Source organism: Achromobacter sp. EG18, from assembly GCF_059759395.1.
In genome coordinates this window covers 1004242-1116660 of record NZ_CM186213.1, presented here as the reverse complement: position 1 = coordinate 1116660, position 112419 = coordinate 1004242, and the positions used below count along the sequence as shown (strand labels likewise).

The following is a 112419-nucleotide window of genomic DNA, read 5'->3' as shown; positions in this document are numbered from 1 at the left end:
GTATCGATCGCCCACGGCTTCCCGTGGGGCGACACGCCCGACATGGGTTCCAAGGTGCTGGTCTACACCGATGGCGACGCCGGCCAGGCTGAACGGCTGGCGCGCGCGCTGGGCGAAGAGATCATCGGCTTTCGCGACCAGCTGGCGCCGCCCTATCCCGGCGCCGACGAAGCCCTGGACCAGGCGCTGGCGCTGGCCGACTTCCCGGTAGTGCTGGCCGACTCGGCCGACAACGCCGGCGGCGGCGCGCCCAGCGACGCCACCTTCATTCTGGAGCGCGTGCTGGCGCGCGGCATCCAGGACGTGGCGACCGGCCCGTTCTGGGATCCGGTGGCGGTGCAGCTCTGTTTCGAGGCCGGCGAAGGCGCGCAGATCAAGCTGCGCATCGGCGGCAAGGTGGCGCCCGTGTCGGGCCAGCCGCTGGACCTGGCCTGTGAGATCGTCGCGCTCAAGCGCGACGCCGTCATGACCGGCCTGGCCGGCACGCCCGCGCTGCTGGGCGATGTGGCCGTGGTGCGCAGCCAGGGGGTGACCATCGTCATGACCACCAACCGCACCCAGGCCATGGATATCGACCTGTTTACGCAGTTCGGCGTGGACCTGGGCGCGATGAAGCTGGTCATTCCGAAGTCGTCGCAGCATTTCTACGCCTCGTACTCGAAGCTCGGCCGCCACGTCATCTACGTCGAGACGCCCGGGGCGATCACGCAGGACTACAACGCGCTGCCGTTCACCAAGCGCAAGCTGCCGAAATGGCCCTTCAAGGGCTGATATCCAACCCATTGCCCACGCAGGCAACCGGAGAAAACAAGGGGATGACCATGATGAAACGATTCAGCCTGCTGGGCGCCGCCGCGCTGCTGGCCCTCGGCCTGGCCGCGGGCCAGCCGGCCCAGGCGCAAGGCAAGACGCTGCGGATGGTGCCGCACGCCGACCTGAAGACGCTGGACCCGCTGTTCAACACCGCCTACATCACGCGCAACCACGGCTACATGGTGTTCGACACCCTGTTCGCGCAGGACAGCCACGGCCAGCCCAAGCCGCAGATGGTCGAAAGCTGGACCGCCTCGCCCGACGGCAAGGCCTGGACCTTCAAGCTGCGTCCGGGGCTGAAATTCAACGACGGCACGCCGGTCACGGCCGAGGACTGCATTGCGTCGCTGCAACGCTGGGCCAAGAAGGACACGCTGGGCCAGGCCCTGATGGCGGCGGGCGCGGAGCTGGCCGCGACCGGTCCCGACAGCTTTTCGCTGACGCTCAAGCAGCCCTTCGGCCTGGTGCTGGATGCGCTGGCCAAGCCGTCCGGCATGCCACCCTTCATCATGCCCAAGCGCCTGGCGCAGACCGATGCCAACACGCCGGTGACGGAAATGGTCGGCTCCGGTCCGTTCCTGTTCAAGCGGGATGAATGGGTGCCCGGCAACAAGGTCGTGTACGTGAAGAACCCGGCGTACGTGCCGCGCAACGAACCGGCCGACGGCCTGGCCGGCGGCAAGGTCACCAAGGTCGACCGGGTCGAGTGGATCTACATTCCCGACGGCAACACCGCCACGGCGGCGCTGATGAACGGCGAAGTCGACATGATCGAGCAGACCACGCCGGACTTCCTGCCGGTGCTGGAAAGCAACCCGGACATCAAGCTGAGCACCTCGGTGGCCACGCAGGGCATGGCCATCGTCAACGCGCTGCATCCGCCGTTCGACAAGCCGCAGGCGCGCCAGGCCCTGTACTACCTGGTGAACCAGAAGGAAATGCTGTCGGCCATCGGCTACCCCGAGAAGTACCGGGTCGACTATTGCGCCACGCTGTACATCTGTGGCTCGCCGCTGGCCAGCGACGCGGGCGCGGCGCCCTACGCCAAGCCCGACCTGGCGCGCGCCAGGCAGCTGTTGCAGGAAGCCGGCTACAAGGGCGAGAAGATCGTGGTGCTCTACCCCACCGACCACATCAGCGCGCCCGCCGTCATGGTGCTGACCCAGAACATGAAGAAGGCCGGGCTCAAGGTCGACCTGCAGACCATGGACTGGGCCTCGCTGGCGGCGCGCCGCCTGAAGAAGGACCCGCCCGACCAGGGCGGCTGGAACCTGTTCCTGACCTGGGGCGGGTACTACGATGCCAGCACGCCGGTCACCAATCCATGGCTGTCGGCCGCCTGCGGCAACAGCCTGCCCGGCTGGCCCTGCGACAAGGAACTGGACACGCTGCGCACCCAGTGGATCCAGGAGCCCGATGCGGCCAAGCGCAAGGAGATCGCCGAGAAGCTGCAGGCGCGCGCCTACGAGTCGGTGCCGTACGTGATGTGGGGCGAATTCAAGCCGGTGTCGGCCATCCGCGGGCTGACGCACACCGAGCTGATGAAGACCGGCATTCCGGTCATGTGGAACGTCGAAAAACCATGATGCGGCGCGGGGCCGCGCGTGGTCTGCAGGCGCGCCCCGCTCCCGGACAATCAGGCCGCCGCGAAGCGCTCCGCGCGCGCCGCGCCCGGCCGGGGGGAAACCCAGCGTGAAAACCATCCTGCGCCGCATCGCGGCCGTCATACCCGTCATGGCCGTGGTCGCGGTCGTGGTGTTCCTGCTGATCCACCTGTCGCCGGGCGATCCGGCGGCGGTGATCGCGGGCGACAACGCCACCACCGAGGACGTGGAAAAGATCCGCCAGAACCTGGGCCTGGACAAGCCGCTGCTGACGCAGTTCGGCATCTGGGTCGGGCACCTGGCCACCGGCGACCTGGGCACATCCATCGCCACCCAGATGCCCGTGGCGCAACTGATCGGCCAGCGCATGGGGCCGACCCTGTCGATCGCCGCCTTCACCATGCTGTTCGCCGTGCTGGCGGCGATACCCCTGGGCGTGCTGGCGGCCTGGAACGCCGGCAAATGGCTGGACCGGGTGGTGATGATCGGCGCGGTCTGCGCGTTCTCGGTGCCGGTGTTCCTGATCGGCTACAGCCTGGTCTACGGCTTTTCCATCAAGCTGGGCTGGCTGCCGGTGCAGGGCTACAAGCCGCTGGCGGACGGGCTGGTGCCCTATCTGCGGCACCTGGTGCTGCCCTGTCTGTCGCTGGGCCTGGTGTACATGGCCCTGCTGACCCGCATGACCCGCGCCACCATGCTGGAGGCGCTGTCGGAAGACTACATCCGCACCGCCCGCGCCAAGGGCCTGGCGGCCGGGCCGATCGTCTGGCACGCGCTCAAGAACGCCGCCAATCCCATCGTCACCACCATCGGCGTGGGCGTGGCGCTGCTGATCGGCGGCGTGGTGGTCACGGAAACCGTGTTCGCCATTCCCGGCCTGGGCCGCCTGACCATCGACGCCGTGCTGCGCCATGACTACCCCGTGATCCAGGGCGTGCTGCTGGTGGCCTCGGGCATCTACGTGCTGATCAACCTGCTGGTCGACCTGAGCTACCGCCTGTTCGACCCGCGTATCCGCTATTGAAAAGGGGCGATCCATGACCACCACCACCCTGCCCCTGGCCGTGCCGCGCCCCCGCTGGCGGCGCGCCGTCCGTTCGCTGCGGCGCCATCCCATGCTGTACGTCGGCGCCGCGATCCTGCTGGCCCTGGCCGTGATCGCCGTGGCCGCGCCCTGGCTGACCTCGATCGATCCGCAAGACATCAACCCGCTGGCGCGCATGAAGCCGCCGTCTGCCGAACACTTCTTCGGCACCGACGCGCTGGGCCGCGACGTGTACGCGCGCACCCTGTGGGGCGCGCAGGTGTCGCTGCTGGTCGGCGTCGTGGTCGCGCTGGTGTCGACCGCGGGCGGCGTGCTGCTGGGCATGCTGGCCGGCTATTTCCGGCGGCTGGACGCCGTGATCATGCGCATCATGGACGGCCTGATGGCGATTCCCGGCGTGCTGCTGGCGATTGCGCTGATGGCCACGCTCAAGGGCGGCCTGGCCACCGTGATCGTGGCCATCGTGGTGCCGGAAGTGCCGCGCGTGGTGCGGCTGGTGCGGGCCCTGGTGCTGACCATCCGCGAACAGCCTTACATCGAGGCCGCCGTGGCCGCCGGCACCCGCGTGCCGGCCATCCTGCTGCGCCACATCCTGCCCAACCTGTTCGCGCCGCTGATGGTGCAGGCCACCTTCATCGCCGCCTCGGCCATCCTGACCGAGGCCGTGCTGAGCTTCCTGGGCGTGGGCATCCCGCCGCAGATTCCCAGCTGGGGCAACATCATGGCCGAAGGCCGCAACTTCGTCGCGGTGGCGTTCCACATCATCCTCTACCCGGGCCTGTTCCTGGGCGTGGCCGTGCTGGCCGTCAACCTGGTGGGCGACGGGCTGCGCGACATGCTCGATCCGCGCCTGGCGAAAAAGCTGTAGGAGCGCGCGCATGCCATCCCAACCTGTCCTGCAAGTGAATGACCTGACCACCTGTTTCGAGGGCGATGACACCACGGTGCTGGCCGTGGACGGCCTGTCGTTCGACCTGATGCCGGGCGAGACGCTTGGCCTGGTGGGCGAATCCGGCTGCGGCAAGAGCGTTACGTCGCTGTCCATCATGCGGTTGCTGCGCGCGCCCGGGCGCGTGGCGCGCGGCCGCGTCGAATTCGACGGCCGCGACCTGCTGGCCCTGCCCGAGAAAACCATGCGGGCGGTGCGCGGCAACCAGCTGTCGATGATCTTCCAGGAGCCCATGACCTCGCTCAATCCGGTCTTCACGATCGGCCGCCAGATCAGCGAGCCGCTGATGCTGCACCAGGGCCTGTCGCGGCGCGAGGCCATGAAGCAGGCCGAGGCGCTCTTGGAACTGGTGCAGATCTCCGACCCGGCGCGGCGCGTGCATGAATACCCCTACCAGTTGTCCGGCGGCATGCGCCAGCGCGCCATGATCGCCATGGCGCTGGCCTGCCAGCCCAAGGTGCTGATCGCCGACGAACCGACCACCGCGCTGGACGTGACCATCCAGGCGCAGATCCTGCACCTGCTGCGCGACATCCAGGCGCGGCTGGGCACGGCGATCGTGCTGATCACCCACGACCTGGGCGTGGTGGCGCAGATGTGCCAGCGCGTCATCGTCATGTACGCGGGCCGCAAGGTCGAGGAAGGCAGCGTCGACGACGTGCTGGACCGCGCCGCCCATCCCTATACCCAGGCGCTGATCCGCTCGCTGCCCGACTTCGTCGATGGCCAGGACCACAGCGCCCGCCTCGCCGAGCTGCCCGGCATCGTGCCGGTGGTGACGCCCGAATCGCGCGGCTGCGCCTTCGCGGCGCGCTGTCCCGAGGCCCTGCCGCGCTGCGCCGAGGAGGCGCCGCCGGAAGTTGCCGGCGGCGACCGCCACCGTGTCTGGTGCTGGGCGCGCCAGCCCGCGCCGGCCGCCAAGATGGAGCAAGACCCGCGATGAACCTGCACGACGCCCCCTTCCCATCCGCCGTCGCCGCGGCCTCCGCCACGCCCATGCTGCAGGTGACCGACCTGAAGAAGCACTTCCCGCTGGAGGGCGGCAAGGTGCTGCGCGCCGTGGACGGCGTGTCCCTTTCGGTGGCGCGCGGCCAGACCCTGAGCCTGGTGGGCGAGTCCGGTTGCGGCAAGTCCACGACCGGCAAGTGCCTGATCCGCCTGACCGATCCCACCGCGGGCCGCATCCTGCTCGAAGGCGCCGACCTGGCCGCGATGAACAGCGGCCAGTTGCGCGCCATGCGGCGGCGCATGCAGTTCATCTTCCAGGATCCGTTCTCGTCGATGAACCCGCGCATGCGGGTGCGCGACATCATCGGCGAGCCGCTGCGCAACTTCGGCTACGGCCGCGAGGCCATCCGCGAACGGGTAGCGCAGTTGCTGGCCCGCGTCAGCTTGCGCCCGGACGCCGCCGACCGCTACCCGCACGAGTTCTCGGGCGGCCAGCGCCAGCGCATCGTCATCGCCCGCGCCCTGGCGCCGGAACCGGGCCTGATCGTCTGCGACGAGCCGGTGTCGGCGCTGGACGTATCGGTGCAGGCGCAGGTCATCAACCTGCTGATGGACCTGCAGCGCGACCTCGGGCTGACTTACGTGTTCATCTCGCATGACCTGAGCGTGGTGCGGCACATCAGCCACCAGGTGGCGGTGATGTACCTGGGGCGGATCGTCGAGAGCGGCAGCCGCGATGCGGTGTTCAACCGTCCGTCGCATCCGTATACCCGCGCCCTGCTGGCCGCGGTGCCCTCGGCCCGCCGGGGCGAACGCGCCCCCGTGGCGGTGCTCAAGGGCGAGATTCCCAGCCCGCTGGCGCCGCCGTCCGGCTGTGCCTTCCGCACCCGTTGTCCGCTGGCCCAGGCGCGCTGCGCCCAGGAAACCCCCATCGCCCGCCCGGTCGGCTCCGGCCAGCTGGTCGCCTGCCATTTCGCCACTTGATCGCCACTTGATCGCCCCGCCGGAGATTTCCATGTCCCAATCCGATTCCCAGCCCTTCGACCTGCTGCTCGTGGGCGGCACCCTCATCGACGGCAGCAACACCCCGGGACGGCGCGCCGACCTGGGCGTGCGCGGCGACCGCATCGCCGCCATCGGCGATCTGTCGGACGCCGCCGCGCACACCCGGGTCGACGTGTCGGGCCTGGTGGTCGCGCCCGGCTTCATCGACTCGCACACCCACGACGACAACTACCTGCTCAGGCGCCGCGACATGACGCCCAAGATCTCGCAGGGCGTCACCACGGTGGTCACGGGCAATTGCGGCATCAGCCTGGCGCCGCTGGCGCACGCCAACCCGCCCGCCCCCCTGGACCTGCTGGACGAAGGCGGTTCGTACCGTTTCGAGCGCTTCGCCGACTACCTGGACGCGTTGCGGGCCACGCCGGCGGCCGTCAACGCCGCCTGCATGGTGGGCCATTCAACGCTGCGCGCCGCGGTCATGCCGGACTTGCAGCGCGCCGCCACCGACGAGGAAATCGCGGCCATGCGGGACCTGGCCGAGGAAGCCATGGCCAGCGGCGCCATCGGCATTTCGACCGGCGCCTTCTACCCGCCCGCCGCCCGCGCCACCACCGAAGAGATCATCGAGGTGTGCCGGCCGCTGAGCGCGCATGGCGGCATCTACGCCACCCACATGCGCGACGAAGGCGAGCACATCGTGGCCGCGCTGGAGGAAACCTTCCGCATCGGCCGCGAGCTGGACGTGCCGGTGGTGATCTCGCACCACAAGGTCATGGGCCAGCCCAATTTCGGCCGCTCGCGCGAGACGCTGCCGCTGATCGAGGCCGCCATGGCGCGCCAGGACGTCTCGCTGGACGCGTATCCCTACGTGGCCGGCTCCACCATGCTCAAGCAGGACCGCGTGCTGCTGGCCGGACGCACCATCATCACCTGGTGCAAGCCCTTCCCCGAACTGAGCGGGCGCGACCTGGATGAAGTCGCGGCCGAGCGCGGCAAATCCAAGTACGACGTGGTGCCCGAGCTGCAGCCGGCCGGCGCCATCTACTTCATGATGGACGAACCCGACGTGCAGCGCATCCTGGCGTTCGGCCCGACCATGATCGGCTCCGACGGCCTGCCGCACGACGAGCGCCCGCATCCGCGCCTGTGGGGCACCTTCCCGCGGGTGCTGGGGCACTATGCGCGCGACCTGGGCCTGTTCCCGCTGGAGACGGCGGTATGGAAGATGACGGGCCTGACCGCCGCGCGCTTCGGCCTGGCCGGGCGCGGCCAGCTGCAGGCCGGGTACTTCGCCGACCTGGTGGTGTTCGACCCGGCCACGGTGGCCGATACCGCCACCTTCGAACGCCCCACCGAGCGCGCCGCCGGCATCCATTCCGTGTACGTCAACGGCGCGCCGGTCTGGCAAGAGCAGGCGTTCACCGGCCAGCATGCCGGCCGCGTGCTCGCACGCACGGCCGCCTGAGCCCGGCGCCAGCCCTTACAATCCGGCGTGAACGGGGCGGCGTGCCGCCCCCTCCCAACCCTGGACGCAAACCGCTACATGGCCCCTCCCTCCGCTCGCAATACGGCCCCACCCGACATCGTGGGCAAGGAAGTGATGGGCGCGCGCCTGCGCGCCGAGCGCAAGGCCCGGAAAATGACCCTGCAAGACCTGTCGCAGGCCAGCGGCATCGCGGTCTCGACCCTGTCCAAGGCCGAGCTGGGCCAGATCGCCCTGAGCTACGAGAAGTTCGCCGCGCTGGCGCGGGCGCTGGGCATCGACATGACGCGCATGTTCATGCTGGGCGACGCGGCCCAGGCCGAGGTGGCTCCCACCTACGTCAAGAACAAGCTCAGCGACGCGCGCGACTACGCCACCGAGAACTATCACTACCGGCTGCTGATGGGCGAATACCCGGGCAAGAAGATGATGCCCATGCTGGCCCTGATCGACGCGCGCGAGGTCGTCGAGTTCGAGGACTACATCCGCCATCCCGGGCAGGAGTTCGCGCTGGTGCTGTCGGGCAAGGTGCGCATCCAGTTCGAGAACGGCGACAGCGTGGTGCTGAACCGGCTGGAATCCGCCTATTTCGACAGCGGCATCGGCCATGTCTACCTGTCGCTGAGCAAGAAACCGGCCGAGGTGCTGGCCGTGTGCAGCGACCTGGACGAAGTGCCCTCGCGCCTCAAGCCCGCGCCGCGCAAGCCCTGAGGCCGCCCGCCTCCTTCCTGCCGCGGGCAACGCCCGCCTGGCGCCTTGTGCGCGTGCCGCCGGCCCGCCGCGGCCGGAGGCACGCGCATCGCCGCTCACCGCTACGGGAAATCCCGTAGAAACTTTCTTTCCCCGCCCCGGGTCACTCATTATTCAGCTATTCGTCAGGATGACGGACCTGGAAACAGGCCGTGCCGCCCCGCCAGGCCGGATGACGCCCTGGCCAACGGGCCGTGTCGCCTGACGCCCTCCAGCCGTGAGTCCGAGCCCCCGCGCATCGTGCGCGGCGGCAACCTGCCGGGAGAATGCCATGCCGTCTTTGCCGCGCCGTCCGTTGCGCGCCCACCCCGGTGCCGCCGGCGAGCGAGGCGGCGTGGCCACCGCCGCGTCCGGCCCGCCGGGCCTGTCGGTGATGGACGCCACGGTCGTGCTGGTCGGCGTGGTGATCGGCATCGGCATCTTCGGCTTTCCGCCCCTGGTGGCGCAGCACGCGGCGTCCGAGGCGATGTACCTGGCGTACTGGTGCGCCGGCGGCCTGGTGATGCTGGTGGGCGCGCTGTGCTACGCCGAGCTGGGCGCGGCCTATCCCGGCGCCGGCGGCGAATACCTTTATCTGTCGCGCGCCTGGGGGCCGCGCGTGGGCCTGCTGTTCGCCTGGGCCCGCTGCACCGTGATCCAGACCGGCGCGATCGCGGTGGTGGCCTTCATCTACGGGGACTATGCGCAGCAACTGCTGCCGCTGGGCGAACACGGCGCCACCACGCACGCGGCGCTGTCGGTGATCGGCCTGACCGCGCTGAACGTGGCCGGCACGCGCCACTCGAAGCGGCTGCAATGGCTGTTCACGATCCTGACATTGGCGGCGCTGGCGGCGGTGCTGACCGCCGCGCTGTTCACCTCGACGCCGCTGGCGCCGGCGCCAACGGCGCTGGAAGGCAATGTGGCCGGCCTGATGGGCATGGGCATGGTGTTCGTGTTGCTGACCTACGGCGGCTGGAACGAGGCCGCCTATCTCAGCGGCGAACTGCGCAACCCCGGACGCAACATGGCGCGGGTGCTGTTGATCGGCACCGCGGTGGTCACCGGCGCCTACCTGCTGACCAACCTGGCGCTGCTGGAACTGTTCGGGCTGCAGGGCCTGCGCGACACGCCGGCGCTGGGCGCGGCCGTGATGCAGCTGGCGGCCGGCCCCTACGCCGCCGCCCTGCTCAGCCTGGTGATCTGCGCCACCGCGCTGAGCACCATCAACGGCACCATCATTACCGGCGCGCGCGTCTACTACGCGCTGGGGCGCGACCTGCCGCGCCTGCGGGCACTGGCCGGGTGGAGCGCGCGCAACGAGGCGCCGGTCAGCGCCTTGCTGGCCCAGGGCGCGATCACGCTGGCCCTGCTGGGGGTGGGCGCCTTCAGCCACAACGGCGTGCAGGCCATGGTCGCCTACACCGCGCCGGTGTTCTGGCTGTTCATGCTGCTGGTGGCGGCCTCCGTGTGGCGCCTGCGCCGGCTCGATCCGGCGCGTCCGCGGCCGTTCCGGGTGCCGCTGTATCCCCTGACCCCGGCGTTGCTAGCGCTGGCCTGCGCCGGGCTGGTCTATTCCAGCGCCGTCTATGCAGGCGCCGGCGCCCTGATCGGGCTGGCGGTGCTGGCGGTCGGCGTCCCGGTGCTGCGCCTGCTCAAGCCCGCCGGGGCGTCGCCGGCCGAGCCGCCCGGTTGACCGCCGGGGCCCTTGCCGCCACGCCCTTTTTTCCGTCCGCCCAAGGAGTCTTCATCATGCAAGCTGCCCTATCGTCCGTTCCGTTCGCCCGCCGCTGGGCCGCCCTGGGGTCGGCGCTGGCCCTGGCCTTCTCCATTTCGCTGCTGGCCGAGGCGCGCGCCACCGGCGCAACCGCGGAGCCCCCCGCCAAGACCGACGCCTACGTGCCCGACGTGGGCCAGGACGGCAAGGACGTCATCTGGGTGCCGACCCCGCAGGCCCTGGTCGACAAGATGCTCGACATGGCCCGGGTCACACCGCGGGACCGGTTGATGGACCTGGGCTCGGGCGATGGCCGCACCGTCATCACCGCCGCCCAACGCGGCCTGCGGGCCAAGGGCATCGAATACAACCCCGACCTGGTGACCCTGTCGCGCAGCAACGCGGCCAAGGCGGGCGTGGCCGACCGCGCCACCTTCGAGGTGGCGGACCTGTTCGAGACCGACCTGTCGCAGGCGGACGTGATCACCATGTTCCTGCTGTCGACCATCAATGAAAAACTGCGGCCGCGGCTGCTGGAACTGGCGCCCGGCACCCGCATCGTGTCCAACACCTTCCGCATGGGCGATTGGGAGCCGGACGCCTCCGAAACGGTTACCGAGGCCTGCCAGACCTACTGCAACGCGCTGCTGTGGATCGTGCCGGCCAAGGTCGGCGGCCAGTGGGACCTGGACGGCCGCCGGTTGCTGCTGGAGCAGCGGTACCAGATGCTGACGGGCAACCTGGGCGGCAGCGAGATCACGGATGCGCGCATGGACGGGCGCAGGATATCGTTCTCCGTCGATGGCGTGCGCTACACCGGCGAAGTGGACGGCAACGCCATCAGCGGCAACGCCGCGGGCAAGGGGCAATGGTCGGCGCGGCGGATCTAGCGCCGCGGCGGCGCCGGGTTCCGCGGGCCTAGCGCGCCGCGGCCCGGATCACCCTGTGCACGAATTGCAGCTTGCCGACCACCGCGGCCGGCAGCACGAACGGATAGAAATCACGCTGCCCCATGCTGCGCGACAGCTCGTTGAGCGCCCCGGTCAGCGCCACCCAGGCGTTGACCAGGTCGAGAAAGCCCTGCCCTTCGGGATCGTCCGGATCGTACAGCGATACCCGGGTGAAAGGCTCAACGGCCTGTTGCACGGCCACGCGGGTGACGCCGAAGCTGATGGCGGTGTCCAGCGTGTCCATCATGTGCAGATAGTGGGCCCAGGTCTCGGCCCAGTCTTCCCACGGGTGGCAGGACGCATAGGTACTGATGAAACGCCCCGCCCAGTCGGCCGGCGGACCTTGCTCGTAATTGCGCCGCAGCGCCTGCGCATAGTCGGCGCGCTCATCGCCGAACACGGCGCGAAACGGCGCCAGCCAGGGGCCGCCGGCCACCAGCTGGTCCCAGTAGAAATGGCCGATCTCGTGGCGGAAGTGCCCCAGCAGCGTGCGGTAAGGCTCATGCATCGCCTCGCGCACCCGGTCACGGTAGGCATCGTCGGCCTCGCGGATGTTCAGCGTGATCAGCCCGTGGTTGTGCCCGGTCAGCAGCGGCGCGCCGTCCGCCGCCGGGGCCAGCAGATCGAACGCCAGGCCGCCGTCGCCCGCCGCCTGCGAGCGCCGGATAGGCAGGCCCAGCGTCAGGAGCTGGGCGACCAGCTGGCGCTTGGCGGCTTCCACCTTGCCCCATAACGGGCCGTTTTCCGCGACGGATAAATCGGGAATGGTGCGGTTCAGGCCACAGGCCAGGCAGAGCGACCCGCTGGCCGCGGCCGGCAGCAGCCAGTTGCAGGCCGCGGCCGAGGCGTAATTGGCGCAGCGCCTGAAGGTCCGGCCGCGCGCGCGCCCGGCTTCGATCCACAGGCCCCCGGCCTTGCCGGGATCCAGCGCCAGGACGTGGCCGCGCTTCGGGTCGAAGCCGAGTTGCCGGTGGCAGTTCAGGCATTCGCTGTTGTTGAAAAAGACCTGCTGGCCGCAGACGCAGCGGAATGCCTTGGCGCGGGCATGGCGCTCGCTGGCGCGCGAGCGATGCGGGGATTTCAATTGGCGGCCCAGGGCCTGGAAAAAATCATTCATGCGTGGGGCTCCGGCACGGGGCGGCGCGCTTACCGCGCCACCGCCTGATCGAGCCGCAGTCCGCGGCGCTGGGTGTCCAGCGTCACCTTCGCGCCGAGCGGAAGCGTCAGGTTGGGATCGCCGTGGCCGCTGGGCCAGGCCGCCAGCACCGGTATGCCGCGCCCGCCGAACTGTTCCAGCAGCAGCGGGAACAACTGGCTTTGGCCCGGCGCGTCGCCCATCGGCAGGCCCAGCCGGGTGAAATTGCCCGCCAGCACGCCCTTGATATGGTCGAACTTGCCCGCCGAACGCAACTGCCACAGCAGGCGGTCGATGCGGGGCAGCGCCTCGTTGACGTCCTCGATGAACAGGATGGCGTCGCGCGTGGCGATCTCATGGCGCGAGCCGATCATGGCGGCGATCAGCGCCAGGTTGCCGCCCACCAGCCGGCCGCTGGCCACGCCCGGCGCCAGGACCACCGGATTGGATGCGGGCGGCGCGTCGATCCAGGCGCCCTGCCCGATCTGCCCGCCCACCATGGCCAGCACGTGGCTGGCGGTGGGTTCCTCCTTGCCGGCCAGCAGGTCCTGCGCCAGCATCGGACCGTGGAAAGTGACGAAGCCTGCGTGGCGCTGCATTGCCAGATGCAGCGCCGTGATGTCGCTGTACCCGATGAAGGGCTTGGGATGCCGGCGCAGCAGGTCGAAGTCGAGCCTGTCGGCCAGCCGCCATGAGCCGAAGCCGCCCTGCAGGCACCAGACCGCGTCGATCGCGGGATCGGCGAACGCCGAGTGCAGGTCGTTCAGGCGCGCATTGTCATCGCCGGCCAGGTAGTCGTATGGCGCATCGCTGCGCGTGAGCGCGGCGGGCATGATGCGCGGCTCGTAGCCGCGCGCCTGCAGCCATTCGGCCGCGTCCAGGGCCGCCCCGTCGGCCGCCGACGCGGGCGCCACGATCGCCACCCGGCCGCCCGGCCGCAAGGCGGGCACGGCCGTGTCGCGGCCAGGCCCGGCACCGCTTGCCGCTGTGTCACGCGTGGTCGCGGCCGGGCCGGCTCCCGAAGGCGTCACCCGACTCGCGCAACCCGCCAGCGCCAGGCTGGACAATCCCAGGGCGCCCGCGACCCTTAGCAGGCCGCGTCGCGCGGGATCGATCGGGGCTTGAGACTCGCGAGGCCGTATCGCCATATTGAATCCTTGTTCGTTTTATATTATTTTATTTATCAATCACTTATCGTGCTTATCTAGAATTTACATGAGAAAATCCCGGCCCTTGCGGCCACCTGCAACTCCTTGGCCCAGGCGTTCCGACGCTTAATCCGCAGCGCCTCATCCTAGAATTCACTTTAAGTTATTCGAGAAAACACTTTAAGTTATTCCAGAAATCACTTTAAGTGTTTAGAAGCGCTCGTATTCCAGCCGATAACGCCATTGCCCCGCCGCCAGCCCGGCCATCGGCAGTCGACCGATGCGGATACGGCGCAGGGCCTGCAGTTGCAGCCCCGCCATGTCGCAGGCGTATTCAATGAAACCCAGGGCTGGCGTCTTGAGCGCGAAGCGCAGGTGGGTTTCGTTCTGCCAGCTGACCTTCATCGGCGTGGCCGGGCGGCCCTCATAGGCCAGGCCGCGCTGCAGTCGCGCCAGCCCGGCCGCATCCAGCGTGCCGCGCACCTGCGCAATGTATTCCTGCTCGACGTGGCGCCCCTCTTCCACCAGCTTGCGCGCGACCGCGTATTCCTGCGTGTACACCACCAGCCCGCTGGCCGCACGCTCTAGCGGCGTGGCCAGCTTGAGGCCGTTGAACATGCGCTTGAGATAGCGCTGGCCCGAACGGTCGCCCGGCATCAGGTTTTCGGGCACGACCAGGCCCAGCGCCGAATGCGCTGGGTCCGACGCCGACAGGCCCGCCGGCTTGTGCACCAGTATGCTCACCGGCCGCATCTCTTCCAGCCGCGCGCCCGGCAGCAGGCCGACAGCCTGGCCAGGGCTGACGCGGAAACCGGGTTCCTCGATGACCTTGCCGTCCACGACGACCCAGCCACCTTCGATGTAGCGTTCGGCATCGCCACGGGAACAGGATTGCTCGGCGGCCAGCCGCTTGGCCAGGCGGACGCTGTCGCTCATGGCCGGCCCGCGCAAAAAAGGAAGGCCGGAAAATGGGTGGGTCGGTGAATCGGCGGAAATATCGTCATCTCGAATACAGCGTGAAAGGCGGAAACAGACCGGCCCCGCGCGGCGCTCTCGGCGCAGGCATGGGGCCTGGCGCAGATGTTACGCGGTTTTCCCGCGGCGGCCCGTGCGGGAGAGTTTGCGCGGCTCAGGGCTCGATGGACGGGCGGGCTGCCAGCGACGCGTCGGCGGCCGGCGGCGGCACTTCGTCGACCCAGGCCTTGAGCAGCGTGGAGGTCACCGCCAGGATCACCGGGCCGATGAACAGGCCGACAATGCCGAAGGCGAACATGCCGCCCAGCACCCCGGCCAGGATCAGCAGCATCGACAGGTTCACGCCGCGCTTGATCAGCAGCGGCCGCAGCAGGTTGTCGAGCATGGTGACCAGCACCGCCCATACCAGCAGCAGGACCGCCGCCACTTTCATGTCGTTCTGGAACAGCCAGATCACACCGCCAAGCAGGGGCAGGAACGGCCCCAGTTGCGCCAGGCACAGCATCAACATCAGGGCGGTGATGATGCCTGCCGCCGGCACGCCGGCAATCCACAAGCCCAGGCCGCCCAACGCCGACTGCACCACGGCCGTCACCACGATGCCCAGCGCCACCGCGCGGATCGACAGGCCCGCCAGGCGGATCGCCGCCACGCCGCGGTGCCCGGCCAGCCGGTTGGCGAAGCGCTGCATGAAATCCGCCGCCACGTCGCCCTGGCTGTAGAGAATGCCGGCAATGACGATGGTGATCAGCATGTGCATCACGAATACGCCGACGATGGCCGCATTGCTCAGCAGCCACTTGGCCGCCATGGTGATGTACGGCTCCAGTCGCGCCAGCAGGCCGCCGGCGCCGGCGTCGGCCAGCGCCTGCCATTCATGCGCGATGCGCTCGCCGCCCAGCGGAATGCCGCGCACCCAGCCCGGCGGCGCCATCAGCGCATAGTCGGGCAGGCCCTTGATCGCGGTCATGATGGCCCCGCCATGCAGGGCCAGCGTCGAGATGGCCTGGTACAGCGGCAGCACGATCACCACCAGCAGCACGATCAGCATGGCCACGGTGGCAAGCCAGCGGCGGCCGCCACAGCGCCGTTGCACCGCCAGCATCACCGGCCAGGTCGCCACCACGATGGTGGTGGCCCAGATCAAGCCGAACAGGAATGGCTTGAGCACATACAGGCTGCCGATCATCAGCGCCGAGAGGATGACGACGACGAGCAGGTTGCGGGCAAGATCCGCGGGCGGACGTGGGTTCGGGTTCAAGCTGGGCTCCAGGCGGCGGATTGGCCGTGTATGAATTTATCCGAACTTCGGCGGGCGCGGCGCGGCGAGGCCTCAGGCGCCGCCGCCGCCGGACGCTGGCGGCGGCGCGGCGGGGGCGGAAATCAGGTGGCGCGTGAGTTCCAGCAGCTGCGCGTCGCGGGCCTTCTGTTGCGCCATCAATTCGGCCTGCTGCGCTTCGGCGGCCGTCAGGCGTTGGGCCAGCTCCTGCTCGCGGCGGCGCGACGCCTGCAGCGCTTCCCGCGCCGTGGCCAGCTCGGCCAGCCGCCGGCCCTGCTCCGCCTGGGCCTCGGCCTGCGCCGCGCGCAGTTGCGCGGCGGCCTCGGATTCGGCCACACGCAGGCGCTCGGCGGCCTCGGCCTCGGCCGCATGCAGGCGCTCGGCCGCTTGCGCCAGGGCCTGGCGCGACTGCTCGGCCTGCTGTTGGCGGGCCGCCAGCAGTTCGTCCAGGCGCGCCTGCAGGCGCTTGGCATTGCCGCGCTCGGCGTCCAGATCGTTGAGCCAGCGGCGTTCATGCGCCGCGTGGCGCGCATGGGCGGCCGCCAGCGCCTCGGCCTGCTCCTGGCGGCCGCGTTCGGCATCGGCTACCTGGGCCAGCAAGGCGGTCCGCGCATCGGCGAGCTGCTGCTGGCCGTGGGCCAGCGCCTCGTCACGCTGGCGCAGCTGGCTTTCGGCCGTGCGCAGGCGCGCTTCCGTTGCCGCCAACTGCCCGGTCGCGACTTTCAGGGCTTCTTCCAGGTCGCGCTCGCGGTTGGCCAGCAACGCCTCGCGCCGGGCCAACTGTGCAGCCAGGTCGGCCAGGCGCTGGTCTTCCGCCCGTTGCGCGTCTTCGCGTTCGCGATTGGCGCCGGCCAGGTCGGCCCTGGCCGCCGCCAGGGCGGCCTCCCAGAAGTGCGCGGCGGCCTGGGCGATGGGCTGCGGCACCGGCGCCGGCGCGGCGAACGCGCCCGGATCCTGGATTCGGGCGCCCAGTGCTCGGAACCAGGTTTCCAGGTGCGGGCTGACCGTATTGGGCGAGCCGCGGCCGATCTTCTGGCGCACGCGCTCGATGGTGGGGCGCGCGCCTTCCAGCAGCAAGGCATCGGCGGCGCGCCAGACGTCCTGTTCGGTGATTCCGGTGGCCATGGCGGAGTTTCCTGGGCAGAGGATGGGCAGATTACTCACGATAATGGAATCTTATCGTGAGTAATTTTCCTTATTAGTTATACATCATACACCATACGTATGAAATATAACTAAACGCCAGCGTCCTCTTGATCTGAGGGTATCAAGCGCGAAAATCGCCGGAATTTCCGCTCGCGAGGCGAGCTTGAGGCGGATCTCCGGCATGCCGGCCGCAAGCATCCGGATGCCGGAGATGGCGGCCGCGCTCTACATGCACCCTGCCTGTGTGCCGAGAGCCGGCATGGCCTGCCCGGCCACGGGTGCTAAGATCCCACGCATCCATCGACAACCGAATGCACACGATCTCAGGGCCGCCAGTCGGGCCGAAGGGTGAAGCTGCCAATGAAACGCCTGGCGTTGATCATCATGTTGTCCGCCTCCGCCTCCGCCTTCGCCACCTGCCAGGCGCAGGCAGCCCGGACCTGGCACTTCACCGGCGCCGAGCTGGTCTCGGCCCTGGAAGGCCGGATGCCTTCCGAGATTCGCGACGCATCGCTTGGCCGCCAATTCTCTTCTTCCTATGCGCAAGCCTATGTGCTCGGGATCGCCGACCTGACGCAAGGCACGGCCTGGTGCACCCGCGGCGGCGTCCTGCCGCATGAACTGAAGGACAGGGTGTACAGCTACCTGTCCACACTGCCCGCCAACCGTCTCGGTGGAAATGCCGGTCCGCTGGTCAGCGAGGCGCTGCGGCAGTCGTTTGCCTGCCCAGGATGACGAGACTTCTCTTTGCCTTTCTGGCCGGGCCGTTCTGGACCGCCCTGTTCCTGGGCCTGCAAGCGCGGCTCTTCTGGCGCGAGCCCGACTTCATCGGCGCAGGCGGGCAGCCCGACTGGACCCTCATGGCCACGCTGCTGGGCCTGCTGGCCGGCGCCATCGCCATGGCCGTGCTGGGCCTGCCGGCGCATCGCGTGCTGCGGCGGCGCGGCCGCGTCACGCTGGCGCCCTACGTGCTGGCCTTCACCGCCATCGGCCTGGCCGGCTGGTGCGCCGCGCTTCTCATCGCCTCGCTATTCGGCCCCGGCGACCTGCGCTTGGCCCTGTACATGCTGGCCGACACCGTCGTGTCGCGCCCCGGGGTGCCCTTGTCCGCCGCCGTCCTGGGCGCCCTGGTGGGCGCCAGCTTCTGGTGCATCGCCCGGCCCGACAGGACTGCGCCCTCCCTTCGGTCATCCCCGTCGTCGCCAGGAGACCGGGCATGATCCACCCTCGCCCGCCCCGGCCGCTGCCATCCCGCCGTGCGCGGCGGGGTCCGCGACAAGGCGGTGAACGTTGAACGGGCGCAGCTTCCCGCCGAGGCGGTCACTGCGCGCCCTGCTGCTGGCGGGCGCCGTCGCGCAGGCTACGCCCGCCGCGGCCCTCGAACGCCAGGAGATCGAAACCACGCTCGCGGCCGCCATGACCCAGGTGGTGAACCAGTATGTCGATCCGCTCGATTCGGGCGCCCTGACCGTGCGCGGCCTGCGCGCGCTCGGCGCGCTGCCCGAGGCGGCCGCGCCGTCACGCCAGGCCGGGATTGAACAGGCCATCCTGGCCGGCAGGCAGGCCGAGGGCATTACCCCCCAGACCCGCATCCTGGCCGGCGAGATCCTGCGCTTTGGCGACGGCGCGCCGCGCGAGGCGGCCCTGGATGCGGCCCTGCGCGGCATGATGACCGGCCTTGACCCCTATAGCCGCGTCGCCTCCCGCGCCGAACTGGCGCCGCCGCCTGCATCGGTGGGCCTCGAACTGTCGATCCGGGACGGCGCCCTGACCGTCGTGCGGCCCCTGCCTGGCGGCCCGGGTGAACAAGCCGGCATCCAGGCCGGCGATATCCTGACCCGCGTGGACGGCCGCGCCACCGCGGGCCTGCCGCTGCCCGAAGCCGTTGCCCTGCTGCGCGGCACGCCCGGCACCCGTCCCATGCTTACGCTGCGGCGGCCGGGCACGGCTGGCGCGATCATGGCGCAACCCGTGCGCGGGCCGGTGCAGGCGCCGCCCACGGTGCGTTGGGAACTGGACGGCGCAGTCGCAGTGATCCGCAACTCCGCCTTCGACAGCAGAACCGGCGGCCAGCTGCGGGATGCCGTCGACGCGGCGGCCACGCGCGCCGCCGCGCCGCTGGCGGGCCTGGTGCTGGACCTGCGCGGCAACGCCGGCGGGCTGCTCGACGCGGCCGAGCAGGTCGCCGGCCTGGCGCTGCCCGAAGGGTCCGTGATCGGCAGCCTGCGCGGCCGCGCCCCGGACAACGTTCGCGCGCTGCGCGCCCGCGATCCTCTCGTGCCGCGTGGCGTGCCAATGGTGGTGCTTGTCGATCGCCGCACCGCCGCCGGCGCGGAAATCGTGGCAGCCGCCCTGCAGGACCACGGCCGCGCCTTGCTGATCGGCGCGAAGACCTTGGGCGCGGGCACGATCCAGACCGTCCTGCCGCTGCCCGCCGGCCAGGGCGCGCTGATCGTCACCACCCACCGTGTCCACCGCGCCAACGGCGCCCGGCTGGACGGGACAGGGGTGGCGCCGGACATGCGGCTCGACGAGGCCAAGCAACGCATCACGGTGCGCGACGATATCGCGGCCGATTTCAACGGCGCCCTGGCGCAACGGGTGCGCGACGCGGTGGCGGGCGCGCCCGCCGGCGCCGACGTGGCCCTGCTGGCCGCGCGGGCCGCCCTGGCCCACGCAACCGCCGATTGAGGCGGGCCCATGCCCGACCCGGAACGAAGGAGCAAACCGATGCATACCGACCAGATTCCACCGGACTACCTGCCGTTATCGGTGCCCGGCCTGCCGACGCTCTATGGGCCGAACAGCGCCTGGCGCGTCTGGCTGGCGGCGTTGCCGCTGCCCGCGACGTCGCGATTGCGCGGCGCCGGCGCCCTTGCCGCATCGAAAGGCCACGCCCGCCACGACCGGCTCGCGCAGGACAGTGAAGTCATCGCCTTTTTCGAGAACGATGATGGCTCCGGCGAGCAGCCGGCGCCGATGATGATCGCGGCGGCCCGATGGTTGCTGGACCATGACGCCGCATTCCACCGCGCGGTGGTGGATGCCATGCTGGCGGACCTGCCGCGCCTGCGCGCCGAGCAGGATGGCATCGTGCTGGACGATGATGCCTTCCGCCTGCCGCCGCACTGGGACGAGCAGACCTTGCTCACCTTGATCCGCCTGAACAGCATCACGTTCCACCCCGTCGACGGCGGGCCCTACATCGGCCTGGACTTGCGCTGCGCCTGGGATGATGAGCACGGCTACGGATTGATGATGGCCGGCACCGACGTCATCGAGACCGGCGGCGCCGACGTCGGGTCATTGTCATGGATCGCGGCGCGGCACGCGACGTCCCTGGGCACGGGCCAATAGCGCCCGGCCTGTCGTCCACCTTGCGGATGCGGCGGAAAGCGTGGAACCCCTTCCGCGTTTGCGGCGATCCGCGCGATTCAGGAGCAAGACGTGGTTCTGATTTCCTCGGTTCGTTCACCCCCCGGCGAGGGCAGCCAACGCATCCGGCGGCGCCAGCCGGGCCGCCCGGCGCGATGGCCCGCGGCGCTCCTTGTGCTGGCCTTGTGCGGCGGGCCGCTGGCGGCCGGCGCGCAAGACGGCCTGGGCCTGATGTACGCGAATGCGCAAGGCGGCGAGAAGGGCGATGCGCAAGCGGTGGCATGGTTGCGCCGCGCCGCCGACCAGGGAGAAGCCGGCGCGCAGTTCAATCTGGCTGTGATGTATGCGAACGGTCGCGGCGTGCCGCAGGACTACGCGCTCGCCGCGCAATGGTGCGAGAAAGCCGCCGTCCAGGGCAATGCCGAAGCGCAGACCATGCTCGGCCGGATGTACGCCCAGGGCCAGGGGGTGGCGCGCCAGGAAGACCTGGCCGTGCAATGGTGGCGCCGCGCCGCCGACCAGGGCTACGCCGAGGCCCAGTATCAGTTGGGGGACCACTTCTTCGACGCCCCTGCCTCGCGGCGGGACGAGGCCCAGGCCAGGCGCTGGTTCGCCCTGGCGGCGGCCCAGGGCCACGCCGAGGCCCAGAACAACCTCGGCGTCATGTACGCGGACGGACTGGGCGGGCCGCGCGACGCCGGCAAGGCGGTCGAGTGGTTCCGCAAGGCCGCCGAACAGGGGCTGTCCAAGGCGCAGAACAATCTCGGCGCCATGTACTTCGCCGGCAGCGGCGTGCCCGCCGACGATAAGCTCGCCGTGCAGTGGTGGCGCCACGCCGCCGACCAGGGGAATGCCGCCGCGCAGGACCGCCTGGGCGGCGCTTATCTGTCCGGCCGGGGCGTGCCCCAGGACGATTTGCAGGCCTCGCAATGGTTGCGCAAAGCCGCCGAGCAGAACCATGCGCCGGCCCAGGACACGCTGGGCACGCTGTATGAGCAGGGACGAGGCGTGCCGAAGGACGAATCGCAGGCTGTGCAGTGGTACCGTCGGGCCGCCGAGCAAGGGCTGGATACGGCACAGTACAACCTGGCGCGGCAATACGACTTCGGACGCGGCGTGCCGCGCGACCTCGCGTCGGCCCGGGCGTGGTACGGGGAAGCAGCCGACCAGGGCTATCCGCGAGCGCAGTTCAACCTTGCCGTGATGTATGCCAACGGCGATGGCGTCGCGCAGGATGATGCGCAGGCCGTGCGTCTGATGCGCAAGGCGGCCACGCAAGGCCACCGCCAGGCGACGTTCGGCCTGGGAGTGATGTACGCCGAAGGACGCGGCGTGCCGCGCAATCTGGAAGCCGCCTTCGCATTGATCAGCGCCATTGCCTCGCCGGACGAGGAGATGACGCAGTATCGCGACATGCTCCTGACCCACATGCCGCCCGGCCAGCGCGAACGGGCCGAGCGGCTCGCCGACGAGCTGCGCGCCACCGGCGTCAGCGAAGCCACGATGCGACGCCTGGCTCCCGAAAGCGACGGCCAGCCCGCGTCATGACGCTTCCAGGCGGGCCAGCGCCGCCGCCAGGTCGTCGCGCGCCTGGCCGGGCGCGGCGCGGTCCAGCGCCTGCCGTATCGGCGCGACGGCGGCCGGCCCCGATCGGATCAGCAGCGCCTGCACCGATGACCGCAGCAGCGGATCATCGCTGCGCAGGCGCGCGCTGATCGCCGCGTCGAGCACCGCCGGCGCGATCGTCGCCGGCAACGGCCCGGATTCGCCCGCCACCGCGGCCAGCATCGTCGCCTTGTCGACAAGCCGCGCGGCATCGGATTCCTTTTTCACCGATGCGGCAAGATACAGCAGCCCCGCCGGGCCGGCCTGCGCCAGCGCGCGCCATGTCACCCGGGACGGCGCGCGGCTGCGCGACACGGCATCGATCATCGCCCGCGCGATGGCATCATCAGGCTTGGCAAAGCCGCCCAGCGTCACGATGATGCGTTCACGCGCCTCGTCCGAAGGCGCCGCTTCCAATTCCGCGATGAGGCCGCGAACCACGTCGTCATAGCCGGACGCGCCCGGCCCGAGGGCCTGGGCGATCTGGACGCGAATAGCCGGCGACGTTGACGCGGCGCCGGCCGCATCGAGTTTCTGGCGCACGTCCGCGGGCAAGGAAGCGCCGCGCGCGACCTGCGCCAGATCGCCGAGCATCCGCTCGTCCCGGGTGTCCCTGATGGCCTGGAAAAGCTGTTCCGGCGCGCCCCGGGTAGCGCTCCAGAGCGCCGTCCGCGCGGCCGCGCGCGCTGGTTCCGTCGGGCTCTGCCGCAAGTGTCCGAGCAACGGCGCCGCCATGGCGGCGCGGCCGCTCGCATCGAGCACGGCCAGGACCCTGGCCAAGGCCTGCATGCGCGCCTGCGGCACGTTGCCGGCCAGGTCCCGGCCCATGGTTTGCAACAGTTCATCCGGCAGGGTGACGCCGCCCTGGCGGCGTTGCGGCAGAAACGACGCCGTCCAGAGAAGCTCGGCCAACGCCTGCATGGCGCCGGTCCTGTCGGCCTCGCCTTTCGCCGCCTGATACTGGCGCGCGATCGTCGCGAGCGCTTGCCGGTCGCGCGCCGGAATCTCCGCGCGCGGCGCCGCCGCGATGGACGGGTCCCGTGGCGCCGCCCCGGCGGGCCAGGCCGCCGTCAAGGCCAGGACGGCCGACAGGCCGAATTGGCGGCAGAGCCGGCCGAATGCGCGCCGTCCCTGGTGCGGCGCGGCGGTTGCGCGGACATCATTCATCGCGTAGACACTCCAGGAATGCCGCGGTCAGGCTTGACTCGGCTTGTTGCTGTGCCGCCAGGATGTGGCGGGAAAACACGACCGCCGGCGCAAAAGGCAGGCAGACCACGCCCGGTATCTTCAAATGCCGCATCACCAGCGGATTGATCACGCTCACGCCCAGCCCCATCGCCACCATGCGGCAGATGGTGGCTGCGTAGGGCGTGTCCAGAATAAGCTTGCGGCGATCCGGCTCAAAGGCGGCGTCGATCGCCGCCCGCGTGCCATCGCCCTGCGTCAACGAGATAAAGGGCTCTCCATCCAGATCGCGGGCACTGACCTTGCGCCTGCGCGCCAGGCGGTGCCCGCTCGGCACGATGCAAACCCCCTCCTCCTGCGCCCAGAGGCTCGCGGTAACGCCTGGCGTATCGGCCAGGTATGACACCAGGCCCAGGTCGCAGTAGCGCGTCGCGGTCCATTTCGCGACCATCGGTGAGTCGCCTGTGTGTATCGACACCGGCACGTCCGGATAACGCTGGCGGAACGTTCGCATGACCTTGGGCATGACGCACATGGCAATGGACGGCACCGCGCCGATGCGCAGCGTGCCGGGACCGACCTGGCGGATCAGGCGGGCCGCGTCGGCCAGCGCATCCATGCCGAGAAACGCGCGCTGCACTTCCTGATAGAACGCCTCGGCTTCAGGGGTGGGCGCCAAGCCGCCCGCGCGGCGTTCGAACAGGCGGAATCCCGTCGCGCTTTCCAGTTGGCCGATGACCCGGCTGACGTTCGATTGAGACGTGTGGAGCTGGCTGGCGGCCAGCGTCATGGACCGCGTCAGCATCACGACGCGAAAAGTCTCGATGTGCTTGAACTTCATCCGTGGATTCTCCTGCCTCGGGCCGCACAGCATATCAAAATTGCATGCGCAGGCGGAATACTGTCATTTGACGTAATGATGTTCGATTTCCATACTGCATTCCCATCTCAGCGGGCAGCCTGCACGCGCAGAAGGAGCAGAAAAAGCATGGAATCGAAGGTCAGTCGCCGCTTGCAGCAAGCCACCGCCCAGGAAGTCTGCGACCACATCTACCTGCCGCGCCTGAACCGCGAGTTCAGCAGCGGTTTCGACTATCTTTCCGACATCAACCAGGCGCACTTGCTCATGCTGGCGCGCGCTGGCCTGATGCCTCGGGCATCGGCGATCGGCCTGGCGCAGGCGCTGCAGCAAATGGAACGGGACGGACCCGCGGCGGTGCCGCTGGACCCGCAGCGTGAAGACGCCTACTTCAACTACGAAGCGCACTTGATGCGCCTTGCGGGCGCGGACGCGGGAGGCCGCCTGCACGTGGCGCGCAGCCGCAATGACATCCTCGCCACCCACGACCGGTTGCGGGCGCGCGATGCCGGCCTGGACGTGCTTGATGCGCTGAACAACGTTCGCGAAGTGGCGATATCGCGCGCGCAGCAATACGCCGATGTGGTCATGCCGGGCTACACGCATCTGCAATCGGCGCAACCGATCACCTACGGCCATTACCTGATCGCGGCCGCGGACGCCATTGCCCGCGATGCCGCCCGCATCGAGCAGGCGCTGGCCCACATCGATGCCTGTCCGCTCGGCGCCGGCGCGCTCGCGGGCACGACCTTCCCCATCCGGCGCGAGGACACCGCGCGGCTGCTGGGCTTTGGCCATTGCGTGGCCAATTCGCTGGACGCCGTGGCGTCGCGGGACTTCGCCTGGGAACTGATGTCGGCCATGACCATCGCGTCCTTGACCTGGGGAAGAATCGCCCAGGACTTCTATGTATGGGCCACCCCCGAGTTCGGGCTGATCCACTTCCCCGATCGCGTCGCGGGCACGTCGAGCATCATGCCGCAGAAGAAGAACCCCGTGGTGGTGGAGTATCTGAAAGGCAAGACCAGCCACCTGATCGCGCTGTTCACCGCCTCCATGACGGCGGTGAAGGGCACCCACTTCACGCATAGCGGCGATGGCAACAGGGAAAGCATGCGCAGCTTCTGGGAAAGCGCCGACGAGTGCATCCGCTGCCTGGCGCTGTTCCGCCTGGTGCTGGATGCCGCGGAACCTGTCGAGCACACCATGCTGCGCAAGGCCAGAACCGATTTCTCGACCGCGACCGACCTGGCCGACGCCCTGGTGCGCGAGTCGGGCCTGTCGTTCCGCGAGGCCCATCATGCGGTGGGCGCGGTGGTGCGCCAGGCCCTCGATGCCGACCTGGCGGCTGACGAGATCACGGCGGCAATGGTCAACGCCGCCGCTTCGCAACAGACCGGGCGCGACATCCGCCTGGACGCGGCATCGGTGCGGCGATGCCTGGATCCACTGGCCAGCGTGCAAGCCCGTTCGGCCCATGGCGGGCCCGCGCCGGTCCTGTCGAGCCAGCGTATTGCCGAACTGCGTGGCGCGCTGGAGGCGGCCAGGACGCAGGCGGCGGCGCGGCGCGCGTCCGTCGCCGCCGCGCGCGCCACGCTCAAGCAAGAGCTCGCGGCACTGGCTTCGGCGCCGCCGCGCTAAGGCGCATCCCGACGCTTCCATTCCTGCCACACAACGATACAAGGGGTTCCCTCATGAAGCTTGCCATCACGCTTGCCGCCGCCTCGGCGCTGGCATTTTCTTCCGTCGCCGCCGCGGATGCCTACCCGACCAAGCCGATCCGCCTGGTCATCCCGTTCGCCGTGGGCGGCAGCACCGACAATCTCGGCCGGGTACTGGCGGCCCGCTTGTCGGAAAAGCTCGGCCAGCAAGTCGTGGCGGACAATCGGCCCGGCGCTGGCGGCAATATCGGCACGGACCTCGTCGCCAAGGCGCCCGCCGATGGGTACACGCTGCTGTTCGCCACCGAAGGCACCTTGGGCATCAACCCTTCCCTATACAAGCGGCTGCCGTTCGACCCGGACAAGGACTTCACCCCCATCGCGCTGTTCGCCAGCGTACCCAACATCCTGGTCGTCAATCCCAAGGTCCAGGCCAACAGCGTGGCGGAACTGGTCGCCTATGCCAAGGGCAAGCCCGCAAGCCTGAACATGGGCTCGGCCGGCAACGGCACGACCAACCATCTTTCGGGTGAACTGTTCCAGGCGATGACCGGCGCGTCCTTCACGCATGTTCCCTACAAGGGCAGCGGGCCCGCGATGGCCGACCTGCTGGCCAACCAGATCCAGTTGATGTTCGACAACCTGCCGGGTTCCCTGCCGCAGGTGAAGGCGGGCGGCCTGCGCGCCCTGGCCGTAACCAGCGCCAGGCGCTCGCCCTTGCTGCCGGACGTGCCGACCATGGCCGAGGCCGGCGTGCCGGGTTATGACGTCGAGGTGTGGTTCGGCGTCGTGGCGCCCAAGAACCTGCCCGCGCAAACGCTGGCGATCCTGTCCAGGGCGATCACCGACATCTCGCGGGAGCCGGCCACGACCGCGAAGATCCTGAGCATTGGCGCGACGCCCCTGGCGTCCACGCCATCCGAGTTCGGCCAGCAAATTCGCAGCGCCCGCGAAAAATGGGCCCCGATCGTGGCTCAGTCGGGCGCGACCATCGATTGATGGCCGCGTGCGCACGCGCCTGGCGGTTCAGGCGTCGTCCGCCGCGCCCAGCAGCGCCAGGTAGCGCGGCAGGTCCACATTGCCGCCGGTTACCACCACGCCGACCCGCTTGCCTCGCAGCGGCAGGCCGCCATGGCGCGCGGCCGCAAGGCCCAGGCAAGCGGTGGGCTCGACCACCAGCTTCATGGCCTGCGCGAACATGCGCATGGCCTCGATCAGCGCGCGGTCCGGCACGGCCACGATGCCGGCCGCGCCGTCGCGGATCAACGCAAAGGTGAGCGCGCCCAGGTGCTGGGCGCGGGCGCCGTCGGCAATGGTTTCCGGCGGCGCGATGTGGACCACGGCGCCGCGCCGCAGCGACTGGCGGCCGTGATCGCCGGCCTCCGGCTCGCTGCCATAGACCTGGCACTGGGGCGCGAGCCGCCCGGCGGCGAGGATCGCGCCTGCCAGCAGGCCGCCACCGCCCTGCGGCAACAACAGCGCGTCCAGCGGGCCCGTCTCCTCGAGCAATTCAAGCGTGGCCGTGCCTTGTCCGGCAATGACGTCCGCGTGGTCATAAGGAGGAACCAGGGTCAGCCCGTCGCTTTCCGACAGCCGCCGCGCAATGGCTTCCCGATCGTCGGCGTGGCGGTCGTACAGGACGATGCGGGCGCCGCAGGCCCGGGTTGCCTCCATTTTGGAGGCAGCCGCATCGCGCGGCATCACCACGGTGACCGGGATGTCGAGCATCCGCCCCGCCAGCGCAATGCCCTGGGCGTGGTTGCCGCCCGAAAACGCGACGGCGCCGCGGCGGCGCTGGCCGGCGTCCAAGCGCGCCAGCGCATTGAACGCGCCACGGAACTTGAAGGCACCGGTACGCTGCAGGTTCTCGCACTTGAAGTGCAATTCGGCGCCGACCCATGCATCCATCGCTGCCGAGCGCAGCACCGGCGTGCGCACGGCGTGGCCGGCCAGGCGGTCGGCGGCAGCGACCACGTCCTCGAAATCGGGCAGCAAGGGGGGACTCATGAAGGTGGCGGACGGCGGCGCAATGGAAAACGGACGGACCGGACAGCATAGCAAGCGCGGCGCGGGGCGTGAACGACATTCTTTTCATATCGGCATGGCGTGCCATGGCCGGCGCCCGCGCCTCGCGCGCAACTCTATGTTTATGAAAATTCGGTAGTTTCCCCGAGCGGAAAGACATCCCACAATCTGCGGCTTTTCTGATTGCAGGAAGCCATCCATGAAATCCCTGACGACCAAACTCCTGTTCGGCCTGGCGGCCGCGACCCTCGCGGCAACCGCCAGCGCCGACACCACGGCCGCGCCCGCGGAAGTGCGCTTCGCCTGGGCCGGCGCGCCGCGCGTATGGGTATTGGGCAAGGCGGACAAATCGTTCGACCAGGCGCTCGGCGTGCCCGTGAAATGGGTGCAGTTCAATACCGGCGCGGACGTGCTCGCGCTGTTCGCCAGCAAGCAGATCGACATTGCCCGCTTCGGCTCCAATCCGGCGGTGTCCGGGTATGCGCAGGGCCTGCCGATCGAACTCATCTCGGTGCCCGAAATCATCACCACGGCCGAACAACTGGTGGTGCGGGCGGACATCAGGGACGTCAAGGGAATCGAAGGCAGGACCATCGCCTACCCGCCCAATTCGACCGCCCAGTACGCGCTGGAAGCCCTGCTCGACCGCGGCCACGCCGACCGCGCCAAGGTCAAGCTCGTGCCGCTCAAGCCGGCGGAGATCGTGGCGGCCTGGAAGCGCGGCGACATCGACGGCGCCTACGCCTGGGATCCGGCCAAGGCGCAGTTGGTCGCGGACGGCGCCCACGTGGTGTTTTCCACCGGCGACCTGCGCAAGGACGGCGTGCTCATCTACAACAATTTCGTCGTCAGCAAGGATTTCGCCGCCAAGTACCCGCAACTGGTCGCCGCGTTCCTGAAGAACTACCAGAAAAAGGTCGAGGAATACCGGCAGGACCCCGAGCGGGCCGCCGCCACCATCGCCGCCACGCTCGACCAGCCCCTGGATTCGGTGCGCACCGCGCTGCGCGGGATGGAGTATCCGACCATCGCGGAGCTGCTCTCCGCCGAATACCTGGGCGCGAGCGCCAACGGCGCGCCCTCCGGCATTGCCCGCGCCCAGGCCGAGACCGCCGCGTTCCTGGTCAAGGCCGGGCAGCTGCAGTCGACCCGCGTGCCGGCCAGTTTCGTGCCGTTCAACAATGCGTCATTCCTGCGGCAGGCGGGGAACTGAGCGGCATGAAGCAGGCATATCGTTACGCGATCAGCGCGGCCTCGGTGGCCCTCGCGCTGATCGCATGGCAGTTGTCGGCCCGATTCGGGTGGACGGACCCGCTGCTGCTGCCTCCCCCGTCCGAGGTCCTGCGCACCGCCGTGGACGTCGCCATGCACGGCTATCAGCAGACCTCCTTGTGGGAACACACGGCCACCAGCGTGGCCCGCGCGGGCGTCGCATTCGCGGCCGCCATCGGGATCGGCGTGCCGCTGGGCCTGCTGATGGGCATGTCGCCGGCCCTCTCGGCGGTGCTTGATCCTTTCGTGCAGTTCCTGCGGCCGCTGCCCAAGATCGCGCTGATTCCGCTTACGGTGGTCTGGTTCGGGATCGGCGAAGGTTCCAAGTTCTTCCTGATCTTCATCGCCAGCTTCCTCAGCATCCTGGTTGGCGCCGCCGCCGCGGTCGGCGGCGTCAGCGCCGCGCGCCTGCGCGCGGCCCAGGTGCTGGGCGCGAGCCGCGCGCAGGTGTTCCGCCACGTCGTGCTGCCGCATACCCTGCCGGAACTGTTCACCAGCGTGCGGCTGTCGCTGGGCATCGGCTGGACCGCGCTGATTGCGGCGGAACTGGTCGCCGCCAATACCGGCCTGGGCTGGATGGTCCTGAATGCCGGCAACTACCTGCGCACCGACGTCGTCATCCTGGGAATCGTGCTGCTGGGCCTGATCGGCTATCTGCTGGACGTCCTGCTGCTGGCGGCGCAGAAGCGCTTCGCCCCCTGGACGGGAAAAGACGCATGAGCATCCCGCAGAACGTGATCGAATTGCGCGGCGCGGGCAAGGACTTCGGACTGTCCGGCAGGCGCGGCGAGGCGCGCACACGGGCCCTGGAAGACGTATCGCTGGCGATTCCGCAAGGCCAGTTCGTCTGCCTGCTGGGGCCTTCGGGTTGCGGCAAGTCGACCATCCTGAACCTGGTCGCCGGCTTCGAGCCGCCCACCCGCGGGGCGGTGCTGGCGCATGGACGCGAAGTGCGCGGCCCCAGCCCCGGGCGAGGCGTGGTGTTCCAGAAGCCGGCCCTGTTCCCCTGGCTGTCGGTGTTGGACAACATTACCTTCGGCCCACGCATGGCGGGCGCGAGTCCGCAAGACTACCTGCCAGAGGCGCGCGAGTACCTGCGCCGGGTGGGCTTGAAGGGATTCGAGCGTCATGCGCCCTGGCAGTTGTCCGGGGGCATGCAGCAGCGGGCGGCGCTGGCGCGGGCCTGGATCCTGAATCCGGGCATCCTGCTGATGGACGAACCCTTCGGCGCGCTCGATGCGCAGACCCGCATGATGATGCAGGAACTGCTGGGCGACATCTGGGCCGCGACCCGCCCCACCGTGCTGTTCGTGACGCACGACGTCGACGAAGCCTTGTTCCTGGCCGACCGGATCCTGGTCATGTCGGCCCGGCCCGGGCGCATCGTCGAGGACCTGGCGGTGCCCGCCGGACGCCCGCGCGACATCGAGGCGCTGGCGCTCGACCGGCAGGTCGGCGAGATGCGCCGGCACATCCTGCACCGGGTCCGCGAAGAAGCGCGCCAGACGATCGAAACGCCGTTCTGACGCGGCGGCCGCCGGTCCCCCATGGTCGGGCCGCGGTGGCGGTAAAGTTGGGGATTGCCCGCTCCGCCGCCGTCCATGCCACCTGCCTCGCCGCTTTCCGCCCTGCTGCACACCGTGGCGCGGCGCTATCGCATCCCCCGCCCGCGGGCCGCCGCCCTGGCGACCGACTGCGGGCCGGGCGCCGCGCTGGCGCGGGCGATCGAGCAGTTGCAGGCGGCGCGGGCCGCGGGCCAACCGCCAGACCCCGCCTTGCGCGAGGCCTTCATCGCCGCGCTCGCGAGCCTGGTGCGCGCGGCCCTGCGGCCGGAAGATGGCGATCCCGCATTCCAGGCGATGGTGCTGGAACACCGCTATTCCCAGGTGCGCGAATTTCTGGCCCTGCGCCGCCAGGAGGCCTGCGACCGACGCCAGCTGCGCACGGCGGTCGACGCCCTGGCACACCCGCGCAAGCCATCGCGCGTGGCCACGGATGCGGCGCGCGCCCTGCTGGCCGACCTGCATGCCGCCGCCACGGCGGCGGCATGGCCGCGCATGACCCGCATCGCGCTGGCGCTTGAAGCCTTGCCCGAGGTCAAGCACGCCGGAGGCCTGGCGCCCGCGCTGCGGGCGCTGCTTCAGTCCCCTGCCCTGGCCCGCCTGGAGCGCATCGATGCGCTGAGCCAGGATCCCCGCGTGCGGCAGTACACATCGATCCGCGAAAAGCAAGGCCCTCGCGCCGGCAGTGACGAGGCCAGCGCCCAGGGCCAGCTCGCCCGGCAACGGGGTGTCGCGGTGGAAGTGCTGGCGACGCGCGCGCTGGAAGCCGTGGCCAGATATCTCGACCAGACGCGGGCGCAGGCAGACCCGGACGGGCCGGGGAACGCCGCGGCCCCCCGCTATCGTGTCGTGACGTCGCTGCGGGTGCCGGCCGAACTCGCCGCCGACGCCGACCGGGCCAAAACGGAGTGGGATGCGGTCCTGTTGCGCCGCGCCGAAGGACCCGCTTCTTGCCCGCCGCTGTGGGACATCTGCCTGGTGGTCGAGGCCAAGGCTTCCGTCGAGGCGGCCACGACCGACCTGCCTCGCCTGCTGCGCGGCCTGCGCCTGCTCGCCCGCGCCCAATCCGGCGCGGTCTATGCGTTTGCCACGCAGCAGGGCCGGGTGCAGGTGCGCGGCGCCTCGTTGGCGACGCTGCCCACGCGGGAGGCGGCGCTGGCCGACGCGGTGCTGTACTGCTGCGACGCGCCGGCCGACGGCCCGTTCGCGCCGCTCAACGCCGCCAGCCGCATGCAACTCCTGTCGGCGCCGGCCAGCCTGGCCTACGCAACCGCCCTGGCCGAGGGCGGACCGCTCGATGCGGACATGCTGGAGCCACTCTGGCTCGACCTGCAACGCGCGGCGCGCTGGCAACCCCTGTTGGGGCTGGCAGCCATGCGCGAACGGGCACGGTCGCTGATGGTGCATCCGGATGATCTGCTGGCGGCGGTGGTCCCCGCTCCGGCCTGATGACGCCGTCGCTCGGCAAGACACAAGGCGCCCGCCGGCTGCGCGTCACCGCCCGGCTTGCCGCGGCGGCACGCCGGCATAGAGCTCCAGCGCCGTGCGCAGCCGCTGCCTGAGCCGGTCCGCAATCGCCGCCGCCATCAACCCGCCGATCAGGGCTGCGTCCTTCAACGCCCAGTGCATGGGGAATTCGGCCAGGGGTTGGGGGGACTGCCAGAACGGATGGAACACGAAAAGGGTCGCCAGCAGCAACGCCGCCAACGCCGCCGCGCCGAGCCACAACCGCTGCCCCAGCATGATCAGTACGGCGCCGCAGACCTGGACGGCGATCGTGACGATATGGAGCAGCCGCCCCGGTCCGGACGCGCCAGCGCCCGCGAGCGACTGGCCGCCCTGGGCGTCAAAGACCCCGGCCAGGCCGGAACAAAGAAACACCAGCCCCAGCAGAATGCGAGCGCAGATCCACAGCCAATGACCATCCAAGACCTGCCCGATGCGTTGATGCATGCACGAAACTCCAGAAGACAACAGGGATCCCCGTTCCCATGGTGCGGATGGGCAAAGGGGCACAAAGCCCGAAGCGATCCCGGGCTTGCCGAACAAAGGGTTCGGCACTGTAAAACCTGAAGTTAGGTTGAGGTCAACAAAAAAAGCCGCTGGGCGCGGCTTTGGTTCCGGAATGCGTCATCGACCCGCGCCGGAAGGCGGATGCCGCATGCCGCGAGGCGGCCGCGCGAGGCGCCGCAGCCAGGGCGCGGCGTGGAAGACGCTCATCAAGGCATACATCCACGCCATGCCATCGAACGGCCAGGCGCCGACGCCGCACTGCGCCGCCATGGCGCCGGCCTCGCGCATGGCCGCCAGCAACGCCATCAGTGCGAAGACCGGCGTGGCGGCCAGGGCGAGCCGGTCCGCGAAGGCGCCGGCGATCCCCGCCGCCCGGCTGCCGCCATGCAGGCCGGCGCCGCTATCCGTGCCGTGCCCACCGCCGTTCATGTGCCAGCGCTCCCGGCCGGCCCGGGGCCGCCATACTCATCGCGCCGGCGCAGCCACAACCCGTCCTCGTTGCGGCCCTTGGGCGCGCGGTCGAGCCAGGCGTACATGCCCCAGATGGCATCGGTGCCGCGCGAATAGGTGGAATAGGTGTGGTGGATCTCTCCGTCCTGCAGCGCGAACGCGCTCATGCCCTCGCGTTCCCGCATATAGGTGGGCAGATCGGTGCCGGTGGTGCCCGCCCAGGTCACGAACTCCGCCGGGGGCTGCGCGGCAGTGGCCAGTTGCATGACCGGGTCGTCGCGGCGGAAGTTGTACTCCACGCCCGCCTGCTGCTGGGCCGGGGTGAACGAGGCGTTGAAATCGAAATTGAAGTCGCTCCCGGCGGACGAGGCCCAGGGAAACGTCCAGCCCATCCTGTGCTTGTAGGCCTGCAGCTTCTCCAGCGGGGCCCGCGACACGGCCCACAGCATGACGTCGTGGTGGGCCAGGTGCGTGACGATGCCGTTGAAACCGTCGGCGATCGACGAACACGAGGGGCAACCGGCCTTGTAGTCGGGTCCGAACATGAAGTGATACACGAGCAACTGCGACCGCCCCTGGAACAGGTCGGCGAGCGTCGCGGCGCCGCTGTCCGTATCGAAACGGTACGACTTGTCCAGGCGCACCCATGGCAGCGCCTGCCGCTGCCGCGCCACCTCGTCGCTGGCGCGCGTCAGGCGCTTTTCGGCGTCCAGCAGCGCCAGCCGCGCCGCCAGCCATTCCTGGCGCGTCCCTATCCTGTGTGAAGTCATCGTCCTCTCCTTGGTTTCCGTCTGCGCATGCTGTCGGCGGCATGCCCGCGCCTTCTGACTGACATGGTGCCGCGGGAGCCCGCCAGGCGGGGAGTAACAATGCTGGCGCGATTGCCGCCGGCGGCGCGGGCGGATCGGGCACAATTGCGGTTCAGCCATTCGGCCGTGAAGCCGCGCCCTCGCATGCCCCCCCTCCAGCCGCCCTCGCCGCTCCCGCTGCCCGCCGCGCCGTCTCCGGCGGCCGCGCCCCTGGATCCGTCCGGCCTCGACCCGGCCACGGAGGCCGCGGTCCGCGCCTTGTTGCGCGAGGGCAGTTCGGCCAATACCGAATCGGCCTACCGGGCCGCCATGCGTTATTGGGCGGCCTGGTTCGCCTTGCGCTTCGGCCAGCCCCTGGCGTTGCCGGTGGCGGCGCCCGCCGTGGTGCGGTTCGTGGTCGATCACCTGCAAGTCCAGGGAACCGACGGATTGCGGCACGGCCTGCCGGACGACATCGACCGGCGCCTGGTGGCGCAAGGCGTCAAGGCGCGTCCGGGACCGCTTTCACTGAATACGGTGCTGCACCGCATCGCGGTGCTGTCGAAAGCGCACGCCCTGCAGGATCTGGTCAACCCCTGCCGCGACGAACAGGTGGCCACGCTGTTGGCGCGCGCCCGGCGCGCCTACGCCCGGCGCGGCGCCCTGCCCGTGCGCAAGCCGGCCCTGACCAAGGCGCCGCTGCAGGCGCTGCTGGACACCTGCGACGATTCGCTCGAGGGCTTGCGGGACCGTGCATTGCTGCTCTTTGCCTGGGCCAGCGGCGGCCGGCGCCGATCCGAAGTGGTGCGCGCCACCACCGCCAATACGCTGCGCACGCCGCAGGGCTACCTGTACGCGCTGGCGCATTCCAAGACCAATCAGGGCGGCGCCGCCCGCGCCGACAACATCAAGCCCATCGTTGGCGCCGCCGCGCTCGCGCTGGATGCCTGGCTGGCCGCGGCCCGCATCACCGAGGGGCCGCTGTTTCGCCGGGTGCGGCGCGGAGGCGTGATCGGCGAGCCGCTGGCGGCCGCGGCGGTCCGTGACATCGTGGTCAAGCGCAGCCGGCTGGCGGGACTGGACGAGCCCTTTTCGGCGCACAGCCTGAGGTCGGGATTCGTCACCGAGGCCGGGCGCCAGAACGTGCCGCTGGCGGAAACCATGGCCATGACGGGCCACGCCAGCGTGGCGACGGTGATGGGCTACCACCGCGCCGGCGCCGCGACGCAGTCGCGCGCGGCGCGCCTGCTCGACGCCGAGGACGGGCGCGCCCCGCCGCCCCGGCCCGCCGACGCCTGAGCCGCCCGGCGCGCACTTGAATACAATTGCGGCTGCCGACGCCCGGGGGGGCGCTGCGCGTGCCCGAGGTCCAAGCCTGCTGTGTCTTCCATGCGAATCAATCTCCGCGGGCTGGTGCTCGCGCTCACGGTGTTCAGCGCCATCGCCGCCACCGCCAACGCCCTGTATGCGAGTTACCGCCTGCAGCGTGAGCAACTCATCGCCAACACCCTGGAATCGAACCGGGTCTACGCCGCCAAGCTGGCGGAAAGCGCCGGCGGCTTTCTCAAGGCGGCGCAGCGCCAGCTGGGCTACAGCGCGCGCCATATCGCCGCGCACATGGACTCGCCCGGGCTGCTGGCGGCCGAAGTGCTGCGAGTGCAGGAACAGAGCGAGACCTTCAATTCGGTTGGCGTGGTCGGCGCCGACGGGCTGATCCTGGCGACGACGCAGAACTTCCGCAGTTTCCTTGGCACCCGGGTCGACAGCCCCGGCAGCCGCGCCGCGCTGCAGGCGCGCCACCCGGCCATCAGCAAGCCCTACGTATCGATCGCCGGCAATCTGCTGATCAACCTGTCGTACCCGATCTTCTCGACGGATGGCCGTTATCTGGGCTATGTCGCCGGCACCCTGCACCTGCGCAAGGAAAGCGCGCTGGAGGACCTGCTGGGGCGCCACCATTACACCGACGGCTCCTATCTCTACGTGGTGGACGGCGACGGCCGCCTGATCTATCACACGGACCCGGCGCGGGTCGGCGAGGTGGTGACGGGCAATCCGGTGATCGAGGCGGTGATCGAGGGCCAGGCCGGCGCCAGGCGGGTGACCAATTCGCGCGGCGTGGACATGCTGGCCGGCTACGCGCCGGTGCCGGCCAGCGGCTGGGGCGTGGTGGCGCAGCGGCCCACCGCGGTGACGCTGGAGCCGATCCGCGACCTGCTGTGGGCGCTGCTGGGATACGCCGCGCCGCTGGCGGTGGTGTTCCTGCTGGCCATCTGGTGGTGCGCCCGGCAGATATCCCTGCCGCTGTCGCAACTGGCCACCAATGTCGAGCATCACGACGTGGCGGTGGCGATGCAGCGCGTGAAATCCGTCAGGGCCTGGTATTTCGAGGCCGAACGCCTCAAGCGCGCGGTGATCTGGAGCTTCACCAGCCTGCAGGAGAAGATCGGCAAGCTGAACCTGGCCAGCATCACCGATCCACTGACCGGCCTGCGCAACCGACGCGGCACGCAGGACGCGGTGGACCACCTGCAGGCGGCCGGCACGCCCTTTGCCGTGGTGGCGCTGGACATCGATCACTTCAAGCGCGTCAACGACACGTATGGCCACACGGTGGGCGACAAGGTGATCCAGGACGTGGCGCAACTGATGCGCGATTGCTCGCGTCCCAGCGACATCCTCTGTCGCAACGGCGGCGAGGAATTCCTCATCCTGCTGCCGGGCGTGGCGCCGACCGAGGCGGTGATCGTGGCCGAGCGGCTGCGCCAACGCACCGCCGAACGCGAAATCGACCTGGTCGGCGGCATCACGGTGTCAGCCGGGGTGGCCCAATGGCCGACCAGTGGACCGGAGGTGCTGCAGGCTTTCCACGCCGCCGATGCCGCGCTGTATGCCGCCAAACAGCAGGGCCGCAACCGGGTGGTGCTGCACGGCACGCCCTAGTTCCGGGCGTGGCTGGCGATGGCGGCGCAAAGCAGGCCGCCGATCACCGACACGTGCTCCAGCGCGAAAAACAGGGCCAGCCTGGCCTGCGCCTCCGGCAGGCGCCAGAATGCGTGCACGATCACGATGGTCAGGACCAGAAACACGCTGAGCGCGGCGGCCGCCAGCCACACGGCGCGATCCGCCAGAATCAGCGCCGACCCCGCCAGCATCAGCACGGCCACCGCGATATTGAAGATCCGCGCAGGTTCCAGACCGGCGGCGCGCATTTCGGCCACGCCGCCCTCGAAATCGATCAATTTGGCGGCGCCCGAGGCGATGAACACCACCGCCAGGCAAAGCCGGGCGATGAACCAGAGCCAATTGCTCTGAAGCAGGGAATCGAGGTGCTGCGGGAGCTGCATGGGTGCTTTCCTGGTGGCGGATACGCCCGGCGCGGCGCGCGGGCAAAGGAGCCGCGCGCACCGGACCGGGTTGCCAAATCTGGCGCGAGCGACTATAAGACCTCAACCTAACTTGAGGTCAACACCCATGAGTGGCGACAAGCCGATCGATATCACGCGCGTCATGACAGTGGGCGAAGTCGCCCGGCGCAGCGGCGTGCCGGTGTCCACCATCCACTTCTACGAATCCAAGGGGCTGATCCACAGCTCGCGCAGCGATGGCAACCAGCGACGCTTTCCCGGCATCGTGCTGCGCTACATCGCCATCATCAAGGTCGCGCAACGCACCGGCATTCCGCTGGAGGAAATCCGCGAAGCGATGGCGCGCTTTCCGCAGGACAGCAACAAGCTCACCCCGGCCCAATGGAAGCAGTTGTCCTCGCAATGGCGCGCGAACCTGGACGAGCGCATCCGCAAGCTGACCCGGCTGCGCGATGAGCTGGATACCTGCATCGGCTGCGGCTGCCTGTCGCTCAAGGACTGTCCGCTACGCAATCCCGACGACGTGCTGGGCCGCGAGGGCCCGGGGCCGCGAATACTGGAACGGCCGTGATTGGCGTGGGCGCGCGGCAATGAAACGAATTGATTTCATATCTTTGCGCAACCGCCTGTATTCGATTGACATACTGTTGCGTTGCCGCCAAAGATAATCGCGCATGCCGCCCGCGCCGGGCCTGAGGGCCGCGCAATTACAGTATCCTGCGCGCACTGTCACATCGCATCAGGCCGGCTTACCCGTATGTTGCGCAGTAGATTTTCGATCAAGTCGCTGGAACGCTATTTCCTGATATTGGCGGCCGGCGTGGTGCTGCCGATGTCGGTCCTGACCGGAATCCTGCTGATCCAGAGCCGCACCGCCTATCTTGCCAGCACCGATGCCATGCGGGCGTTCGGCGTGGTGCGCGCGACGGTCGTCGCGATGGAAATGGTGTCGGCCGAGCGCGGCCCCATGAACGCCGCGCTCGGCGCCGATTACCCGGTCGCCCAACCCATGCTGGATACGTTGCAGCAGGCGCGCGATCGCAGCGACACCAGCATCGCCGAGCTGCTGGCCCTGTACCGGGCGCCGCTCAGCCCCAACAGCGCCAGGGAATTCACCAACGTGCAGCGTATCCGCCACGCCTTGCTCAAGGCGCGCGAACAGGCCGATATCGTCATCGCCACGCGACGCGCCGACGTGTCGGGCCTGCGCGTGCAGGCCGTGGTCGACGGCATGGTGGCGCTGGTGCCCGAATTGCAGGCCGCCATGGCCGCCAGCGTCGGCGTGGTGATGCAGAACGAGGCCGATGCGCCCAACCTGCTGACACTGGCCCTGTTGGCCAGCGAACTGCGGGAACAGGCCGGCTTGCTGGGGTCGGCCTTTACGCCGGCGCTGGCCAAGCACCGCCAACTGACCGAAGCGGATGAATATCGGATCGAACGAGTGCTGGGGCGCATCGATCAATTGCGCGACCTGCTGGAGACGCGCATGGCCACGCGGCCGGACCTGCGCGCCTCGCTGGCCTACAACGACATGCGGCATTTCTATTTCGACGAGGGCATGCGCTACCTGGAAGAGGTGCGCGACATGGCCGCGCTGCAACCGGGCGGCGCCAGGCTCACCACCCGCGAACTGGCCGCGGCCTATGTGCCGCTGATGCACGCCATCGGCCAGTTTCGCGACCTGATGCTGGACCAGATGGAACAGAGCATGCGCGCGCACCGCGCCCAGGCGATGCGCCTGCTGCTCATCACGCTGGTGGCGGCCACCGCGCTGGCGGCGGCGCTGATGCTGTCGCTGCGGCAGTTCCGGCGGCGCGTGATCCGTCCGTTCGTGCAGGCGACCCGCATCATCGGCGCGATCGCCGACGGCACGCCAGCCGCCACCATCCCGGTCGGCAAATATCGCGGCGAAGTCAACGGCATGTTCGAGGCGCTGAGCGTGCTCAAGGACAACGCGGCGGCCCGCAGGCAGGCCGAGCTGGAGCGCGACCGGCTGATCGTGGACCTGGCGGTCATGGCCGAGACGGACTTCCTGACCGGCCTGTTGAACCGGCGCGCCTTCGAAAGCCGTCTCGAACAGGCATTGGCGCAATGGCGCGGCACCGATGCGGTGCTGGCCTTCATCCTGTTCGATATCGACGATTTCAAGGGCATCAACGACACCCATGGCCACGCCAGCGGTGACGAGGCCTTGAAGACCGTGGCCGGGCTGTGCCGCCAGACCTGGCGCCAGGCCGACGTGGTGGCGCGGGTGGGCGGCGAGGAATTCGCCGTGCTCTGCCATGTCGGCGCGGCCGATCATGCGGTGCAGGCGGCCGAGCGCATGCGGCGGCGCATCGCGCAGGCGCGGGTCACGGCGCAGGACGGCGCGGTATTCACGCTGACCGCCAGCTTTGGCGTGGCCTACGCATCCTGGCGCAACGCCGAGGCGGCCGACGCCCTTTTCCGCCGCGCCGACGAATTGCTCTATCGCGCCAAGATGGACGGCAAGAACCGGGTCGTGCCGGGCGAAGTCGGCTGACCGGGCGCCACGACGGCGCGGCTGCGCCGCATCATCCGGGGGGGGCCAAAAAAAAGCCGCGTCGGCAAGCGACGCGGCGATGGGAATGCCGGGGGGTCAGGCGGGAACGCGGGCGGCGTTCTTGTCCTGGGCGGCCTCGGTGCTTTCCGGGCGGGATTGGGTTTCAGGATCCGGACGGGTGTCGGGCGCCTTCCAGTTCAGCGGCGGAACTTCGAAGCGCGATTTCTTGCTCATCGGTTGGGACATGTGCGTACTCCTGTGGCGATGTCGGCCTGCCCCGCGCAGGCGCACGACTCGGGTATCCAGCGCGCCCGGGATGCTGGCGGAAATGCGAGGGAGGCATCAGGAACGGGCGCCAGGGCGTGGCCCTGGGGACGTCGGCGCGGATGTGATAACCCGCCGGGGCGGCGGATTGTTTTTCGCATCGATTTTTGAGCGACGATAATGCAATTTTAGTATTAATTGACAGATATTGCAAGCAAATTGATAGCAAGCGAGCGCTCGGACCGCGCGTCAGGGCGGCGGCATGCGGCTTGCTGGCCGGTGGATCCCCCTCACTTTTGGCGGCTGAACCGCCTCCAGGGCCAACCCGGGGCGGCCGGGCCCGCCACCCCTGCGACGAGGATCTCCCATGATCATCGAAGTCTTTCAGCATGCCGACCGCGAATGGGCATTTCGCCGTATCGACCTGATGGGCGTGCAGGAGCACGACGGCCGCTACGCGACCCAGGAAGAAGCGGTGGCGGCCGCGGCCGCAACGTATCCCGGCGTTGCCGCGACGGTCATCACCGGCGAGGCCGGGACGTGATCAGTCGAAATCGCCCGCGCCCAGCGGGATGACGCCCTCGGTGGGAATCGAACGCGCCTGGCTGGCCGCATCGCGCACCGCGTCCGCCCCGTTCTCGAACGCATGCAGCAACTCGGCCGCGCTGCCGTCGCGGGCGCCGAAGCGGCGCCGCAGCACATCGCCCGAGATTTCGAACTGACGGGTGACGCCGTTGACGTCCAGGCTGAAAACGATGGCATCGCCCTGGGCTTTGGCGCCCGTGGATTTGGTGAACTTCATGGCGGGGGCTCCCGTATGGCCGGTGGATCGAACCCGCCATGCCGCGCGGCGGGTGTCCTGTCGGCCAGCAAGCCCTGTTCCAGCGCTTGACGGCGGGAGAACGGTCGTTCTAACATGGCGCAACCTTGAAGAGAACGATCATTCTCCATGCCTTCAGATACCGCCCTTCCTTCCCCGGACACCCGCCAGCGCCTGTTGCAGGCGACCGAAAGACTCGTCTACGCCGGCGGCATCCATGCCACCGGCATGGACCTGATCGTCAGGACTTCGGGCGTGGCGCGCAAGCAGGTGTACCGGCTCTATCCAAACAAGGACGCCCTGGTGGCGGCGGCGCTGCGGGCGCGCGACGAGCGGTGGATGCAATGGTTCATCGCGGCCAGCTCGCGGGCGCAGGCCCCTCGCGCCCGGCTGCTGGCGATGTTCGACGCCTTGCGGGAATGGTTCGGCACCGACGATTTTCGCGGCTGCGCTTTCCTGAACGCGGCCGGAGAGATCGGTGACGAGGCCAGCCCGATCCTGGCGGTGGCGCGCGAGCACAAGGCCCGCCTGCTGGAGTACGTGCGGACGCTGACCCGCGCCGCCGCATTGCCGGACCCCGACGAGGCCGCCGCGCAGTTGCTGGTGCTCATTGATGGCGCGATCGCGGTGGCGCTGGTCACGCGCGATCCCGCCATCGCCGACAGCGCCGGCCGGGCCGCGGCCGCTTTGCTCGGCCAATCCGGCTGACCGTGGCGCCCGCCCCGCTTGCCCTTTCCGTCCCGGTTCGCCGCGACGCCTTTCCGTGCCCCTCCCGTGAGGTATCCCCGATGACATCCCCCGCCGCTTCCCGCCCTCCTCTTCCTCCCTTCACGCACGCCAGCGCGGTGCAGAAGGTCCGCCTGGCCGAAGACGGCTGGAACAGCCGCGACCCCGACAAGGTGGCGCTGGCCTACAGCCTGGACACGCGCTGGCGCAACCGCGCCGAATTCGTCCGCAATCGCGATGAGGCGCGCGCCTTCCTGGCGCGCAAATGGGCCAGGGAGCTTGAGTACCGGCTGATCAAGGAACTATGGGCCTTTGGCGGCAACCGCATCGCGGTGCGCTATGCCTACGAGTGGCGCGACGACTCCGGCAACTGGTTCCGCTCATATGGCAACGAGAACTGGGAATTCGGCGAAGACGGCCTGATGATCCAGCGGCACGCCAGCATCAACGACCTGCCGATCCAGGAAGCCGATCGCAAGTTCCGCTGGCCGCTGGGCCGCCGGCCGGACGACCACCCGGGCCTGTCCGAACTGGGCCTGTAGGCGACGCCCGCGGCGCGGCGTCAGGGCATCGGCACGCGCTTGATGCCTTCGCCGTCGTCGCCGGCCAGCACCGGCAACGGCAGGCGCACTTCGCGCCCGCCATGCTCGACCACCAACCCCTGCGCATCGATGCCCACCAGGCGCGCCGACCGGGTCAACCGGTCGCCGATGGCGTAGGCCTGCGCCGGCCCGCCATTGACCGACAGCACGGCCGCGCCACGGCCTGCGCCGGCCAGCGCGCCGGCCACCCGCACATCCAGCCGCGCCGGGCCGGGCGCCATCCAGGCCGCGACCTCGGCGGCGCCGTCTTCCGTCAGCGCGACGGCCGGCGCCGCGACGACGGGCGCGGACGTGACGGGTTGGCTCAGGCGCCAGCCCCACCAGCCCAGCCCGGCGACCAGGGCCGCCGCGCCCGCCAGGCTGGCCACGTGGGAAGGGGCGACACGCAAGTTCAAGGCCATGGCGGCAAGCTCCTGGTTGGAGGACCCGTGAATTCGGGCAGTCGCGCGGCAGGCCGCCGCGCCGGCGTGTTGAAGGCATCGAACGCATTGAACATATCGACCCGCTCGATGCTACGCGGCCTGTGCGTCAGTTGCGCGACGGCGCTTCAATGCAGCAACAGCACGCGCCGGTAGCGCAGCGGCGTCTGGCCGAGCACGCCGCGCGAGATCACCAGTTCCAGCGCCTGCGCGGGCTGCTCGCCCTGCGCCGGCAACGCCACCCAGCCGCGTCCCGGGGCCCAGGCCCGCACGCTGAAATCCAGCAACTGGTCCAGCACGACGGTGGCCGCATCGGCCGCTGGCGCGGGCAGCGGCGTCAGGGCGGTCGGCGTGCCCGCCGCGCGGATCAGGTTGCCGCCGCGGCGTTCCCACACCACCCGCTGGCGCGCGTCCGGCCGGCCGGGCGCGCCGCGGATGATGTCGATGCGTGGCGCCGGCGTCTTCATCCCGCTCACGCGGATCGCCTCGGGCAGCAACTGCGGCAGCACCGGCTGCGGCTCGGCCTCCTGCGCATCCGATGCCGCCTGCGCCTCGGGCGCGGCCGGCGCCGCGGCCTCGGCCAGGTCCGGGCTGCGGGCGCCGATGTCGCGCTCGAACTGGTCGAAGGCGCGCTGCAGCGCCAGCGCCTCCTCGGTGTGCTGGTCGAGCCTGCGGCTGGTCAGCGCGACGCTGTCGATGGCGCGCCAGGAGATCAGGCTGATGACAGCCATGATCATGATGGCGATGACGACTTCGATCAGGGTGAAGCCGGCCTGGCGCTGCCCGGTCATGGCGGACGGTTCTCCACGATTCCCGACAGCGTCGCCAGGCGCGGCGTCGGGCGCTGGTCCAGGTAGACCTCGACCGTGACCCGCCGCGCGCCCTGGCGGGCGTCGGCATAGCGGCTGTCGCACACCAGGTTCAGCGCGCCCTGCGGGCAGGCCGCCTTGTCGCGGCTGGCGGTCAGGGCGGGCGGCGCCAGTTGCAGTTCCACCAGGCGGTTCTGCGCCGACAGCAGCGCCAGCGCGCGCTCGCGCAGCACGCCATTGTTGGTCGTCAGCATGCCGGTGGTGCGCATGACGGCGGCCAGCGCCACGCTGACGATGGCCAGCGCGATCAGGATTTCCAGCAGCGTGAAACCCGCGGCCCGCGCCAGCGGGCGCGGCGGACGGGACGGCGGCGCGCGACGGATCATGCGAGGCTCCGGCTGCATGGCGGACGGCTCAGTGGACCAGGAAGCGGCCATTGGCATCACGGCGCACTTCGACCTGCCCCGCCGCGCTGGACAGCGTCAGGCGCCACGGCTGCCCGAACCACTCCGGGGTCAGCAGCACCGGCACGGCGGGCGCCACCCGCACCGGTCCCGCCTGCCATTGCCGCGGCCGCAGCGCCGGATCGCGCGGGAAATCGTCGATGCGCGTCGGGTCCAGCACCGGCACCGGCCCGTCCAGCATCCAGGCGCCGCGCACGAAACGGTAGCCGTCGGCGTCGGCCTGCCAGGCGATCGCGCGGCCATCGATGCGCACCTCGCTTTGCGCCGCCGCCAGCCGTTCGACCAGCCGCTGGGCGTCATCGCGCAATTGGCGCGCCGGGTCGGAGCGGATGCTCAGGCCAAGCGCGGCGGTGGCCACGCCCACGATCACCAGCACCACCATCAACTCGATCAGTGTGAAGCCGCGCTGCGTCCGCCGCGAGCGTGCCGGGCGCGCCGGCGCGGCGCTCGAAGGCCGGGCGACGGCGCGACCGTTCATGCCTGCAACCGGGCCGCCTGGCTTTCGACATGCTGGCGGGCATCGCGCAGATGGCGCCTGACAATGCGGCCGGACACCCCGTAGCGCGCCGCTGCCTCGCTTTGCAGCATGCCCTCGATGCGCACGCCGATGTAGATCTCGCGCTGTTGCCGCGGCAAGGCCTCGATCAGGCGCATCAGTCCGCGCATCGACGAGCGCGCCTGCGCGATGCGCAGCGGGCCGGGCGCCGTGTCCTCGACGTCTTCGAGCACGACGTCGGTGGCGCTGAACGGCCGTTCGGCGCGCAGCCGGTCGATGGCGATGTTGCACGCCATGCGGAACACGTAGGCGCCGGGATTGGCGATGGCCGGCGCCGGCGGCGCCGCGCCGTCGGCCAACCGCAGCCAGGCGTCGTGCAGGCTGTCGGCGGCCAGGTCGGCGCATCCCAGGTGGCCGCGCAGCGCCTGCATCAGCCGCGCATAGTTGGCCGCGACGAATTCGCCCAGGCAGGCCGGCCGCGGACGCGCCGCCAGGGCGCCGCCGGCGCAGTATTCGTCGCGGCGCCGCTGCGCCTGGGGCGCCGGTTCAAGGCATAAGGACATGGCGGTTCTCCGTGGCGGCCCTGTCCCCGGGCGCAAGCGGGCGCCGTCCGGTGCCGGCCGGACGCTGGGCGGCCCGCTTGCGCATTGCCCAGTTGGCGGGCGCCAGCAGGCCATCGTCGAGCGCCTGGCGCAGCAGCGCGGCGACGCCGGCATGCGCGGCGATCGCCTCCAGTTCCTGATCGAAGCTGGGCGCGCATTCGCAGCCATTGCCTTCGGACAGGCCGGCGAACCAGCGGAACAGCAGGTTGTAGGCGATCTGTTCATGGAAATACGGTTTGCTGCCGGCCGGATACAGCAGCTGCAGGATATGCGTGCGGCACAGGATGGCGGCGTCCAACGTCAGCCCGCACTCGGCGCTGGCCGCGCGCAGCAGGTCGGCATGCGCCCGCAGCGTGTCGTCGACGTGCTCGCGCAAGGCCACCAGAGGATGGCGCGGCGGCACATAGCGGGTCAGCTGGATCTGGCCGATCCAGGTTTCGTGCGACACCACCCAGACCCACGGGGATCCGTAGCGGGACACCGATACGGGTTGCTGCCTGGCGCAATCGAGCACCTTGGACAACTTGCGATCCAGTTCGAGCATGCCTACGTTGACGGTCGCCGACACAACGCTCTCCCAGGGCCGGATGGGCCCATGTCCGGTTGGCCGCGCTGCGTGTGGCGCGGCCTGTACCCCTAAGACGACACGGCGCGGCGGAACCCGCCAGGTTTTTTAATCAGGACGGATGGCGCGTTCACGCCAGGCTCGCAGCAGCGTCCGGTTCAGGGCGATGCCGGTGGCCTGCTCGATGGGGGCGACCGGCGCGCCCGCCAGCGCCCGCCCCAGGATGTCGACAATATCGGCGCTGGCCAGCGCCCGTTCGAGCGCGTGGCCGAAATCCTGCGGGCTCCAGATCTCCTGGTCCAGCGACAGCCCGACGAACCAGCGGAACAGCAGGTTGCACGAGACCTGCTCGTGCAAGCCCGCCTCGGTGTCGATGCCATAGAGCAACTGGATCACCAGCGCCCGCAACAGCGGCGGCGCCTCGATGCGCAGCATGGCGCGGATCGCGGCCGCGTGCAGCCGCGGCTGGCTCGCCGCCAGCGCGCGATCGACGTGGTCGCGCAACGCGGCCAGCGGATGGCCGGCCGGATTGAACTCGACCCGGCGCGTATTGCGCGACCAGACCTCGTGCGACACGATCCACACCCACGGCGAGCCGTAACGGTGCACCGACACGGGATGCTCCCATGCCGAATCCACCACCGCCGACAGATTCTCCTTCAGTTCCCGGATACCGATATTCGGTTTACGCGACACGACTGCTCCCCATCGCGCGGACGCGGCATGCGCCCTCGATGGCGGATATGCGCGGCCTGCCTTCTTAGGACGACATGGGCGGGCCAAACCCGCCACCGCGCGCGCCAAGCCCGGCAAAGGCGTCGTCGCGGCGCCTCAGGCCAGCACCACCACGTTGCCCGGCAGGTGCGTGGCGCTCAGGCCGAACGCCTTCTCGATCTGCACCAGCACCTTGTCGGTGTCGCGGATCTCGAAGCGGCCGCTCAGCGCGCTGGCGCCGCGGGCGCCGTCCAGCAGCACCACGCGGCCGCGGCGGTAGCGGTTGATCTCGGCCACCACCTCGGCCAGCGGCGTGTTCCGGAACACCAGCGAGCCCTGGCGCCAGGCCGAGGTCTCGGCCGGATCGATCTGCTGCACCGCGCCCAGGCCCCGCCGGTCATAGAACAGCCGTTGGTTCGGTCCCAGCACCGTAGCGCCATTGCCCAGGGCTACGCGCACCGAGCCGGACAGGCAGGTGACGCAGACCGTGCCGTCCAGGTTGCGCAACTCGAAGCGCGCGCCGCGGGCCTCGGCGCTGCCGCGCCCGGCCACGACGGTCAACGCGGCGGACGAGGACTGGCCGTCGAAGGCGGCTTCGCCGGCGATCAGCTCGACCCGCAAGGCGCCCGGCTGCTCCGAGCGCAAGGCAATGCTGGTCTGGGTGTTCATGTCCACCTGCACCCGTTCGCCCAAGCCGAACTGGCGCCGGTCGCCGGTGTCGGTGCGATAGTCGGCCAGCCATTCGTCCCACGCCGGCCACAGCCGCAAGGGCGGCGCCACCACCGCCGCCACGGCCGCGGCGGCGGTGCCCGCCAGCGCCGTGCCGAGGAAGGCGCGTCGGCCCCAGCCCTGGGCGGGGCCACGGGCGGGTTGGCGGGCGCGCTGCCGTTGCAGCGCCAGGCCGGCCGGCGCCATCAGGCTCCAAAGCTGGTGCTGCGCGGCAAAAGCCTGGGCGTGCCGTTCGCTGGCCGCGCACCATTGCCTGAGCGCATCGGCTTCGCGCAGCGTGGCCTGCCCGGACGCGATCAGGCGGATCCAGGCGCGGGCCTCGCGTTCGATATCCGCCTGTCTGCGATCGGCGGGCTGGCTTGCGGTCTTCATTGCTCACTCTCTCGATGCCGCCGCGCCGCCACTGCGGGCGTTGGCGCGCGGTTTTTCCCCTTGACATCCATAGGACGACTCTCGCAGCCGGAACCCGCCTCATGGTGACAATAATTTACGTGTTCGCCGCGCACAGTACTCATGGGCGTTGCGCAGTTCGCGTTCGACGGTGCGCAACGACACGCCCAGCCGTTCGGCGATGTCGTTCTGCGGCAGCCCCTCGACCCGTACCGCCAGCAGGATGTCGCGCTGGCGCGCCGGCAGCTCGCCCATCGCGCGGGTCAGCGCATCGAGTTCGGCGCGCCCCTCGGCGATACGCTCGGGCCCGGGTGCCGGGTCGGCGATGTGCAGCAGCACCTCGGCCTCGGCGACGGTCAGGCGCCGGTTTTCCACGCGCTGCTGGTCGACCGCCACATTGACCGCCATGCGCATCAGATAGGGACCCGGGCTGTCGACCGGGCCGAGTTCCTCCTTGCCTTCGAGGCGAAGCCAGGTATCCTGCAATGCGTCGCTGGCCAGGTCCGGGCAACCCAGGCGCCGCGTCAGGCGGGCCTTCAGATCGTCGTAGCGTTGCAGCATGAAATCGCGCAGGACCGACAGGCTGGAGGGCATCATGGATCGCGGGGCAAGGATCGACGGCGCGCGTCAGTACGCCGGGCAGCCCCGGTCGTGTTCCGGCGACTGCGGCATGACCAGCATCACGAACGGCTGCAGCAGGTCCGGTGGCGGCGCCTTGTCGAACACGGCCTGGTCCAGCGCCAGCACGATCTCGTCGTCCTTGGCGCGGTCGCCGGTCGAACCGAGCACGCGCGCCCGCTCCACCCGGCCCATCGGCGAAACTTCGAAACTGATGGCCGCGCGGTAGTCCCCGGCACGGGTGGCGGGGTTGCGGCACAGCGCCTCGCGCACGCCGGCCTGGACCACGCCGTAGTAGCTGCGGTAGAAGGCGCCGCGGCTGCCGTCGGCGCGGCGCGTGGCGGACGTCGCGCGGTCCTTGCGGGCGGCGTGTCGCAGGATGAATGCGTTGGCGGCCGTGTATTCGGCCGCCAGTCCCGAACCTTCGATCAGCATGCGCAAAGCCGCCTCCGGCGTATAGATTCCCTTGACCGCGGCCGAACGCCGCCCCACCGCCAACGCGGCGCGATACACCACCGAACTGCCGGTGACATTGCTGTATTGCTCGAGCGCCGATTGCAGCGGTTGCGCCGGCAGGTCGAACTCGAAGACCCGCAACAACGGTTCCTGGGCCATGGCCGGGCGCCAGCACAAGGCCGCGCAGACCCCCCACAGGATCCACCAGCCCAACCAATGGCGCCCCTGGCCGCGCGCCGGCCGCTTGCCCGCCCTGATTGGCTCCAGATGCATGCCCTGCCCTTGTCGCGCCCCGGCGGCTGAGGGGGAGCCGCAACACGTCGTGCTAATCGGTGAATGGGCAATGTAGGTCGCGCTTGTGACTGCGGCATGACAGCGGATCGTCAGCTTTCCAGCTCCTAGCCACCTGACAGGCCACGCTGCTCCGGTTCGGTCAGGCGGGCCTTCTGCGCCGCGTCCAGCTCGCCGTTGCCGACCATCTGGAAGATGCTGCGCGGGTCGTAGCCCTGTGTCGCGGCCGCCGCGCCCGGCCCCGGATTGCGGCCGGCCGGCGCGGTGGCGCCGGGCGATCCCGCGCCCGACAGCGGCTCGCTGCCATTGCCCAGGATCTGCACGCTGATGATGGACGGCAGGTTGCGGCGCGCCGCCGCCTGCTGCTGGCGCGAGGTCTCCTGCGCGCCCTGGGTCGCCCCCGCCGCGGCCGCGCTGGCGCTGGTCAACGCCGCGACGTTCACCGCCGCCAGCGCCGGCACGCCGGTGGCCTTGCCCTGCCCCACCACGTTGGCCGCGTTGACCACCTGCAGCGCCGCCAGGTTGACGTTGCCCGAGTAGCGGATGCCCGCCTCGCCCGCGTCGATGGTGCCCAACGGCGCCACCAGGTCGACGTCGCCCGGCGGCACCTCTGGAATCGGGTTGAGGGTGGCGATCCCGGCGCCGGTGCTGGGCACGGTGGGCGACAGCGTCAAGTTGCCGACGTCGTCATACAGGCGCCGCTGCGGCGTATACACCACCGTGCTCTTGGCGCCCCGGCCGCTGTTGATGTCGCCCTCGGCCGACCAGCCCAGGATGTTGCCGCCAAAGGTGGTCATGACCCGGCTCTGGCCCAGCAGGATGCTGCCCTTGGCGTACATCTGGATGTCGCCGGCGCCCTGGGTGATGATGCCGGCGGTGGACGGCGGCGCCACGCCCTCGACGCCGAAGACCACCTGGCCGCCCGGCGCCATCAGGTGGATCGAGCCGCCGTACAGCGTCTGGATGCCGGAGCCGCCGAACAGCGTGATGTCGCCCTGGTAGCGGATCGGCCGGCCATCCGCGCCGGTCGTCGGGTACAGCTCGGCGATCGCCTGGCGACCGCGGGCGTAGCTGCCGGCGCGCGGCCCGATCGGGTCGTTGTACTCGCGGCCGCCCGCCGTCAGTTCGGCGTAGTAGACCTGGCGCAGGAACACGCGCTGCTGCTCCGCCGGCAGCGCATCGAAATAGGCGCGCGCCCCGTCCGCGGCGCCACCGTAGCCATGCTGCGCGCGCAGCCACTCGAGCAGTTCGCCTTCGTAGGTCTTGGCCGTCTTGCCCGCCTGGCCGGACAGCGGCTGGCCCGGATCGGCGCGATTGGCCGGGTCCAGGTAGCGGCGCGCAAACGCCGCGTAGTCGCCTTGGCCGCCGGCGCTGGCGACGATGCCTGCGCCGCCCTTGCCGGTGGTCTGCCCGCCGTTGATCGGGCCGATGCTGGTGAGGCGGCCCTTGTCTTCCTGCGTCAGGTTGCGGCCGGCGCTGACTTCCAGCCAGCCAGGGCCGGCCACGTCGACGTTGGCATAGAGGATGTCACGGCCGGCGACGATGCGGGAAACGTCGTTGGGTTGGTGATTCAGGACCAGGGCCTTGAGGTTGACGATGTCGCCGCCGGCCTGGATGCTGACGGGACGGGCGGCGTGGTACTCGATGCCGTCCTTGGTCGTTATCGTGCTGCCGGTAGACAGGCCCACGATGTCGCCACCCGCATAGAAGCGCGCGATCCCCGCGTTGGACAGGGCGGGACGCCCCGCCGCCGAGTCCGTGCCGAAGGCGAGCAGGCCGCCCTCCAGGCCCACGGCGTTGCCGGCACTGACCGCCCCGCTGTCCCATGTGGCCTGGTAGGCGGGGCGTTCCGGCGCCGCGATCGACATCGGGTCCGCGCCCGACACGCCGGTGCGATAGCCGCCGCCATAGAGGCCGTCGCGCGCAAGCATTTCCACGCTGCCCTGGCTTCCCGGAGCAAAGGACCATTCCGTTGCGGCGTTGGCTGAGCTGGCGTGATAGAAAATGCTGCCCGATGCCGCCACCACGCTGACGCGCGAAGGATAGGCAAAGACGTTCGCATACCCACTGGCACTGTATTGGTACTGGTTCTTGGTCGCCAGGTTGTCGTTGTGGGCGGCGGTGATCGGCGTCAAGGCGCCGCCCGCGGCGAACAGGTCCAGCGAGGTCCTCGCCGTCCACAACGAGAACCAGCTATTGGCCCCGCCCGGCTGTTCCACGCCCTCGTGAATGAAGGGGGTGGCCGACAGCTGGTACATCCTGCCGGCATCGCCCACGCCGCCCAGGACCAGATCCCCGCGTGCGTTCAGCGCGGCGGTGGCGTCGCCGGCCACGATGGCCGGACCGCCGGATGGCGCCGCCAGCGTGGGACGCAATGGGTCCAGGCCACGGGAATCCGATCGGTCCACCGCCCGATATAGCGGATCGACCCGTCCGATGCTGCGCGCATCCACCTTGATGGCGCCGCGCAGGTTGGTCAGGACGCCGTTCAGATCGGAGTACGGCGCGGAAATGTCATTGACCCCATCGCTCGAGCTGGTTCGCAAGGGATTCAGCGCGCCGCCGACGCGCAGGCTCAAGTCCCCGCCACCGGTGGACACACGCTTGCCGTCCGGCGTGATCCGCCCGGTGCTACCCACGGCAAGCGCCAAACCCTGCATGGTGGGATAGGTATTCTGCAACGCCACGGGCTGGGTCAGCACGCCTGCGTCGCCGCCCACATTGACCGACAGATTGCCGCCACCGAGCGTGCCGAAGCCGGTAAAGCCCTCCACCGATACGCCCGGTGTCTCGAATATGGAAAAGTACGGCGACGGCAGGTAGGTCCCGAAGTTGATCCACCAGGCCGTCTGCTGGCCGATGCCGGCGCCCCCCTGGCGCCACAGCCAATAGCCGGGGTAGCTTCCCGGCGCGGGCGCCGCGCCACGGGGATCCTGGCCGTCGAACTTCGACGGCAGGCCGCGCACCGCGCCGCGCATGTCGCCTTGCACATTCAGCAGCAGGTCGCCGCCGCGCTCGGGATACCAGGCGGCGTATTGGCCGCCGGTGACGAGCGGCTCGTAGCTGGCCGCGGCGGCGCCCAGCACCGAGCCGTAGCCGTCCGTCTGGCTCATCAGCTCGTCATAGGCGCGCGGCAGGTTGTAGGCGTCCCTGCCCAGCGCATCGAGAATGGGATTGCCCTGGACGTCGCGCACGGCGTCCGACGGCGTGCCGGCGGTGTAGATGCCGTAGTAGGAACCCTGCTGGAAGTTGCCGCCGGCCAGGATGTCGAGATCGCCGCGGCCGGTGCGGATCACGCTGAAGATGGGCGATTCGCCCAACAGGCCGAAGCTCAGGTCCTGCAGGTAATGCGGATCCGACAGCTTCACATGCCCGCGGTCGCCCAACTGGAAAGCCGGCAGCAGCGCGCGGGTGTCGGCCGAATCCAGGTCGGCGCCCCCCGCCAGCCGCAGACTCCAGGACGAAGCGCCCCGGCCCAGCATGGGCGCGACGGCCCAGATGCGGCCCTGTACCCCATCGGCGTTCAGGTCCCGCAGTTCCACCGTGCTGCCGTTGAAGCGCAGGTCGGTTCCGCTGGGCAGGTAGGCGCCGGCTGCCAGCGGCAGGTCGGCGGCCAGGGCCGGCGGGGCATTGAAGATCGACAGCGGCGTGCCTTTGGGCACGGTGAAGGTCCGCACGGAGATCGCCTGGTTCAATGCCATGCCCGCGCCCAGGCGGGCGCCGGCCGTCAGCGTCAAGGCGGCCGGCAGCACGCTGCCCTTGGCGTAGAGCGTGCCGTCCGCCGCGCGCACGTCGGCCTCCAGCACGGTGCCGGCCGCCAGGGTCAGGGGCTGGGCCAGTTCGACCTGGGCCGGCAGGCGCGCGTTGGCCTTGATGGTGTTGGGCTGGATCGGCAGGTCGAAATTCAGCGATTCGGTCTCGGTGTTGGGAAACACCGTGCCGCCGGCCAGCGTGACCGCGCGCGGCAGGATCAGGCTTTGGCCGGCCACGTCGACGCCATTGGCGTCATCCGGCCCCGCCCGGCCGATCAGGCGCCAGGCGCGGACGTCGTCATCGGTGCCCAGCGGCGGCGCGAAACCGTCGGTGATGCTGCCGTAGATGTTCAGGTCGCCCTTGGCGCGCACCAGCAGCACGCCGGCCGCGCCGAAGCCGCGGCGCGCCGGATCATTGCGGTCCGCGTCGGGGCCATAGCGGTAGTTCGACAGGTCCAGGTCGCCCTCGACGCGCAGATCGCCGTCGGCGGCGCGGCTGACGATCTCCACGCCGGGGCGCAACCCGTAGCCCCGCAGCCGCGCGCCCAGCGCGGCGTTGGCCAGCGCGGCGTTCATGTAGGTGACGCTGTCCGCGTCGATCTGGTCCAGATAGGCCTGGGTGATCACCTGCGGCGTGCGGCCGGTGATGTCCGGGGCCGTGGCGAGGGGCGCGTCGTCGTAGCGCCGGAAGGCATTGACCGACATGCGCTCGGCGCCCAGCACGTTGGGTGTGCCGAGGATGTCCAGCGCCACGTCATCGGCGCCCAGGCGCGGCGCGTTCAGGTCCAGCGTGCCGCGCGGGCGGCCATCATGCTGGCCGGGGCCATTGCCCGCCGCCACGCCGGTGCCGGCCCGCAGGTCGATGGCCGCGTTGGCGCCGAGCACCAGACGGCCCTGCGTGGCGGTCAGTTCGACCACCGCGCGGTTGGGGCTGTCGATGATGTCGCCCCGGCTGTCCACGCGCAGCAAGGCGCCGTGCGCGTCCAGCAGGCCGTTGACGATCAGGTCGCGCCGGGCCGACAGGCGGATGCTGCCGACTTGCGCGCCGCCGGCGTCGACCACGCCATTGACCGTCAAGCTGCCGCCGTCGACCGCGACGTTGATCCGCCGGGCCTTGATTTCATTGCCGATCACCAGGTCGCCGCGCTTGAGCTGGAAGGCGCGCGAGCCGGTCACGCCGCCTTCGGTCAGGCGCTGGTTCAGCGCCACGAAGTCGGCGATGGCCTGGGCCCGCAGCGCGATGCCGCCAGCCTCGAACGGCACCAGGGTGCCGCCGGCATCGTACTCGCCGCTGGACTGCCCCTTGATGGCGCCGCGCAGGTCGATCAGGCCGGCGCCGGCGCCCAGCGCCGTGGCCGTGAGCCTGCCGGCCTGGTTGTAGCGCGCCGACAGATCGATGATGGACCCGGCCGCCTGGACGATATCCCCCTTGCGGCTTTCGAGCTCCACGTCGCCGCCCCAGCCATAGCGCGTCTGGTCGCCCAGGGTCACGGCGCGACCGCCCAGCTCGAGCCGCGCCCCGCTGGCCAGCGTCAGGCCATGCTCGGCCTGCGCCACCAGCTTGCCGCTGGGCAACACGATGGCGCTGTCCAGCTCGACTTTGCCGCCTTGCAGGGTCAGCGTGGCGCCCCACAGCGCGGCGGCGTCGGCCGGCGCCGCGCCGGTGCCCGTCAATTGCAGCAGGTCGCCCGCCGTCAGGCGCGTGACCGAGCCGTTGCCGCCCGTGAGCATGGGCGTGCGCAACAGCAGCGAGCCGCCCTGGTACTGGAACTTGCCATCGACGAAGTCGCCGCGCGCCTGGTAGACCTCCAGGCTGCCCTCGCCGCCCGCGGTGATCTGCTCGGCGGCATCCATCCGCACGCTGGCGAAGCCCAGCGCCTGGCGCCGCATCTGCTGGTGCGGCACCTGCAGCGTGCCGTTGGCGTCGCCCAGCACGATCCGGCGCGCGCTCAGGTTCAGCGTGCCCAGGCCGGTTCCCGCCCCGCCGGCCGCGATCGGGGCGGGCTCGGCGTTGGCGACGCCGTTCCAGACCAGCGTATCGGTGGACAGGGTGGCGACGTCGCCGGCGCCGCCGTAGCCGTAAATGGCGGGCGTGTTCAGCACCAATTGCGCCAGGCTGGAGCTGCCGGTGGCGGCATCCAGTGTGCTGAGATTGACGTTGCCAAAGAAATTGACCGAGTCGCGCAACGAGAAGATCACCCGTTCCAGCGCCGGCGCGCCGACGCTGGGGTCGCCGTCCAGCAGGCGGCGCAACAGGTCCTGCGACAGGCGCAGCCCCGCGGGCAGAACGCCGCGCGCCATCGCGTCCGCCAGCGCGGCATCGCCGCCCGCGTTCAGGCTGCTGGCGGCCACCACCAGGTTGCGGGTGCCATAGCGCAAGGCGTCGTGCAGCACCAGATTGTTGCTGCCAAAGACCACCGTGCCATCGGAGTAAAGCTGGGTCGTGCCTGCGCAGGCTGTCGCCGGGCAGGCGCCAAGCTCGATGCGGCCGGATTGCGCGCCCAGCCCATTGCCGAAATCCAGCCAGCCATTGGAGATGGCCAGGATGCTGTTGTTTCCTCCCGCGCTGCCGAACCGGTAGCCCTGGCGCGCGTCATAAGGGGCGGCGCCCATCCCCAGCGTATTGATGGCCGCGCCGCGTTCGACCACGATCGACTTCGCCTGGTCGACGATCAGCAGCACTTCGGGCGCGCGCAACTGGGCGCCGCCGCGCACGATGACGTCGCCGCCGGAGCCGGCTGCCGTGCCCAGCTGGCGGTCTCCCGCCGTCACCGGCTGGTACGCCCAGCCGCCCAGCGACAGGCGGTTGGCGGCCACCGCGTTCAGATCCCTGTCCCGCAGCGCGATGCCGGCCGGCGAGGCCGTGGACGCGTCGTTGACGATCTCGAGCGCCGCGCCGTTGGTGCGAACCAGCAACTGGCCGCCATAGCCGTCCCTGGCGGGCGTGAAGCGGGCCTGGCCGTCGAACCGCAGCGCCGGCCCGGCGCCGGGCAGGTTGCGATAGTTGAACTCCAGCGCCGCCGCGTCGGCGGGCAGCATCGGCCGCGGCTGGCCACTGCGCGCGGCCTCGGCCAGCACGAAGGCGCTGTAGTCCATCTCGTTGTACTGGGCATGCCGCCGCAGCACGTCGCCGGGGGTGACCAGCGCCTGCCGCGGCATGGCATCCACGGCGCCGGTGTTGGACAGGCCGCGGATGGCCGCGACCGACCAGGATCCCCCCCGCAGCGTACTCGCGTTGCCGCCCAGCGCGCCCTGCCCCAGCTCGACGCGATAGGCGCCGGGCAACAGGGCGTAGTAGGACGGCAGCAAGGTATAGGTGCCCGCGGGCAGGCCGGGCACGCCGGCGCCGATCGTGATGGTCTCGCCGGCGCGCGGACGCGAGCCGGCGTAGCCGCTGGCTTCGTCGCGCGGCGCCACCGGCGCGTAGCCGTCGGCCAGGCCCGGCATGATCGCGTAGACCGGCCGGTCCGACAGCGCCGGCAGGTCGAATTTGCCGCTCACGGCATCGAACCGCGGCAAGGGATGGAACAGCGGATCGGTGGAGCCGCCTCGCCCGCTGATGAATCCCGCGCCCGCCAAGGTGCCTCCGCCGGACAGGTCGATGACCGCGCCGGCATCCACCGCGATCGATCCGCCCAGCAGGGAAATGCCGCGCATCACCCCGAAGACGCTCATGCCGCCGACGCCCACGGCCTCCACCGGCACGCCTTGATAAAGATAGCTCAGGCCGTCGACGGTGCCGCCATAAGGCACGGTGAGGCCCGCCGCGCTGACGGACGTCAGGCTGCCGGGCAGCAGCCGTACCTGGCGGGTATCGCCGTTGATGCCGATGCCCATGACGATACGTCCCAACGGCGCAAACACGTTGCCGCCCTGCTCCACGTTGGGCGCGTTCAAGGTCAGCGCGCCGAACACGGACAGCGGCGCGACGCCAGCCTGCGGACCGGCCACGCCCTCGATCCGCAGCACCGCGTCGGCCTCATAGGGAACGCCGCCGCCGCGCCACCCGGCCACCGCCAACCCCTTCGCGCCCGTGGCGGGATAGACCCGCTGCCCGGCCAGCAGCAGGTTGCCCGCCGTCAGGACGGCGCTGGTGTCGCTCTGCCCGCTGATGGGGATGTCGGTGGCGCCCGCGGTGGCCAGGAACCGCAGGTCACCCCGGCTGCGCAGGGCCACGTTGTCGTAGCCACGGCGTTCGATGGCCAGCTGGCCGCCGCCGCCCAGCCTGGCCGCGCCGGACATGCCGGCATTGACGCGGTTGCGGATATCGATCTGGTCGGCGTCGACTTCAAACAGCGCGGCGCCCGGTAGCGTCGACGGCTTCCACGCGTTGAGCGTGGCCTCGACCTGCTGCACGATCGCGGGAGTCAGGTTGGTGCGGCCGCTCAACAGCACATAAGGCGCGATGATGCGGACGGAGGCGCCCGCCCGGGTGTTGCCCAGCGCGCCCTGGTACAGGCTGATCGATTGCCGCGCCTGCAGCGTCACGTCGCCGTCGAAGGTCAACAGGTCGCGCGCATACAGCGACACGTCGCCAAAGCCGCCCGCCGCGATCTGGTCCACGCCAATGCGGCCCAAGCCATAGTCCAGCGCGGCGCTTTCCGGGGTGATGCCGGCCGGCAGCAGGCTCGCGCCCGCCGCCTGCGAAATGCGCAGCTCACGCGGCCGTATCAGGGCCTGCTGCGTGCCGGTCGCGTACAGCGGGGTTTCCAGCTTCAGCGACAGGGCTCCGCCCGCGGCTCTGGCGCCGCCCGCCGCGGCCCGCATCGCGCCATCCAGGTAGAGGCCGGCGGTGGCAGCCAGCGCGATCTCGCCGCCCTTGCCGTCAACCCGCCTGGCGCCCGCGCCGGCGCCGTCATCCACCGGAACGTCCACGGTCATCGCCGAACCCGACGCTTCCAGCACCGCGCCCGGCCGAATGACGACGAACTCGCCGTCGATGGCGATGCGCCCGCCATCGAGCTGCTTGCCGTAGCGGCGGCCACGGGCGTCCACGGCCATCGCCGCAATGCCGCCCACGTCGAGCCTCGCGCCCGATTCGATCCAGACCGAGTTGGGCAGGCCGCCCAGCTGCGCGGTGGCCCCCTGGTCATCCGCGCCCCGCGCCACCACGATCTGGCCGCCGGGCGCTTGCAGCGTGCCTTGCACCCGCATCAGCCCGCGCGATTGCAGGCGGATGGTCTGGCCTGGGTCGACCCGCAGCACGGCATCCCGGCCGATCCGCAAGGCGCCCACCGTCTGCGGCGTCGCCGCAACGAAGGCGGACAGCGACAGGCTGGCCCCGAGCCGCTGGCTCATCCGGCCGGTGACGGCATTCTCCTGGAACAACGGCGGCGTCCACAGCGTCAGCGCGTCATCGAAGCCGGCCAGCTGCGGGGCCGGCGTCTCGGACCTGGGACGATAGACCGGCATCGCCACGTCCAGCGCCATGCCGTCGGCAACGGTCAAGCCCTGCGCGCCGTTGATGTCGTAGCGCGCGAACCCGCGCTGGAACAGGTCGCCGCGCAACACCAGGCCATCGGCGCCGGCATCGGCATCCGCCGCATCGCTGATCAACACGCGGTTGGCGCCGACCCGCAGGGTGCCGCCGCCGTTGACGCCGTAGCCATACACCGTGCCGGCCAGCGACACCCCCACGGGTCCCGGACCGGGCACGCTGCCGTTCAGCGCCACCTGCTCCAGCGCCACGTCGCCGCCCTTGCCGCCGCTCAGCCGGCCCTTGACGTCCAGGGTCGCGCCCGAACGCGCATCCAGCACGCTGTCCGCCGTGACGGCAACCGCACCGGTGCTGCGCAGCGCGATCTGCCCGCCATTGCGCCAGGCCAGCGCATCGACGTCTTGCGGCGCGCGCCGCAGATTGGCCCACAGGCCGCTGACATCGATGCTTGTGCCGGGCGCGACCTCGACCCGCGCCGAGGTATTGGCGGCCGGCGCCAGGAAAACCTCGCGTTCGACGCTCCGCAGCACATTGCCGGCAGCCACGCGGCCGCCGCGCGCCGTCAGGTCGCCCTGGATGGAGACGTTCGGTGCGTACAGTTCGATCAGGCCTCCGGAAGCGACCCGCAGATCCTGCCCGACGGTCAGGTCCTGCGCCGCCACGGCGGTGATCTGGCCCAGGCCCGCGCGGCTCAGCGCCGCGGCATCGAGCCACACGGTGTCGCGGCGGTCCGCCGGCATGGCGCCGTCCAGCCCGAGCCTGTCGGCCAGCGGCGGCATGGCATCGGTGAACAGGATCTGCCTGGCCGCGGCCGCCAGGTCGTACCCCCACGAAGTCGTCGTTGCGCTGGTGATCTGGCGTGCCACATAGCGGCCAACGATCAATTGGCCCGCCTGCGCCCGGGCCAGCTGCGACTGCTGGTAGCCGGTCTGCTGCCGCAGGCCCGCCTCCACCGCCTGTCGCGCCTGGACCTGGCGTTCGCCCTGGAAGGCCTCGCCCACGATACTGCCTTCCATCACCGCGGTGCGCGTGCCGATGACCAGGCGGCCCGCGTCGCGTCCGGCCGTATAGCCGTCTTCGTAGCGCTGCCGGGGCGCCAGCAAGGCGCTGTAGAAATAGCGGGTGGCGCTCTGGCCCCAGCGCGCGTGGGTGTCTTCGAAGCCGCGATACAGGCCCTTGTAGAGCAGGTCGCCGGGCGCGCGCGAGACTTCGTACAGGCGGCCGTCCTCGCCCCGCAGCCAGCTCTGCTGGATGTTGCCGCCCGCCACATCCAGCGTGCCGCCCGAGAGGTTGATGAGCGACCCCTGGCGGGCGACCAGCTCGCCGCCCTCCACCGTCACCGTGCCGCCGATCGCCGCCCACTCGCCGATGCCGTGGCGCTCGGTGCCCAGGTAGCCGCCCACCTCCAGCAGCCCGCCGGCGGTGTACCAGCGCTCGCGTTCATAGCCGTTCACGCCCTTGGCCACCTGCACCAGCGCGCGGCGGTCGATCCAGATTTCGCTGTTGTTCAAGACCTTGCCATCGCGGTTGAGCGGCGCGTCGCGCAGTTCGTTGCCCTGGATATTGATCTTGAGGTTGTTGGATTCCATCGTCACCTTGACGCCGACCGCGCCGGCGACGTCCAGCAACGCACCGTCGTTGAGCAGCGTGCGGCGATTGGCCGCGATGGCGATCTGCCCCCCCGTGGCCAGCGCCAACGCGCCGTCCCGGGCCTCGACCGTGCCGCCGCTGGTCACCTCGATGCGCGACTGGTCGCGGCGATCGGGCAAGGCGCTCAGGTGATCGAAAGCCTGGCCCGCGGTCCGATGATTGTCGCCCTCCTCCGGCGCCGGACGCACCAGCGTGTCGCGCTGCGCATCCAGCGCGACGGTGCCGTCGTTCTCGATCAGGATGGCGGTGGTGGAATCCCGGCCGAACACGACGCTGCCGCCAGCGTCGCTGGCCGAATTCAGCAGATGCACCGTGCCGCGCGTGGTCACCGACGTGGTGGCGATGGCCGCGCCCTGCTGGCGGACCTCGTGTCCGGTCAGCGTGATGTCGCCCAAGGGCGACTGGATCAGGCCGGTGTTGGCCGCCACGCCCGCCTGGCTGCCCGCATTGCGGCGCGCCGATACCTCGTTGCCACGGGTGGTGGAACGGACGTTGGCGTCCGATCCCAGGCCGCGGCGGATGATGAAGGTGTCGCCCGCCGCCAGCACCGTCTGGCCGCTCGGCGTCGTGATCTGGCCGGCGTTGTGGACTTCGCGGCCCAGCAGCAGGACGTAGCCGCCGCCCTGGGTGACGCCGCCAGGCGCGCTGGTCTGGATGCGCGCGCCGGCCTCGACGCGCACGTCGCCGGTGGCGTTGCCGGCGCGGGCGGCGTCGCCCTGGCCGACCAGGTCGTTGCCGAAGCTGGGCGTGTAGCGCTCGTTGGCGCTTTCACCCGTCTTGCCACTGTACAGGCCGCTGCGGAACTGGGCGTCGCTCATCCCCACCGCGGCGGCGACCAGGTTGCGCGTATTGACCTGGCTGGAACCGCTGAAGACGATGCCGTTGCGGTTGACGATCATGACGGTGCCGGGTGCTTCGATCTGGCCCTGTATCTGGCTGGGCCGCGCGCGCGGGTCGTTGACCCGGTTCAGCACCGACCACGAACTGGCCTGCTGCTTGAACGATACGGTGGTGTTGCGGCCGACGTTGAAGGTCTCCCAATTCAGGATGGCCTTGTCGGCGGTCTGGTCGACCGTGACGACGGTGCGGCCGTCACGCGAGGATTGCGAGCCGGGCGTCAAGGGACGCGCATTGAGCCAGCCGGCCGTCAGCGGATCGGTGTCGACCTTCAACCCGTCTTCGGCCATCCCGTCCGGCACCGGCGCCCCCTGGTGCAGCGCCGCCTGGCGCGCCGCGGCCTGGGCCGCCTGCTGCGCCGCGATCGCCGCCGCGCCCCGGTTCAGGTTGGCGAGCGAGCGCTGCAGCTGCTGGTTGGCGCGCTGCTGGTCGCGCAGCGTCGACGGAATGCCGGCCAGGCCGCCGCCGGGCAGGCGTCCGGTCGCGGCGGTCTGCGCCTGCGTGGCGCGCTTGTCGGAGAACCAGCCAGGACCGAACGCCGGGCCGGCCGCCAGCACCGGCGCCGCCGACAGGGCGAGGACCAGGGCGTGCATGGCTGGCGACAGCCGGAATGCGGGGGCGCCCCGTTGTCTGCCCTTGCCACGTCGGGTCACGCTGCCTGTCTGCTGGTTCATGCCGTATCTCTGATCCTGGGTATGCGCCGCTACGAAAGGCGGCTGTCGATATGGGTGCCGGGCCGGCCGAGCTCGCGGCATGCGCGAACGCGCGGCAAATGGCCGCGACACCGGCAATGATGTGTCCGCCAGATGACAGCGGCGGGAAAAAAGGTGTGGAGTGGCGTAACAGTGCGGCGCGCGCCTCAGCCACGGCCGGCGACGTCGCCGCACACGGCCGCATTGCCGAGGTTCAAGCGCGCCGGCGTCCCCGCGGGGCTGACGAAGGTGGCCAGCAGGTGCGCGCGCAGCGTGGCGGGCAGCGGCGCCAACTGATGGCTGGCGATGGCCAAGGGGTCCTCGTACAGGCGCTTGAGAAACACCCGCAAGGCGCTCGTGACGATGGTATCGGCATAGCACTGGCTCAGCACCAGGTTGGTGGAGCCGACGATCGGATAGCCGCCGGGCGGATCCGCCACGATCCGCACCCAGTTGGCCGGATTGCCCGGATTGTCCGGCGACGACCAGCCCGGCGCGCCCGGACCGCGCCCCACCGCCGTGCCGTTGGGCAGCGCCGGCGCGCCGGTCGATTCCATTGCCGCGAGGACATTGGCGGACGTCGGCAGGTAGGCCACGCCATCATGCAGGTTGACCAGCCAGGCCTGTTTGATGCCGGCGGTGTAGACGGGGTCCGGTCCGATATAGGTGATGGCCGAGACATTCCCCGCCATCGCCGCGGCGGCGCCGTCGTCTCCATGCGCCTCGACGAAATGGGCCGGCAAGGGCCCGGGCGGGAACTCCTCCCGGAACACACTCTTGCCAGTGAACCGCAAGGCGCCGCCGGTTTCGCAGACGGCACGCAGATGACGGGTCAGCAACGCGGTAGTGCCGCTGCCGTCTGCACGGTAGACCAGCTTGAAGGCGTCCAGCGAGGGCGGCACCGACACCCCCAACTGGCTCCAGCGATCCACCATGCCCGAGAAGATCGCGCAAAGCTGCCGGGAACTCAGCGTGACGGGCTGCGACGGGCCCTTGTAGGAAATCGTGACGGCCACATACGCGGCCGGAATCTGGATCAACGGCCCGTGGCCGGCGGGGTCGCCCTGCCGTCCCCAACCCTGGACCAGGTAGTCGGCGATCTGCGCCTGGGTCAACGGCGTCTCGCTGCCAATCCAGTGGACTGCCCCGTTGCGGCCGAACGTGTCCGCGGTATTGAGCAGGAACGCGCGCAATCCGGCCGTGCTGCCCGTGCCCACGTAGGACGGAAAAATCCCCGGCGGGAGTTTGGCGAGGGTCTCCTGGTACAGCGGCAGGGGCAAGGTGGCGCCGCCCGAGACTATCATCTGGCCGGCGGCCGCGCCGTGGATGCAGGCCTGGGCCAGCAGGCACAGCGTGGCGAAGCGGAGAAGGTACTTGCTCATGGCGAACTCCGGGCATCGGGCGCCTGCCGGCATGTAGCGCCGCGCCCTGGAAAAAAAGGGCGAAGCCCCGTTGCCGGTTGCTCCGCCCCGCTCTGCCTTGACGGCCAGTGCTAGCGAACCATCGTGAAATCAACCACGGCCGGCGTAGCTGCCGCAAACCGTCGCGTTGTTGATGTTCAGGTTGGCGGTGGTGCCGTTGATGAAGGCGGCCAGCACGCGCGTGCGGTTCGCCGGGGTCAGCGGAACCAGCTTGTGCTGGTCGATCTTGCCGGGGTTGCTGCCACCGACGGTCGAGTTGGCGGTCGAGTAGTGCGTGGTCAGGAAGTTCTTGATCGCCGTGGCCACGGCCGCGTCGGTGTAGCACTGGCTGAACACGAAGTTGGTGTAGCCCACGATCGGGTAGCCCGAACCCGGGTTGACCGTCGAACGCACCCAGTTGAACGGGTTGGCCTGGTTGTTCGTGTCGGTCCAGTTGGCGCCGGCCGGGTCACGTTGCACCACACCGGTGGCGGGCGGCAGGGCCGCCGCGCTACCCAGGGCGGTGCTGACGTTGGCCGAGGTCGGCGCGTACGCCACGCTGTTGTTCTTGTTGATCAGCGAGGCCTGTTCGAGCGCAACGGTGAAGGAGGGATCCGGGCTCAGGTAGGTGATGGCCGAGGCCTGGGCGCTGATGGCCGTGGCCACGCCGCCGCTGCCGGCGGCGGCCAGGAAGTTGGCCGGCGGCGTGTTGCCCGGGAATTCCTGGGCGAAGGTGCTCTTGCCGCTGAACGCGACGTTGGCGTCGGTGCCGCAGACGGCCTGCAGGTGGCGGGTCAGCAGTTCGGTGGTGCCGCTGCTGTCCGAACGGTAGATCACCGTGAAGGCGTCGGGCGCCGAGCCGGAGGAGACACCGACGTCGCTCCACTTGGTGTACTTGCCCGACAGCACGCCGCACAGCTGCGCCTTGTTCAGCGTGACGCCGGCCGCGGGACCCTTGTACGAGATCGTCACGGGCGTGCCCACCGACGGGATCTGGACCAGCGGGCCATGGCCCGAGGTGTTGCCGATCTTGCCCAGGCCTGTCGTCAGGTAGTCGTTGATCTGGGTCTGGGTCAGGATCGAGTCGCTGCCGATCCAGTGGACCACGCCGGTGCTGTCGAAGCCGACGGCGCTGTTGGTCAGGAAGGCGGTCTTGCCCGCGCCGCTGCCCTTGCCGACGTAGGCCTTGAAGGTCGACGCCGGGAAGCTGTTGATTTCATCCTGGTACAGCGGTTGGGGCAGCGTCGCGCCACCCGACACCACGACCTGTTGCGCCAGGGCGGCGCCCGACAGGGACAGCATGCCGACCGCCGACAGCGCGGCGACCAGGGAATTGCGATTGAACATGTCTTGCTCCTTGCACTCGTTTAGGACAGAACTGCGTGGGGAGAAAAGAACGAATGGACCCGAGAACGCATCCGGCGGCGCTCTGCAAAGGCCGGCCTGATGCGTTGGAGACATGTTGATCAGACGAGGTGACAGCGACGGGAAAAAAGGTGTGGAGTGAGGTAAGAATGTGCGGAGATGTGCGGAGTTCGCTACGCCCGCGCCGATTGCGCCTTCACGTTGCGGCGCGCGTGTCGATACCGTCTCAGCCCACCATCTGGTTGATCTCCATGATCGGCAGCATCACCGCCAGCACGATGGTCAGCACCACCCCGCCCATGATCAGGATCATCAGCGGTTCGAGCATCGCCGTCATGGCCATGGCGCGCCGCTCGATGTCGGCGGACAGCGTCTGCGCGGCGCGGTCCAGCATGCGCGCCAGCGTGCCGGTCTTCTCGCCGCTGGCGACCAGGTGGCAGAGCAGCGGCGGAAACACCTTCTGCTGGCGCAGCGCGGCGCCCAGGCCAGACCCGCCTTCGATGCGTTCGGTGGCGTCGAGCACCGCGCGGCGCAGGCAGTCGTTGGCCAGCGTCTGCCGCGCGGCGTCCAGCGCGCGCAGCAGCGGCACGCCGGCATCGGCCAGGATCGCCAGCGTGGCGGCGAAACGCGCGGTGTTCACGCCCAGCGCGAAGCGGCCGATCATCGGCAGCCGCAGGATGCGCCCGTGCCACGCGAGCCGCGCCGCCTCGGCGCGCTGCGACAGGCGCCACAGGCCGAACAGCAGCGCCGCGACCAGCGCGTTCAAGCCGCCCCAGGCGCGCACGTAATCGCTGGCGGCGAGCATGGCGCGGGTGATCCAGGGCAGCTCCTGGCGGGCCTGCGAAAAGGCGCTGACCACCTGCGGCACGACGTAGGCCAGCAGGAACACCACGATGCAGATCGACACCACCCCGACGATGGCCGGATAGATGAACGCGGTCAGCACTTTCGAGCGCAGCGCATTGCGCCCCTCGATGTAGTCGGCCAGCCGTTCCATGATGCGGGCCAGGTCGCCGGAGTCCTCGCCGGCCTTGATCAGGGCGCGGTAGATCGGCGGGAAATCGCGCGGCCGGGCGCTCAGGGCATCGGAAAAGCGTTGCCCGCCGCGCACGTCGGCGCGCACGCCGGAAAACGTGGCGGCGATATGCTTCTTTTCGGCCTGCTCGACGGTGGCCGACAGCGCGCCCTCCAGCGGCAGCCCAGCGGCCAGCAGGCTGGCAAGCTGGCGCGTGGCCCAGGCCAGATCGCTATCGGACAGCCGCGCGGCGAACAGCTCCGCCGAGCCGGCTCCGCGCCGGGCCGACAGGCGCACCGCCAGCGCGGTCAGCCCCTGGGCCCGCAGCTGCGCGCGGGCGGCGCGGGCGCTGTCGGCGCTCAACACGCCGCGCTGGATCCTGCCGAGCGCGTCGGCCGCTTCGAAACGAAAATCCGCCATGGTCCGCCCTACCCGTCCCGCGTGACGCGGATGATTTCCTCGCGCGAGGTCTGGCCGGCAAGCACCCAGCGTTCGCCGTCCTCGCGCATCAGCTTCATGCCGGCGCGCTGCGCGGCCACGCGCAGCTGCTGTTCGCCGGCGCCCTCGTGGATCAGGCCGCGCTGGGCGTCATCGACGATGTACAACTCGTGGATGCCGGTGCGGCCGCGATAACCCGTGTGGTTGCAGGCCGGACAACCCACCGGCTCGAACAGGCCCGGTTCCTGCGGCGATGGCCGGCGGCAGTCCAGGCACAGGCGCCGCACCAGGCGCTGCGCCAGCACGCCCAGCAGCGACGAGGCCAGCAGGAAGCGTTCCACGCCCATGTCGGTCAGCCGCGTCAGCGCCGAAACGGCATCGTTGGTGTGCAGCGTGGCCAGCACCAGGTGGCCCGTCAGCGAGGCCTGCACCGCGATCTGCGCGGTCTCCAGGTCGCGGATCTCGCCGATCATAATGACGTCCGGGTCCTGCCGCAGGATGGCGCGCAGCGCCACCGCGAAGCTCATGTCGATCTTGGCGTTGACCTGGATCTGGCTGATGCCCGGCAGGTCGTATTCCACCGGATCCTCGACCGTCAGCACGTTCGAGGTGGCGGCGTCGATCTGGCCCAGCGCGGCATACAGCGTGGTGGTCTTGCCGCTGCCGGTGGGCCCGGTGACCAGCACGATGCCATGCGGCTGGTGCACCAGGCGATCCAGTTCGCGCAGCACGCCCGGCGCCATGCCCAGCTTCTCCAGCCGCAGGCGGCCGGCCTCCTTGTCCAGCAGGCGCAGCACCGCGCGTTCGCCGTGGCCGGTGGGCACGGTGGAAACGCGGATGTCGATCGGCCGGCCGCCCACGCGCAGCGCGATGCGCCCGTCCTGCGGCAGCCGTTTTTCGGCGATGTCCAGGTGCGCCATGATCTTGATGCGCGAGATCAGCGCGCCGTGCAACGCCTTGCGCGGGCTGACCACGTCGCGCAGCCCGCCGTCGACCCGGTAGCGCACCACCGAATGGGTTTCATAGGGCTCGATGTGGATGTCGCTGGCGCCGTCGCGCGCGGCCTGCGTGAAGAGCGCGTTGATCATGCGGATCACCGGCGCGTCGTCCTGCGCGTCCAGCAGGTCGGTGACCTCGGGCATCTCGTGCAGCAGGCGGTCCAGGTCGACCTCGTTCTCGGCCGCGCCGACCACCGAGGCGGCGTCGCCGGCATCGGCGTAGGCGGCGGCCAGCAGCCCGTCGAACTCGGCGTCGGCGGCGCGGCGCAGCGCCATGGGGCCATGGCGACGCCGCGCCTCGATCACGGCCCAGGCCGGCGTCTGGTCGGTGATGACCAGTTCGCCGAAACCCCCGCCCTGCCACTGCAGCAGCGCCCGGTGCTGGCGCGCCCAGGCATAGGGCAGCTTGTGACGCGGGCTGGCATCGCGCGCGTTCATGGCGCCCGCGACGATGCCAGGGGCGGCACGCGGTCGATCGATACCTCGGCCACGGGACCAGCCTGCCGTTGCTGGGGCGCGCACCCCGCCAGCGCCAGCAGCTTGGCCATGCTGGCGGCGGTGCGGCGGGCGGACGCGCGGTAGACGGTGCGCTGCAAGGGGTACTGCGTCACGGGATTACCTTTCGTTGGGGGAAATGGGACCGAGCAGCACCACGCCGGCCAGGCCTTCGCCCGGCGCTACGCCAGGCTCGGCGGGCTCGGCTTCGTCCTGGCGTTGCAGCTCGACGCGCGTCAACGCCAGCGGCAACGGCGCCGGGCCGGCCAGCAGCCAGGCCGCCAGCGGCGCGGCGGGCGCGTGGTCGAAGCGAATGCGCCAGGCGCCGGCGGCGTCGGCGCTGACCTCGTAGCGGCCCGCCAGTCCGGCCGCATCGAGCCAGCGGCCCAGTGTTTCGGCCGACACCGCCGCCTGCCGCGCCGTTGGCGGCGGGCCGGCCTGGCGCAATACGGCATCAAGTTCGCGCGCGCCCGCTTCCAGCTGCCGCAGCGCTTGCCGGCTGCGCTCGATGCGCGCCAGCGACGGTTCGATCACCGCCAGCCAGCACAGCGCCGCGCCGACGACGCAGGCACAAAGCGCCAGCAGGCGTTTTTCGCTGTGCGACAGGCGCGTCCAGGCCGCCACGCCGCGGGCTTGCCAGGCCTGGCGGCGCGCGCGCCAGCGACCGCGCCAGAGCGCCGGCAGGCCCAGCGGCCTGGGAGGAGGCGCCAGCGTCATGAGCGTTCCGCCTTCCCGGCCTCGGCATCCGCCGGCGCGCGGCGCAGGCGCCAACCGGTCGCGGTGGCCTGGACCGCCAAGCCCGCCTGGCGCGCCGCCTGGACCCAGCCGGGCGTAGCCGCCGGCTTGCCGTCGGCGGGCGCATCCTGCGTCCCGGGACGGGCCGCGGGCGGCATGTCCAGCTCCAGGCCGCCCGCCTCATAGCGCCAGGCCAGCACGTCGCCCGCGGCGAAGGCCATGTGTTCGCGCGCCGCCCGCAACAGGAATCCGAGTTCGCGCCAGTCATCACCCGTGCCGGCGCGGCGCGCGGCCAGTTGCCGGCGCGCCTGCGCCAGCGGGTCGACCACCGTGGTGATCGACGGAAACACCTGGCGCAACGCCTGCGCCTGTTGCTGGCGCAGGGCCTGCGCGCCATGTTCCAACCGGGTTGCCTGCAATGCCAGGCCGGCCATCCATACCGCGGCCGCCGCCATGGCCAGCGCGGTCGCCCTGCCCCAGCCCCAGGCGCCGGCCGCTGCATGGCCGTCGGCGGCGGCCGCGATGGTCCAGGGGATATCGGCCATCACGCCGCAGGCCGCCTCCGGCAACACCGGGTCGGCCGCATCGCCACGCCACTGCGCCGGCACGGCGCCGATCCACTGGCGGGCGCCGGCGGCGCAAGCGGCGGCGTCCGGCCCCAACGTCCGCGCCAGTGTCGACGGCGTGTCGCCATCGGCCATTTCCCGCGCATATAGCGCGCCGCGTCCGTCGGGCTGGCGCGCCACCAGGTAGCCATCCAGGCAATACAGCGTCCAGCCCGACGCGGTCTCGGGCAGCCACAACGGCGTCGGCGCGAAGGCCGCCAGCGACAGTCCGCTGGCGGAGAGCAACGACTGCGCATCCGCGGCCGCCTGGGCGTCGACCCAGGCCACGGCGACCCGCCCATCGGCGTCGCGGGGGCCGTGGCCGATGCGCAAGGTGTCAGGGTCCCCCAGCGCCAGCGGTTCGATCGCGCCTTCCACCGCGATCCGCAAGCGGGCCCGCGTCAGCGGCGGCAACGACACCGACGTCAGCGTGAGGTCTTCGGGATGCAGGAAAACGGTGACGCGCGCGCCCGGCCAGCGCCGCCCCAGTTCCGCCAGGGACAGGGGCGCCTGGCGGCGCCAGCCGGCCTTCTCTTGCACCGCCAGGGGCAGCGGCGTATCAGCCGCGAGAATGCGCAATGGCGGCAACAGCACGCGGATCGAGGCCATCACGCGCCTTCCCGCGACCAGACGATGCGCGAGGCGCCGTCGCTGGTGCGCGCCAGCAGCGCCTTCAACGGCAGGATCGCGTCGCCCAGCCGGGCCGCGCCGGTCAAGGTGAACCAGCCGCTGGCCACCGCCACGCGCGGCGCTTGCGGCGCCGCCACGGGGGTGTCGCCGCGGGCGTTGTTGCTGGCGTTGCCGCTTGCGTTGCTGCCTGTATCGGCGCCCGCGGCCTGCCCGGCGCCGCTGGCGCTGGCCAGGCGATTGGCGAAGTCGCCCTGGTTGACGAACCAGAGGCCGCCGTCGCGCTGCGCCACCATGGCCCTGGCCTGCTCCAGCGACATGCCCGGCACGCGCGCCGCGATGACTTCGGCGCTGGCGGTGTTGACGTTGACCAGCGTGACGCGCGGCAGCACCGTCACATGGCGCCGCAGCCGCGCCAGCACCGCCGCGTCCACGCCCGCCACGCCGGCAAGCTCCTCCAGGCCGCGCGGCGCCGGCAGCACCGCGCCCGACGCCGCCCCCGGCTGCGAATCGAGCATGCGCTGGGCGATGGCCATGCCCACCTCGGGCGCCACGCCAACCAGGGCGCACAGGCGCAGCAGTTCCTCCACGCCGTCCTGGTGCAGCCGTCCTTCGAACACCAGATTGCGCAGGTTGAACTTGCCCTGCTCGTCCTCCAGCCGGCCGACGAAGGCGGTATCGCGGCCGGGCGGTTGCAGCCGCGTGTCGATGATGGGCGCGGCCCAGTCGCCATCGGCGCGTGTCGCGGCCTGGCGCCGGCTGTCCTCCCGCAACAACTGGCGCGCCAGGCCCAGCCCGGCTTCGAGCACGGCCTGGGCCTGGGCGCGCGTCTGCGCCGCCTGCACCGCGCGCAGGAAAGTGTCCTGGCGCTGCAGCAACGACGCGACGATCATCGTCACCGCCGCCACCACCAGCAAGGCGCTGATCACCGCCATGCCGCGCTGCCGGTCACAGCTGCCAGGAACCGATGTCGGCATTGCCCGCGTCTCCATCCGGCTTGCCGTCCGCGCCCAGCGAAAACACGTCGATCTCGCCCCGGGTGCCGGGGTTCAGGTATTGATACGGGTGGCCCCAGGGATCATTCGGCAGGCGGTCCAGGTAGGCGCGCCAGGCGCTCGAGGCGCCCGGCCCCGAAGCCGGTCGTTCGACCAGGGCGCGCAGGCCCTGCTCGGTATTGGGGTAACTGCCGTTGTCGAGCCGGTACAGCTTGAGCGCCTGCATCAGCGCGCTGATGTCCTGGCGCGCCGCCACCGCGCGCGCCTGGTCGGGCCGGTCCAGCAGCCGCGGCACGATCAGCGCCGCCAGGATACCCATGATGACGATCACCACCATGATCTCGATCAGCGTGAAACCACGCTGCCGGCGCCTGGGCGGGTACTGCCTATCCGTCATGAACCGGCCTGCTTTCATCGCGCTTGGACTCCGGGGCAATCACACGGGGAGCCCGGGGGACGGCATGGCGGGTGGCGGCGAAACCGCCCGCACCGCCCCTCGGGTCCGCACAGTGTGGCCAACCCGGATTTCACGCATTTGACCCATTGTGTGGAGCTTTGAAAGGCAGTCGACGCGCGCGCCGGCGGCATTTGCGGCGCCTTTGGATCCGGCAACCGCCTAGGGATTTCCCGCGTTCTGCCGGCGGCTTCGCCGGGGCGCCGCAATTTTTTCCGTTTCCTGAAAGGTGAACGGAAGTTTGGATTTTTAGACTCCCGCATTCATTGGAATGTCAGCTTTTTTTCAGATCCAAGTCAGTCTCGGAAGAAAGCCGCAACAAAGGGAGGAAGGAATCCAATGCAATCCAAACGCTGCGTCATCAAGCGCGAGGCGTGGGCCGCGGGCACGATGATCGTGCTCGGCCTGGGCGCCATCGCGCAGGCATCCACGTACACCATCGGCAGCCTGGCCCGCATGGGCCCGGGCATGTTCCCCGCCATCCTCGGCGTGCTGCTGGTCCTGCTGGGGCTGGTCATCGCGCGCACGGCCTACTCGCCCCTGGCGGCGGAAGAGGACGCCGAGGACATCCCCCCGCCCGAATGGCGCGGCTGGGGCTGCATCATCGGCGGCCTGATGGCTTTCATCCTGATCGGCAAATTCGGCGGCCTGGTGCCCGCTACGTTCGCGCTGGTCTTCATCTCGGCCATGGGCGACCGCCAGCACACCGTGCGCAGCGCGGCGCTGCTGGCGGTAGGCGTGACGCTGCTCGGCGTCGCGGTGTTCTCCTGGGCGCTGCAGCTGCAGTTCCCGCTGTTCCGCTGGGGTTGAGCCATGGAAATCCTCAATAACCTGATGCACGGGTTCTCGGTGGCGTTCGCGCTCGACAACCTGTTGTGGGCCGTGTTCGGCGTGTTCATGGGCAACCTGATCGGCGTGCTGCCCGGCATGGGCGTGCTGGCCGCCATCTCGATCCTGCTGCCGCTGACCTACACCATGACGCCGACCGCGGCGCTGGTGATGCTGTCGGGCATCTACTACGGCTCGCAGTATGGCGGCGGCATCACCTCCATCATGCTGAACCTGCCGGGCACCGCCTCGCACGCGGTGGCCTGCCTGGACGGCAATCCGCTGGCGCGCAACGGCAAGGCCGGCTCGGCGCTGTTCATGCTGATGTTCTCGTCGTTCTGCGGCGCCTCCGTCGGCATCCTGGCGATGATCCTGTTCTCGCCGCTGCTGGTCGACGTGGCCTTCAAGTTCGGCCCGGCCGAGTACTTCTCGATGATGATGCTGGGCCTGCTGGCCGGCGCCACGCTGGCCAAGGGCTCGGCGATCAAGGGCGTGGCGATGGTGGTGGTCGGCCTGTTGCTCGGCGTGATCGGCACCGACGTCAACACCGGCACCATGCGCTTTCACTTCGGCATCCTCGAACTGAGCGACGGCCTGCAGATCGTGGCGCTGGCCATGGGCCTGTTCGGCGTGGCGGACTTCCTCAAGAACATCAACCAGATCGGCGGCGACACCAAGGTCACCAGCACCAAGGTCAGCATGAAGTCGATGCGCCCCGAAGCCGGCGACATCAAGCAGTCGCGCGGCGCCCTGGTGCGCGGCACCGCCATCGGCGCGGCATTCGGCATCCTGCCGGGCACCGGCCCGACCATCGCCTCGTTCATCTCGTACGCGGTGGAAAAGAAAGTGGCGCGCGAGCCGCGCCGCTTCGGCCGCGGCGCCATCGAGGGCATCGCCGGCCCCGAGGCCGCCACCAGCGCCTCGACCCAGACCAGCTTCATCCCCACCATGAGCCTGGGCATCCCCGGCGACCCGGTGATGGCATTGATGCTGGGCGCGCTGATCATCCACGGCATCCAGCCCGGACCGCAGATGATGGTCGAACACGCCGACATGTTCTGGGGGCTGATCGCCAGCTTCTGGGTCGGCAACGTGCTGCTGCTGTTGCTCAACCTGCCGCTGATCGGCATGTGGGTGCGCCTGTTGACCGTGCCGTTCCGCTACCTGTTCCCGGCGGCGCTGTTCTTCGTCTGCGTCGGCGTCTACAGCACCAACAACAACCTGTTCGACGTGGGCATGGTGACGCTGTTCGGCGCGGCCGGCTATGCGTTGATCCGGTTGCGTTTCGAACCGGCGCCGCTGCTGCTGGGCTTCGTGCTCGGGCCGATGGTGGAAGAGAACTTCCGCCGCGCCCTGCTGCTGTCGCGCGGCGACCTGGCTATCTTCGTGACGCGTCCGATCAGCCTGGGCTTCGTGCTGGCCTGCGTGATGCTGATCGCCCTGCTGCTGGTATCGGCCGTGCGCCACAGGAACAGGATGCAGGCGGCCCTGCGGGAATCCGGTTCGGCGGCCTGAGCCACGCCGCGCCGATGGACGGCCGCCCCCGGGGCGGCTGTCCCATTTGCAGAGGCGCGACTCGCGCCGCGCCCGCGCTTACGCCCCGGACGGATCTTCGGGCGCGGCGCGATGGCCGTCGATATGGCCCAGCGGCCGCCCCGGATCGAGGCGGTCGCGCACACGTTGCTTGAGCACCTTGGCCTCGGGAAAGCCGCCATCGCCCTTGCGGTCCCAGAGCAGTTCGCCGTCATAAGTGATCTGGAACACGCCGCCGGTGCCGGGCTGCAGCGCCACCTCGCCCAGGTCGGTGGCGAAGGTGGACAACAGCTCCTGCGCCATCCAGCCGGCGCGCAGCAGCCATTGGCACTGTGTGCAATAGAGGATGACGATGCGGGGACGGGCGGCGGCGGTAGTCATGGCGCGGATCATTCTACGCCAGCCAGATACCGCCGCGCGTTTGCCAACGCCTGGGCGGCCTTCGCACGCCCCCAGGCGGGGCGGCTTTCAGGGCAGGCGCAGGCTGGTGGATAATGTCGGGTTTTCCCGGGCGTGCAACGCGCCCCGAGCCTGCCATGAAGTCTGCATTACCCGCCGCCCGCCGCCAATCCTGGCTGATCGGCCTCCTGATGGGGCTGGTCACGCTGACGCCCATGGGCATCGACATCTACCTGCCCTCGCTGCCGGCCATGGCGGCCGGCTTCGAGCAGCCGATGAGCGCGCTGCAGGCCAGCATCACCCTCTTCATTTTCGCGGTCGGCGTCGGCCAGGTCCTCATCGGCCCGCTGGCCGACCGCTACGGCCGGCGGCCGGTGGCGCTGGGCGGCGCGCTTGCCTACCTGCTGGGATCGGCGCTGGGCGCGGCCGCCACCTCGCTGGAACTGTTCTATGCCGCCCGCGTGATCCAGGGCCTGGGCGCCTGCTCGGCCTCGCTGGTGGCGTTCGCGGCGGTGCGCGACCGGTTCAGTCCCGCTGTCGGCGCGCGTGTCTACAGTTACCTCAATGGCGCCCTTTGCACGGTGCCGGCGCTGGCGCCGATGCTGGGCGGCGCCCTGGCCGTGCACCTGGGCTGGCGCAGCACGTTCGTCTTCATGGTGCTGTTCGCGCTGGCGCTGGCCCTGCTGCTGGCCTGGCGCTTCGACGAAACGCGGGCCGCGCCGCCGGCCGGCCGCGCGCCGCTGTACAGCCTGCGCCGCTATGCGCCCATCATCGCCAGCGGCCGCTTCCTGTACTTCGCCGTCTTCGGCATGGCCGGCATGGCGATGATCCTGGTATTCGTATCGGCCGCGCCGGTGGTGCTGGTGCAGCAGCTGGGCTATTCCGAGCTGGGCTTCTCGGCCTGGTTCGGCGGCAATGCCGCCATCAATATCGCGGCGTTCTTCCTGGCGCCGGTATTCATCGCGCGTTTCGGCCGCCATGCCATGCTGCGGGTCGGCATGGCCGCGCTGCTGCTGGCGGCGCTGATGCACCTGGCCGCGTGGCGCTGGGCGCCCTCGGCCGCCTGGATCTTCATGCTGCCGGTGGCGGTGCTGACCGTCGGTTTCTCGCTGGCGCTCGGTTCGGCCCTGAGCCTGGCGCTGGAACCCTTCGCCGACCGCGCCGGCACCGCCGCCGCCGTCTACGGGCTGTTCCAGATGAGCGGTTCGGCCGTCATCGCCACCGCTCTGCTCGACCACGGCGTCGCGCCGCAGGCGGCGATGGGACTGATCGGCGTGCTGATCGTGGCGCCGCTGCTGTGCCTGTCGGGCCTGATGGCGCGCCGCGCGGGCGCGGGGCGCTGACGCCACCGTCGGCGCGCTCCGGCGCCCCGCCTCAGGCCGCGGCGCGCGGCGCGTTCGACAGATGCATCAGCAAGGCGCCGCCCGCTATCAGCGCGGCGCCGGCCAGGCGCCCGGGATTGAGCGCGCTGCCCACGAAGCCCACCAGCGCATAGCGATCCAGCAGCAGCGCCGCCAGCATCTGGCCCGCGATCACCGCCGCCAGGAACGCGCCCGCGCCCAGACGCGGCGCCAGCATCAGTGCGGCCGTGATGTAGAACACGCCCGACAACCCGCCGGTCCAGCCCCACCATGGCAGCCGGCCGATCTCGCCGAAACTGGGCGCGGGCACCCGCAGCAGCGCCATCACCACCATGGCCGCGACAGCGCTGACCGCCAATGACACCATGGTGGCCCACAAGGGATGGCCCAAATGGCGCCCCAGGGCGGCGTTGGCGCCGGCCTGGATCGGCACCAGCGCGCCGGCCAGCACGGCGGCAGGAATGACGTAGGCGGTCGAGAAATTCATGGTCGGACTCCGGTAATGGATGAGTGGGGAATGGGAATGGCGCTATTCTCATATTCATCAACCATCGAATCCAATTCGATATTCGTCTTTTGGATATGCACATCACGAATAATCTAAGGGCAATCGACCTGAACCTGCTGGTGGTGCTGGATGCCCTGCTGCATGAACGCCACCTCACCCGCGCCGCAGCCCGGCTGCCAATGAGCCAGCCGGCCATGAGCCACGCGCTGGCGCGCCTGCGGGTGTTGCTGGGCGACCCCCTGTTCCATCGCACCCGGGGCGGCTTGCGCCCCACGGCCCACGCGCTGGCGCTGGAGGCGCCGCTGCGCGATGTGCTGGCGCAGGTGCGCCGGCTACTGGCGGGCGCGGTGTTCGAGCCGGCGGCGAGCCGGCGCGCGTTTCGTCTGGCCATGTCGGACTACGGCGCGCGCGTGGCGCTGCCGCCGCTGTTGCGCCACATGCGGCGCGAGGCGCCGGGCATCGACCTGGAAATCAGCTATGCCAGCCGCAGCGGCATGATCGCCGGCGTGGCCGATGGCCAGCTGGACCTCGCGCTGTCGGTGTTTGGCGAAACACCGGCCGACATCCGCCGCGCGGTGCTGTTCCTGGAGGATTTCGTCTGCGCCGCCGATGCCGCCCAGGGCGTGCCGTCGACCTTGCAGGCGTATCTGGCGCGGCCGCACGTGCTGGTCGCGGCCGGACCGGACCAGCGCGCCGCCGAGGTCGATGCCGCGTTGGCCCGCCTCGGCCACGCGCGCCGTGTGGCGGTGCGCCTGCCGCACTGGACCGCGGCGCCTGCCATGCTGGCCGGCACCGATCTGCTGCTGACGGTGGCGCGCCGCACGGTCGACCCGGTCCCGCCGGGATTGGCGGTCGGCGCGGCGCCGTTTCCTATCGCGCCCCTGGCCTTCGAAATGATCTGGCATGAACGCGCCGATGCCGATGCCGGCCTGGCGTGGCTGCGCGAGCAGCTCGGCACCGCGCTCGCCTGACGCATGCCGACGCGGCGCCGCCCGCTCGCTTTGGCCTACTATCGGCATATCCCTCTCTCCAGGAGATGTCATGCCATCCGAGCTTTCGATGCCTGCACGGCCCGCGGCCGCCCCCGCCGCGTCGCCAGACCCCTTGCTGTCATACGCGCTGCGGGACGGCGTCGCCACGCTGCGCCTGAACCGGCCGGCGCAGTTCAATGCGCTGTCCGAAGGCCTGCTGGACGCGCTGCGCGCCGCCATCGATGCGCTGGCGCGCGCGCCGGACCTGCGTTGCGTGGTGCTGGAGTCGGCCGGCCGCGCCTTTTGCGCCGGACACGATCTGCGCGAGATGCGCAGCCAGCCGTCGTTCGATTACTACCTGGCCCTGTTCCGCAAATGCAGCGGCGTGATGCAGGGCCTGCAGGCCCTGCCGGTGCCGGTGATCGCCAAGGTCCGCGGCGTGGCCACCGCGGCGGGCTGCCAACTGGTCGCCAGCTGCGACCTGGCGGTGGCCGAGGACACGGCGCGATTCGCCGTGTCGGGCATCAACGCCGGCCTGTTCTGCTCGACGCCGGCCGTGGCCCTGAGCCGCAACATCGCCGCCAAGCGCGCTTTCGAGATGCTGGTCACGGCGCGCTTCATCGACGCCGAGCAGGCGCGCGACTGGGGCCTGCTGAACGACGTCGCGCCCGCGCAGGAGCTGGGTGCGAGGGTCCAGGCCCTGGTTGACGTCATCGTGGCCAAGAGCCCCGCGGCCATCCGCTACGGCAAGCGCATGTTCTACGCCCAGCGCCAGATGCCGCAGGCCGAAGCCTACGAATACGCCGCCGAGGTCATGGCCCGCAACATGATGGAGGAAGACGCGGGTGAAGGCATCGACGCCTTCCTGCAGAAGCGCGCGCCGCGCTGGCGCCAATAGGCCGCGCGCCGCCGCGGGCGCGCCGCGGCGCGCGCAGTATCGTCGCGGCCGCTGGCCGTCAGGCCAGCCAGCCCAGCGCCCAACCGCCCGCGGCCGCGGCCAGCACCACCCACAACGGCGACCAGCGCGCATAGACCAGCAGGCCGAACAGCGCCAGCGCCAGCGCGAAATCCCACTTGCCGCGGATCGCGCTGGTCCATACCGGGTCATACAGCGCCGACAGCAGGATACCGACCACCGCGGCGTTCACGCCCGCCACCATGTTGCGCACGCCCGGCCGTCGCCGCAGGCTTTCCCAGAACGGCAAGGCCGCCGCCACCAGCAACGCGCCCGGCAGGAAGATGGCCACCAGCATCGCCAGGCCGCCGGCCCAGCCCGACAAGGGGCCGGCCGAGGCCGAGCCAAGAAAGGCGGCAAAGGTGAACAAGGGGCCGGGCACGGCCTGCGCGACGCCGTAGCCGGCCAGGAAATCCGCGTCCGGCACCATGCCGCCGCCCACCGCCGCCGTCTGCAGCAGCGGCAGGACGACATGGCCGCCGCCGAACACCAGGGCGCCGGCACGGTAGAACCCCGCCAGTTGGGCCGCCAGCGGCGCGCCCGACAGGTCGGCCCACAACGGCAGCGCCACCAGCAACAGGATGAACAGGGCCAGACAGACGTAGCCGCCGAGGCGCGACGCGCCCTGGGTCCGGTTGGCCAGGAGGGGCCGCGGCGGCACCTGCAACAGGGCGGCGCCAGCGACGGCGCCCAACGCGATGGCGCCGATCTGCCCCAGCGTCGACGGCAGCGCCAGCGTCATCAGCGCGGTCACCATCGCCAGCCCGGCGCGCGGACGATCGGGGCAGAGCGATCGGCCCATGCCCCATACGGCCTGGGCGATGACGGCCACCGCGGCCACTTTCAGGCCGTGCACCGCCGGCAGGCCGGCCAGGCCGCCAAACCGCGCCAGCCCCAGGCCCAGCAGGATCATCGCCAACGCCGACGGCAGCGTGAACGCCAGCCAGGCGGCCAGCATGCCCGCCCAGCCCGCCCGCTTCAGGCCCAGGGCCATGCCGACCTGGCTGCTGGCCGGCCCCGGCAGGAACTGGCAAAGCGCCACCAGATCGGAAAAAGCGTAATCGTCGAGCCAGCGGCGGCGGTCGACGAATTCCTCGCGGAAATAGGCCAGATGCGCCACCGGACCGCCAAAAGCCGTCAAGCCCAGGCGCAGGAAAGCCAGGAAGACCTCCATACAGGAGCCCCGTCCGGCCGGGACGGCTTCGCTGGCCGCCGTCTTGCTGGCGACGTGTTCATCATGAAAAGGCGGCTGCGGCGGCATCGGGGCGGCACTCTGACACGGTTGAAGCCCCCCGGGATGGCGGGTCTCCATGATTCAAGCTTATAGCCGGGCGGCGTCATCGTTTCAATCGTCCACCTATCCCGGCGTCCGGATCTCTACATGAATTTTCACAATTTCCATACAAATGCGGGCGGATTGCGATAGCCCCCTTCGGTAGCATTCCGCAGCCCACCGCGATGGAACTCGATGCGCCCGGACGGCAGATGTGCGGCCCTCGCGCCCCACAGGAATCACAGCATGCTCAAGTTCACGATCCGTATATTCGTGGTCGCCGCCATTGCCTATATCGCCGCCTCCCAGCTCGTGAACCGCAGCCTGGAATACCTGCTCGATTCGGTCAGCGCCGACCTCTCCTACCAGGCGGTGCGCGGCCAGATGTATGCGCTGCACAAGGAGCTGGACCCGATCGAACCCGAATCGCGCGCCGCCTTCATCCGCGATTCGCTGCGGCCCCATTACGGGCTGGAGCTCAAGCTGGTGACGCCGGAACGGATCGAGGCCACCGAGAAGGAACGGCAGGACCTGGCCACGCGCGGCTTCATCATGCGCGACGAGTACAACACCTATCTGGCGCCCCTGCCCGGCGAGCCGCGCCAATGGCTCGAAATGCGCCTGCCGGGCGAACCGTCGCTGGAAAAATGGATCACCTGGGGCGCCTGGCTGGCGCTCTGCATGGTGCTGGCGATGGTGCTGCTGCTGTTGTGGGCGCTGCCAGTCTGGCGCGACCTGGATGCCCTGCGCAACGCCACGCTGCGCATGGGCCAGGGCGACCTGGCGGTACGGGTGCGGCTTTCGCATTTCTCCGGTATCCGGCACGTCGGCGAGAGTTTCAACCAGATGGCCGAGCGCATCGCCGCGCTGGTGGAAAACCAGCGCAGCCTGACCAACGCGGTCTCGCATGAACTGCGCACGCCGCTGGCGCGGTTGTCTTTCGAGGTCGACATGCTCGGCCAGGAAAAATTCCTGCCCAAGCGCGACCAGATCCTGCACGACATGCGCACCGACATCGGCGAGCTCGAGGCGATGGTGGGCGAACTGCTGGTGTACGCGCGGCTGGAGCGCCCCGCCGAAGACGTCGTCACCCAGGAAACAGTGGACGTGCGCGACTGGCTGGGCGAAGCGCTGGCCCAGGTCGCGCACCAGGCCGACGCGCGCGGGGTGCGCTGCCACGTGCGCGATGGCCTGCCGGCCCATGTCCAGCTGCATCCGCGCTACATGAGCCGCGCGCTGCTGAACCTGGTGCAGAACGCGGTGCGCTACGCCAGCGGGCGCATCGAGATCGCGCTCACCAGCTGCCCCGCCGGGGGCTACGAATTGGTGGTGGACGACGACGGCCCGGGCATCCCGCTTGAACACCGCGGACGCATCTTCGAACCCTTCATCCGCCTGGACGAAAGCCGCGACCGCGGCACCGGCGGCGCCGGCCTGGGCCTGGCCATCGTCAAGCGCGTCGCCGCCAGCCACCAGGGCACGATCGAGGTGCAGGACAGCCCCCTGGGCGGCGCGCGTTTTGTCCTGCGGTGGCTGTCGGCGCCGGTGACGGCGGACTGATCGCCGCACCCGGGCCGCGCCGGCGCCTATCGCCAGGCGGTGCCCACCTGGATGTAGAACGCGTTCTGGTCCCTGCTGTGGGCCACGTCGATCCCCACCGCCAGGCCCAGCTTGCGCGCGATCAGGTAGCGGAATCCCGTGCCGACGCTGACGATATTGGTGGCCTGGCCAAAGCTGTTCCAGCGGCCATAGGCCTTGCCCACGCCGGAAAAACCCAGCAGCGACCAGCGCGGCGTCACGTTCCAGCGCAGTTCGACTTCGGTGGTCAGCGCATTCTTGTCCTGGTAGCGGCCGCGCGAGACGCCGCGCAGGTCGATATAGGGCTGGGCGTAGAACGGCACCGAACCGCTGGTGACCTGGGCATCGGCCCGCAGCCCCAGCGTCCAGCGCGGCGACAGCGGCTGCCACACATAGCCGCGGGCGCCATAGGTATCGAAGGACTGGGAACTGCCGAACCCCGGCCGCGCGAACTGGGCCTCCAGCTCGGCATAGGCGCCCTTGGTGGGATAGAACATGTTGTCGCGGCCGTCGTAGTCCACCACCAGGCCCAGTTTGCCGATGCTGCGCGAAACGTCCCCCGCCTTCAGCTCGGACGCCATCTGTCCCGTGAACGTGGTGCGGGAGTTGAAATAGGTATAGCGCGGACCCGCATACCATTTCGATTCGCCAAGCCGGGCCAGCAGTTGCTGTACCAGGAACGTCCCCTTCAGCTCGTAGCTGCGGCCGCGGTTGAGCATGCCGTAATAGTCCAGATTCATGCGCCCCTGGGCCAGCGCGCCCAGGTAGCGGTAGCGGTCGCCGCCCCAGGAGTGGAAATGGAACAGGCCGCCGCCGCGCGAGCCGTTCTCGGTCATCAAGCCGCCGGCCCCGGTAATGTTGGGCGGCGCCGCGGCCTCGCCGCTGGCCCGCGCGCGTTCGCCCGCTTCCGACATCGACTCCGAGAAATACAGCAGCATCAGGCCGCCGCCATATCCCACGGCCGGTTCCGTGATCACCGCCGGCACCGGCATCAACCCTTTGTTGTGGAGCAGATAGTTGCTGATGTCGAAGCCGCCGTCCTCGGGGTCGGTGAACTTCTGCGCGACCGCCGCGCCGCAGACCAGCCAGAGCCCCAACACACGCAACGCATGGCGCATAGACGCCTCCCAGGCGAGCGGGCCCGCCGCCCCCGGCGAACGGCGCCCAAGGCTGCATGGCCCGTATCAGAACACCAGCGCGGCCGAGGCCATGAAGGTGCTGCTGCTGTCCAGGCGATTGGTGCTGCTGATGGTCGGCACCCAGCGCAGCCCGAGCGACAGCGATCGCTTGTCGGCCAGTTTGCGGTCGTAGGTGATGACCGGGCCGAGCGCCCAGTCGCGGCCCTTGAAGCCGTTCAGGCGATCCGCCGTCGGCCCGCTGTCGCTTCCCAGCTGCTGCTGCGTGCCCAGCACCAGCCCCACGGCCAGCCCGTTCGAAAAGGTCTTGCGCCCCATCACGTCTATGCCGAAGATCGGCGCGTTGCGGTAGTCGGTATCGTTGTTGCGGGTGTAGAACTGCACGCTGGCGACCGTGTCGAGCTGCAAGCCCGACTGCGGGAAGATATGGGTATAGGCCACCTGCGGGATGAAGGTCCAGTTGTTCAGGCTGGGATTGGCCAGGGCGTTGGCATCGTACTTGCCGGTGGGCGCCCACACGTTCAGGCTCAGCGCCATGTGCGAGGTTTCCGAAAAGTGGTAGCCGGCGATGATCGGCGAGAAATACAGGTCGAACAAGTTGGACGCGGTATCGCTCTCGCCCGTGCTGCGGCCCAGCGGCCCGGAAGCCCGCGCGTTCACCTTGGTCCAGACATAGGGCAATGTGACGCTGGACGCGAAGTTCCAGCGGCCCGGCCCGGTGTCCCAGGTCTTGAGCAAGGTTGCCAGCGTGAACGCCGCCTTGCCCTCCACGTCGGCCGACACGCGCTTGCCCAAGGGCACGTCGCGGCCGCCGCCGACCTTGCCGTCCAGGTAGATCTGGGCGAAGTTCACCGCCCAGATGGGCTCGGGCGACACGATGCCGGCATTGGGCTGCACGCTGGTGCCCGTCACCTGTCGCCCCAGCGCGCCTTCGGTGGCATGCGCCGCGAAGGGCACGGCCAGCAGCGCCGCAGCCAGCAATGGAACGCCACTGGGGCGCGAACTGCGATGACGCGACACTATCGACATGCTGTGACTCCCGCTGGATCGTGAAGGGCATGCGCGTCGTCGCCGAACAGCCTGGGCGTGTCGTGATTCTGGAAATTGAGCGAAGGAGCGAGGTTGAGCGGATTATTGCTCTGGTTTGCAGCGTCCGCCGACTGTGCCCAGGCCTGGGCGGCGGGACATAATGGCGCGCAGGCGCCGATCAAGGCCAGAAAGCCCGCCCGTCCCCTTGTTCTGCCCGCAAACAACATCGTGCCCATGCTGCGTTCCCCATTGAATGGTTCATCGTGCAAAGACAAATTCGCTGCTGGTGCCGCCGATTTATTCGGCCCTTTCTGAATGAAAACCTATTATTAACGGGCCGAAATTTTCGACAATATTCTCATAATCTTTTGAATTGACCAATAGTGCGATCAATCACGCCGCCGCCCACCCGGATTGAAACGAATGCGTGGCCGGCCGTCGCCGTGAGAAATACGGGAATGCCGCCACGGCATTCCCGCAGCGCGCGGGTAAACCATAGGCGGCGGCAGGCCGCGATCAGGCCGCGCCGGTAGCGGCGGTGGCGTCGGTCGCCTTGCGCGCATGGACCTGGTCGATGCGCAGGCCGTCGCGGCGCGTGACCTCGAAGCGCCAATCGCGCCATGCGACCACATCGCCGGTTTCCGGGATACGTCCCTCCGCCCTCAGCAGCAGGCCGGCCAGCGTCGCGTCGTCGGCGTCATCGGCCAGTTCCGCCGCGTCCAGCAGCCGCGCCGCCTCGGCCAGCGCCAGCCGGCCATCGAGCAGCCATGATCCGTCCGACAGTTGCAGCGCCTCCGGCGGCGCCTCGGCATGTTCCGGAAGCTCGCCCGCCACCGCGGTCAGCACGTCCATCGGCGTCACCAGCCCTTCGCACACGCCGTGCTCGTCCACCACGATCAGCATGTGGTCGCGCGACGCCCGCAGTTCGTCCAGCACCTTGAGCACCGGCGTGGTTTCCATCACGTAGCGCGGCTCGCGCGCCAGTTCCACCAGGTCGATCGGGCCGGGGTTGCGCAGCAGCGCAAGCAGGTCCTTGAAGTGCAGCACGCCCAGCACGTTGGCCGGATCGCCGGCGCACAGCGGCAGGCGCGAGTGGCCCGAGGCGAACTTGCGCACGATCTGGTCGGGTGGGTCGGCGACATCCAGCCAGACCATATCGCCCCGCGCCACCATGATGGCGCGCACGTCGTGCGCGCCGATGGCCAGCACGCGTTCGATCATCGAGCTTTCCTCCGGCGCGAACGCCGGTTCCTCGCCGACGCTGTCCACCAGCGCCACCACTTCGTCAGCCTGCTGCGGCACGTGGCCGCCACGGCCGGCGCGCAACAGCCGCAGCACCGCCTGCGCGGTGCGCTGGCGCCGTCCCAGGGCGTGCGTGCCCTTGGCGCGGTTGCGGCGCGCCAGCTGGTTGCACAGCTCGATGAGGATCGAGAAGCCGATCGCGGCGTACAGGTAGCCCTTGGGCACATGGAAGCCCAGGCCCTCGGCCACCAGGCTGAAGCCGATCATCAGCAGCAGGCCCAGGCACAGGATCACCACGGTCGGATGGCGGGCGACAAAGCCCATCAGCGGACGGCTGGCCAGCATCATCACGGCCATCGCCACCACCACCGCGATCATCATGATGCTCAGGTCCTGCACCATGCCGACCGCGGTGATCACCGAGTCCAGCGAGAACACCGCGTCCAGCACCACGATCTGCAGGATCACCTGCCAGAACACCGCGTGCTGCGGCTTCTGGCCGGAATCGTGGGCGCTGCCGCCCTCGACCCGTTCATGCAGTTCCATGGTGCCCTTGAACAGCAGGAACAGGCCGCCCAGGATCAGGATCAGGTCGCGCCCGGAGATCTCGGCGCCCAGCACCGTGAACAGCGGCGCGGTCAGCGTCACCACCCACGCGATGCTGGCCAGCAGGCCCAGGCGCATCACCATGGCCAGCGTCAGGCCGATCATGCGGGCGCGGTTGCGCTGCGCCGGCGGCAGTTTGTCGGCCAGGATGGCGATGAACACCAGGTTGTCGATACCCAGCACGATTTCAAGAATGACCAGTGTCGCCAGGCCAAGCCAGGCGGTCGGGTCGGACATCCAGTCGAAAATCATCAACGTTCCACAAAGAAAATTCGGGGCGCGCGGACGTGGGCGCCCGGCAGCCCGCAAGCCGTCGGCAGGGACGGACGGGAAAGCAAGGGATCAGGGCCCGGGGCCCGTGTGGCAATCGCGGGCAAGCGGCGGCCCGGCGGCGCGCGTCCGCCTATGCGTGGCGTCGGCGCCGTCGCGCAATCGTGGGGAGTCGGCCAGGAACGGCCGGATGCCGGAAGTCGGCAGGGAGGAGAAACCGGGCGCCGCTGCGTGAGCGGCGCCGTACTAGGAGGCGGGTCGTCGGTCATAGATGGCGAAACCGTCCTTGCTTGCCGTGGCAAACGCGGGCCGCATGTTCCGCCGTGCTCTCATTCTTTCAGGAACCTGAATATTAGCTGAAATGTAAAGAGAAGAAAAACCCGGGTTGGCCCGGACGCGCCAGTTGTCGTGGCCCCCAAATCAGTGACAAACTCAGCACACGAACACATATGCTGTCGCGGGATCCCTTTCACTCGGGAGCCGAACGCTCCGGAGGTCGTTGCCTCGCGGGCCGCAGCGCCGCAGGGCAAGCCTCGCCGGACGCCGGCTCCGCCGCTGGAGCGATGCATGGACGACCAACCAGTTTCCGGACGGCGCGGATTGCTCAAGGCCCTGGCCGTGGGCCTGCCCGGCGCCGCGTGGGCCCCGCGGCCCCAGGCCGCGCCCGAGCCCTCCCCGCCCGCCGCCGAACCGCCGAACCGCACGCTCAAATTCTTCAATGCGCAGGAAGCCGCTGCCATGGACGCGATCGCCGCGCGCCTGATTCCGGCGGACGAGCTCGGCCCGGGCGCCAAGGAAGCCGGCGTGACCCAGTTCCTGGACGGCCAGTTGGCGGGCGCCTGGGGCGCGGGCGAGCAGTTCTATCGCCAGGGCCCGTTCGAAAGCGGCACCCCCGAACAAGGCTACCAGCTGTCGTTCACGCCCGCCGAGATGTTCCGGCGCGGCCTGGCCGCGCTGGACGCCGCCACCCGCAGGCAGGACGGCAAGCCCTATGCCGAACTGGACGCCGCGCGCCAGGACGCCTGGCTGCATGACATGCAGGCCGGCAAGCCCGACTTTTCACCGCTGCCATCGGACGTGTTCTTCCAGGCGCTGCTGGACGCCACCATCGAAGGCTTCTTCTCCGACCCCTTGTACGGCGGCAATGTCGACATGGTGGGCTGGAAGCTGGTGGGCTTTCCAGGCGCCTATGCGTCATTTTCCAACGACATCGAGCGCCATGGCGTGATCTGGGCCGGCAGGCCCGTCTCCATCGCCAACGCGCGCGGCCACATGGGCAAACCGGGAGACGGCCATGGCTAAGACGCTGCCCGCGGTGGATGTGGCGATCGTCGGCGGCGGCTGGACCGGCGCCATCATCGGCAAGGAGCTGGCGGCCGTCGGCCAGCGCGTGGTGGTGCTCGAGCGCGGCGAGGCGCGCTGGCCCTCGCCCGACTTCCAGGGCCCCTACGTCCATGACGAACTGAAGTACACGCGGCGCCACGAACTGCACCAGAACGCGGCGACCGAGACCTTCACCTTCCGCAACAACACCGACCAGAAGGCGCTGCCGATGCGCCGCTGGCAATTCGCCTATCCCGGCACGCACCTGGGCGGCGCCGGCAACCATTGGTCCGGCGCCTATTACCGCTTCGATCCCACCGATTTCCGTCTGCGCAGCCACTACACCGAACGCTACGGCGCGAAGATCTTCGATCCCGAACTGACCTGCCAGGACTGGCCGCTCACCTATGACGAGCTGGAACCCTATTTCGACCGCTATGACTACCTGATCGGCGCTTCCGGCCAGGCTGGCAACATCAAGGGGCAGAAGCAGGAAGGCGGCAACCCGTTCGAGCCCTGGCGTTCGCGGCCCTACCCCAACCCGCCGATGAAAGTGCCGTACGCGCCGGCGCTGTTCGGCGAGGCCGCCAGACAGCTCGGCTATCACCCCTATGTGCAGCCGTCGGCGCTCTGTACCCGGCCCTACGTGAACAGCGAGGGGCTGCACATGAGCGCCTGTGTGTATTGCGGCTTTTGCTCCAACTTCGGCTGCGAACATTTCGCCAAGGCTTCGCCGCAGGTCTGTATCCTGCCGGTGGCGCTGAAGCTGCCGACCTTCGAGATCCGCACCGGGGCCCACGTGCTGCGGGTCGAACTGACGCCCGACAAGAAGCGCGCCCGCGGCGTGACCTACGTGGACGCGGCCGGCGCCGAGATCTTCCAGCCGGCCGAGATCGTGGTGCTGTGCGCCTTCGGCATCAACAACGTGCGCCTGCTGCTGCTGTCCGGCATCGGCCAGCCCTACGATCCGGTCACGGACAAGGGTGTGGTGGGGCGCAACTACACCCACCAGACCACCTCGGGCGTGAACCTGTTCTTCGACGAGTCGGTGAACATCAATCCGTTCATGGGCGCGGGCGCCGTGGCCGTCACCATGGACGACTTCAGCGCCGACAACTTCGATCATGGCCCGCATGGCTTTGTCGGCGGCGGTTATCTGCAGATCCAGGTGGTCAGCGGCGCGCCCATCGGCTTTCACCCCACGCCCAAAGGCACGCCGGCCTGGGGCGCCGAATGGAAGAAGGCGGTCAAGCGCTACTACAACCACGCCGCCAACATCACCATCACCGGCTCGGCCCAGCCGTGGCGCGGCGGCTACCTGAGCCTGGATCCGACCTACAAGGACGCCTGGGGCCTGCCGCTCCTGCGCGTCACCTACGACTTTCCCGACAACGACATCCGCATGTCGGCGTTCCTGACCGAGCGCGGCGACGAGATCGGCCGCGCCATGAAGGGCGTCACGCGCACCGAGCCCGGTCCTCGCAAGCGGCCGTTCTCCGCCACGGCGTACCAGTCCACCCATCTGACCGGCGGCGCCGCGATGGGCAACGACCCGGCCACCAGCGTGGTCAACCGCTACGGCCAATCCTGGGACGTGCCGAACGTCTTCGTCACGGGCGCAGCCTTGTTTCCGCAGAATTCGGGCTACAACCCCACGGGCACGGTAGGCGCCACCGCCTACTGGATCGTCGAGAAAATCAAGGCGGACTATCTGCGTTCGCCAGGGCGGCTGGTGTCATCATGATCGAACATCGCAACGGCATCCTGATCGCGGTGGCGCTGATGGTGGGCGTGCCCGCCATCACGCTGGTCGCCACCCTGCACCAGATGTTCGGCACTGGCGGCGAGGGCCCCATCCGGGCCAGCGCCGTCCAGGCCCCCGCGGCGGCGGCGCCGGCCGCATCGCCATCGCCATCCTCGTCACCATCGACAGCGGCGCCGACACAGGCCCCCCGCGCCGCGGTCGGCGCCACCCCGCCCGCCTCCGCCGCGGCAACGCCAGCCGCGCCCGCGCCGGTGCCCGGCCGCGGCGCGCTGGACTTCAGCGCGTCACGGCCGGCCTGGGAAGGCTATCTGCGCGGCGCCGACCCGGAACAGGGCAAGCAACTGGCCGCCGCCGGCAAGCCGGCCGCCGGCGTGCAGGCCTGTGTCGCCTGCCACGGCCAGGCCGGCATCACCCCCAGCGGCGGCATCTTCCCCAATCTCGCGGGACTGACCGCCGAGTACATTGCCAAGCAATTGGCCGATTTCCGCCAGGGCACGCGCAAGCAACCGCTGATGAACACTATCGCCCAAGGGTTGAGCGAGCAGGAGATCGGCCAGTTGGCGGCCTACTACGGCAGCCTGGCCGGGCCGCCACTGCACGTGGGCGAAGCCGGCGGCGAAGCGGCGCGCAAGCTGGACCAGGTTGGCGACGGCACCCGCGCCCTGCCCGCCTGCGCCAATTGCCATGGCCTGCGCGGCCTGGGCGAAGGCCCGCTGCTGCCCCGGCTGGCGGGCCAGTCCAAGGAATACTTCGCAGACCAGATCAACGCCTTTCGCAACGGATCGCGACAGAACGACGACGTCGGAGTGATGCGGGCGTTCGCGCAACGCCTGACCGACAGCGAGGTCGAGGCGCTGGGCCAGTATTACGCCGGCACGCGCTGAAGCCATCGCGGTGCGCGGCGGGCCCGGGCAAGGAGCCGGCCCATTGCCGCGCCGCTTGCGGCGCGCGCGCCGCCGCCGACGTGTCGAACAGGAATTTTCCCTTGGTGTTTTCCCTTATCCGTTCTTATAATTGCGGCACCTTCAACCACCCCGAGATCATTGTGGACAACGACGGATGTAGTCGATACACGACTGCTTGCGCCGCTTGACGCAGGATCCGCAGAGTTTTCTGCCGAGTCCTGCGTAAAGCCAGGACAAGGCCATCCGGCCCGGACACCAGCCCGCTCGCGCGCGCATCGACCGGCCCCGGCCCTCTCCCCCATCAGCTTGCCGACGCGAATCGCGGGCCTTGTCGCGCCCGCGCCGCGATCGGCGGGCGGCGCATGCATGTGGACCTTCCACCGTACTCCCCCTGGAGACGACCATGCGCATCAAGAAATTCCTTCCCTTCCTGGATGGCGGCGCCGCCGTGCGCGGCATGACGGCGGCGGCCCCGGCCGCGCGCGCCGCCCCCCCCACCTACCAGTTCACCATCGTCAGCGTCGCCGACACGCTCAACGCCCTGCGCAAGCAGCTGTACTTCGAACTGCAGGCGCTCGACCTGCGCGTGCTGAACGTGCGCATCTCGCGCCAGGAGGCCGGCCAGCTCGCCAGCACCACGGTCACGCTGCAGTGCCCGCCGCAATTGCGCGGCCTGCTCAGCGCCGTCGCCCTGCGGCTGGGCCAGAGCCCCGACGTGCGCCGGGTGCATTGGGAAAACGAGGACGGCGCCCGCATTGCCGTGCTGCCCGCCTGAGCCATGGAAAGGAGACTGTCATGAAAGACCCGTACAAATGCCTCCTCGTTGCCCGGGTGGTTGCATTGCTGCTGCTGTGGCTGGTGGCCTTCGTGCTGACGCTGGCCTCCGTCTGGCAATTGCCCTGACCCGGTCCGATACGACGCGACCTGCCGAATCCGGGAACAACAACATGAAGAACTTCGAAAACATCCAGCTGCTGACGCTGGCCAATACCCTGATCAGCCTGGCGACGGCATTCGTGCTGGGCTCCATCGTCGGTTTCGAGCGCCAGTACCGTCAACGCACCGCAGGCCTGCGCACCAACGCGCTGGTGGCGGTGGGCGCCGCGATCTTTGTCGACATGGCCTTTCGCGTCGGCGGCCCCGACGGCGGCGCGCGGGTGATTTCCTACGTCGTGTCCGGCGTGGGATTCCTGGGCGCCGGCGCCATCATGCGCGAAGGCGGCAGCATCCGCGGCCTGAACACCGCCGCCACGCTATGGGGTTCGGCCGCCATCGGCGCCTGCGCCGGCGCCTCGCTGATCCTGGAGGCGCTGGCGGCCACCGCCTTCGTGCTGGCCGCCAACACGTTGCTGCGGCCGCTGGTCAGCCACATCAACCGCCAGCCGGTGGATGCGCAGACCACCGAAGTCACGACCGTGATTCACGTTATCGCGCACGTGGACCAGCGCCAGGCTGCCATGACCGTGCTCGAGGACGTGCTGGAGGCCGAGCAACTGCCCCTGTCCGAACTGAAGATCGACCAGTTCGGCGAGAACGAGGTCGAGATCGAGGCCGCGCTGAGCGAGGCATCGGTCGACGAACTGGACCTGGACCGCGTCACGGCCCGCATCGCCGCCGCCCCGGGCGTGCGCACCGCCTTCTGGGCCGCCCGCACCGTGTAGTTCCCGGGCGGCGGCAAAACCTTCTAGAATGGGCGTCGACCATGCGCCCCCGCTTCATGCCCCTTGCCCGCAACGCCGCCTGCCTTTGGCTGGTGCTGGCGCTGTTTGCGCTCAAGGCGCTGGTGCCGCCGGGCTTCATGCCCGCGACGCCAGGCGGCGGCACGCTGATCCAGCTGTGCTCGGCCGCCGGTCCGGTCTGGGTGGCCGGCCCCGCCAAGCGCGGCGACGCGCCCGACGAACGCCACGCGGCGCAGGCCGCCACCTGCCCCATGGGCGCCATGCTGGCCGCGGTGGCGCTGCCCTCCGCGCCGGCGGCACTGATCGCGGCCAGCGCCCTCATGACCCATCCGCTGGCGGCGCGCGCGCCGCCGGCCGTGGCCGAAGGTTCCCCGCCCGGCCCGCCACTGGGCGCCCGCGCCCCGCCCGCTTTCCCGGTACCCCGCTGATCGCTCCGCCGCGCCACGCGCGGCTTCATTGGCTTACCGAGAAATTCCATGTTCCATTCCCCCGCCAGGACGCCGCGCGTCCTGACACGGCGCCTGGCCGTCTGGGCCACGCTCGCCTGCGTCCCCGTCGCGCAGGCGCAATCCACGCCTCCCTCTTCTTCCCCCGCCGCTGCGTCCACGCCGCGCGACGTCGCCACCCTGCCCGCCATCGCCGTGTCCGCCGATGCCCCCGCGCCGACTCTGCTCGAGCCGGCCAGCACGGGCACGCTGCTGGGCCTGCGGCCCTTCGATACCCCGGCCAGCATCGAAATCCTGGACAACGAACAACTGCGCGCGCGCGGCGCGGTCACCGTCACCGATGCCATCACGCAGGCCGCCGGCCTCAGCGCCATGCGCCATCCCGGCAACGGCGGCTCGTCGCTGTCGTCGCGCGGTTTCACCGATTCGAACTCCGTTGCGCAGTTGTACGACGGCGTGCGCCAGTTCGGCGGCGTCGGCCAGACCTTCCTCTACGATCCGTGGGCGGTCGACCGCATCGAAGTCCTGCGCGGCCCGGCCTCGGTGCTGTATGGCGAGGGCGCCATCGGCGGCGTGGTCAACGTGATTCCCAAGAAGCCGACCCGCGGCCCGATCGAGAACGAAATCCAGACCACCGTCGGCACCCACGACACGCAGCGCCTGGGCTTGGGCAGTGGCGGCGCGCTCGACGACAAGTGGTCGTACCGGCTCGACATCAGCGGCAACCATACCGATTCCGGCCTCAGCCTGGGCGACTCGCGCGATTTCGCCGTGACCGCGGCGTTGCGCCTGGACGTCTCGCCCGACCTGAATTTCACGCTGACACAGGCCTACGCCTGGCAGGAGCCGACACGTTACTTCGGCACCCCGCTGATCGACGGCCGGATCGACTACGGCCTGCGGCGCAAGAACTACAACGTGGCCGACAGCAAGATCATCTACCGTGACAGCCGCACCGAGCTGAAGGCCGAATGGTCGCCCAACCCGGCAGCCCGCGTGCGCAGCCGCGTCTACTACATCGGCAGCGACCGCGACTATCGCGACGCCGAGAACTACACTTGGCAACCCGCCAGCGGCCTGATCCAGCGCAGCGCGTACACCGACATCCGCCACGACCAGCGGCAGGTCGGCACGGTCACCGACGCCGCCTTCGACGGCCATCTCTTCGGCCTTGCGAACAACGTGGCGGTCGGATTCGAGCTGAACCACGCCTCGTTCAAGCACACCAACAATTCGCCGTACTCGGGCACCTCGCTGGTGGATCCGTACGATGTCGACCACGGCCGCTTCATCAACCTCGCCGGCACCACGCCGCGCTACCGCAACACCGCCGACCAGTACGCCCTGTTCGCCGAAGACCGGCTGATGCTGACACCCGGCTGGTCGGTGCTGGCGGGCTTGCGCTATGACCACATCGACCTGAAGCGGCGCGACCTGGTGGCCGGCCAGACCGCCTTCGACACCACGTTCAACAATGTCGGCTGGCGCGTCGGCACGGTCTACGACCTGCTGCCCACCCTGTCCGTCTACGGCCAGTATGCCGAAGCCGCCGACCCGGTCGGCAGCCTGTTGTTGCTGTCGCCGGCGAACAAGGACTTCGAGTTGTCCAAGGGACGCCAGGTGGAAGTCGGCCTGAAGCAGACGTTCTGGGACGACAAGGGCCAGTGGACCCTGGCCGCCTACCATATCCGCAAGGATCACCTGGTGAGCCGCGATCCCAATGACCCCGCGTTGCGCATCCAGGTCGGCAAGCAGTCCTCGCGCGGCCTGGAAGCCACGCTGGGGGTCGAACTGACGCCGGCCTGGCGTGTCGACCTGAACGCGGCCGTGCTGCGGGCTCGCTATGACGATTTCAGCGAATCGGTCAACGGCGTCGCCGTGTCGCGCGCCGGCAATGTGCCGACCGACGTGCCGCAACGCGTCGCCAACGCCTGGCTCAGCTGGAAATTCGCGCCGCAATGGACCGCCAGCGCAGGCCTGCGCTACGTCGGCAAGCGCTACGCCGACGCCGCCAACCGGCTGGAAATGGCCGGCTATACCACCACCAACCTGGCCCTGCAATGGGAGCCGCGCCGCGACCTGAGCCTGGCGTTGCGGGCATTCAACGTGTTCGATCGACAGTACGCCGAGACGGCCTACTACAACCAGACGCAGTGGCTGCTGGGCGAAGGCCGCCGGGTGGAATTGAGCGCGAACTACCGCTTCTGACTCATTGGGTGAACAGGTCGGAAATCGCGTCGCCCAGGTCTTTCACCGCGCCGGCAACGCCCCCGGCCGCACCTTCGGCCCCCACGCCGATGGCGCGGCCGAAGCCGCCCGCGATCTGCGCGGCGAACCCGCGCGAGGCCGAAAACTTGGGGTTGTCCAGGCTGCCGGAAAGCTTGAATTCCATGCGCAGGACCCCCTTGCGATTTTCCAGCGCCGCCAGCACGGCTTTGCGCGGCAACGAAAACAGCGAACCGTCGCCGCTGAATGCCAGGTCGCGCAACGCCACCACGCCCGACGCCTCCAGTTGCCGCCGGGCGATGGTGGTGCGCATGTCCAGGTCCATCGCGCCGCCGGACAGCGATCCCGCGCCGTTGCCAGCCAGGTATGGCGCGGCGTGACGGACGTCCATGTTGCGCACCGCCACCGTGATGTCGGCATCGCTGCCGCCGAGCGTCAATGTGCCCTTGGCCTGCACCGTGGACGCGCCGCCGCGGTTGTCGCGCACCGCGCCCTGGAACGTGATGTCGCTGCGCTGGTCGTTGGCGGGCAACACCAGCGGTTGCAGGCGCGCCGAGACGTGGTCGAAGGCAATGCGATGCGGCGGCGTGGCAACGGCGGCGTCGATGAAATCCAGCCGGCCTTCCTCCAGGATGACGGCATCGGCCCGCAGCGGCCGCCGGCCCCGCGCCGCAGCGTCGCCGCCGTGACCTTCACGCAGGGCGGCCTGCAACGCCGGCGAAATCTGCATGTCGCCGTCGGCGCCGCGCAGCACCGCAAAATCGAAACCTTGCACGGTGATGCGGCGAAAGACGGCGACCTGCCCCAGCAGCGAGCGCCATTCGGGTTCCGCCACCACCCGCCGCGCGCTGGCTGGCGCCATGCCCGCGGCGCCTGCAATCCTCACGTCCGTCAACACCACCTCGTTGAAGCCCAGCCGCACCTCGCCAACCTGCGCGCGCGGCCCAAGCAGGCCGGCGATGCGCCGCTCCGCCACCCGGGTGCCGACCCAGGCCAGCACGGCCAGCAGCACGGCGGCCGCCAGGAGGATGACGAGGACCTTGCCCAGGAGCGAGCGGTGGCGCGGCGTGGCGGCATTCATGGCGATGGAGTGTCTCGTTCTGTCGATGGCCGCTGCGCGATCGCGCGGCGGCGGGCCTTGGAGCGGCCCTGCCCTGGCACCTTAACGACGGGCCGCGCATGGCGCAAGGCGGATGGCATCACCGGTATGCGTGGACCATCCAGGGCGGCACGGTGCTCGCGGACAAGACGATGCCCGCGCAGTACGGGTTGCGCGGGCATCGTCACGACTCAAGTGCGCCGGTGGGCGCACCGGCCTGTGCCAGGCTTGTTCCGCAAAAGCCGGTATACCCGGTTCAGGGTGTCAACGCTGCGTCTGCGAACGCTGGCCGCCCTGCTGGCCCGGCTGTTGGCCCTGGCCACGGTCCTTGTCCACCTGCTGTCCGCCAGGCTGCTGCTCCTGAGAACGGTCGCGGTGCTGCGGATTTTCCTGGGATTGCTGCTTTTGCTGCTGCTTTTGCTGGTCGGGCTGATTGGGGTTTGCCATCGCAAGTCTCCTGAGAGGCGGAACCATTCCGCCAGGACTTGCCAGCAACTGCCGTGCCCGGCAGCCCTCCTCCTTGCGCTGTGAGCGGCTGCGGGGAATTTTGGCGGCTGTGGGCAAAAAAGGCGGTGCGCCGCGCGGGCGCCGGAAAGGCCGCGGCGCAACCGCCCCGGCCTTATTGCGTGGTGACGTGCGCCGGCAGGCCGGCCTCGGCGTCCTGCGGATCAAAGGCATCCAGCCAGGCCGAGGCATAGGTAGCGGGCGCCGCCAGCGGTTCGCCTCGGTCGCGCTGGACACGCAACCGCGTCATCAGGTCATCCAGCGGCATCGGCCGGCCCAGGGCGTAGCCCTGCCCGTAGCGGCAGCCGGCAGCCCGCAGGGCGGGAATGTCGGCAACGTTCTCGACGCCCTCGGCCACCACCCGCCAGCCCATCCGCGTGGCCAGTTCCGCGGCCGTGCGCAGCACCTCGAACGCCACCGCGCTGCGCCGCATCCGGGTGACGAAATACTGGTCGATCTTGACCTCGGACAACGGAATGGCCGACAGCAGTTTCAGGGAGGCATGGCCGGTGCCGAAATCGTCCAGGCTGACCTCGCAACCGGCCTGTTCCAGCTTTTCCAGGGTCGCGCGCAACGCCTCCAGTTCCTTGATGGGCTGGTCTTCGGTCAACTCGACCCGCAGCAGCGAAGCCGGCAGTTCGGCGGCATGGATGCGGCCCAGCAGGAATTCGACCGCGCGCTCGTCCGACAGCGTCGACGCCGGGGCATTGATTGCAATGGGAATCGCCATGCCGGCGCGCCGCATGGTCTGCAACATGTCGATGACGCGCTGCGCGACCCGCTCGAACAGCGTCCTGTCGAGCCCGAGCCGGTTGACGGCGGGCACGAACTCGGCGGGCATCACGATGCCCAGCTTGGGATGCTGCCAGCGCGCCAGCGCCTCGGCCGACACGATGCGGCCGGTCAGCAGGTCGACCTGCGGTTGCAGCAACACCCGCAGGCCGTCTTTGCCTGTAATCATGGCGGCGACTTCCTGGTCGCTCACCACCGAGCTTGTGGAAGCCTCGTCGGTTGGCGTCATGTTCGCTCCTGAAGCACCCCGGAATATGACCTGCGCTGTCCGGGCGCATAACGGGGCGCATTGGACATGAGTATTCACATTCGGCCTGCAGGAATATGCTTACCGGCTCGTGTACTACCCAGCGTATTCGATCGCCAATGTTTTTTTATGCGATTTTGCGCATTTACTCCAGGCAATTCTGCGCCTGTGCGGCGCCAAAGTCACATATATGTAACCAGTAGTATTCAAGGCGAAGGATTCATGAAAATCGCATTATTCGGACGCTCGAATATTTCTTTGCGATTTCGCCTTGTCGACATGGTAGCGTTGCGCCTTTTCCGCCATTGCGGACTATCGTCCATTCGTGGTTTCCCGCGTGACTACCCTGCTATCCCGTTGGCGCCTTTCGCTGCGCCACGTCCTCTGGCTGGATGCCCTGCAAGCCGCCGCCATCAGCGCCGCGCCCGTGATCCTGGCCGTGCTCGCGCACGAGCCGCGGCTGGGCTGGACCGCCATCGCCGCGTTCTGGGCCTGCTTCGGCGATCCTGGCGGGCCCTTGCGCCAGCGCGCCGGCTCGATGCTGGCGCTGGGCCTGATCGGGGCGTTGTTCTGCTTCCTGGCCAGCGCCAGCGCCGGTCATCTGTGGCTGTTGTTGCCCTTGACCTTCGCCTGCTGCACCTTCGGCGGCCTGCTGCGCGTGCTTGGGCCGGCGGCCGCCATTGTCGGCACCCTGCTGTCGGCCGGCTTCGTGGTGGCGGCTGAACTGCCCGCGCCCACGCTTGCCGCCAGCCTGTCGTACACCTTGTTCTTCGTGGCCGGCGCGCTGTGGGCGATCCTGATGACCGCGCTGGTGTGGCGCCGCCGTCCCTGGAAGGACGCGACCCACGCGGTCGCGCACTGTTATCGCGGCCTGGCCGATTTCGCCGACGCGCTGGCCCGCATGTATTCGGGCCTGGCGCCGGCCGCCGGTCCGCAAGCCTGGAGCGCGGTCACCCGGCCCCAGCGCAGCGCACTGCGGGCCGCGCTGGAAGCGGCGCGCGTGCGCATCCGCGAGGTGCAGGATGCGCGCCCGTCGCGGCGCACCCGCGCCCAGCAATTGTTCTATCTGCTCGACAGCGCCGAAGACAGCTTCATCGCCCTGGTGGCCGCCGCCGACCTGCTGGAGTCGAACGCGCCGCGCTGGCTCGGCCGCGCCGCCGGCGCCCACCTGTCGCACGCCTTCCATCGCTACGCCAGCGTCGCCAACGCCATCGCCAGCACCTCGGACGTCGGCGACGCGCGCCAGGCCGAATGCCTGCGCGAACGGCTGGCCCACTTCGGCGCCGGCCTGCACGAGCTGCGTGGAGCCGCCATGGCCCATGCCCCCGACCTGGCGACCATGGTGCCGGTCCTGGACCGCCTGCAACAGACCGCCCAGTCGATCGCGCAGGCGCTGTTCGAGCGGGACGGGGCCCCGGTCGCGCCCGCGCCGGCGGCGCGCGCGGCCACGCCGGCCCGGCTGGCGTGGCGCAGCCTGCGGCAGAACCTGCGTTTCGAGTCCGACGCGTTTCGTCATGCCTTGCGCGTGGGCATCGGCGCCACCATCGCGGTGGCGCTGTCCAGGACCTTCGAGGTCAATCACGGCTATTGGATGTCGCTGACGCTGGTGTTCATCCTGCAACCCTATTTCGCCGGCACCTGGCGCCGCACGCTCGAACGGGTGATCGGCAGCGTGGCCGGCGCCATCGGCGCGTCGCTGCTGGGACTGCTGCTGAGCACGCCGCTGTCGGTGGCATTGGCGGTGCTGCCGATCGCGCTCGGCACCTTCGCCGCGCGCACTGTCCACTATGCCTTGTTCACGTTCTTCCTGACCTCGCAGTTCGTGCTGGTCAGCCACATCCAGCAACCGGACATCTACGAACCGATGCTGGCGGCGCTGCGGGCCTTCAACAGTGTCCTGGGCGGGGTGCTGGCGCTGCTGGTCGGTTTCCTGGTATGGCCCGAAAAGGAACCCCGCCAACTGGCGGGCGCGCTCAGCCGCGCGCTGGAACACCATGCCGCCTACGCGTTGGCGCTGATCCGCGCCAAGAGCGGCGCCGGCACGGCCGGCGACATTGTGGGCCTGCGCCGCCAGGCCTGCCTGTCGGCGGACAATGCCGAGGCGTCCTTGCAGCGGCTGCAACAGAACCCCGTGCATCGCGACCGCAAGGTGGATACCGCCGTCAATCTGTTGAACGCGATGCGCCGGGTGACCGCGGCCGGCACGGTGCTGGAGATCCAGCCGCCGCTGCCCCCGGACAGCCCTGCCGCGCCGGCCCTGCGCGACTACGGCCTGGCGCTGGCGCATGCGCTGCATCCGCAGGAACCCGAGCCGGCCGTCGCCATCCGCCAGCTGGCCTTGCCCGCCGCGGTGGCCGCGGCCGCGCCCACATTGGCCGGGCCGCTCGAACGCATCGCGCAGCAGGCGCGCCAGGTGCGGCAACTGCGCGACCGGGTGCAGCAGGCCTGATCCCGGCGCCGCCGCGCCCGCGGGTTGCGGCAACGCTTGCAAACTGCGGACCGGTTGACGCCCATCAAGGGCGCCGGCGCGGGAACGCGCAACGATGGAGGCCTACCGCACTCAAAAGGAGGCCGCCATGTACCGCCGCATTTCCGTCCACCTGGACCACGGATTCGATTGCCCCCGCCGCACCGCGGTGGCCCTGGCCCTGGCCAGGCGCCACAAGGCCGAATTGGTCGGCATCTACGCCAGTTCCGCGCCCCTGCAGTATTACTACGGTGAATCCGTGATGATGTCGCGGACCCTCGACGTGATGCGTGACCTGCAGGCGCAGAATCGCGGCGCGGTGCAGAACGCCTTCCTCGAAGCCGCCGCCGCGGCCGACGTGCCGGCCGTGGTGCGCGCCGGCGCCAGTTCGCCCAGCGCCAGCGTGGCGCTGCTTGGCCGCACCAGCGATCTGCTGGTCGTCAGCCAGCAGAACCGCGAGGACATCGAGGCCGCGCACGAAAACGAATTCGTCGAGCAAACGCTGCTGGCCGCCGGCCGGCCGGTGCTGGTGGTGCCGTCCAGCGGCGACTTCCCCGTGATCGGCGATCGCGTCCTGTATTGCTGGGACGGCAGCCGCGAGGCCGCGCGGGCGCTGGCCGACGCCGCGCCGCTGCTGCGCCTGGCCGCGCATCTGGTGGTGCTGACCATGGACGAAGGCGCCGCCACCCGCAAGGAGGAAGCGGTGCCGTTCGAGGACCTGGCCACCTATTGCATCGCCCAGGGCATGCCGGCTCCGGATCACGCGCGCCGCGACATCAAGGGCGTGGGCGTGGGCGGCACCATCCTGAACGCGGCGGCCGACTACAGTGCCGACCTGGTCGTCATGGGCGCCTACGGCCACAGCAAATTCCGCGAATGGGCGATGGGCGGCGCCACCGCGTCGATCCTCAAGAGCATGACCGTGCCGATCATGTTCTCGCATTGATCCCGGGCCGCGCGCCCGCGCCGCGTCAGCCGCGAGGCGGGGGCACCGGCGTCAGCACGGCCTGGCCGGCGAAATGCGCGCCGGCATTTTCCAGGAACAGGGCCACCGTCGCCGACACCGCCTCGGGCGAACGTCCGGCGCTGTGCGGCGTCAACACCACGTTGTCCAGCGCCAGCAGCGCCGGCGGCACCACCGGCTCGCCTTCCACCACGTCCAATCCGGCGCCGGCGATACGGCGGCCGGCCAGCGCGGCGATCAGCGCATCGGTATCGACCACGCTGCCGCGGGCGATGTTCACCAGATAGCCTTGCGGCCCGAGCGCGTCGAGCACCGCGGCGTCCACCAGGTGGCGCGTTTCGGCGCCGCCGGGCGTGGCGACCACCAGAAAATCGCTGGCCTCGGCCAGCGCCCGCGGGCTGTCGTAGTACGCATAACCGCAATCGGGCCGCGCCCGCCGGCTGTAATACCCCACCGTCATGCCGAAGCCATTGGCGCCGCGCCGGGCGATTTCCAGGCCGATGCTGCCCAGGCCCAGGATGCCCAGGCGCTTGCCCGATACCTGCGGTCCCATGAACCCGCTCCAGTGTCCCTGGCGCACCCAGGCGTCGGCCTGCGGAAGGTGCCGCGCCACGCCCAGCAGCAGGGCCATGGCATGGTCGGCCACCGAGGTGGCGTTGGCGCCGGGACCATGCGTGACCTGCACCCCGCGCGCGCGAGCGGCGGCCAGGTCGATGTTCTCGAAACCGACGCCCAGCGAACAGATCAACGACAGCCGGGGCAGCGCCGCCATCTCGTCGGCGCGAAAGCCGGTGGCCCCGCGGGTCAGCACGACCCGGATCTCGTCCGCATGGTCACGAATGGCGCGGGCGCGTTCCTCTGGCGTGGTGGCGAGGATGCAGCGAAAGCCACGGTCTTCGATCGCGGGCAGGAAATCGTGCACGCTGTCTATCAATATCAACAAGGGGATCTTCATGTCGCTACAGGAGGGAGGCAGTGAAAACTCGATGGCGCCAAAAAGCGCCGGCAGATCTTACGCCTCGGTACAATTGCGCGCCACCCGCCTCCCCCGCCATCGACCGCGCCATGAAAGCCAAGCTCCGAAAATCCCTGCGCACCGCCGTGTCATTCCTGCACCGGTGGACGGGCCTGGTCCTGGGCGTGGTGCTGGTCCTGGCGGGCCTGAGCGGCAGCCTGCTGGCCTTCGATCATGAACTGGATGGATGGTTGAATGCCCGCATGCTGCGCAACACGGCCGGCGCCTGCAACACCGCGCAGCCCCCTTCGGCCGCCGCCGGCGCGGTCCAGCGAGCCTGGCCCGGCGCCGAGATCGGCGCCATCACCCTGCCCCAGGCCGCGGGCGACAGCTATCGAGTGCAATTCAGGCACGACGCGACCGCGGACAACGAGGCAGGCGTGGACGCCTGCTCCGGCCAGTTGCTGGCCAGCCGCAACCGCGATGCGGTCGCGCTGGACCGGGCCCATGTGATGCCATTGCTGCTGCGCTGGCACATGACGCTGTTGCAAGGCAAGACCGGCCGCGAAATCCTGGGTTGGCTGGCGCTGGCGTGGCTGGCGCTGTTGGCGGCTGGCATCTATCTGGCGTGGCCCCGGCCCGGGCACTGGCGTCGCTCGGTGACCGTGACGCGCGGCGTCGGCGCCTTTCGCACCAGCTACGAACTGCATCGCGCCGCCGGGCTGATAACCGCGCTATTCCTGCTGGTGGTGGCGGGCACCGGGTTTTTCCTGGGCCTGCCGCAACTGGGCCGGCAACTGGTCGCCAGCGTGGCCACGGTGCCGCTGGATGCGCGCGCCGCCGTGCTGCCGGCGCTGGGTCCGGCCGAACCGGAGATCGGCTGGGACGGCGCCGCGGCCCGGGCGCGCGGCCTGGCGCCGGCCGATGCCACCCTGGTGATGCTGCGGCGCGATCCGGCGCGCGGCGTCTACCAGGCGCGCGTGCGCCGCGCTGATGACTGGCAGCCGGTCGGCACCCTGCGCATGTTCATCGACATGCGCAACGGCGCCCTGGTATCGGCGGCCGACCCCATTTCAGGCACGGCCGCGCAACGCTTCCTGGCGGTGATGTTCCCGCTGCACTCGGGCAGCCTCTACGGCTTGCCGACCCGCATCCTGACGGCGGTGCTCGGCCTGCTGCCGTTGCTGTTCTTCGCGACCGGGGTGATCATCTGGATCAGCCGCCGGCGCCTGCAGCATCGCGGCCGCCAGGCGGCGCAGGCGCGCGCACGCGCGGCGCGGCAAGCCTGAGCCGGCCGTCGCGCCGCGCGCCCGCCGCACGGCCCGTCCAGGGGCGCGTTGGCGGCGGCCCGCCCCTGCTCCCGCAGCGGCGGACGCGCCTGGGACGCCGCGCTACAGGCGTCCTGTCAGCAGCAGCACGATCAACACAATGAGCACGATCCCCAGCAGGCCGCTGGGGTAATAGCCCCAGCCCCGGCTATACGGCCACGCGGGCACGGCACCGATGAGAAGGAGGATCAGGACGATCAGCAGAATGGTAGACATGATGGCTCCGTTTGTTCTTGGTTCAAGCGCGGCCCGCGCGCTCAGTGGACCGTGGCGGTCTTGTCCCGGGCGGGTGGCGGTTCAAGCGGCGGCAGGTCCACCTCGGGCTCATCGGTGTCCGGATCGACCGGCAAGTCGCCCGGCGGCGAGCCTGGCGGAATCGGCTCCGGCTTCGGCGGAACGTGCAAATACAGATGGTCTGGCATGGCGCTCTCCTGTAAATACGCTGCGGGTCGCGCGGCCGGGCGGTTCCCGGTCCGCTCCCCTCTGGACACGCTGGCGCTCAGGGGCGCGCCAGCGCAAAAACGCGCAGCAGTTCCCGATTGAATGCGGGGATGTCGTCCGGCTTGCGGCTGCTGATCCAGCGGCCATCCACCACCACTTCCTCATCCACCCATTGCGCACCGGCATTGCGCAGGTCGTCGGCCAGCGACGGCCAGCTGGTCATCTTGCGGTCCTTGACCAGGCCCGCCGAAATCAGCAGCCAGGCGCCATGGCAGATCACCGCCACGGGCTTGCCGGCCTCGTGCAGGGCGCGCACCAGCTCGCGCGCGTCGGGATGCAGGCGGATTTCGTCGGCGTTGACCACGCCGCCCGGCAGCAGCACGGCATCGAACCTATCCGCTTCCGCGCGCGCTTGCGCGAACGTCAGGTCCACCTGGACGCGCTCGCCCTTGTCGTGGTGGCGCATGCCCTGCACGTCGCCGTGCCGCGCCGACACGATGACGGTGCGCGCTCCCTGCGCGCGCAAGGCGTCGCGCGGGTCGGTCAGCTCCACCTCTTCAAATCCGTCCATCACCAGAATGGCGACGTTGAAGTCCTGTAGTGTCTGTGTCATTCAATACTCCCGGTTTGCGGCAAGACATCCCTCAGCAAGCGGCGTGCCCGTGCGCCAGTGACTTGCCGCGGCCCCGGGGCGGGCCGGGCATGCGGCTTGCTCCAGGCCGGCGCCACCTGCAGGAGGGCCCATGGCAAACCGCAGCCCCGCGCCGCGCGAGCGCGGCGCCGATGACGCGCTGGTCTATATGGACGACACCGGGCCCGGCTATTCCCGGGTGCGGGTCAATGGCACGACCTTCCATTACCTGGATACGCATGGCAGGCGCATCACCCGCGCGGCGGAGTTAGCGCGCATCCGCGCCCTGGCAATCCCGCCGGCGTACGAAGATGTCTGGATCTGCCCATTGCCGCATGGCCATCTGCAGGCGACCGGGCGCGATGCGCGTGGCCGCAAGCAATATCGCTACCACCCCGCTTGGGCACGGTTGCGCGACGCCGACAAATACCAGAGTCTGGGCGCGTTCGGCCTGCAGCTGCCCCGCATCCGGCGCCGGGTGCAGCACGACTTGCTGATGCCGGGTCTGCCTCGGGCCAAAGTGATCGCCGCGGTGGTACGCCTGCTGGACGACACCCTGATCCGCATCGGCACGCGTGAATATGCGCGCGCCAATCGCTCCTACGGCCTGACCACCCTGACGCGACGCCACGCCAGCGTCAGTGGCGATCGCCTGCGCTTCCGATTCCGTGGCAAGAGCGGCGTGGCGCATGACGTGACGGTGAGAGACCGGCGCATCGCCCGGGTGGCCAAGCGCTGCCTGGAGATCCCCGGCCAGCAATTGTTCCAGTACCTGGACGAAACCGGCGAGGCCCATGGCATCGATTCGGAGGCGGTCAATGCCTATCTGAGGGAAGCCGGCGCCGCCGATTTCAGCGCCAAGCACTACCGGACCTGGGCGGGTTCCGTGCTGGCCTTCGCGGCGCTGCAGGCGCGCCCCTGGGTCGATGAACGGCAGGCGCGGCAGGCAGTGGTGGACGTCATCAAGCAAGTATCGCGACGGCTGGCCAATACGCCGGCGGTCTGTCGCGCCTGCTACGTGCATCCATTGATCATCGAGGAATATCTGGCGGGGCGACTGCCGCCGCGCGCCGCCGCGCCCGCGCGGCCGCGCGGCCTGAATGCCGACGAGCGGCGGCTGCTGGCCTTCCTGCGGGACGCCTGAGCGGCCCCTGGCCGGGGTCGCTCAGAGAATCGACGAGCGGGCGTTCTTGGCGCGCGGTTGCGGCTGGGCGTTGTCGGCCCAGTTGGATTCGGTCTGGTCGTCGGCCACCCGGCGGCCGTCGCGGGCGGCTTCGTCCGGGGTGGCCGCGTCGGGCCTGGGTGGCTGGCGCGGCACGTCGACCGGCGCCTGCGGCGGCAATACCTTGCCTGAAGCCGCAGCCGCGGCGCCGCTGCGCGCCTGCCCTGCGGCGCGGAGCTTGCCAGGCGATGATGATGGTGTGGAGGTCTTGGATGAAGTCATGCGAAACGCTCCCGATAAATCCGCTATGGTCCGATCCATGCTACGGCATGCGCCACCTGGACAGCATGCGCGCACGGCTCAAATTGCAAGCGGATGTGGCAGGACCCGCAGGAGCGCCGGTTCACGGTAAAACGAACATTCACAACGAGATGCAATGCAAGACCCCTACGGGGCCGATACATGCCAGCCTTTTCTCCATGCGCCGCGCCCGCGACGGAACGCGGCCATGTTTTCGCCAACGCAGACTCCAGGAGCTTCCCATGGCCAACAACCATACCCCCGCGCCCTCGGACTTTCCCGAGAACGGCCCCGACGACCGCGGCGCGCGCCGCCGCCGTCACCCCGAAAGCTGGATCGACGATCTCGAGGCCACCCTCAGCGACGCCTCGGCCACCGACCTGGAGGCCCTGAAGGCGCGGCTGGCCGAGCAGTTGCGCGATACCCGCCACAGCCTGCGCAACGCCTCCGACAGCGCCCAGGACATGGTGCGCGAGACCATCGACTGCACCGAGCAGTACATCCATGCGCGTCCCTGGCAGGCGATCGGCCTGGTGGCCGGCGCGGCATTCCTGTTCGGCGTGGTGGTGGGCCGCCAGTAAGGCAGGCGGGTCGCCCGCGCGCGCCGGCGGCGCGCGCGGGCATGGCAGTTGCTCGGGATGGCCCGAGGGCGCATCGGCGCCCGCCATCCAGGGAGATCCGCATGACGCAATCCGACGACGCCGCGCCTGGCTCGCGGCCCCATCCGACGCCGCCCATGCCGGCCCAGCACCTGCCCAAGCCCGGCGAAGAAGCGCGCATGGCGCTGCGGCCGCAGTATCTGGCGCCCGGCTACCAGGGCAGCGGCAAATTGGCCGGCATGGCGGCCATCGTCACCGGCGGCGATTCAGGCATCGGCCGCGCAGTCAGCGTGCTGTTCGCGCGCGAAGGCGCGGACGTCGCCATCGTCTATCTCAACGAACACGAGGACGCCCGCGAAACCGAGCGCGCGGTGCAGGCCGAAGGCCGGCGCTGCCTGCTGATCGCCGGCGACGTGCGCGAATCGGCCTTCTGCGACCGGGCCGTGGAACAGGCGGCGCAAGCCTTTGGCCGGCTCGACGTGCTGGTGAACAACGCCGCCTACCAACAGCACGACGAAGGGCTGTCGGCCATCAGCGACGAAAAGTGGGACAAGACCCTGCGCACCAACATCTACGGCTATTTCTACATGGCGCGCGCGATCCTGCCCCATCTGCGCGCGGGCGCCGCCATCATCAACACCGGCTCGGTCACCGGCCTGCGCGGCAGCGGCGGCCTGCTGGACTACTCCACCAGCAAAGGCGCCATTCATGCATTCACCCGCTCACTGGCGTCGAACCTGGCCAGCCAGGGCATCCGCGTCAATGCGGTGGCGCCGGGACCGGTCTGGACGCCGTTGAATCCCGCCGACCGCGACGCCGACGAAATCCCGTCTTTCGGCCAGGACACGGAACTGGGCCGGCCGGCCCAGCCCGAGGAAATCTCGCCCGCCTATGTGTTCCTGGCGGCGCCGGCCTGCTCCAGCTACATCACCGGCATCGTGCTTCCCATCACGGGCAGCGCGGGCGACTGAGGCCGCGGCCAGCCCGCGCCTGCGGACTGGCCTATTTCTGTGGCGCCACCGTCTTCGGGGCCACCGAGGCGGGCGCGCTGCGCTCGGCCGGCGACACCGGCGGGGGTTCGCCCTGTCGGGCAGGCGGCGCCGCGGCGTCCGGACGTGCCGCCGGATCCCGCTTGAGCGCGCGCGCCAGCGCAAGCTGGTCGGCCAGCACCGGCTGATGGCGCAGGGCGAAATCACGCACCTGGGCGTCGGCGCTTTGCTCGGCCGCGGTGCGATACAGACGCTCGCTCTTCTCATGGGCCAGCAGCGCTACCTGCTCGATATACAGGCTGTCGAACGCTTCTCCGGTCTTGCCGGCCATTGCTTCCAGCGCGCGCTGATCGCCGGGCTCCGCCTTGGCCGGCAGCGTGATCCGCTTCGCTCGCGCCAGTTGCCGCAGGCCGGCATCCCGTTCCTGGTAGCTCGAGCGCATCTTCTCGGCGAAGGCCCGCACTTCGGTGCTGGCCGCGCGTTCGCTGGCCAGGCGCGCCGCCTGCAGCTGAAAGGCATCGGCGGCTGCGGCCGCCTGCAGGAAGTGGCTGTCCGCCGGCGACAACTGCGCGGCGCGGGCAGCCAGGGGCGCGGCCAGCAGCATGAACAGGCAAGCGGCAAGCAGCGCTTGCAGCAGGGTTCTGTGATTCATCTGCGTCTCCTTGCCGCCATCGGCGGCTCACGGCGCCACCGACGGCGCCTCGACGTGGCGCGGCGGCTTCAAGGGATCGAAGTCCTGCCACTTGCCATCCTGCCAGCGGCCCTGGGCGCGTTCGATATCGTGCCCTCCCGCCTCGCGCAGCACCCGCCGCGCCACGGCTTCGCGCTCCGGGGATACGGGCAACGCCAGCATCACCCCGGCCTGTCTCAGGACCGGATGCGCCTCGGCGGATCCGGGCGCAGTCCTTGCCGGGCGCCGGCGGTTCTTGCCCGCCACCCGCAACGCGCCGGCCAGGGCGCCGATATAGGCTCCCGCGCCGGCCGCCACGATCACCACCAGCGTCGCGGCGCCCGACCACAGGGCCACCAGGCCGCCGGCCAACGCCAGTAGCAACCCCAGCACCGCGGCGCCCGCCAGCGCGCCCAGGTGCGCGCCGCGGGCATCCGGATCCGCGACGCGGTCCCCGCCCAGCGGGAAGCGCGCATGCTCGCCCGCCGTGTTGATGTAGAACGTGTGCAGCTCGTCCTCGGAGAATCCTTCGAGACGCAGGCGCTGCGCCGCCTCGGTCGCCTCGTCGAACGTCTGGAAGCGCGCGGCAACAATCAGGGACATGGCAATCTCCTATCGGCTCGGGCCCGTCGTGGGCCATGCCCGCCGGCAGCAATTGGCATGCCCGGCCGGGTGCGCGGCACGCCGCTTGCTGCATCGCCACCGGGGAAAGCGTGGTGGTTGCCGGCCGCGGTTGCGGCGCGCAAGCCATCCCGCGCCGCGACGCGGCACCACCGTCGGCGGCGCATGACCCGCATGCCGCTGGCATCGGAGTGCGACATGCAAACCTATGGCGACGACGACGATCTCGCTTTTGCCACGAACGGCGACAACGTTGCCGGCAGCGCCCGCGACCGCCACGGCCTGCGGCCGCTGGATTGGACCGCCCTGGTCACGCTGGTGGCCGGCGGGTTGAACTGCGGCCTGATCGCGGCCGTCAACCTGGATGTGTTCGCGCGCATGCTGCCCTGGCCGCTGGCCGGCCGCGTGGCCTACGGCCTGGTCGGCCTGGCCGCGCTGCATTGCGTGGTGTTGCTGTTCCGGCTCGCCGCCGACGAGGCCTGAAGGTCGGCGGTGAGCGCGGCCCTGCCCGCGCCGAGCTCACCACCCCGCGCCGGGCTTGCGGGTGCCGGGATACTGGCCGCCCTCTTCATACTCGGCCCCCTTCGGATGGGGATGCTTGTCCGCGCGGCGAGGAGCCGCCGGCGTATCGCGTCCGGGTTGGTCCGCCCCGAACTGGCCGCTGCGGTGAGCCGCCGCCGTGTCGTCCTGCGGCGTGTTGGCTTTGCCGGCGTCGACGTCCCCGGAATGGCGCGCGGCGCCCGTCGCGTCATCCTGGTCGCGGCGGCTGGTCGGCTGGGCGGTGGTGGCTTTGCTCATGGCTATCTCCCAATGTCGCGGATGCCGCGGACGGCACCCTGTCGGGTACTTGCGCTGCAAGCGGCGTGCCTGGGCGCTGGCGGGCACGCCGCTTGCTCACCCGCTCACGGCGGCCCATTTTTCCGGCCCGCCCAATTCCCATCCGAAGGAGCCATCCATGAATCTGTCCAAGATCCGCTTGTCCCTGACGCTCATCCCGGCCGCGGCGCTGGGCCTGTCCGCGCTGGCCCTGCCCGCGGCCGCGCAGACCGCCTCGGGCGCCTCCTCCGCCGTGCGCAGCAACGAACAGATCGACAATCAATACAAGATGGACAAGAAACAGTGCGACGCGATGAAGGGCAATCAGAAGGACGTCTGCGAGCAGCAGGCGCAGGCCACTCGCGACAAGGCCAGGGCCGACGCCAAGGCCGGCAAGGAAAAGGCCGAAGCCAATCATGACGCGGCCAAGGCGCGCAACGAGGCCGACTACAAGGTCGGCAAGGAAAAATGCGATGCGATGTCCGGCAATGCCAAGGACACCTGCCTGGCCGACCTGAAGACCCGCCACGGCAAGTGACGGGAAGCGGCGGGATACGAGGCGGAAGGCGGCCTCAGCGCGCGCCTTCCGCCGGTGCTTCGCCGGGCAGCGTGTAGCCCGCCGCCGCATACTCCTCGAGCCGGTTGTAGAGCGTCTTCGGGCTGATGCCCAGCACGGCCGCCGCCTGCTTCTTGACGCCCTTGCAGCGCTCGAGCGTGGCCAGGATCAGGCGACGGTCCGCTTCCGCCAACGTCTCCCCGACCGGCACGCTGACCTGCCCGCCAGACACGTCGCCGCTGGGCGACACCTGCGGCGCCAGCAGGTCGGCATCGAGTTCGTCGCCTTCCGCCATGATGAAGGCGCGGCGCACGAAGTTCTTCAATTCGCGCACGTTGCCGGGCCATTCGTACTGCGACAGCGCCGCCGCGGCACGCGCCGAAAACGCCTTGGAGCGGCCGGTCTCCTCGTTCTGCGCCTGCAGGAAGCGATCGGCCAGCAGCAGGATGTCCTCGCCGCGCTCGCGCAGCGGCGGCAGTTCCAGGGGGAATACGTTCAGGCGGTAATACAGGTCCTCGCGCAGCTTGCCCTCCTGTACCGCCTGTTCGGGGTTGCGATTGGTGGCGGCGACGATGCGGATATCGCAACCGATTTCGCGGTTGGTGCCGACCCGCATGAACTGGCCGGTTTCAAGCACCCGCAACAGCTTGACCTGCAGGTCGAGCGGCATCTCCGTGACTTCGTCCAGAAACAGCGTGCCGCCATCGGCGCGCTCGAAATACCCCTTGTGCTGGCGGTCCGCGCCGGTGAAGCTGCCGCGCTCGTGGCCGAACATCTCGCTTTCGATCAGGTGCGGCGAAATCGCGCCGCAGTTGACCGCGATGAACGGCCGCTGGCGCCGCGTGCTCAATTCGTGGATGGCATGGGCGGCCAGTTCCTTGCCCGTGCCGCTCTCGCCGACCAGCAACACCGTGACGCCGGTGGGCGCGACCCGGCCGATCTGGCGATACAGCTCGCGCATCGGCGCCGAGCTGCCGTACATCTTGCCGAAACGGCCGGGCGCCTCGAACGGCGTGCCCGGCAGTTCGCGGCCGGTATTGGACATGATGCGCGCCAGGATGCCGTTCAGCCGCTCCATGCAGATCGGCTTGACGAGATAGTCGGTGGCGCCGAGCCGCAGGGCCTGGACCGCGTTGTCGACGGTGCCGTGCCCCGTCATCACCACGACCTCGGCGCTGGCCACGGCCACATTCTTGAAGATGTCCATGCCACTGCCGCCAGGCAGGCGCACGTCGGTCAGCACCAGATCGGGCGCCTGGCGCTCGAGCTGGATCAGCGCGTCCTTGACACTGGCGGCCAGCGCCACCGTGAACCCGCTGTCGCGACCGAGTTCGGCCAGGGTTTCACGAATGGCATCGTCGTCATCGACGATCAGCAGGTGTGGCATGGCGTCTCCTGTAACCTGGGGCCCGGGCAATGGCGCCTGGCGCCGCTGCGGCCACGTTCGAGCATAGCGAAGCTGCGGCGGCGTGACGTAAATATTCGATACGATCCACTAAAGTTTTCGATTACTTGCAACTGGTCGCATCGCTGGCGCGTAGCGCCCACTACCATGGATGGCATCATGAACGTTTCCGGCCTGTCCCCCGTGATGCAGAAGCTGGCCACCCAGGTACGCCTGGCGGCCGAAACCGACGCCAGCGTCTTCATCGTCGGTGAAAGCGGCGCCGGCAAGGAAGTGGTGGCGCGCGCCATCCACGAAGCCAGCGAGCGCCGCGACCATCCCTTCATCGCCGTCAACTGCGGCGCCATCAGCGGTTCGCTGGCGCATGCCGAATTGTTCGGCCACGAAAAAGGCAGTTTCACCGGCGCCGTGGCGCAGAACGCCGGCTACTTCGAATCGGCCAGTGGCGGCACCCTGTTCCTGGATGAAGTGACCGAAATGCCGCCCGACATGCAGGTGCATTTCCTGCGCGTCCTGGAAACCGGCACTTACCAGCGCGTGGGCGGCACCGACCTGCTGCGGGCCAATGCGCGCATCCTGTGCGCGAGCAATCGCGATCCGGCGGCCTCGGTGGCCGACGGCCGCCTGCGGCAGGACTTCCTGCATCGGCTACTGGTGATCCCCCTGCGCGTGCCCCCGCTGCGCGAGCGCGATGGCGACGCGGTGACGCTGGCGCGACACTTTCTGAATGAACTGAACGCCCGCCACGGCACCAGCAAGACATTTTCGCCACGGATGCTGCAGGCCATCGGCCGGCACGAATGGCCGGGCAATGTGCGCGAACTGCGCAACGCCGTGCAGCGCGCCTACATCCTGTGCGACGAGGAACTGGACGCGGAATTGCCGCGCGCGCGCGCCGCGCCCCACGCCGAGTTCAAGGACGGCGCCCTGAGCTTCCCGGTGGGCACCGCCCTGGGCAACGCGCAGCGCGACTTCATTCTCGCCACCCTGGCCCATCACGGCGGCGACAAACGCCTGACGGCCGAAACCCTGGGTGTCAGCCTGAAGACGCTGTACAACCGCCTGGACGTCTACGAAAAGGATGTGGGCGGCGCCTGAGCGGCGGACCGGCGCGCGCGGCGTCACCAACGGGATCACTCCGTCCCCCGCCAGGGCGCAGTATTTACCGTCTTGTTGTAAACCCGGCCGGCGCCGCAGGCGCCGCAAGCCGCGCTCCCGCCCGCTGGGCGGCTTGGCATGATTATTGCATCGTTCCAGGAATGCGCCGCCCTTCCGGCGGCCCGCGTTGCAGGAGAGTTTCTTGGGACACCCGATGCAAGAATTGCGCCTGCGCCAGCAGATGACGCTGGCTCCCCGGTTGCAGCAGTCCGTCAAGCTGCTGCAGATGTCGGCGCTCGAATTCACCACCGCCGTCGAGTTGGCACTGGCGAGCAATCCGTTTCTCGAGGAAGTCGAGGAGCAAGTGCCGGACCCGGCGCAGGACGCCACTGAACCGACCGCGCCACCCGTCGACGATCCGTCCGAACCCGAAACACCAGCGGGCGAGATCACGCAGGTCACTCTGGAACCTGCCGCCACCACGCCCGAATACGCGGGCGACTATCCCGTTCCTTCCCGTGGCGACGGCGAAGACCACGACCTGAGCCAGTGGGCCAGCGCCCCCGTGTCGATGCGCGAAAAGCTGTCGCTGGAGCTGGGCAACTACCGGCTCGGGCCGCGCGACCGGTTGCTGGCCGAATTCATCATCGATGCGCTCGACGAGGACGGTTATCTGCGCACGCCGACCGCGAGCCTGTGCAATGCCCTGAGCGCCGATTTCACCCCCCCGCCGGATGACAGCGAATGGCTGGCGGCGCTGCGCCTGGTGCAGCAACTGGATGTGCCGGGCCTGGCCGCGCGCGATCTGCCGGAGTGCCTGGCGCTGCAACTGGAGGCCGCGCCCGGCATCGACGCGTCGCTGCGCAGACTGGCGCTGGATATCGTGCGCGGGCAGATCGACCGGCTCGCCAAGAACGACGTCGCCGGCTTGCGGCGGGCGCTGAACTGCTCCGACGACGCGTTGCGCGAGGCCTGCGCGCTCATCCGCAATCTGGACCCCAAGCCAGGTCGCCGCTATGACGGGCAGGCGCCGGTCTATGTGGTGCCGGACGTGTTCGTCGACAAATGGCGCTCGCGTTGGCGCGTCGTGCCCAATCGCAGCGCGATGCCGCAGGCCCGCCTGCACCAGGTCTATGCCGATCTGTTCCACCGGGCCCGGCTGGACGACCGCAGCCCCATGGCGCAGGAGCTGCAGGAGGCCCGCTGGCTGGTGCGCAATGTGGAGCAGCGCTACACCACCATACAGCGTGTCGCCGAGGCCATCGTCAAGCGTCAGCAGACCTTCTTCGAATACGGAGAAGTGGCGCTGCGGCCGTTGATGCTGAAAGAAGTTGCGGATGACCTCGACATGCATGAATCCACGGTGTCACGCGCCACGGTCAGCAAGTACATGGTGACGCCCCGCGGCGTCTTCGAGTTCCGCCATTTCTTCTCGCGTGAGCTGGCCACCGACTCGGGCGGGACCTGCTCGGCCGCCGCCGTGCGCGCGCTGATCAAGGAACTGATCGAGGCCGAAGACCCCGCCATGCCCTTGTCCGACGTCGCCCTGGCCCAGCAACTGGCCGCCAATGGCATCGTCCTGGCACGCCGCACCGTGTCGAAGTATCGTGGCCAATTGCGCCTTCCTCCCGCTGAATTGCGACGCGCCCATTGACCGTCTTGTCGTGTTGAAACGCCACGCGGGGAGCGATCAGGATCGCTCCCCGCGTGGCATCCAGGGCCGACACGGCCCGCGCGCCCCGGCGGACGCGCGGGCCGCCGCCACATCTACTTGCTGCCGCCGGTGTTGGGATAGCCCGGAGGCGGCGTGGCGCCGGCCGCTGGGGTGCGCGGCACATTGTCATTGGCCTCGCTATTGCGGTTCGGCATTTCGCCGCTGCGCTTGTCCGAGGACGGCGTGGTACCCCGCTTGTCCACATTGGGCGGCATGCTCTGCGTGCTCGGCGCGGCGTTCGGCGCCGGGGCGGCCTGGCCCGGCGGCACCGGCCGGTTCGGTTGCACGGCGGTGCCGTCATTCGGGGTGGTGGATGGCGCCGTGGGGCTGGCGGATTGCGCCCAGGCGGAGGAGCCGCCCAGACTGGCGGCCACGACGACGGCATAGGTCAACGCACGGATTTTCATGGGTTCACTCCTTGGTCAGGTTGCCCTGTTCCTATAGCAATCCCCATTCCCGTGGCCCGCCGCCCGCGGACGGCGTTGCGCCAGCGGCAATTTTTACCGCCACTTGAAACCCTGTCATGCCCCCCTCACATGCAACCCGGTCATCCCGTCGGCAGGCGCCTGCCATCGGTATGCGCGCCGGAGGATTCCAGCATGCGTTGCACCCGTTGCGCCAGCGCATCCAGCGCGAACGGCTTGACGATCAGCTCCATGCCGGTGTCAAGGAAGCCCGAGCCCCGCGCGGCGCTTTCCGCATAGCCGGTCATCAACAGCACTTTCAGGCCCGGATGCGTAGCGCGCGCGGCGTCGGCCAGTTGGCGGCCATTCAGGCCGGGCAGCCCCACGTCGGAGATCAACAGGTCGATATCGGCATTGGCGCGCAGCCGTTCCAGGCCCGTGTCGCCGTCTTCCGCCGCCAATACCCGCATGCCGAGCTCGGCCAGGCATTCGCA

At 69.8% G+C, this 112419-nt stretch carries 106 protein-coding genes (2 of these 106 cut by a window edge); 52 read left to right on the top strand and 54 right to left on the bottom strand.

Features of this window, described 5'->3' with window-relative positions:
* The 10 genes from AC6CR5_RS05320 to AC6CR5_RS05275 form a co-directional block, all read left to right on the top strand.
* On the top strand, nt 1-771 hold the 3' portion of the coding sequence (locus tag AC6CR5_RS05320) for a M81 family metallopeptidase (RefSeq protein ID WP_498085307.1). Its footprint begins 675 nt before the window's first position; the window shows 771 of its 1446 coding nt (coding positions 676-1446); its start codon lies beyond the left edge, outside the window; the stop codon is at nt 769-771.
* 50 nt (nt 772-821) lie between these two features.
* Entirely contained in the window at nt 822-2399 is a 1578-nt protein-coding gene (locus AC6CR5_RS05315; RefSeq protein WP_498085306.1) for an ABC transporter substrate-binding protein, read from the top strand.
* Nucleotides 2400-2505: 106 nt separating this feature from the next.
* A complete protein-coding gene (locus AC6CR5_RS05310) occupies nt 2506-3441 on the top strand; it encodes an ABC transporter permease (protein WP_006384226.1) in 936 nt (311 codons plus the stop codon).
* Between the two features lie 13 nt (nt 3442-3454).
* A complete protein-coding gene (locus AC6CR5_RS05305; RefSeq protein WP_006384227.1) occupies nt 3455-4330 on the top strand; it encodes an ABC transporter permease in 876 nt (291 codons plus the stop codon).
* 10 nt (nt 4331-4340) lie between these two features.
* A complete protein-coding gene (locus tag AC6CR5_RS05300) occupies nt 4341-5354 on the top strand; it encodes an ABC transporter ATP-binding protein (protein WP_054507530.1) in 1014 nt (337 codons plus the stop codon).
* Complete coding sequence (locus AC6CR5_RS05295; protein WP_020927668.1) at nt 5351-6343, top strand: ABC transporter ATP-binding protein; 993 nt, start codon at nt 5351-5353, stop codon at nt 6341-6343. Before AC6CR5_RS05300 ends, AC6CR5_RS05295 begins: the two co-directional genes overlap by 4 nt.
* A gap of 31 nt (nt 6344-6374) precedes the next feature.
* Entirely contained in the window at nt 6375-7829 is a 1455-nt protein-coding gene (locus AC6CR5_RS05290) for an N-acyl-D-amino-acid deacylase family protein (RefSeq protein ID WP_020927667.1), read from the top strand.
* 78 nt (nt 7830-7907) lie between these two features.
* Nucleotides 7908-8558: a helix-turn-helix domain-containing protein gene (locus tag AC6CR5_RS05285; RefSeq protein ID WP_035181226.1), complete on the top strand. Its 651-nt coding sequence runs from the start codon at nt 7908-7910 to the stop codon at nt 8556-8558.
* A 412-nt stretch (nt 8559-8970) separates the two neighbouring features.
* Nucleotides 8971-10272, top strand: a complete 1302-nt coding sequence (locus AC6CR5_RS05280; RefSeq protein ID WP_049054696.1) for an APC family permease — start codon at nt 8971-8973, stop codon at nt 10270-10272.
* A 56-nt stretch (nt 10273-10328) separates the two neighbouring features.
* Nucleotides 10329-11183 carry an SAM-dependent methyltransferase gene (locus AC6CR5_RS05275; protein WP_498085305.1) on the top strand — a complete coding sequence of 285 codons (855 nt, stop codon included), beginning with the start codon at nt 10329-10331 and terminating at the stop codon, nt 11181-11183.
* 28 nt (nt 11184-11211) lie between these two features.
* Here the strand turns inward: AC6CR5_RS05275 and AC6CR5_RS05270 are convergent, their stop codons facing one another.
* The 5 genes from AC6CR5_RS05270 to AC6CR5_RS05250 all read right to left on the bottom strand — a co-directional run bounded on the left by AC6CR5_RS05270 (nt 11212) and on the right by AC6CR5_RS05250 (nt 16905).
* Nucleotides 11212-12360: a zinc-binding metallopeptidase family protein gene (locus AC6CR5_RS05270; RefSeq protein WP_498085304.1), complete on the bottom strand. Its 1149-nt coding sequence runs from the start codon at nt 12358-12360 to the stop codon at nt 11212-11214.
* A 29-nt stretch (nt 12361-12389) separates the two neighbouring features.
* Nucleotides 12390-13328 carry a S66 peptidase family protein gene (locus AC6CR5_RS05265; RefSeq protein ID WP_026385003.1) on the bottom strand — a complete coding sequence of 313 codons (939 nt, stop codon included), beginning with the start codon at nt 13326-13328 and terminating at the stop codon, nt 12390-12392.
* Between the two features lie 408 nt (nt 13329-13736).
* On the bottom strand, nt 13737-14462 hold the full coding sequence (locus AC6CR5_RS05260) for an RNA pseudouridine synthase (protein ID WP_026385002.1): 726 nt from the start codon (nt 14460-14462) through the stop codon (nt 13737-13739).
* A gap of 193 nt (nt 14463-14655) precedes the next feature.
* Nucleotides 14656-15762 (bottom strand): AI-2E family transporter YdiK, encoded by a 1107-nt coding sequence (ydiK, locus tag AC6CR5_RS05255; RefSeq protein ID WP_026385001.1) that lies wholly within the window; start codon nt 15760-15762, stop codon nt 14656-14658.
* Nucleotides 15763-15834: 72 nt separating this feature from the next.
* Complete coding sequence (locus AC6CR5_RS05250) at nt 15835-16905, bottom strand: DNA-binding protein (protein WP_498085303.1); 1071 nt, start codon at nt 16903-16905, stop codon at nt 15835-15837.
* A 381-nt stretch (nt 16906-17286) separates the two neighbouring features.
* Between AC6CR5_RS05250 and AC6CR5_RS05245 the strand changes: the two genes are divergently transcribed.
* The 5 genes from AC6CR5_RS05245 to AC6CR5_RS05225 all read left to right on the top strand — a co-directional run bounded on the left by AC6CR5_RS05245 (nt 17287) and on the right by AC6CR5_RS05225 (nt 21849).
* Nucleotides 17287-17661 (top strand): Rap1a/Tai family immunity protein, encoded by a 375-nt coding sequence (locus AC6CR5_RS05245; protein WP_054444847.1) that lies wholly within the window; start codon nt 17287-17289, stop codon nt 17659-17661.
* Nucleotides 17658-18146, top strand: a complete 489-nt coding sequence (locus AC6CR5_RS05240; RefSeq protein WP_026384998.1) for a hypothetical protein — start codon at nt 17658-17660, stop codon at nt 18144-18146. The genes AC6CR5_RS05245 and AC6CR5_RS05240 overlap by 4 nt, the downstream gene beginning before the upstream one ends.
* A gap of 70 nt (nt 18147-18216) precedes the next feature.
* Nucleotides 18217-19617: a S41 family peptidase gene (locus AC6CR5_RS05235; protein WP_498085302.1), complete on the top strand. Its 1401-nt coding sequence runs from the start codon at nt 18217-18219 to the stop codon at nt 19615-19617.
* Between the two features lie 39 nt (nt 19618-19656).
* The gene (locus AC6CR5_RS05230) at nt 19657-20283 is read left to right on the top strand and encodes a DUF6985 domain-containing protein (protein WP_054444849.1); all 627 of its coding nucleotides are present in this window, start codon (nt 19657-19659) and stop codon (nt 20281-20283) included.
* Nucleotides 20284-20373: 90 nt separating this feature from the next.
* Nucleotides 20374-21849, top strand: a complete 1476-nt coding sequence (locus tag AC6CR5_RS05225) for an SEL1-like repeat protein (protein ID WP_498085301.1) — start codon at nt 20374-20376, stop codon at nt 21847-21849.
* Here AC6CR5_RS05225 and AC6CR5_RS05220 read toward each other — a convergent pair.
* Both AC6CR5_RS05220 and AC6CR5_RS05215 read right to left on the bottom strand, forming a co-directional pair.
* Nucleotides 21844-23073 carry a hypothetical protein gene (locus tag AC6CR5_RS05220; RefSeq protein WP_026384995.1) on the bottom strand — a complete coding sequence of 410 codons (1230 nt, stop codon included), beginning with the start codon at nt 23071-23073 and terminating at the stop codon, nt 21844-21846. The two genes, AC6CR5_RS05225 and AC6CR5_RS05220, sit on opposite strands and share 6 nt — an antisense overlap.
* A complete protein-coding gene (locus AC6CR5_RS05215; RefSeq protein WP_054515259.1) occupies nt 23066-23932 on the bottom strand; it encodes a LysR family transcriptional regulator in 867 nt (288 codons plus the stop codon). Before AC6CR5_RS05215 ends, AC6CR5_RS05220 begins: the two co-directional genes overlap by 8 nt.
* 147 nt (nt 23933-24079) lie before the next feature.
* Between AC6CR5_RS05215 and argH the strand changes: the two genes are divergently transcribed.
* Together argH and AC6CR5_RS05205 are read left to right on the top strand one after the other, a co-directional pair.
* Entirely contained in the window at nt 24080-25591 is a 1512-nt protein-coding gene (argH, locus tag AC6CR5_RS05210) for an argininosuccinate lyase (RefSeq protein WP_026384993.1), read from the top strand.
* 53 nt (nt 25592-25644) lie between these two features.
* The gene (locus tag AC6CR5_RS05205; RefSeq protein WP_054444853.1) at nt 25645-26610 is read left to right on the top strand and encodes a tripartite tricarboxylate transporter substrate binding protein; all 966 of its coding nucleotides are present in this window, start codon (nt 25645-25647) and stop codon (nt 26608-26610) included.
* Between the two features lie 27 nt (nt 26611-26637).
* Here AC6CR5_RS05205 and AC6CR5_RS05200 read toward each other — a convergent pair whose 3' ends face one another.
* Nucleotides 26638-27618 (bottom strand): threo-3-hydroxy-L-aspartate ammonia-lyase, encoded by a 981-nt coding sequence (locus AC6CR5_RS05200; RefSeq protein WP_026384991.1) that lies wholly within the window; start codon nt 27616-27618, stop codon nt 26638-26640.
* Nucleotides 27619-27835: 217 nt separating this feature from the next.
* Here AC6CR5_RS05200 and AC6CR5_RS05195 point away from each other — a divergent pair, with 217 nt between their 5' ends.
* The 4 genes from AC6CR5_RS05195 to AC6CR5_RS05180 all read left to right on the top strand — a co-directional run bounded on the left by AC6CR5_RS05195 (nt 27836) and on the right by AC6CR5_RS05180 (nt 31919).
* Nucleotides 27836-28849 carry an ABC transporter substrate-binding protein gene (locus AC6CR5_RS05195; RefSeq protein WP_241117876.1) on the top strand — a complete coding sequence of 338 codons (1014 nt, stop codon included), beginning with the start codon at nt 27836-27838 and terminating at the stop codon, nt 28847-28849.
* A 5-nt stretch (nt 28850-28854) separates the two neighbouring features.
* Nucleotides 28855-29628 carry an ABC transporter permease gene (locus tag AC6CR5_RS05190; RefSeq protein ID WP_026384989.1) on the top strand — a complete coding sequence of 258 codons (774 nt, stop codon included), beginning with the start codon at nt 28855-28857 and terminating at the stop codon, nt 29626-29628.
* Nucleotides 29625-30434, top strand: a complete 810-nt coding sequence (locus AC6CR5_RS05185) for an ABC transporter ATP-binding protein (RefSeq protein ID WP_006385073.1) — start codon at nt 29625-29627, stop codon at nt 30432-30434. The genes AC6CR5_RS05190 and AC6CR5_RS05185 overlap by 4 nt, the downstream gene beginning before the upstream one ends.
* Before the next feature lie 75 nt (nt 30435-30509).
* Nucleotides 30510-31919, top strand: coding sequence for a serine/threonine-protein kinase (locus tag AC6CR5_RS05180; protein ID WP_070668694.1), 1410 nt, complete (start codon nt 30510-30512; stop codon nt 31917-31919).
* Between the two features lie 45 nt (nt 31920-31964).
* Here the strand turns inward: AC6CR5_RS05180 and AC6CR5_RS05175 are convergent, their stop codons facing one another.
* The 3 genes from AC6CR5_RS05175 to AC6CR5_RS05165 all read right to left on the bottom strand — a co-directional run bounded on the left by AC6CR5_RS05175 (nt 31965) and on the right by AC6CR5_RS05165 (nt 33703).
* The gene (locus AC6CR5_RS05175) at nt 31965-32423 is read right to left on the bottom strand and encodes a DoxX family membrane protein (RefSeq protein WP_026384987.1); all 459 of its coding nucleotides are present in this window, start codon (nt 32421-32423) and stop codon (nt 31965-31967) included.
* Between the two features lie 177 nt (nt 32424-32600).
* On the bottom strand, nt 32601-32912 hold the full coding sequence (locus tag AC6CR5_RS05170; protein WP_051429236.1) for a hypothetical protein: 312 nt from the start codon (nt 32910-32912) through the stop codon (nt 32601-32603).
* Nucleotides 32909-33703, bottom strand: coding sequence for a DUF899 domain-containing protein (locus AC6CR5_RS05165; protein ID WP_006384458.1), 795 nt, complete (start codon nt 33701-33703; stop codon nt 32909-32911). The genes AC6CR5_RS05170 and AC6CR5_RS05165 overlap by 4 nt, the downstream gene beginning before the upstream one ends.
* 297 nt (nt 33704-34000) lie before the next feature.
* On the opposite strand from AC6CR5_RS05165, the gene AC6CR5_RS05160 reads away from it, so the two are divergent.
* Nucleotides 34001-35020 carry a site-specific integrase gene (locus AC6CR5_RS05160; protein ID WP_394817544.1) on the top strand — a complete coding sequence of 340 codons (1020 nt, stop codon included), beginning with the start codon at nt 34001-34003 and terminating at the stop codon, nt 35018-35020.
* Nucleotides 35021-35110: 90 nt separating this feature from the next.
* Complete coding sequence (locus tag AC6CR5_RS05155; RefSeq protein WP_026384984.1) at nt 35111-36664, top strand: sensor domain-containing diguanylate cyclase; 1554 nt, start codon at nt 35111-35113, stop codon at nt 36662-36664.
* Here AC6CR5_RS05155 and AC6CR5_RS05150 read toward each other — a convergent pair.
* Nucleotides 36661-37068 carry a DoxX family protein gene (locus AC6CR5_RS05150; RefSeq protein WP_026384983.1) on the bottom strand — a complete coding sequence of 136 codons (408 nt, stop codon included), beginning with the start codon at nt 37066-37068 and terminating at the stop codon, nt 36661-36663. The genes AC6CR5_RS05155 and AC6CR5_RS05150 overlap by 4 nt on opposite strands.
* Before the next feature lie 127 nt (nt 37069-37195).
* Here AC6CR5_RS05150 and soxR point away from each other — a divergent pair, with 127 nt between their 5' ends.
* Entirely contained in the window at nt 37196-37660 is a 465-nt protein-coding gene (soxR, locus tag AC6CR5_RS05145; RefSeq protein WP_006384454.1) for a redox-sensitive transcriptional activator SoxR, read from the top strand.
* 186 nt (nt 37661-37846) lie between these two features.
* The gene (locus AC6CR5_RS05140) at nt 37847-39610 is read left to right on the top strand and encodes a GGDEF domain-containing protein (protein WP_047990756.1); all 1764 of its coding nucleotides are present in this window, start codon (nt 37847-37849) and stop codon (nt 39608-39610) included.
* A 96-nt stretch (nt 39611-39706) separates the two neighbouring features.
* Here the strand turns inward: AC6CR5_RS05140 and AC6CR5_RS05135 are convergent, their stop codons facing one another.
* Nucleotides 39707-39856, bottom strand: a complete 150-nt coding sequence (locus tag AC6CR5_RS05135; RefSeq protein ID WP_162838310.1) for a hypothetical protein — start codon at nt 39854-39856, stop codon at nt 39707-39709.
* Between the two features lie 385 nt (nt 39857-40241).
* Here AC6CR5_RS05135 and AC6CR5_RS05130 point away from each other — a divergent pair, with 385 nt between their 5' ends.
* Nucleotides 40242-40418 carry a hypothetical protein gene (locus AC6CR5_RS05130; RefSeq protein WP_006384452.1) on the top strand — a complete coding sequence of 59 codons (177 nt, stop codon included), beginning with the start codon at nt 40242-40244 and terminating at the stop codon, nt 40416-40418.
* Here the strand turns inward: AC6CR5_RS05130 and AC6CR5_RS05125 are convergent, their stop codons facing one another.
* The gene (locus AC6CR5_RS05125) at nt 40419-40676 is read right to left on the bottom strand and encodes a DUF1488 family protein (RefSeq protein WP_026384981.1); all 258 of its coding nucleotides are present in this window, start codon (nt 40674-40676) and stop codon (nt 40419-40421) included.
* A gap of 147 nt (nt 40677-40823) precedes the next feature.
* On the opposite strand from AC6CR5_RS05125, the gene AC6CR5_RS05120 reads away from it, so the two are divergent.
* On the top strand, nt 40824-41402 hold the full coding sequence (locus AC6CR5_RS05120) for a TetR/AcrR family transcriptional regulator (protein WP_054444857.1): 579 nt from the start codon (nt 40824-40826) through the stop codon (nt 41400-41402).
* Between the two features lie 80 nt (nt 41403-41482).
* The gene (locus tag AC6CR5_RS05115; RefSeq protein ID WP_006384449.1) at nt 41483-41962 is read left to right on the top strand and encodes a nuclear transport factor 2 family protein; all 480 of its coding nucleotides are present in this window, start codon (nt 41483-41485) and stop codon (nt 41960-41962) included.
* 20 nt (nt 41963-41982) lie between these two features.
* On the opposite strand, the gene AC6CR5_RS05110 is transcribed toward AC6CR5_RS05115, so the two are convergent.
* The 20 genes from AC6CR5_RS05110 to gspG form a co-directional block, all read right to left on the bottom strand.
* Nucleotides 41983-42423, bottom strand: a complete 441-nt coding sequence (locus tag AC6CR5_RS05110) for a type II secretion system protein N (RefSeq protein WP_201011640.1) — start codon at nt 42421-42423, stop codon at nt 41983-41985.
* 146 nt (nt 42424-42569) lie between these two features.
* Nucleotides 42570-43232: a PulJ/GspJ family protein gene (locus tag AC6CR5_RS05105; protein WP_026384979.1), complete on the bottom strand. Its 663-nt coding sequence runs from the start codon at nt 43230-43232 to the stop codon at nt 42570-42572.
* Complete coding sequence (gspI, locus tag AC6CR5_RS05100) at nt 43229-43636, bottom strand: type II secretion system minor pseudopilin GspI (RefSeq protein ID WP_006384581.1); 408 nt, start codon at nt 43634-43636, stop codon at nt 43229-43231. The genes AC6CR5_RS05105 and gspI overlap by 4 nt, the downstream gene beginning before the upstream one ends.
* 28 nt (nt 43637-43664) lie before the next feature.
* Nucleotides 43665-44192, bottom strand: a complete 528-nt coding sequence (gene gspH / locus AC6CR5_RS05095) for a type II secretion system minor pseudopilin GspH (RefSeq protein ID WP_006384582.1) — start codon at nt 44190-44192, stop codon at nt 43665-43667.
* Entirely contained in the window at nt 44189-44773 is a 585-nt protein-coding gene (locus AC6CR5_RS05090) for an RNA polymerase sigma factor (protein WP_051429235.1), read from the bottom strand. Before AC6CR5_RS05090 ends, gspH begins: the two co-directional genes overlap by 4 nt.
* Nucleotides 44757-45380 carry a transposase gene (locus AC6CR5_RS05085; protein WP_051429234.1) on the bottom strand — a complete coding sequence of 208 codons (624 nt, stop codon included), beginning with the start codon at nt 45378-45380 and terminating at the stop codon, nt 44757-44759. The genes AC6CR5_RS05090 and AC6CR5_RS05085 overlap by 17 nt, the downstream gene beginning before the upstream one ends.
* A gap of 105 nt (nt 45381-45485) precedes the next feature.
* Nucleotides 45486-46073 (bottom strand): transposase, encoded by a 588-nt coding sequence (locus tag AC6CR5_RS05080; protein WP_006384558.1) that lies wholly within the window; start codon nt 46071-46073, stop codon nt 45486-45488.
* 135 nt (nt 46074-46208) lie between these two features.
* Nucleotides 46209-47192 carry a FecR family protein gene (locus tag AC6CR5_RS05075; protein ID WP_054444860.1) on the bottom strand — a complete coding sequence of 328 codons (984 nt, stop codon included), beginning with the start codon at nt 47190-47192 and terminating at the stop codon, nt 46209-46211.
* 99 nt (nt 47193-47291) lie between these two features.
* On the bottom strand, nt 47292-47807 hold the full coding sequence (locus AC6CR5_RS05070; protein WP_006384896.1) for an RNA polymerase sigma factor: 516 nt from the start codon (nt 47805-47807) through the stop codon (nt 47292-47294).
* A gap of 30 nt (nt 47808-47837) precedes the next feature.
* The gene (locus AC6CR5_RS05065; RefSeq protein ID WP_052719197.1) at nt 47838-48557 is read right to left on the bottom strand and encodes a TonB family protein; all 720 of its coding nucleotides are present in this window, start codon (nt 48555-48557) and stop codon (nt 47838-47840) included.
* A gap of 125 nt (nt 48558-48682) precedes the next feature.
* The gene (locus AC6CR5_RS05060) at nt 48683-60985 is read right to left on the bottom strand and encodes a filamentous hemagglutinin family protein (protein WP_498085300.1); all 12303 of its coding nucleotides are present in this window, start codon (nt 60983-60985) and stop codon (nt 48683-48685) included.
* A 185-nt stretch (nt 60986-61170) separates the two neighbouring features.
* Complete coding sequence (locus AC6CR5_RS05055) at nt 61171-62385, bottom strand: PstS family phosphate ABC transporter substrate-binding protein (protein ID WP_498085299.1); 1215 nt, start codon at nt 62383-62385, stop codon at nt 61171-61173.
* Between the two features lie 129 nt (nt 62386-62514).
* Complete coding sequence (locus AC6CR5_RS05050; protein ID WP_006384901.1) at nt 62515-63750, bottom strand: substrate-binding domain-containing protein; 1236 nt, start codon at nt 63748-63750, stop codon at nt 62515-62517.
* Between the two features lie 244 nt (nt 63751-63994).
* Entirely contained in the window at nt 63995-65203 is a 1209-nt protein-coding gene (gspF, locus tag AC6CR5_RS05045) for a type II secretion system inner membrane protein GspF (RefSeq protein ID WP_026384973.1), read from the bottom strand.
* 8 nt (nt 65204-65211) lie between these two features.
* Nucleotides 65212-66657: a type II secretion system ATPase GspE gene (gene gspE / locus AC6CR5_RS05040; RefSeq protein ID WP_498085298.1), complete on the bottom strand. Its 1446-nt coding sequence runs from the start codon at nt 66655-66657 to the stop codon at nt 65212-65214.
* Entirely contained in the window at nt 66654-66830 is a 177-nt protein-coding gene (locus AC6CR5_RS05035; RefSeq protein ID WP_498085297.1) for a hypothetical protein, read from the bottom strand. The genes gspE and AC6CR5_RS05035 overlap by 4 nt, the downstream gene beginning before the upstream one ends.
* A gap of 4 nt (nt 66831-66834) precedes the next feature.
* The gene (locus tag AC6CR5_RS05030) at nt 66835-67431 is read right to left on the bottom strand and encodes a type II secretion system protein M (RefSeq protein WP_026384971.1); all 597 of its coding nucleotides are present in this window, start codon (nt 67429-67431) and stop codon (nt 66835-66837) included.
* Entirely contained in the window at nt 67428-68663 is a 1236-nt protein-coding gene (gspL, locus tag AC6CR5_RS05025; RefSeq protein WP_498085296.1) for a type II secretion system protein GspL, read from the bottom strand. Before gspL ends, AC6CR5_RS05030 begins: the two co-directional genes overlap by 4 nt.
* Nucleotides 68663-69658 (bottom strand): type II secretion system minor pseudopilin GspK, encoded by a 996-nt coding sequence (gene gspK / locus AC6CR5_RS05020; RefSeq protein WP_498085295.1) that lies wholly within the window; start codon nt 69656-69658, stop codon nt 68663-68665. The genes gspL and gspK overlap by 1 nt, the downstream gene beginning before the upstream one ends.
* Nucleotides 69630-70073 (bottom strand): type II secretion system major pseudopilin GspG, encoded by a 444-nt coding sequence (gspG, locus tag AC6CR5_RS05015; protein ID WP_026384969.1) that lies wholly within the window; start codon nt 70071-70073, stop codon nt 69630-69632. Before gspG ends, gspK begins: the two co-directional genes overlap by 29 nt.
* A gap of 396 nt (nt 70074-70469) precedes the next feature.
* Between gspG and AC6CR5_RS05010 the strand changes: the two genes are divergently transcribed.
* Both AC6CR5_RS05010 and AC6CR5_RS05005 read left to right on the top strand, forming a co-directional pair.
* A complete protein-coding gene (locus AC6CR5_RS05010) occupies nt 70470-70940 on the top strand; it encodes a tripartite tricarboxylate transporter TctB family protein (protein ID WP_498085294.1) in 471 nt (156 codons plus the stop codon).
* Between the two features lie 3 nt (nt 70941-70943).
* The gene (locus tag AC6CR5_RS05005; protein WP_026384967.1) at nt 70944-72473 is read left to right on the top strand and encodes a tripartite tricarboxylate transporter permease; all 1530 of its coding nucleotides are present in this window, start codon (nt 70944-70946) and stop codon (nt 72471-72473) included.
* Between the two features lie 78 nt (nt 72474-72551).
* Here AC6CR5_RS05005 and AC6CR5_RS05000 read toward each other — a convergent pair whose 3' ends face one another.
* Nucleotides 72552-72872, bottom strand: a complete 321-nt coding sequence (locus AC6CR5_RS05000) for an Rdx family protein (RefSeq protein ID WP_047991598.1) — start codon at nt 72870-72872, stop codon at nt 72552-72554.
* A 155-nt stretch (nt 72873-73027) separates the two neighbouring features.
* Here AC6CR5_RS05000 and AC6CR5_RS04995 point away from each other — a divergent pair, with 155 nt between their 5' ends.
* Complete coding sequence (locus tag AC6CR5_RS04995; RefSeq protein ID WP_038503497.1) at nt 73028-74233, top strand: multidrug effflux MFS transporter; 1206 nt, start codon at nt 73028-73030, stop codon at nt 74231-74233.
* A gap of 31 nt (nt 74234-74264) precedes the next feature.
* Here the strand turns inward: AC6CR5_RS04995 and AC6CR5_RS04990 are convergent, their stop codons facing one another.
* A complete protein-coding gene (locus AC6CR5_RS04990; protein WP_020927613.1) occupies nt 74265-74738 on the bottom strand; it encodes a DMT family transporter in 474 nt (157 codons plus the stop codon).
* A gap of 95 nt (nt 74739-74833) precedes the next feature.
* Here AC6CR5_RS04990 and AC6CR5_RS04985 point away from each other — a divergent pair, with 95 nt between their 5' ends.
* Nucleotides 74834-75730, top strand: a complete 897-nt coding sequence (locus AC6CR5_RS04985) for a LysR family transcriptional regulator (RefSeq protein ID WP_498085293.1) — start codon at nt 74834-74836, stop codon at nt 75728-75730.
* A gap of 70 nt (nt 75731-75800) precedes the next feature.
* On the top strand, nt 75801-76628 hold the full coding sequence (locus tag AC6CR5_RS04980; protein ID WP_498085292.1) for an enoyl-CoA hydratase: 828 nt from the start codon (nt 75801-75803) through the stop codon (nt 76626-76628).
* A gap of 58 nt (nt 76629-76686) precedes the next feature.
* Here AC6CR5_RS04980 and chrA read toward each other — a convergent pair whose 3' ends face one another.
* Nucleotides 76687-77946: a chromate efflux transporter gene (gene chrA / locus AC6CR5_RS04975; protein ID WP_049054511.1), complete on the bottom strand. Its 1260-nt coding sequence runs from the start codon at nt 77944-77946 to the stop codon at nt 76687-76689.
* A 258-nt stretch (nt 77947-78204) separates the two neighbouring features.
* Here chrA and AC6CR5_RS04970 point away from each other — a divergent pair, with 258 nt between their 5' ends.
* The gene (locus tag AC6CR5_RS04970; protein WP_053500035.1) at nt 78205-79518 is read left to right on the top strand and encodes an ATP-binding protein; all 1314 of its coding nucleotides are present in this window, start codon (nt 78205-78207) and stop codon (nt 79516-79518) included.
* A gap of 26 nt (nt 79519-79544) precedes the next feature.
* Here AC6CR5_RS04970 and AC6CR5_RS04965 read toward each other — a convergent pair whose 3' ends face one another.
* Both AC6CR5_RS04965 and AC6CR5_RS04960 read right to left on the bottom strand, forming a co-directional pair.
* Nucleotides 79545-80654, bottom strand: a complete 1110-nt coding sequence (locus AC6CR5_RS04965; protein ID WP_053089403.1) for a BamA/TamA family outer membrane protein — start codon at nt 80652-80654, stop codon at nt 79545-79547.
* A gap of 66 nt (nt 80655-80720) precedes the next feature.
* Nucleotides 80721-81701 carry a SphA family protein gene (locus tag AC6CR5_RS04960; protein WP_498085291.1) on the bottom strand — a complete coding sequence of 327 codons (981 nt, stop codon included), beginning with the start codon at nt 81699-81701 and terminating at the stop codon, nt 80721-80723.
* A gap of 93 nt (nt 81702-81794) precedes the next feature.
* On the opposite strand from AC6CR5_RS04960, the gene AC6CR5_RS04955 reads away from it, so the two are divergent.
* A complete protein-coding gene (locus AC6CR5_RS04955) occupies nt 81795-82016 on the top strand; it encodes a hypothetical protein (protein ID WP_269877074.1) in 222 nt (73 codons plus the stop codon).
* Nucleotides 82017-82217: 201 nt separating this feature from the next.
* Here the strand turns inward: AC6CR5_RS04955 and AC6CR5_RS04950 are convergent, their stop codons facing one another.
* Nucleotides 82218-83801 (bottom strand): TerC family protein, encoded by a 1584-nt coding sequence (locus tag AC6CR5_RS04950; protein ID WP_020927606.1) that lies wholly within the window; start codon nt 83799-83801, stop codon nt 82218-82220.
* 585 nt (nt 83802-84386) lie between these two features.
* On the opposite strand from AC6CR5_RS04950, the gene AC6CR5_RS04945 reads away from it, so the two are divergent.
* From AC6CR5_RS04945 to AC6CR5_RS04915, 7 genes are all read left to right on the top strand, one after another.
* Complete coding sequence (locus tag AC6CR5_RS04945; protein WP_020927604.1) at nt 84387-85121, top strand: gluconate 2-dehydrogenase subunit 3 family protein; 735 nt, start codon at nt 84387-84389, stop codon at nt 85119-85121.
* Complete coding sequence (locus AC6CR5_RS04940; RefSeq protein ID WP_006386359.1) at nt 85114-86886, top strand: GMC family oxidoreductase; 1773 nt, start codon at nt 85114-85116, stop codon at nt 86884-86886. Before AC6CR5_RS04945 ends, AC6CR5_RS04940 begins: the two co-directional genes overlap by 8 nt.
* Nucleotides 86883-87791, top strand: a complete 909-nt coding sequence (locus AC6CR5_RS04935; protein WP_498085290.1) for a c-type cytochrome — start codon at nt 86883-86885, stop codon at nt 87789-87791. The genes AC6CR5_RS04940 and AC6CR5_RS04935 overlap by 4 nt, the downstream gene beginning before the upstream one ends.
* A 424-nt stretch (nt 87792-88215) precedes the next feature.
* Nucleotides 88216-88587, top strand: coding sequence for a hypothetical protein (locus AC6CR5_RS04930; RefSeq protein WP_026384928.1), 372 nt, complete (start codon nt 88216-88218; stop codon nt 88585-88587).
* A gap of 172 nt (nt 88588-88759) precedes the next feature.
* On the top strand, nt 88760-89473 hold the full coding sequence (locus AC6CR5_RS04925) for an MgtC/SapB family protein (protein ID WP_006386356.1): 714 nt from the start codon (nt 88760-88762) through the stop codon (nt 89471-89473).
* A gap of 41 nt (nt 89474-89514) precedes the next feature.
* The gene (locus tag AC6CR5_RS04920; RefSeq protein WP_045953145.1) at nt 89515-89919 is read left to right on the top strand and encodes a DUF2946 family protein; all 405 of its coding nucleotides are present in this window, start codon (nt 89515-89517) and stop codon (nt 89917-89919) included.
* 48 nt (nt 89920-89967) lie between these two features.
* Complete coding sequence (locus AC6CR5_RS04915) at nt 89968-92145, top strand: TonB-dependent receptor (protein ID WP_207384456.1); 2178 nt, start codon at nt 89968-89970, stop codon at nt 92143-92145.
* A gap of 1 nt (nt 92146) precedes the next feature.
* Here AC6CR5_RS04915 and AC6CR5_RS04910 read toward each other — a convergent pair whose 3' ends face one another.
* From AC6CR5_RS04910 to AC6CR5_RS04900, 3 genes are all read right to left on the bottom strand, one after another.
* On the bottom strand, nt 92147-93244 hold the full coding sequence (locus AC6CR5_RS04910) for a DUF748 domain-containing protein (protein WP_054447590.1): 1098 nt from the start codon (nt 93242-93244) through the stop codon (nt 92147-92149).
* A gap of 282 nt (nt 93245-93526) precedes the next feature.
* The gene (locus tag AC6CR5_RS04905) at nt 93527-93709 is read right to left on the bottom strand and encodes a hypothetical protein (protein ID WP_026384924.1); all 183 of its coding nucleotides are present in this window, start codon (nt 93707-93709) and stop codon (nt 93527-93529) included.
* Nucleotides 93710-93881: 172 nt separating this feature from the next.
* Entirely contained in the window at nt 93882-94787 is a 906-nt protein-coding gene (locus AC6CR5_RS04900) for an EAL domain-containing protein (protein WP_020927598.1), read from the bottom strand.
* A gap of 355 nt (nt 94788-95142) precedes the next feature.
* On the opposite strand from AC6CR5_RS04900, the gene AC6CR5_RS04895 reads away from it, so the two are divergent.
* Nucleotides 95143-97254, top strand: coding sequence for an FUSC family protein (locus tag AC6CR5_RS04895; protein ID WP_060720170.1), 2112 nt, complete (start codon nt 95143-95145; stop codon nt 97252-97254).
* Nucleotides 97255-97381: 127 nt separating this feature from the next.
* Nucleotides 97382-98218, top strand: a complete 837-nt coding sequence (locus AC6CR5_RS04890; protein ID WP_006386350.1) for a universal stress protein — start codon at nt 97382-97384, stop codon at nt 98216-98218.
* A 25-nt stretch (nt 98219-98243) separates the two neighbouring features.
* On the opposite strand, the gene AC6CR5_RS04885 is transcribed toward AC6CR5_RS04890, so the two are convergent.
* Entirely contained in the window at nt 98244-99191 is a 948-nt protein-coding gene (locus AC6CR5_RS04885) for a 2-hydroxyacid dehydrogenase (RefSeq protein ID WP_020927595.1), read from the bottom strand.
* A 110-nt stretch (nt 99192-99301) separates the two neighbouring features.
* Here AC6CR5_RS04885 and AC6CR5_RS04880 point away from each other — a divergent pair, with 110 nt between their 5' ends.
* On the top strand, nt 99302-100480 hold the full coding sequence (locus AC6CR5_RS04880; protein ID WP_047990747.1) for a PepSY-associated TM helix domain-containing protein: 1179 nt from the start codon (nt 99302-99304) through the stop codon (nt 100478-100480).
* Nucleotides 100481-100582: 102 nt separating this feature from the next.
* Here AC6CR5_RS04880 and AC6CR5_RS04875 read toward each other — a convergent pair whose 3' ends face one another.
* From AC6CR5_RS04875 to AC6CR5_RS04865, 3 genes are all read right to left on the bottom strand, one after another.
* On the bottom strand, nt 100583-100735 hold the full coding sequence (locus AC6CR5_RS04875) for a DUF3309 family protein (protein ID WP_006386347.1): 153 nt from the start codon (nt 100733-100735) through the stop codon (nt 100583-100585).
* A gap of 41 nt (nt 100736-100776) precedes the next feature.
* On the bottom strand, nt 100777-100941 hold the full coding sequence (locus AC6CR5_RS04870) for a hypothetical protein (protein WP_020927593.1): 165 nt from the start codon (nt 100939-100941) through the stop codon (nt 100777-100779).
* Nucleotides 100942-101018: 77 nt separating this feature from the next.
* Nucleotides 101019-101573 carry a type 1 glutamine amidotransferase domain-containing protein gene (locus AC6CR5_RS04865; RefSeq protein WP_006386346.1) on the bottom strand — a complete coding sequence of 185 codons (555 nt, stop codon included), beginning with the start codon at nt 101571-101573 and terminating at the stop codon, nt 101019-101021.
* Nucleotides 101574-101703: 130 nt separating this feature from the next.
* Here AC6CR5_RS04865 and AC6CR5_RS04860 point away from each other — a divergent pair, with 130 nt between their 5' ends.
* Complete coding sequence (locus tag AC6CR5_RS04860; protein WP_054444879.1) at nt 101704-102735, top strand: DNA topoisomerase IB; 1032 nt, start codon at nt 101704-101706, stop codon at nt 102733-102735.
* Between the two features lie 21 nt (nt 102736-102756).
* Here AC6CR5_RS04860 and AC6CR5_RS04855 read toward each other — a convergent pair whose 3' ends face one another.
* On the bottom strand, nt 102757-103035 hold the full coding sequence (locus tag AC6CR5_RS04855; RefSeq protein WP_047990745.1) for a hypothetical protein: 279 nt from the start codon (nt 103033-103035) through the stop codon (nt 102757-102759).
* A 260-nt stretch (nt 103036-103295) separates the two neighbouring features.
* On the opposite strand from AC6CR5_RS04855, the gene AC6CR5_RS04850 reads away from it, so the two are divergent.
* The gene (locus tag AC6CR5_RS04850) at nt 103296-103634 is read left to right on the top strand and encodes an ElaB/YgaM/YqjD family protein (RefSeq protein WP_020927590.1); all 339 of its coding nucleotides are present in this window, start codon (nt 103296-103298) and stop codon (nt 103632-103634) included.
* Nucleotides 103635-103735: 101 nt separating this feature from the next.
* Complete coding sequence (locus tag AC6CR5_RS04845) at nt 103736-104623, top strand: SDR family oxidoreductase (RefSeq protein ID WP_006384546.1); 888 nt, start codon at nt 103736-103738, stop codon at nt 104621-104623.
* Nucleotides 104624-104654: 31 nt separating this feature from the next.
* Here AC6CR5_RS04845 and AC6CR5_RS04840 read toward each other — a convergent pair whose 3' ends face one another.
* Both AC6CR5_RS04840 and AC6CR5_RS04835 read right to left on the bottom strand, forming a co-directional pair.
* Nucleotides 104655-105293 carry a DUF4142 domain-containing protein gene (locus AC6CR5_RS04840; RefSeq protein ID WP_238874293.1) on the bottom strand — a complete coding sequence of 213 codons (639 nt, stop codon included), beginning with the start codon at nt 105291-105293 and terminating at the stop codon, nt 104655-104657.
* A 27-nt stretch (nt 105294-105320) separates the two neighbouring features.
* Nucleotides 105321-105914 (bottom strand): hypothetical protein, encoded by a 594-nt coding sequence (locus AC6CR5_RS04835; RefSeq protein ID WP_058664364.1) that lies wholly within the window; start codon nt 105912-105914, stop codon nt 105321-105323.
* Between the two features lie 216 nt (nt 105915-106130).
* Between AC6CR5_RS04835 and AC6CR5_RS04830 the strand changes: the two genes are divergently transcribed.
* A complete protein-coding gene (locus tag AC6CR5_RS04830; RefSeq protein WP_026383478.1) occupies nt 106131-106415 on the top strand; it encodes a DUF378 domain-containing protein in 285 nt (94 codons plus the stop codon).
* Between the two features lie 36 nt (nt 106416-106451).
* Here the strand turns inward: AC6CR5_RS04830 and AC6CR5_RS04825 are convergent, their stop codons facing one another.
* Nucleotides 106452-106730: a hypothetical protein gene (locus AC6CR5_RS04825; protein WP_238919545.1), complete on the bottom strand. Its 279-nt coding sequence runs from the start codon at nt 106728-106730 to the stop codon at nt 106452-106454.
* Between the two features lie 157 nt (nt 106731-106887).
* Here AC6CR5_RS04825 and AC6CR5_RS04820 point away from each other — a divergent pair, with 157 nt between their 5' ends.
* Complete coding sequence (locus AC6CR5_RS04820; protein ID WP_020927585.1) at nt 106888-107286, top strand: hypothetical protein; 399 nt, start codon at nt 106888-106890, stop codon at nt 107284-107286.
* Nucleotides 107287-107320: 34 nt separating this feature from the next.
* Here the strand turns inward: AC6CR5_RS04820 and AC6CR5_RS04815 are convergent, their stop codons facing one another.
* Entirely contained in the window at nt 107321-108691 is a 1371-nt protein-coding gene (locus tag AC6CR5_RS04815) for a sigma-54-dependent transcriptional regulator (RefSeq protein ID WP_020927584.1), read from the bottom strand.
* 177 nt (nt 108692-108868) lie between these two features.
* Here AC6CR5_RS04815 and AC6CR5_RS04810 point away from each other — a divergent pair, with 177 nt between their 5' ends.
* Nucleotides 108869-109807, top strand: a complete 939-nt coding sequence (locus tag AC6CR5_RS04810) for a sigma-54 interaction domain-containing protein (RefSeq protein WP_024068793.1) — start codon at nt 108869-108871, stop codon at nt 109805-109807.
* A 214-nt stretch (nt 109808-110021) separates the two neighbouring features.
* Complete coding sequence (locus AC6CR5_RS04805; protein ID WP_173001287.1) at nt 110022-111461, top strand: RNA polymerase factor sigma-54; 1440 nt, start codon at nt 110022-110024, stop codon at nt 111459-111461.
* 113 nt (nt 111462-111574) lie between these two features.
* On the opposite strand, the gene AC6CR5_RS04800 is transcribed toward AC6CR5_RS04805, so the two are convergent.
* Together AC6CR5_RS04800 and AC6CR5_RS04795 are read right to left on the bottom strand one after the other, a co-directional pair.
* Complete coding sequence (locus AC6CR5_RS04800) at nt 111575-111928, bottom strand: hypothetical protein (protein ID WP_498085289.1); 354 nt, start codon at nt 111926-111928, stop codon at nt 111575-111577.
* Nucleotides 111929-112068: 140 nt separating this feature from the next.
* Nucleotides 112069-112419: the final stretch of a GAF domain-containing hybrid sensor histidine kinase/response regulator gene (locus AC6CR5_RS04795; RefSeq protein WP_020927580.1), read on the bottom strand. 2664 nt of this gene lie beyond the right edge of the window; only the last 351 of its 3015 coding nucleotides appear in the window; its start codon lies off the right edge, out of view; it ends in the stop codon at nt 112069-112071.

Coding starts and splice junctions, on each gene's coding strand:
- AC6CR5_RS05315 (WP_498085306.1), top strand. CDS start 822: ATGATGAAACGATTCAGCCTGCTGGGCGCCGCCGCGCTGCTGGCCCTC.
- AC6CR5_RS05305 (WP_006384227.1), top strand. CDS start 3,455: ATGACCACCACCACCCTGCCCCTGGCCGTGCCGCGCCCCCGCTGGCGG.
- AC6CR5_RS05300 (WP_054507530.1), top strand. CDS start 4,341: ATGCCATCCCAACCTGTCCTGCAAGTGAATGACCTGACCACCTGTTTC.
- AC6CR5_RS05295 (WP_020927668.1), top strand. CDS start 5,351: ATGAACCTGCACGACGCCCCCTTCCCATCCGCCGTCGCCGCGGCCTCC.
- AC6CR5_RS05290 (WP_020927667.1), top strand. CDS start 6,375: ATGTCCCAATCCGATTCCCAGCCCTTCGACCTGCTGCTCGTGGGCGGC.
- AC6CR5_RS05285 (WP_035181226.1), top strand. CDS start 7,908: ATGGCCCCTCCCTCCGCTCGCAATACGGCCCCACCCGACATCGTGGGC.
- AC6CR5_RS05280 (WP_049054696.1), top strand. CDS start 8,971: ATGGACGCCACGGTCGTGCTGGTCGGCGTGGTGATCGGCATCGGCATC.
- AC6CR5_RS05275 (WP_498085305.1), top strand. CDS start 10,329: ATGCAAGCTGCCCTATCGTCCGTTCCGTTCGCCCGCCGCTGGGCCGCC.
- AC6CR5_RS05270 (WP_498085304.1), bottom strand. CDS start 12,360: ATGAATGATTTTTTCCAGGCCCTGGGCCGCCAATTGAAATCCCCGCAT.
- AC6CR5_RS05260 (WP_026385002.1), bottom strand. CDS start 14,462: ATGAGCGACAGCGTCCGCCTGGCCAAGCGGCTGGCCGCCGAGCAATCC.
- AC6CR5_RS05250 (WP_498085303.1), bottom strand. CDS start 16,905: ATGGCCACCGGAATCACCGAACAGGACGTCTGGCGCGCCGCCGATGCC.
- AC6CR5_RS05245 (WP_054444847.1), top strand. CDS start 17,287: ATGAAACGCCTGGCGTTGATCATCATGTTGTCCGCCTCCGCCTCCGCC.
- AC6CR5_RS05240 (WP_026384998.1), top strand. CDS start 17,658: ATGACGAGACTTCTCTTTGCCTTTCTGGCCGGGCCGTTCTGGACCGCC.
- AC6CR5_RS05230 (WP_054444849.1), top strand. CDS start 19,657: ATGCATACCGACCAGATTCCACCGGACTACCTGCCGTTATCGGTGCCC.
- AC6CR5_RS05220 (WP_026384995.1), bottom strand. CDS start 23,073: ATGAATGATGTCCGCGCAACCGCCGCGCCGCACCAGGGACGGCGCGCA.
- AC6CR5_RS05215 (WP_054515259.1), bottom strand. CDS start 23,932: ATGAAGTTCAAGCACATCGAGACTTTTCGCGTCGTGATGCTGACGCGG.
- argH (WP_026384993.1), top strand. CDS start 24,080: ATGGAATCGAAGGTCAGTCGCCGCTTGCAGCAAGCCACCGCCCAGGAA.
- AC6CR5_RS05205 (WP_054444853.1), top strand. CDS start 25,645: ATGAAGCTTGCCATCACGCTTGCCGCCGCCTCGGCGCTGGCATTTTCT.
- AC6CR5_RS05200 (WP_026384991.1), bottom strand. CDS start 27,618: ATGAGTCCCCCCTTGCTGCCCGATTTCGAGGACGTGGTCGCTGCCGCC.
- AC6CR5_RS05195 (WP_241117876.1), top strand. CDS start 27,836: ATGAAATCCCTGACGACCAAACTCCTGTTCGGCCTGGCGGCCGCGACC.
- AC6CR5_RS05190 (WP_026384989.1), top strand. CDS start 28,855: ATGAAGCAGGCATATCGTTACGCGATCAGCGCGGCCTCGGTGGCCCTC.
- AC6CR5_RS05185 (WP_006385073.1), top strand. CDS start 29,625: ATGAGCATCCCGCAGAACGTGATCGAATTGCGCGGCGCGGGCAAGGAC.
- AC6CR5_RS05180 (WP_070668694.1), top strand. CDS start 30,510: ATGCCACCTGCCTCGCCGCTTTCCGCCCTGCTGCACACCGTGGCGCGG.
- AC6CR5_RS05175 (WP_026384987.1), bottom strand. CDS start 32,423: ATGCATCAACGCATCGGGCAGGTCTTGGATGGTCATTGGCTGTGGATC.
- AC6CR5_RS05170 (WP_051429236.1), bottom strand. CDS start 32,912: ATGAACGGCGGTGGGCACGGCACGGATAGCGGCGCCGGCCTGCATGGC.
- AC6CR5_RS05165 (WP_006384458.1), bottom strand. CDS start 33,703: ATGACTTCACACAGGATAGGGACGCGCCAGGAATGGCTGGCGGCGCGG.
- AC6CR5_RS05155 (WP_026384984.1), top strand. CDS start 35,111: ATGCGAATCAATCTCCGCGGGCTGGTGCTCGCGCTCACGGTGTTCAGC.
- AC6CR5_RS05150 (WP_026384983.1), bottom strand. CDS start 37,068: ATGCAGCTCCCGCAGCACCTCGATTCCCTGCTTCAGAGCAATTGGCTC.
- soxR (WP_006384454.1), top strand. CDS start 37,196: ATGAGTGGCGACAAGCCGATCGATATCACGCGCGTCATGACAGTGGGC.
- AC6CR5_RS05140 (WP_047990756.1), top strand. CDS start 37,847: ATGTTGCGCAGTAGATTTTCGATCAAGTCGCTGGAACGCTATTTCCTG.
- AC6CR5_RS05135 (WP_162838310.1), bottom strand. CDS start 39,856: ATGTCCCAACCGATGAGCAAGAAATCGCGCTTCGAAGTTCCGCCGCTG.
- AC6CR5_RS05130 (WP_006384452.1), top strand. CDS start 40,242: ATGATCATCGAAGTCTTTCAGCATGCCGACCGCGAATGGGCATTTCGC.
- AC6CR5_RS05125 (WP_026384981.1), bottom strand. CDS start 40,676: ATGAAGTTCACCAAATCCACGGGCGCCAAAGCCCAGGGCGATGCCATC.
- AC6CR5_RS05120 (WP_054444857.1), top strand. CDS start 40,824: ATGCCTTCAGATACCGCCCTTCCTTCCCCGGACACCCGCCAGCGCCTG.
- AC6CR5_RS05115 (WP_006384449.1), top strand. CDS start 41,483: ATGACATCCCCCGCCGCTTCCCGCCCTCCTCTTCCTCCCTTCACGCAC.
- AC6CR5_RS05110 (WP_201011640.1), bottom strand. CDS start 42,423: ATGGCCTTGAACTTGCGTGTCGCCCCTTCCCACGTGGCCAGCCTGGCG.
- AC6CR5_RS05105 (WP_026384979.1), bottom strand. CDS start 43,232: ATGACCGGGCAGCGCCAGGCCGGCTTCACCCTGATCGAAGTCGTCATC.
- gspI (WP_006384581.1), bottom strand. CDS start 43,636: ATGATCCGTCGCGCGCCGCCGTCCCGTCCGCCGCGCCCGCTGGCGCGG.
- gspH (WP_006384582.1), bottom strand. CDS start 44,192: ATGAACGGTCGCGCCGTCGCCCGGCCTTCGAGCGCCGCGCCGGCGCGC.
- AC6CR5_RS05090 (WP_051429235.1), bottom strand. CDS start 44,773: ATGTCCTTATGCCTTGAACCGGCGCCCCAGGCGCAGCGGCGCCGCGAC.
- AC6CR5_RS05075 (WP_054444860.1), bottom strand. CDS start 47,192: ATGAAGACCGCAAGCCAGCCCGCCGATCGCAGACAGGCGGATATCGAA.
- AC6CR5_RS05070 (WP_006384896.1), bottom strand. CDS start 47,807: ATGATGCCCTCCAGCCTGTCGGTCCTGCGCGATTTCATGCTGCAACGC.
- AC6CR5_RS05065 (WP_052719197.1), bottom strand. CDS start 48,557: ATGCATCTGGAGCCAATCAGGGCGGGCAAGCGGCCGGCGCGCGGCCAG.
- AC6CR5_RS05060 (WP_498085300.1), bottom strand. CDS start 60,985: ATGAACCAGCAGACAGGCAGCGTGACCCGACGTGGCAAGGGCAGACAA.
- AC6CR5_RS05055 (WP_498085299.1), bottom strand. CDS start 62,385: ATGAGCAAGTACCTTCTCCGCTTCGCCACGCTGTGCCTGCTGGCCCAG.
- AC6CR5_RS05050 (WP_006384901.1), bottom strand. CDS start 63,750: ATGTTCAATCGCAATTCCCTGGTCGCCGCGCTGTCGGCGGTCGGCATG.
- gspF (WP_026384973.1), bottom strand. CDS start 65,203: ATGGCGGATTTTCGTTTCGAAGCGGCCGACGCGCTCGGCAGGATCCAG.
- gspE (WP_498085298.1), bottom strand. CDS start 66,657: ATGAACGCGCGCGATGCCAGCCCGCGTCACAAGCTGCCCTATGCCTGG.
- AC6CR5_RS05030 (WP_026384971.1), bottom strand. CDS start 67,431: ATGACGCTGGCGCCTCCTCCCAGGCCGCTGGGCCTGCCGGCGCTCTGG.
- gspL (WP_498085296.1), bottom strand. CDS start 68,663: ATGGCCTCGATCCGCGTGCTGTTGCCGCCATTGCGCATTCTCGCGGCT.
- gspK (WP_498085295.1), bottom strand. CDS start 69,658: ATGCCGACATCGGTTCCTGGCAGCTGTGACCGGCAGCGCGGCATGGCG.
- gspG (WP_026384969.1), bottom strand. CDS start 70,073: ATGACGGATAGGCAGTACCCGCCCAGGCGCCGGCAGCGTGGTTTCACG.
- AC6CR5_RS05010 (WP_498085294.1), top strand. CDS start 70,470: ATGCAATCCAAACGCTGCGTCATCAAGCGCGAGGCGTGGGCCGCGGGC.
- AC6CR5_RS05005 (WP_026384967.1), top strand. CDS start 70,944: ATGGAAATCCTCAATAACCTGATGCACGGGTTCTCGGTGGCGTTCGCG.
- AC6CR5_RS05000 (WP_047991598.1), bottom strand. CDS start 72,872: ATGACTACCGCCGCCGCCCGTCCCCGCATCGTCATCCTCTATTGCACA.
- AC6CR5_RS04995 (WP_038503497.1), top strand. CDS start 73,028: ATGAAGTCTGCATTACCCGCCGCCCGCCGCCAATCCTGGCTGATCGGC.
- AC6CR5_RS04990 (WP_020927613.1), bottom strand. CDS start 74,738: ATGAATTTCTCGACCGCCTACGTCATTCCTGCCGCCGTGCTGGCCGGC.
- AC6CR5_RS04985 (WP_498085293.1), top strand. CDS start 74,834: ATGCACATCACGAATAATCTAAGGGCAATCGACCTGAACCTGCTGGTG.
- AC6CR5_RS04980 (WP_498085292.1), top strand. CDS start 75,801: ATGCCATCCGAGCTTTCGATGCCTGCACGGCCCGCGGCCGCCCCCGCC.
- chrA (WP_049054511.1), bottom strand. CDS start 77,946: ATGCCGCCGCAGCCGCCTTTTCATGATGAACACGTCGCCAGCAAGACG.
- AC6CR5_RS04970 (WP_053500035.1), top strand. CDS start 78,205: ATGCTCAAGTTCACGATCCGTATATTCGTGGTCGCCGCCATTGCCTAT.
- AC6CR5_RS04965 (WP_053089403.1), bottom strand. CDS start 80,654: ATGCGCCATGCGTTGCGTGTGTTGGGGCTCTGGCTGGTCTGCGGCGCG.
- AC6CR5_RS04960 (WP_498085291.1), bottom strand. CDS start 81,701: ATGTCGATAGTGTCGCGTCATCGCAGTTCGCGCCCCAGTGGCGTTCCA.
- AC6CR5_RS04950 (WP_020927606.1), bottom strand. CDS start 83,801: ATGATTTTCGACTGGATGTCCGACCCGACCGCCTGGCTTGGCCTGGCG.
- AC6CR5_RS04945 (WP_020927604.1), top strand. CDS start 84,387: ATGGACGACCAACCAGTTTCCGGACGGCGCGGATTGCTCAAGGCCCTG.
- AC6CR5_RS04940 (WP_006386359.1), top strand. CDS start 85,114: ATGGCTAAGACGCTGCCCGCGGTGGATGTGGCGATCGTCGGCGGCGGC.
- AC6CR5_RS04935 (WP_498085290.1), top strand. CDS start 86,883: ATGATCGAACATCGCAACGGCATCCTGATCGCGGTGGCGCTGATGGTG.
- AC6CR5_RS04930 (WP_026384928.1), top strand. CDS start 88,216: ATGCGCATCAAGAAATTCCTTCCCTTCCTGGATGGCGGCGCCGCCGTG.
- AC6CR5_RS04925 (WP_006386356.1), top strand. CDS start 88,760: ATGAAGAACTTCGAAAACATCCAGCTGCTGACGCTGGCCAATACCCTG.
- AC6CR5_RS04920 (WP_045953145.1), top strand. CDS start 89,515: ATGCGCCCCCGCTTCATGCCCCTTGCCCGCAACGCCGCCTGCCTTTGG.
- AC6CR5_RS04915 (WP_207384456.1), top strand. CDS start 89,968: ATGTTCCATTCCCCCGCCAGGACGCCGCGCGTCCTGACACGGCGCCTG.
- AC6CR5_RS04910 (WP_054447590.1), bottom strand. CDS start 93,244: ATGAATGCCGCCACGCCGCGCCACCGCTCGCTCCTGGGCAAGGTCCTC.
- AC6CR5_RS04905 (WP_026384924.1), bottom strand. CDS start 93,709: ATGGCAAACCCCAATCAGCCCGACCAGCAAAAGCAGCAGCAAAAGCAG.
- AC6CR5_RS04900 (WP_020927598.1), bottom strand. CDS start 94,787: ATGACGCCAACCGACGAGGCTTCCACAAGCTCGGTGGTGAGCGACCAG.
- AC6CR5_RS04890 (WP_006386350.1), top strand. CDS start 97,382: ATGTACCGCCGCATTTCCGTCCACCTGGACCACGGATTCGATTGCCCC.
- AC6CR5_RS04885 (WP_020927595.1), bottom strand. CDS start 99,191: ATGAAGATCCCCTTGTTGATATTGATAGACAGCGTGCACGATTTCCTG.
- AC6CR5_RS04880 (WP_047990747.1), top strand. CDS start 99,302: ATGAAAGCCAAGCTCCGAAAATCCCTGCGCACCGCCGTGTCATTCCTG.
- AC6CR5_RS04875 (WP_006386347.1), bottom strand. CDS start 100,735: ATGTCTACCATTCTGCTGATCGTCCTGATCCTCCTTCTCATCGGTGCC.
- AC6CR5_RS04870 (WP_020927593.1), bottom strand. CDS start 100,941: ATGCCAGACCATCTGTATTTGCACGTTCCGCCGAAGCCGGAGCCGATT.
- AC6CR5_RS04865 (WP_006386346.1), bottom strand. CDS start 101,573: ATGACACAGACACTACAGGACTTCAACGTCGCCATTCTGGTGATGGAC.
- AC6CR5_RS04860 (WP_054444879.1), top strand. CDS start 101,704: ATGGCAAACCGCAGCCCCGCGCCGCGCGAGCGCGGCGCCGATGACGCG.
- AC6CR5_RS04855 (WP_047990745.1), bottom strand. CDS start 103,035: ATGACTTCATCCAAGACCTCCACACCATCATCATCGCCTGGCAAGCTC.
- AC6CR5_RS04850 (WP_020927590.1), top strand. CDS start 103,296: ATGGCCAACAACCATACCCCCGCGCCCTCGGACTTTCCCGAGAACGGC.
- AC6CR5_RS04845 (WP_006384546.1), top strand. CDS start 103,736: ATGACGCAATCCGACGACGCCGCGCCTGGCTCGCGGCCCCATCCGACG.
- AC6CR5_RS04840 (WP_238874293.1), bottom strand. CDS start 105,293: ATGAATCACAGAACCCTGCTGCAAGCGCTGCTTGCCGCTTGCCTGTTC.
- AC6CR5_RS04835 (WP_058664364.1), bottom strand. CDS start 105,914: ATGTCCCTGATTGTTGCCGCGCGCTTCCAGACGTTCGACGAGGCGACC.
- AC6CR5_RS04830 (WP_026383478.1), top strand. CDS start 106,131: ATGCAAACCTATGGCGACGACGACGATCTCGCTTTTGCCACGAACGGC.
- AC6CR5_RS04825 (WP_238919545.1), bottom strand. CDS start 106,730: ATGAGCAAAGCCACCACCGCCCAGCCGACCAGCCGCCGCGACCAGGAT.
- AC6CR5_RS04820 (WP_020927585.1), top strand. CDS start 106,888: ATGAATCTGTCCAAGATCCGCTTGTCCCTGACGCTCATCCCGGCCGCG.
- AC6CR5_RS04815 (WP_020927584.1), bottom strand. CDS start 108,691: ATGCCACACCTGCTGATCGTCGATGACGACGATGCCATTCGTGAAACC.
- AC6CR5_RS04810 (WP_024068793.1), top strand. CDS start 108,869: ATGAACGTTTCCGGCCTGTCCCCCGTGATGCAGAAGCTGGCCACCCAG.
- AC6CR5_RS04805 (WP_173001287.1), top strand. CDS start 110,022: ATGCAAGAATTGCGCCTGCGCCAGCAGATGACGCTGGCTCCCCGGTTG.
- AC6CR5_RS04800 (WP_498085289.1), bottom strand. CDS start 111,928: ATGAAAATCCGTGCGTTGACCTATGCCGTCGTCGTGGCCGCCAGTCTG.